The sequence below is a fragment of the Actinoplanes sp. CA-015351 genome, assembly GCF_050955685.1.
Taxonomy (GTDB): Bacteria; Actinomycetota; Actinomycetes; order Mycobacteriales; family Micromonosporaceae; genus Actinoplanes.
Genome location: NZ_CP192102.1, coordinates 1 through 115,343 on the forward strand (window position 1 = coordinate 1; position 115,343 = coordinate 115,343).

Below are 115,343 nucleotides of genomic sequence, written 5' to 3' on the forward strand. Positions count from 1 at the left end.
GTGGCCGATCAGGTCGACCTTGGTGAGGTGTGGAAGGCAACTCTGGGTGAGTTGTCCGACGAGATCGCCTCACCGCAGCAGCGCGCCTACCTTCAATTAGTACGTCTACGGGCAATCGTCGAGGACACCGCTCTGTTGTCGGTTCCGGACGCCTTCACCCGAGACGTCATCGAGTCCCGGATGCGTCCGGCGATCACCGAGGCACTCACCCGCCGGCTGAACAGGCCGATACAGGTCGCGGTCACCGTTCGTCCTCCCGAGGACGGCTCAGGCATGCCCGGCCGGGTGTACGGCACTCCGATGGAAGCCGCTCAGCCGCAGGCAGAACCGCAGCCCCGGCACTACGCGGATCCGCCGCGGTACAACGAGCCCCATCCGTACCAGCAGGAGCTGCCCGGTTACCCCGGCACCCAGCGCCCCCAGGAACCGGCGTACCAGCAAGACCAGTACCAGCCGGACCCGTACCAAAAAGAGCAGTACCAGCAAGAGCAGTACCCGACCGGCTCGGCGCAGCACTCCCGCAACGTGCCCATCGCGCGGGACGGCCAGGAGGCGCTCTTCGCCGACCCGATGCCGCCGCAAATGCCGCCGCAGATGCCGCAGTCGCAGCAGCCGCCGCATTCTCTGAACCGTCCGCCGCCCCGCCCGGTGGAGAAGGCCCAGGAACCGGACGCGCCGAACGACACCGTCGCGCACCGGACCGCCGCCGACCAGTCCCACCTGCGCGACAACCAGCGCCGTCACGACCCGCGCCGCGACGAGCCCATGCCGACGCGCGGCGACAACGGCCCCGGCCGTCCACCTGTTGACCTGCGAGGCCCCGGCTCCTCGCCGCGCCCGGGCGGCAACGACGGCAACCGGCTCAATCCGAAGTACATGTTCGAGACGTTCGTCATCGGCTCGTCCAACCGCTTCGCGCACGCCGCCGCGGTCGCCGTCGCCGAATCGCCGGCCAAGGCGTACAACCCGCTCTTCATTTACGGCAGCTCCGGGCTGGGCAAGACGCATCTCCTGCACGCGATCGGCCATTACGCCACCACCCTGGGGCACGCGCGTTCGGTGCGCTACGTGTCGACCGAGGAGTTCACCAACGATTTCATCAACAGCCTGCGGGACGACAAGACGCAGGCGTTCCAGCGGCGATATCGCGACGTCGACATCCTGCTGATCGATGACATCCAGTTCCTGGAGAACCGCGAGCGGACCCAGGAGGAGTTCTTCCACACCTTCAACACGCTGCACAACGCGAACAAGCAGATCGTGATCAGCTCGGACCGCTCACCGCGCCAGCTGGCCACTCTGGAAGACCGGATGCGTACCCGCTTCGAGTGGGGCCTGCTCGCCGACATCCAGCCGCCGGACCTGGAGACGCGTATCGCGATCCTCCAGAAGAAGGCCGCCCAGGAACGGATGTACGCCCCCGACGACGTCCTCGAGTTCATCGCCTCGCGCGTCTCCAACTCGATCCGCGAGCTCGAAGGCGCCCTCATCCGAGTGACCGCATTCGCCAGTCTCACCCGCTCGCCGGTCCAGCTCTCGCTCGCCGAAGAGGTCCTGCGCGACTTCATGCCCGACGGCGCCGGCCCGGAGATCACCGCCGACCAGATCATGGTCTCCACCGCTGACTACTTCGGCGTCTCCCTCGAAGACCTGCGCGGGCACTCCCGCAGCCGGGTGCTGGTCAACGCCCGTCAGGTCGCCATGTACCTCTGCCGCGAGCTGACCGACCTGTCCCTCCCGCGCATCGGCCAGGCGTTCGGCGGCCGCGATCACACCACGGTCATGCACGCCGACCGCAAGATCCGCCAGCACATGGCCGAACGCCGCTCGCTCTACAACCAGATCGCTGAGCTGACCAACCGCATCAAACAAAACACCTGATCTTTCGGGTACGAGTCCAAGGGCTCAACAACCGCACCAACGTGGCCCCTGCCGTTCGAGGCAGGGGCCACGCCCGTTTCCATCGGCATCGCACCCACCCCGCCCACAGCGCGCCAACGGGTTCCCACAGGTCTCTCAGCCGCTTGTGCACAGCCGATAACCCCAGCTCAAGCCGCCGATAAGCGCGCTTGTCCACAGGGTGTGCGCAACTCGCACAACGGCACTGTCCCGATTGAACAGCGGCAGTCACCACGGCCAAGCCCTCGTGCACCGCTGTACACAGGCTGCTCTCGCCGCATTAGCCACATACCCACAGGCCCTTAACCTGCGCCTATACCAAAACGGCACAGGTTATCCACCGGTTGTGCACCGCGTTGTCCACAGGTTATGCCCAGATCATCGCAGCTCAGCCTGCATATTGAAGCCTTTCGCAGAGCATGATTGAGAGCCGGAACCCGGAGATTGTCAACGTCGGAACGGGTCGGTTTCGTGCCAACGTTTTCCACACTAATCCACAGGTCTCCACAGGCTCTGTCCCCAGACGGTGGATAACTGCTGACACCACAACCCACAGATGTGCATGAACCCTGTGGAAATCGATGTGGACAGACACGGAGGGTCACATCTTTGTCCACCGCCTGTGGACGCCTGTGGATTTCCTGTTGAAGGTTCTGGGGACGACGACCCGGTAGCGTCCCAACGTTTTACACAGGGCAGGGGATAAAACCGGTGGACAACCTGGGGACAGCCTGGGGACAACGGTGGACAACGCTCGTTCGGTCAGCGACTGTGGACGAAGACCGGGGTTTACACACCGGTTATCCACCTGTGAATCACCGGTGGATAACTCTCTGACCAGCTCAAACTCTGGTTCTCCACAGAATCCACAGCACCGATGAAGACGACTAGTTATCTCTTTAATAGAGAACAAAAACCAATCATCAGCGTTGTGGAAGGTGTGGAGGGGTTCGCGAAAGCTCGCCGACCGTCCTGCTCGACTTCTCAGCACCGGGGTCGGGCGCACACGCAGAGCACCGGAGCCATAGAGTTTCAGTGGGGTCGAAGCCCCCGTAGAAGAAAGCATCGCGGAGGACAGCATGAAGTTCCGGGTGGAGCGAGACGCACTTGCCGACGCCGTGGCCTGGACAGCCAAGAGCCTGCCGAGCCGGCCGTCGGTTCCGGTGCTCGCCGGCGTCCTGCTGCGGGTCACTGACGGGCGGCTGCAGGTCTCAGGGTTCGACTACGAGGTCTCGAGCCAGGTGAGTGTCGAGGTTCAGGCGGACGCGGACGGCGCCGCTCTGGTCTCCGGCCGCCTGCTCGCCGAGATCACCAAGGCACTCCCCGGCAAGCCGGTCGACATCGCGGCTGTCGGTGCGCACCTCGAGTTGGTCTGCGGCAGTGCACGTTTCACGCTCCCCACGATGCCGGTGGAGGACTATCCGGCTCTTCCGGAGATGCCTTCCAGCACCGGGACCGTCGACGCCGCTACGTTCGCCTCAGCGGTTTCCCAGGTGGCCATCGCGGCCGGCCGGGACGAGACGCTGCCGATGATGACCGGCGTCCGCATCGAGCTGAACGGCACGTCGATGGCGATGCTGGCCACCGACCGCTACCGGCTGGCGATGCGTGAGATCGAGTGGAGCCCGGACGACCCGGACATCAGCATCAACGCGCTGGTCCCGGCGAAAACCCTGAACGACACCGCCAAGGCACTCGGCCCGATCGGTGGGGCAGTGACTCTGGCCCTGGCGCAGGGCAGCGCCGGAGAGGGCATGATCGGTTTTGCCGGTGGCGCCCGCCGCACCACGAGCCGGCTGCTCGACGGGGCGAACTACCCGCCGGTCCGCTCGCTCTTCCCCAGCTCGCACAACTCGGACGCCCGCGTCGGTGTCGCCGCGCTGGTCGAGGTGGTCCGCCGTGTCGCACTCGTCGCCGAGCGCACCACCCCGGTGCTGCTGAGCTTCAGCGAGGACGGTCTGGTCGTCGAGGCCGGCGGGACCGAAGAGGCGCGTGCGAGCGAGGCCATGGAGGCCGCCTTCACCGGTGAGCCGCTGACGATCGGCTTCAACCCGCAGTACCTGATCGACGGTCTGCAGAACCTCGGCGCACCGACGGCGGTGCTCTCTTTCGTCGACGCGTTCAAGCCGGCTGTGATCTCCCCCGCTGGCGAAAGCGGCGAAATCATCCCGGGATACCGCTATCTGATCATGCCGATCCGGGTAACGCGCTGATACTGAGCGAGGATCATTCGCACTTCTAGGGGGAAGACCATGCAACTCGGCCTGATCGGTCTCGGCCGCATGGGTGGCAACATGCGGGACCGACTGCGTGCATCGGGGCACGAAGTCGTCGGATTCGACCACAGTCCGGACAAGAGCGACGCCGCCAATCTTGCCGAACTGGTCGAGAAACTGGCCACGCCGCGCGTGGTCTGGACCATGGTGCCAGCCGGCAAGATCACCGAAGACACCATCAACGAGCTCGCGGGACTGCTGTCCCCGGGCGACATCGTGATCGACGGCGGAAACTCGAAGTTCACCGACGACGGGCCGCGTGCGGAACGTCTGAAGGCCAAGGGCATTCACTACCTGGACGTCGGCGTCTCCGGCGGCGTCTGGGGCATCACCAACGGGTACGCCCTGATGGTCGGCGGCGAGGCCGAGCAGGTCGCGCACTGTCAGCCGATCTTCGACGCACTCAAGCCCGCTGGTGAGTTCGGCTTCGCGCACGCCGGCACGCACGGCGCCGGCCACTACGCCAAGATGATCCACAACGGCATCGAGTACGGAATGATGCAGGCCTACGGCGAGGGTTACGAGATCCTCCTGGCGTCCGAGCTCGTCCACAACGTGCCCGCGGTCATCAAGAGCTGGCGTGAGGGCAGCGTCGTGAAGTCGTGGCTGCTCGACCTGCTCGACCGCGCGCTGGACGAGGACCCGACGCTCGCCAACCTCAAGGGGTACGTCGAGGACACCGGCGAAGGCCGCTGGACCGTCGACGAGGCTGTCCGCCTCGCCGTCCCGGCCCACGTCCTGGCCGCCTCGATCTTCACGCGTTTCGAGTCGCGTCAAGCCGACTCGCCCGCGATGAAGGCCGTTGCCGCACTGCGTCAGCAGTTCGGTGGGCACGCGGTCAAGCGCTGATTCATGCACGTACGCCGGGTCGAGCTCACCGACTTCCGCTCCTATGAGCGAGTGGCCGTGGATCTCGACCCCGGCGTGTCCGTGCTGGTCGGCCAGAACGGCATGGGCAAGACGAACCTCATCGAGGCGCTCGGTTACGTGGCCACTCTGGACAGTCATCGAGTGTCCACCGACGCGCCTCTGGTCCGGGCCGGAGCGACCTCCGCGGTGATCCGGTGCGCAATCGTCCACGATGGACGTGAGCTGCTGGTCGAGTTGGAGATCGTTCCGGGCAAGGCCAACCGGGCCCGCCTCAACCGCTCGCCGGTGCGCCGCCCCCGCGAGGTGCTCGGCGCCCTGCGCATGGTGCTCTTCGCCCCCGAGGACCTCGAACTGGTCCGCGGCGATCCGTCCGAGCGCCGCCGTTACCTCGACGACCTGCTCGTTGCCCGCCAGCCCCGGTACGCCGGCGTCCGCGCCGATTACGACCGGGTGGTGAAACAGCGCAACGCCCTGCTCCGGACCGCGTACCTGACCCGCAAGGTCGGCGGCACCCGCGGTCAGGATCTGTCGACGCTTGCCGTCTGGGACCAGCACCTGGCGCAGCACGGCGCCGAGCTGCTGGCCGGCCGGCTGGAGCTAGCGGCCGCCCTCGGGCCGCACCTGACCAAGGCATATGACGCGGTGGCGGCCGGACGGACCTCGGCCGCGATCGCGTACTCATCCCGGCTCGGTGAATCGCTCACCGCCGACCGGACCGCGTTGCAGGAGGCCCTGCTCGCCTCGCTGGAGGAACGCCGCACCGCGGAGACCGAGCGCGGAACGACCCTGGTGGGCCCGCATCGCGACGATCTCACCCTCAGCCTCGGCGACCTGCCGGCCAAGGGTTATGCGAGTCACGGCGAGTCCTGGTCGTTCGCGCTGGCGCTGCGCCTGGCCGCCTACGACCTGTTGAGATCGGACGGCATCGAACCGGTGCTGGTTCTCGACGACGTCTTCGCCGAACTCGACTCGGGCCGCCGCGAACGCCTTGCCGCCCTGGTCTCCGACGCCGCCCAACTGCTGGTCACCTGCGCGGTCCCGGAAGACGTCCCGCCCTCGCTGCGCGGCGTCCGCTACGACGTCACCACCGGGTCGGTGATCCGTGCCGACTGACCACGATCGGACACCCTGGCCTGACGAGGAGTGGCCCAGCGAAGAGCCCGACGTCCCTTACGAGCCCCCTCAGCTCTTCGGGGAGGCCCTTGGCGATCTTTGGGGTGGGTCGGGTCCGGGTGCGCGTCCGGCGGAGCGTGGAGCGCCCTCTGAGGCCGCGCGGCGTCCGGCCGCCGATGATCCCTGGGCGACAACCCCGGAGTGGAGATCCAGGCGACCCGCCTCCGGCCGCGGACAAACCCGCGACGGTACGCCCAATGCACAGCCTGTGGACAACTCAGCACAAGAGTCACGCAGACCCATCGCCAACCGGCCTGTGGACAAACCTGTGTACTCCGAAAAACCCGGTGAATCCGCAGGTCAAAAGGTCTCTTCAGACGACGCCCAGACCGAGAAGCCGTCCCCTCAGCTCTCGCCACCGAGCGAGGAACTGGCCGGCCCGGAACTGGCGCGAGCCGTCCTCGACGCGGCCCTGGCTCGCCGGCGGGAGTACGCGAAGCAGCCCAAACGCCGCAAGACCGGCGGAGGCAGCGGCCGGCGGCTGCGTGGCTACTCCGGCCCCGGCCCGGACCCGCGCGACCCGCAGCTCTTCGGCGACATGCTGCAGCGGCTGATGAAGTCCCGCGGCTGGGAGAAACCGAAGGCCGAGGCGACCGTCTTCGGCTCCTGGTCGAAGGTTGTCGGCCCGGACATCGCGGCGCACAGCCGGCCGGTAAAACTCGAGGGCGGCATCCTGACCGTCGAAGCCGAATCCACAGCCTGGGCCACCCAGCTCCGGATGCTCGCCGCCACCCTGCTGCGCCAGATCGCCGGCGAGGTGGGCCACAACGTGGTCACCAAGCTGAACATCCACGGCCCGGCAGCCCCGTCCTGGAGCCGAGGCCCCCGCCGAGTCCAGGGCCGAGGCCCCCGAGACACCTACGGCTGACCACGAGCAACCGTTGCCCACCAACCTGCCCAACCCTCGCCCCGCCCCTCCCCGCACCTCCACACCTCCGCGCCGCGCCCCGCACCTCCGCGCCGCACCTCCGCACCTCCGCGCCGTGCCCCGCACCTCCGCGCCGCGCCCGCCTCGCGTGGATCTTGTGGACTTCCCCGCAGACGTGCCCGCGCAACTCCGCAAGATCGAACAAGCGCTGCCGATCTTGCGGAGTTACACGCAAACGGTTCGCCGAACTCCACAAGATCGGCGAAGCACCCAGCACCGCGTTCACCACCCGAGACCGACATGCCCACGGACGGCCGTCTCGGAAAGTCGTGCACTCGTGGTCGATCAGCCGGCCAAACCGCACAAGATCTCGAAGCGGCACCTCGCACCGAGGACGAAGCGTGGGCGCAACTTGCCAACATTGGTGGGATCGGTGCAACCAGACGCCGAATTCGAGCGTCTGAGTTTGCATGATCGTGCGACGGTTGGTGGTTTTGCTGCTTCTCGTGATCGGTCCGATACCGTTCGTGGCCGGGCCGGCCTGGGCCTGTTCCTGCAAGGCCGGCGCCGGGATCGCGGACGCCGAGCTGGCGTTCGACGGAGTCGTCCGGTCGGTCACCCGCGACAGCGGTCAGCAACAGGTCCGATTCGCTGTTGAAACTGTCGCCAAGGGCGAGGCCGGCAACGAGGTGACCCTGGCCACATCGGACAACGAGGCGTCCTGTGGATATCGGTTCGCCGAGGGCGGCCGGTACCGCGTCCTCTCCGTCGCCGGCACCACCTCGCTGTGCAGCGGCAACGAGTTGCTGACGGCCAGCCCCATTGCCAGCCCCGGCACCCGAGCGGCCATCGGCAGAGTTGCCGACGACCGCGTCGCGATCTTCTGGATGGGTACCGGCCTGGTCGCCCTTTTCGTCACAGTCGGCCTGGCCCTGCTGATCCGCCAGCCAAAGTCCCGCCAGGCAAAGACTCACTGAGCCGCCAGGCAAAGACTCACTGAGCCGCCAGGCAAAGACTCACTGAGCCGCCAGCCAAAGACTCACTGAGCCGCCAGGCAAAGACTCACTGACCCGCCAGCCAAAGACCCGCTGACCCGCAGCTCAGTAGTCGGCGAAAATGGCGAAGCCTCGCTCGGCGCAGCGGCGGTAGAAGCCGGCCAGGATGGCGAGCTCAGTCCTGGCGAAGCTCCAGTGCGGTGCGTTGCCGGCGTCGTCACGCAGCGCGGTGAGCCGATGTTCGAGCCAGCGAAGTTGCTGGTCAGCGAGCCGGCCCCCGGCGATCGCGGTACGCATGACCGCGGCGACGGTGTCGAAAGTGACCAGGTCGCCGAACTTGTCATGGCCCTCGACGAAACGTTCCAGACCGCCGGCGATCCAGGCGCAGCCGTCCGGATCGATCACCGGATCCTCGTCCTCGGCCGCCGCGTCGGTGGCGTAAAGGACGCCCTCCAGCCCCAGCAGAAGATCGACCAGCTCGGTGTACGCGGTCGCGCGTACCGTGCCTGTCTTGGCGATGTGCAGCGCGAGCGCGCCGGTGGGCGCCGCGATCTCGGGTCGGTCGGCGATCGTTCCGAAGTCGACGAACTCGGCGGGCGCGACCGGGTCGTAGTACTGATTTGTCCGCGGCCAGTGCACGGCGACGTTGTCCAGGCCCTTGTCATGAGCCATCGGGGCCACCCCTCCTCGGACTGTCATGCGGCGCCTCCGGTGACACCGGCCCGCGCGGGCGAGGTTACGACACCAGCCCCCGCCGCTGTCGAGCAGTGTCGCAGTGTGTGCCGGTCAGGCACGGCAGGCGCGCCCGGCACTTCTGGCACCCGCAGCACTTGTCGTTGCGGTGGGCGGCAAGTCCGTGTAGGGGAACACGTGGGTAGCGACCCAAATCCCGCTACGGGACTCTCAGGCACCCGGAAGGGGTGCCGGACCCTCGCCAACTCGCGTCGGCGGAGTAGAATCGACAGTGACCGGGAAAACTGTGCTTGGCGGTGGAGGGCAACCCTCGTCGTTACGCTACGCGGTTTTCTCAGCCGATCACGATCCGCGGGCCGTCCGCGGCGACCGGCGCGCATGGTTCCACCGGTGGTCCGCTTCCCCCCGCGGGTGTTTTCCCTGGTGCAACGTGTGTGCCCGGCCGCTGCCGTCGCGCCCGCCAACCCCGCTGCGGGGCAGACGTTCCGCAGCGAGAAAGTGGCCGAGGGTGTCAGAGAACAAGCAGGAGTACGGTGCCGATTCGATCACCGTGCTCGAGGGCCTCGAGGCAGTCCGCAAGCGTCCCGGCATGTACATCGGCTCGACCGGTGAGCGCGGTCTGCACCACCTCGTCTGGGAGGTTGTGGACAACGCGGTCGACGAGGCGCTGGCCGGATACTGCGACACCATCGACGTGGTCATCTTCGCCGACGGCGGGGTTTCGGTCACCGACAACGGCCGTGGTTTCCCGGTCGACCTGCACCCGCAGCTGAAAAAGCCGGGTGTCGAGGTCGCGCTGACGGTGCTGCACGCGGGCGGCAAGTTCGACAACCAGGCATACAAGGTGTCCGGCGGTCTGCACGGCGTCGGCGTCTCGGTCGTCAACGCGCTCTCCACCAAGATGGCCGTCGAGATCCACAAGTCCGGCAACGTGTGGCGGCAGAAATACGACTACTCGAAGCCCAGCGAGCTGATCAAGGGTGAGTCGACCGACAAGACCGGCTCGACCGTCCAGTTCTGGCCGGACCCGGACATCTTCGAGACCGTCGACTTCGACTTCCAGACGATCTATCGCCGGCTTCAGGAGATGGCGTTCCTCAACAAGGGACTGACCATCAGCTTCACCGACCTGCGACCCACCTCGGTCGACGAGAACGGCGAGGCCCGCTCGGTCACCTTCATGTACGCGGACGGCATCGCCGACTTCGTGCGGCACCTCAACGCGACGAAGAGCGCCATCCACAAGACCGTGATCCAGTTCGAGGCCGACGCCCCCGAGGAGGGCATGGCCGTCGAGATCGCGATGCAGTGGAACGAGTCGTACGGCGAGTCGGTCTACACGTTCGCGAACCGCATCAACACCCACGAGGGCGGCACCCACGAGGAGGGCTTCCGCGCCGCGCTGACGACCATCGTCAACAAGTACGGCGTGGAGAAGAAATTCCTCAAGGCCGACCAGAAGCTCTCCGGCGAGGACATCCGCGAGGGTCTCGCCGCGATCATCTCGGTGACCTTGGCGAACCCGCAGTTCGAGGGCCAGACCAAGACGAAGCTCGGCAACACCGACATGAAGAGCTTCGTGCAGAAGGTCTGCAACGAGCAGCTTGCCGACTGGTTCGACCGCAACCCCGCGGACGCCAAGCTGATCATTACGAAGGCGGACCAGGCCGCACGCGCCCGGATCGCCGCGCAGCAGGCGCGCAAGCTGGCCCGGCGCAAGTCGCTGCTGGAGTCCGGCTCGATGCCGGGCAAGCTGGCCGACTGCCAGTCCACCGACCCGCGCGAGACCGAGCTGTTCATCGTCGAGGGTGACTCGGCCGGCGGTTCAGCCAAGTCCGGCCGGGAAAGCCGCATCCAGGCGATCCTCCCGATCCGCGGCAAGATCCTCAACGTGGAGAAGGCCCGGATCGACCGGGTGCTGAAAAACAACGAGGTCCAGGCGCTGATCACGGCGATGGGCACCGGCATCCACGACGAGTTCGACCTCTCGAAACTGCGCTATCACAAGATCATCCTGATGGCCGACGCCGACGTCGACGGCCAGCACATCCAGACGCTCCTGCTCACCCTGCTGTTCCGCTTCGTGCGGCCGCTGGTCGAGCACGGCCACGTCTATCTGGCCTCGCCGCCGCTCTACAAGCTCAAGTGGAACAAGCGCGGCGACGACGCCCAGTACGCGTACTCCGACCGGGAGCGGGACGGGCTGATCGCGCTGCGCCAGCAGAAGAAGCCGAACGCGAAGCCGGACGACATCCAGCGGTTCAAGGGTCTCGGCGAGATGAACTTCCAGGAGCTCTGGGACACCACGATGAACCCGGACACCCGGACACTGCGCCAGGTGACGCTCGACGACGCCGCCGTCGCGGACGAGTTGTTCTCCGTACTGATGGGTGAGGACGTCGAAGCGCGGCGATCGTTCATCCAGCGCAACGCCAAGGATGTTCGCTTCCTGGACATCTGATCCGGGGCCGTATCCACAGCGTGCAGGTACTTTCCACAGTGTTATCCACAGCATTTTGTCGGTTTTGGCCGAACTTGCCTGGAATCACCTTGAGTAAGGGTTAAAAGTGACTGACACTCCCGAGCCCCCGGACGGCGACGAGATCCAGGACGATGCCGGCGGCGGTGTGAGCCAGCGCGTCGAGCCGGTCGGCCTCGAGGTCGAGATGCAGCGTTCGTACCTCGACTACGCCATGAGCGTCATCGTGGGCCGCGCGCTGCCCGACGTCCGCGACGGCCTCAAGCCCGTTCACCGCAAGATCCTGTACGCGATGTACGACGCCGGCTTCCGGCCGGACCGCGGTTACGTCAAGTGCGCGCGCGTCGTCGGCGACGTGATGGGTAACTACCACCCGCACGGCGACTCGTCGATCTACGACGCCCTGGTCCGGATGGGTCAGCCGTGGTCGCTGCGTTACCGGCTGATCGACGGCAACGGCAACTTCGGTTCGCCGGGTAACGACCCGGCCGCCGCCATGCGGTACACCGAGGCGAAGCTGTCCCCGCTGGCGATGGAGATGCTGCGGGACATCGACGAAGACACCGTCGACATGCAGGACAACTACGACGGGCGTACCAAAGAGCCGACGATCCTGCCGGCCCGCTTCCCGAACCTCCTGGTCAACGGCTCCGAGGGCATCGCGGTCGGGATGGCCACCAAGATCCCGCCGCACAACCTGCGCGAGGTCGCGGCGGCCGTGCAGTGGTGCCTGGACAACCCGGAGGCCGACGAGGCCACGACGCTCGAGGCGCTGCTCGAGTTCGTCAAGGGCCCCGACTTCCCGACCTACGGTCTGATCGTCGGTCAGCAGGCGATCCAGGACGCGTACCGCACCGGCCGTGGCTCGATCCGGATGCGCGCGGTCGTCGAGGTCGAGGAAGACGCACGGGGTCGTCCGTGTCTCGTTGTGACCGAATTGCCGTACCAGGTGAACCCGGACAATTTGGCCGAGCGGATCGCCGAGCTGGTCAAGGAGGGCAAGCTCACCGGCATCGCGGACATCCGTGACGAGTCCTCCGGTCGTACCGGAATGCGCTTGATCTTGGTCTTGAAGCGCGACGCGGTCGCGAAGGTCGTGCTGAACAACCTCTACAAGCACACCCAGCTCCAGGAGACCTTCGGCGCGAACATGCTGGCGCTGGTCGACGGCGTGCCGCGCACGCTGAACCTGGCCCAGTTCATCCGGTACTACGTCGAGCACCAGATCGAGGTCATCCGCCGGCGGACCGCTTACCGCCTGCGCAAGGCCGAGGAGCGCGCGCACATCCTGCGCGGTCTCTCCAAGGCGCTCGACATGCTCGACGAGGTCATCGCCCTCATCCGCCGTTCGCCCACTGTGGAGGACTCGCGTCAGGGCCTGATGCAGCTGCTCGACGTCGACGAGGTGCAGGCCACCGCGATCCTCGACATGCAGCTGCGCCGCCTGGCCGCCCTGGAACAGCAGCGGATCATCGACGAGCTGGGCCGGATCGAAATCGAGATCGCCGACCTCAAGGACATCCTCGCGAAGCCGGAACGGCAGCGGTCGATCGTCTCCGAGGAGCTCGGCGAGATCGTCCAGAAGTACGGGGACGACCGGCGTACCCAGATCATCCCGTTCGACGGCGAGGTCTCGATGGAGGACCTCATCGCCCGCGAGGACGTTGTGGTGACCATCACACGAACTGGTTACGCGAAGCGCACCAAGGTCGATCTGTACCGGTCGCAGAAGCGCGGCGGCAAGGGCGTGAGCGGCGCATCCCTGCGTCAGGACGACATCGTCTCGCACTTTTTCGTCATCTCGACCCACGACTGGATCCTGTTCTTCACGAATAAGGGCCGGGTATACCGGGCAAAGGCATACGAACTTCCCGAAGCCATGCGTGTGGCCAAGGGACAGCACGTCGCGAACCTGCTGGCGTTCCAGCCCGACGAGCACATCGCGCAGGTGATCCAGATCCCGGATTACCAGGTCGCGCAGTACCTTGTGCTCGCCACTAAGAATGGGCTCGTGAAGAAGACGCGCCTGGAGGAATTTGACTCCAACCGCAGCGGTGGCATCATCGCCATCAACCTGCGGGAGGATGACGAATTGGTGGGCGCGGCGCTGGCAGCTCCTGAGGAAGATCTGTTGCTGGTCTCCAAGAAGGCGCAGGCCATCCGCTTCAACGCGACCGATGAGGCACTTCGCCCCATGGGTCGTGCGACCTCTGGTGTGATCGGCATGCGGTTCAGTGACAACGACGAGCTTCTCGCCATGGAAGTGGTGCGCGAGGGCATGGATGTGTTGGTCGCCACTGACGGTGGGTATGCGAAGCGCACGCCGATCGAGGAGTATCCGGTGCAGGGCCGTGGCGGCAAGGGTGTGCTGACCGCCAAGATCACGGAGCGTCGTGGTGGACTTGTGGGTGCTCTGGTGATCAGCCCGGAGGATGAACTGTTTGCCATCACCAGCAATGGTGGTGTCATCCGGACTCCCGTGAAGCCTGTACGGCGCACGAGGGATCGGAACACAATGGGGGTCAAGCTGATGGACCTCCCTGAAGGTGTAACCATCGTGGCGCTTGCTCGCAATGCCGACGAGCCTGACGAACAGGACTAGTTGATGCCGGAGACACAGGCGAAGTCGGGGGGCCCGGGAAGCTCAGCGACTCCGGACGATGCGGCGAAAAAGGACGCAGCCGCAGCGAATGGACGCGAGCCAGCAGGGCGCGCCGCTGTCCCCGCCGATGCCCCGACCGCACCGAAATTCACTCGGGCGCCGGGCATGGCACCGCCACCCGGTGAGCCGGCCGGCGACGGCCAGGCCGCTGACAAGCGGCCAGGCGGTCCGTCCGTCGTGAAGGGCTCGGCATCCGTGCCGGTCGTCACCAAGGGCAAGGGCGCAGCGCCGGGGGCTACCCAGGGACGTCCCAGCGGTGCACCCGCACCGGGTCAGAGCCAGACCGGTCCGCAGCGGCCTTCTGGGACCGCCGCGCCGGCCGCCCCAGGGGCAGCCAAGCAGCGTTCCGGTCCGCCGGCCGCGGGATCCGCGGCGGTCGGTGCCGCCCGTGTCTCCGAGGCGGTTCGGTCCGCGCGCTCCACGGTCTCCTCGGCCGCCGCGCGCGGACCCCGCCGGGCCCGGCTCAACCTGAAGCGGATCGACCCCTGGTCCGTCATGAAGTTCGCGTTCGCAGTCTCGATCGTGCTCTTCATCGTGGTCGTCGTCGCGACCTCGGTGCTCTACCTCGCCCTCGACACCATGGGCGTGTGGAGCTCGGTCAACAACAGCCTCAAGGACCTCGTCACCGCCAGCGGCGGCGCCGAGGCCAGCTCCGGCGGCTCCTTCCGGATCACCGCCTGGGGCGTGATCGGCACCTCGATGCTGATCGGCGCGGTCAACGTGGTGCTCTTCACCGCGCTGGCCACCCTCGGTGCATTCATCTACAACGTCTGTGCCGACCTCGTCGGCGGCGTCGAGCTGACGCTCGCCGAGCGGGACTGACATCTGGTCGGGTTGCGAGCCACCCCCGCTTTGGAGGCTCGCAACCCGATGCGGTAACGTTCACCCCGCAGTTGAGGGGGCTATAGCTCAGTCGGTTAGAGCGCAGAGCTGATAACTCTGAGGTCGATGGTTCGATTCCATCTAGCCCCACGATCGTGATGGGTGATCTGTGTTGGTGAATTTCACCAACCAGGTCACTTTCGTCATGTCCGCCAGCGGTGCGATTCCCTTGCGCTTGCTGGTGGGTTGCGCTTTGCTTTTTGTACGGGGTTTGCGTGCTCGATTTCCGAGGGGATGTGCTCGTGCTGAAGAAGCTTCTGATCGTGGCTGGCGTTGCCGGGGCGGCTTACCTGGTCGTCAAGAAGGTCAAGGAGTCCAGCGACGAGCGCGCTCTGTGGCACGAGGCCACTACTTCTCCCGACCTTCGCTAGTAAGCGAAACGGGGCCCTAGCTCAACTGGCAGAGCACCGCCTTTGCAAGGCGGGGGTTAGGGGTTCAAGTCCCCTGGGCTCCACTTTCAAGCCTCTAAGAAAACCCCAGGTCATCGACCTGGGGTTTTCCTTTTGTGCAGCAGACCGGTTATGCCACGAAGCGGGAGCGGCGGTGGCGGCCGATCAGGTAGCCGGCGCCGCCCAGGAGCAGGAGTGCGCCGCCGATGCCGGCCATGGTCCCGGTGTCGGTGCCGGTCACGGGCAGCCCGCCGCCCTCACCGCCGGGTGCGTCCGAGCTGGCGGAGGACGTAGCAACGGGTGCGGCGGTCGTCGTGGAGCTCGCTGTGGCGCTGGCTGTGGCCGTGGCGCTGGGCGTTGCACTCGGTGCGGTGCTGGTTGTGACGGTTGCGCTCGGTGTGGGCTGCGACGCGCAGTCAAGGGCGCGTGCGGCGTACAGGCCGTCGTTCAGGTAAACCAGGAAAACGTCGACGGAGCCGTTGTCGAGCACCTTCTGGGCAGCCGCCTGCACGTTGGTGCCGGCGCCGGTCAGTGTCCGGTTGACCGAGACTCGCAGGCCCACCGTCCAGGCGGTCTGCACGTCCTTCTTGAGGAAGGCCCGCAGGTCATCCGGGGTGCCGTCCAGCCGTTCCTGGATCGCGTCGGGAAGCACGGGCAACGAGTCGGTTTTCGCCGCGGACAGGATCTGGTTGGCCAACACCCGGATCTCCACGTCAGTGGCCGTGTCCAGGTCGATGGTGATCAGCTCGCGGATGTCCCGGTAAAGCTTGCGCTCGACCGTTTGGCAAGCCGCGTCGAGCCCGGGCGTCGCGGCCTGAGCCGCCGCTGGTGCCGCAGGAATCAGTAGGGCCAGCGCCATCATTCCGCCGGCCACCATCGTGCTTCGCATATAGGTCGTTCCCCCGTTGAAGGTCAAAGCCTGGCGATACTACCGTTCGTCGATGGACGGATAGGTCCTGGCTATGCGGGTTCGGTCGCGGCACTATCGTGGCTGAGTGGATCAGGGTGAGCAGACGCAGGCCAGGTGTACCGGGGACCATGAGGTTTTCAAGGAGCGACCGTTTCCGTTTCCCGGGAACCGCTTCCCTGAGGACCTGGGCGCGGTCATTCAGCGGACGGTCTCGGACGGTGCCGAGCCGGCTCGGGAAATCATTCACCTCGATGACAACGGCTGGCTTGTCAGCGACGGCGTGAATGACTGGAACGCGCCGGGGGCCGTTCAGGTGGCTTGCCTGACGCACCTCGTCGACCTCGACCCGTCGGTGGAGCAGATGGCGACCCTGCCGCTCGGGCACGCGGCATACCGCAAGGACGCAGCGAGTCCGTGGACTGTCGAGCCGTTCGCGGGCCTGGAGGACTAAACTGCCGCTGGAAGACTGGGCAGCCGCTGGAGGATCAGGCCTCCGCTGGCGTGTTCAGGTCGGCCGGGGTCCACTTTCAACTCCGGTTCGTCGGTTCGACACTCTTCGTTGAAAGAGTGCGGCCGTGTTCAGCGATCATGGCGCGCGGCAGCTTGCCTTCTCGCGTGTCGCCGGGGCGGCCGGCTCCTTCCTGATTGCCGGGGGCGGGTTCGCCGCCGGTGCGCTTCCCGTCGGGATCACCTTCGTGACCGAGGTCCGGCATGCCCGGCTCGGGCTGGTCTGTGTCTACAGCGGGCTGGCGCTGCTCCTTCTCGCCTGGTGGTGGTACGGGCGAGTGACCAGAAGCACACCCGACGAATCCTGCCGGACGCACTGGCAGACCCTGGCGCTCTGGGGCGCGCCCTTCCTCATCGCCCCGCCACTGTTCAGCCGGGACGTCTACAGCTACCTCGCACAGGGGCTGATGATCGATTCCGGTCTGGATGTGTACCGGTACGGCCCGGCAGTCCTCGGCGGCGCCTTCGCCGAACAGGTTCCGGCCATCTGGCAGCACACCCCCAGCCCGTACGGTCCGGGCTTTCTGATCGTCGCTGAGGCGGTTGCCGGACTCTTCAGCTCGCACCTGGTCGGCGGGATCCTCGCGATGCGTCTCGTCGCCGTCGGCGGGCTGATCCTGCTGGCCGTGGCGCTCCGGACCCTCGCTGCCTCCGCCGGTGTCAGCCCCGCCGCCGCCACCTGGCTGGCCGTACTGAACCCGCTGGTGCTCATCCACTTCATCGGCGGGGCACACAATGACGCCCTGATGGCCGGCCTGCTCGCCGCGGGGCTGGCGGCGGCTGTGCGAAATCGGCCCGTCCTCGGTGCACTGCTGGTTGCCGGAGCTGCCCTGATCAAGGCGCCGGCCGCACTCGGCCTGGTTGCTGTGGCGGTGATCTGGGCCGGCCGGTTGCGCGGTTCCTGGCCGCAGACCAGGGCCTCGGTGGCGGTCGGCTTCACCGCCGCCCTCGCCACCGTGCTGATCACCGCGGTGGCCGGAACCGGGTACGGCTGGATAACCGCCCTCGGTACCCCGATCACCGATGGGAACTGGTCGCTGACCGGGCTGCTCGGCCGGTGGAGCGCGACGATGACCCAGGATGCCTCCGGCGCCGAGCTGGCGCACAGCCTGTGGCGTGGCGCCGGACTTCTGGCCACGCTGATCGTGGCGGTGCTGGTCTGGATTCATCGGGACCGTCTAGGACCCGTCTACGGGCTCGGCATCGTGCTGGTGGCGCTGGTTCTTTTCGGTCCCGCTATCCGTCCCTGGTACCTCGTGTGGGGACTGGTGCCGATCGCCGCGGTCGCTGTCGGGCAGGGCGTTCGGCGTACCCTCGCTGGGTTTTGTGGGTTGCTGGTCCTGGTGGTTCTCCCTGACGGATTCGCGGCGGATGGCGGACGGCTGATGCTGGCGTTGCTCGGCGCGCTTTTGGGAGTCGCGGTATTCATGGCGGCCAGAATCGCGGTCGTGCGATGAGCGGTCGGATGAGCGGTCGTGCGATGAAGAGCCGCTGGTTTCTCGTGCTGATCGCGGCGGTCGCCGTCGGCGTTTTCACGGCGACCGTGCCGACGTTTCGCGAGTTCTTCGACCTCGGCGTCTACCGCGGCGCGGTGCAGCACTGGCTGCTCACCGGCCAGGATCTGTACGCGTTCCGCTACCAGGAATCGGTGTACGGCTTCACCTATCCGCCGTTTGCCGCCCTGGTTCTGAGTCCCCTGGCACTCACCTCGTGGCCGGTAGCGGTGACGTTTTCGCTGATCGTCAACGTGTTCTGCGTGATCCTGCTGCTGCGCTGGTTCCTTCCGCCGGAACTGCATCGGATCAGGTGGCTCGCAGCCTTGTCATTCCTTGCGGTGCTGCTTTTCGAACCGGTCCGGGACACGTTCAGTTTCGGTCAGGTCAATCTCGTGCTGCTGGTGCTGGTCACGGCCGGCCTGCGTCATCCTCGCTGGGCCGGTGCCGGCATCGGCCTGGCCGCCGCGATCAAGCTGACGCCGGCGGTTTTCATCGGTTACCTGCTGCTGACCCGGCAGTACCGCTCGGCGGCGATCGCTGTCGGTACCGCTGCCGGCGCGACCGTTCTCGCCGCCCTGATCGCGCCGCAGGCGTCCCGGGTCTTCTGGACCGAGGCGCTCTGGGACACGGGCCGGGTCGGCAAGCTGGAGTACGTCTCCAACCAGTCGCTGCGCGGCGTGGTCGCCCGGCTCGACGTCTCATCGGTCTGGTGGCTGGTGGCCGTCCTGATCGTGGTGGCCTGCTGGGCCTGGTGGCTGCGCGGGAACGGCGCTGCGGATCCGGCCGCCGCGGTCGCGCTCACCGGAATGGTCGCCTGCCTGATCAGCCCGGTCACCTGGGTTCATCACCTGGTGTGGCTGCTGCCGGCGTTCCTGCTGATCCTGCAGAGGGAGCTGGGTCATCGCCGGCGGCTGGCCGGTCTGGCCGCGCTGTATGTGGTGTTCTGCAGCAGCTTCGTGTGGCTGTGGTGGGCGCATCCGCTCGGCTGGGGCGCGTTCCTGGGAAGCAACCTCTATGTCTGGGCGACGCTGGTGCTCGCGGTGGCGTTGGTGACCCCGAGCTTGAGGGCGAGAGCGGGTCAGCCTCGCGAGCGAAGCTTTGGTTGACTGTCGATCGTGAAACGCCGCTCCACCCTTCTCCTCGTTGCCCTCGCCGGCCTGGCCGGCTGTGCCGACGCGGGCGCCACCATGCCCGACGTCAGCGCCTCCGCCGTGCCGGCCGACGGCTACACCTGGCCGTTGCGGGAATCGGACCTCGCCGCCGGCTTCTGCTTCACGCTCGTCCAGGACCTCACCCCGAACCAGGTGATCGACCGGCTCGGTGGCAAGGAGCTGGAACGGGTCGAGTGGCCGCAGCTCGTCGGACCCGGCGACGGCGAGGCCGACGCATCCCAGCGGTACTTCATCGGGGTGGCCCGGCTCGGCGACTGGACCGTGATCGTCGAGGACGCCGGCGAGCTCGGTGTGACCGGCGAACTCGTGCGCCCGTTGTCGAAGGGGCGCAGTCTGCTGGCGTACCGCAGCGATGCGGCCGGGCACGGACGCCTGCTGGTGCTGCAGGACGGCGAGGTGCTTCTCGACTTCGATTCGGTGACCCCGGAGCGCTGGGGCGGCAGCCGGCCAGGTGATTTCGTTCCCGCCATGCGGGCAGCAGGGCTTCTCGGCGGTACGGACGTGACGGAACCCACGGGACCGGCTCTGTCGTTCCTCGCCGACCGAACCGGCGTCGCGCTGACCCGGGCACAGTTGACCGAGCGGACGTATCTGCTGGTCACCGTTCCGAAGTAGTACCCATCCGACCGCCCCGCCGCCACCCTTGACCGGACTGAAGGCTGAACCTCCCGTTCTTCGATGGATGAAGTCATCCACAGAGGAATGAATGAGTTCTGCGCCGCACAGCTCCTGCGGTTAGCCTGCGATTCGTGACCGAACGAAGACGGGCAGCTGCCGTGATCGTCAAGGAAGGCCGTGTGCTGATGGTGCACGAGCGCAGCCGGCGATCAGGTGGCGGCGAGTGGTGGACCCTGCCGGGCGGCGGTCTGCGTCCGGGTGAGACGGCCGAGGAGGCGCTGCACCGCAAGGTCTTCGAGGAGACCGGGCTGGTGGTCGGCGACGCCCGATACGTGCTGGAGATGCCGTACCCATCCGGCATGACTTCGGTCTTCGCGGTGACGGTCGCGGACGGCGAGCCACGTGCCGGCCACGACGATGGATTCGGGCCGGAGCCGCTCGGGGTGGACTGGCTACCGGTCCCCGAGCTGCCCATCGAGACGAACGGGGTGCCGGTGCCACCGCTCATGGTGGTGCTGCCGACCCTCGACGATCACACCGACGGCGTGGCATCCGCGGCGGACGGTTCCACGGCGACGGCCGGGTCGACAGGGCCGGCTGTCGGGGATGGCACCGGGACGAACGGCGCGGCCAGCGTACGGAGACGCTCCACGACGAAGTAGGCGCTCGCCGCCGCGTACCCCGGGGAAAGCACGCAGCCGAGGATGAGCACCGGCCGGGAACCGACGCCGATCAGCGCGGCGGCGCACACCGCCCAACAGGCGAGCAGCACCGCGTTGACGGTGTCGTACCGGCCCCAGTCGCGGGTGCGGCGACGGGCCTGGCGTTGGATCTCGACGACCAGGGCGTGCGCCATCACTGCCGCGAGCAGGGTGAGCAACAGGGTCGCGAAGATGGAACGGTGGCCGCCGGCTACGGCGACCAGGGCAGTGGCACCGGTGAGCAGGGCGAGGCCACTCACGGTCCCGACTCGAGCTTTCCGACGGTCCTCCACAAACCCAGACGGTCGGCAAGATCTGCCGGGACCTGAGGAATCGCGCCCGGTCCTCGACCCGGCGGCCGATATGTGGGGTACCGGTGGTGCACGACCCCCGGTCCGGGGAAAGGATGACGGACATGATGGGAAGCCTGAAGACCGAATCCGCACAGTCCCGCCTCGATCTGCTCGCTCCGCCGGTCGCGAAGGCCCTGGCGGTCTGGCCGGTCGAGGCGCCGATCGACGCCGACCAGGTGCTGGTCGCCCCGATCGATGCGGGCCTGGCGGACACGGCCGCCTTCTGCGAGGCGTACGGGGTGAGCCTCACCGAGTCCGCGAACTGCGTGATCGTCGCCGGCCGCCGTGGCGACGTCACCAAGTACGCCGCCTGTGTCGTCCTCGCCACCACCCGGGCCGACGTGAACGGCGTCGTCCGCAAGTACCTCGACGTCCGCAAGGCGAGCTTCGCGCCGATGGACGAGGCGGTGTCGCTGACCGGCATGGAGTACGGCGGCATCACGCCAATCGGTCTTCCGGTGTCCTGGCCGATCCTGGTCGACTCGCGGGTGATCGCCACCCCGCACGTGATCATCGGCTCGGGTGTGCGGCACAGCAAGATCGCAATCGCCGGCCCGGCTCTGGGTGCACTCCCCGGAGCCGAAGTGATCGACGGCATGGCCCGCGAGGCCGGCTGAAGTCGACGGCCTGGCCCGCGAGGCCGGCTGAATCGACGGCTTCGACCGTGAGGTCAGCCGATGATCGCCTGATGAACGTCGATGTCGTTCCACGTGAAACGACATCGACAATCGTCACGCTGTTGCGTCGGCGGCTTCCCGGCGGGCGATTTCCTCGAACGCGGCCAGCAGCGTCGGCGCCTCCTGAGCGCCCTGAACCACGAACTTCCCATCGATGACGAAGGTCGGCACGCTCGAGATACCGAGCTCGCCGGCCTCCTTCAGGTCGGTGTGAACCGCCGCGCTGCCCGCGTCCGACTCGAGGTGGACCAGGGCCGCCGTCTCGTTCAGGCCGATTCCGCCGGCCACCCGGGCCAGTGCCACCGGCGAGCCGATGTCGACGCCGTCGGTGAAGTGGGCGACCTGCAACGCCTCCAGCATGTCGGCCTGTCGTTCCTGGGTCGCCGCCCATGCGATCAGCCGGTGCGCCGCGAACGTGTTGGCGGCGATGGCCCGGCTGAAGTCCAGACGCAGGCCCTCACCGGCGGCAATCGAGGTGACGTGCGTGAACATTTGTTCCGCACGTGCCGGGCCGCCGAATTTCGCGGCCATCACCTGCTTGATCGGCAGCGGCTCGGGCACCGGTCCCGGATCGAGCTGGTACGCCCGATAGGTGATCGTGACAGCGCCGTCGAAGGCGGCCACGGCGCGTTCCAGCCGCCGCTTGCCGATGTAGCACCACGGGCACACGACGTCGGACCAGACCTGAATATCCACGTCACGCCTCCGCGACAGCGGCCGCGACCTGGCGCTTCAGCCGTCCCAGGATCGCCGTGCCGCCGCGGATCCGCAGCGGGCTGATCGCCTGAGCCAGCCCCATCCGCGCGTAGAGATCGTCCGGAACGGCAAGGACCTCCTCAGCGCTCGCCCCGGCCAGGCCCTCGGCGAGGATGCCGGCGAAGGCGCGGGTGGTCGGCGCCTCCGGAGGGCAGTCGAAGTGGGTCACCACGGTCCCGTCGGGCTGCACGAGGGCCTTCAGGAAGAACTGGGTCTGGCACTCCGGCACCTGCTCCATGCCCTCGTGGCCGGCCAGCGACTCGGGCAGGGGCGGCACCGCGTCCGAGAACTCCAGCAGCATCTCGAGCACCACCTCGCGCGGTGCGGAGGCGAAGTCGTCGACGATCTCGGAGAGCTTGGGCGGCATGTCGGTCACCCGATCGACCCTACGCGGCCGATCAACCCGGAGTCCTGTCTCAGGCGGCGGCCGAGGCGGACAGGAGGGCAACGTCACTGAGGCTGAGGATGCCGACCACGTTGCGGTCCGCGTCGCAGACCAGGAGACGGCGTACGCCCCGAGTGCGCATGGCCGTCACTGCCTCGTCCACGGTGGCGCTCTGCTCGACCATGATCAGTTCCCGGGTGGCGATGTCGCCGAGCCGGGTGGTCTCGGGTGGCAGATGCTCGGCGATCGCCCGGATCACGATGTCGCGATCGGTGACGATCCCCGCCATGGTCGGCCCGTGCGTCACCACGACGTCGCCGATGCCCTGGTCGCGCATGGCTTGGGCGGCCTCGTCGAGGCTGGTGTCCTCCGGCAGGTAGACGACCCTGCGAGTCATCGCGTCCGCGACGGATCTAGCCATGTTCCACACCCCCTGAACGCGGTTACGAAACGGTTACCCGGCGTCTACAGGGATTACACACCCGATCGTCCACAAGGGTCCATGTCGCCGGCGTCACGTAGACGCGGAATCCCTGGTCGCCGATCAGCGAATAGAAAACGATCAGCGAGCAGGAAGCGCTAGCGTGACAAGCATGTCCGTTCCGAACGATCCTGCGCAGGCCCTTCAGGCTTACGCGCACCCCGACAAACTGGTCACCACCGAGTGGCTCGCCGAGAATTTGGAAACGCCCGGCCTGGTCGTCGTCGAATCGGACGAGGACGTGCTGCTCTACGACACCGGCCACATCCCGGGCGCCGTCAAGGTCGACTGGCATCTTGAGCTGAACGACCAGATCACCCGCGATTACCTGGACCCGGCCGCGTTCGCGGCACTCTGCGAGTCCAAGGGCATCGGCCGTGACGACACGATCGTGTTCTACGGCGACAACTTCAACTGGTGGGCGGCGTACGCACTCTGGGTCTTCAGTCTTTTCGGCCACCGCGACGTGCGCCTGCTTGATGGCGGGCGGCAGAAGTGGGCGGCCGAGGGGCGTGCCCTGACCCGCGACAAGACGGTGCGAAACCGTGCGGAGTACCCGGTTCCGGTCCGCAACGACGCCGCCATCCGCGCGTTCCGTGACCAGGTCATGGGTCACATCGCGAGCGGACGGCCACTTGTCGACGTCCGGTCGCCGCAGGAGTACACCGGCGAGCTGACCCACATGGCGGCGTACCCACAGGAGGGTGCGCTGCGCGGCGGTCACATCCCGGGCGCGCTGAGCAAGCCGTGGAAATTGGCGGCGAACGAGGACGGCTCGTTCAAACCGCACGACGATCTCGTCAAGATCTATGCCGACGAGCTCGGGCTCGACTCGGCGGACGACATCATCGCGTACTGCCGGATCGGTGAGCGGTCGTCGCACACCTGGTTCGTGCTGCACCACCTGCTCGGATACCCGCAGGTCCGTAACTACGACGGCTCCTGGACGGAGTGGGGCAACCTGGTCCGCGCACCGATCGCCCAGGGGACGGAACCGGGTGGTCTGAGCTAGCTCGGCTTTCGGGCGGCACCGATTTTGTCGGTGCCGCCCGGTACCGTGATCGACCGTGAGCAACACGTTCCAGGTCGATCTGCGAGGGATCGTTGATCTCCTCAGCCACCACCTTTACGCGAGCCCGCGCGTCTACATCCGCGAGCTCCTTCAGAACGCGGTCGACGCGATCACCGCGGTCGGCCCCGACCACGCAGGACGCGTGGAGATCGTCACCGGGGACGAGCTGCGCATCAGCGACAACGGCATCGGCCTCACCGAGGCGCAGGTGCACGAGCTGCTCGCCACGATCGGCCGCAGCTCCAAGCGTGACGAGCTCGGCTTTGCCCGCCACCAGTTCCTCGGCCAGTTCGGCATCGGCCTGCTCTCCTGCTTCATGGTCGCCGACGAGATCCGCGTGCACACCCGCCGCGGCGACGCCCCGCCGGTCCTCTGGACCGGTCACTCCGATGGTCGTTACGACGTCGGCCCGGGCGAGGACCGCGAGCCAGGGACCACGGTCACCCTTCTGCCGCGCCGCGGCTCAGAGCACTTCGTTACCGGTACGACGGTGAGCGAGCTGGCCGGCCTCTACGGCTCGTTGCTACCGGTCGCCGTGACCGTGGACGGCCGGGCCGTGACCGACGACGTGCTGCCCTGGGACCGCCCGCAGTCCGAGCGGCTGGCATACGCCGAGGCCACCCTGGGCTTCCGCCCGTTCGACGTGATCGAGCTGAACGTGCCGGCCGCCGGCCTCAGCGGCGCCGCGTTCGTGCTGCCCGCCCCGGTCAACCCGGCGAGCCGTGGCGGCCACCGGGTCTACCTGAAACGCATGCTGCTCTCCGAGCACGTCGAGGGCCTGCTCCCGGAGTGGGCGTTCTTCGCCCGGTGCGTGGTGGACAGCAGCGAGCTGCGCCCGACCGCGAGCCGTGAGGCGCTCTATGACGACGGCCAGCTCGCCGAGACCCGGGACGCCATCGCCGACCAGCTGCGCGGCTGGCTGGCCCGGCTCGCGGCGACCGATCCGCACCGCCTCGCCGCGTTCCTGCGCATCCACCACCTCGGCGTCAAGGCGCTCGCTCTGCACGACGACGAGATGCTGCACCTGGTCGAGCAGTGGTACCCGATGCAGACCAACATGGGTGAGATCACCCTCGCCGACTTCCGCGCCCGGCACGGCCTGCTGCGTTACGCCGCAACCGACGACGAGTTCCGGCAGCTCGCCGCGGTCGCCGCGGCACAGGACATCGCCCTGATCAACGGCGGTTTTGTGTACGACGCCGACCTGATCGAGCGGCTCGCCGCGGTCGACAGGGAAACCAGTGCCGAGCGGCTCGACCCGTCCGACCTAGCCACCCGGTTCCTTCCGGTGGACGCGGAGGTCGAGCTGCGCCTGCGCCCGTTCCTCGCAGCCGCGCAGCGCCGGTTGGACAGACTCGGCTGCGAGGTCGTGGTGCGTGCGTTCGACCCGGTCACGCTGCCCGCGCTCTACCTGATCAGCCGATCCGCGACGTTCCAGGAAGAATTCACCACGAGCCGGTCGCAGGCCGACGACCTCTGGGGCGGGGTGCTCGACGCGCTGGCGCAGACCGTGCCGACCGACCGCCCGCAGCTGGTGCTGAACCATCGCAACCCCCTGATCCGGCGGATCGCCGCACTCGGCGACGACGAGCTCGCCGGTCTAGCGGTCGAGTCGCTCTACGGCCAGGCGCTGATGCTCGGGCACCACCCGATCCGGCCGGCCGACGCCGCCCTGCTCACCACCTCGCTTCTCGGCCTTCTGGACCGAGCCGTTCCGGGAGAGTCCTGACCATGAAAACGGCTGACGAACTCTGGGGACTGCTGCACCAGGCTCAGGATTTGCCGTACGGCGTCGCGCAGATCGCCCTGGTCGAGCAGGTGCTGCGTCACGTGGACGGCGCCGGTGACCCGGCCCTGGCCTTCTACACGCGCCTGTTCGCCACCACCGCGTACATGTACGGCGGCGAGCCGGTGAAATCGTTCCCCACCTTCTCCTGGTGCGTGGCCGATTTCGATCGCAAGCCCGCGCCGTACCACGAGCGGTGGACGCACAACCTGCTCTGGCTCTTCAAGAACATGGTCAACGCGCTGACCCGGTTCCCGGAGATCCCGCTCGCCCGGACCTACGTGGTCCTCGACGACATGGAGCGGCGTTACCGCGAGCACGGCCGCGGGATGCAGGCCGTCTACAAACACCGCTACCTGGTCGCCCAGCACGTCGGCGCGACCGAGGAAGCGCAGGGCTGGTTCGAGAAGTGGCAGGCCGCGCCGCGCGACGAGCTCTCCGACTGCGCCGGCTGCGACCCGACCTCGCTGGCATACCACCTGATCGGCAAGGAACAGTTCGCCGAGGCCGTCGAGCTGGCCGAGCCGGTGCTCGCCGGTCACCTGTCATGCAACGAGCAACCGCAGAGCATCCTCAGCGAGCTGATGGTGGCCTACCTGCGGTCCGGCCGCCCGGCCGAGGCTGCCGACGCCCACCGCCGGTCCTACCTGATCGAGCGGAACAACCTTGCCGACTTCGGCGGCATCGGTGACCACATCTCGTTCTGCGCCCGCAGCGGCAACGAGCACCGCGGCCTGGAGATCCTCCAGCGGCACATCGACTGGTTCGACCGCGCGCCCTCGCCGTCGTCGGCCATGTGGTTCGCCGCCGAGTCGTCGATGCTGCTGCGCCGGATCACCGAGATGGGCCACGGCGACGCGGTGATCCGCCGTAGCGGCAAGCCGGACATCACGGCCGCCGAGCTGTCCGCGGAGCTGGCGGCGTTCGCGACCGGGACGGCGGCCCGCTTCGACGCCCGCAACGGCACCGGCCACCAGGGCGAGAGCATCCGCAAGGCGCTCGCCGCCGAGCCCTACGAGGTGGTGGTGCAGCTGTCCGCGACGGCCCGACCGACCCCGGTCGGTCCGGTTGCCGCACCGCCCCGTCCGGCCGAGGTCACGCCGGAGCCGCCGGCTGAGATCCCGGCCGGCGCGAGCCTCGCCGAGCTGCTCGACCTGGCCGAGCGCTACCGGTCCGAGGACCGCGATGCCGCGTTCCGTGAGGTGATGACAGCGGTCGAGGCAAAGGTCGACACGCAGCTAAAGGCTCAGGGCGACGCGCAGGTCGAGAGAGCGGGCGACGCTCAGGTCGAGGCACCGGGTGACGTGCCGGTGGAGCTGGCTCTCGCGGCTCGGTTGTTCAAGGCGCGCGGCTTCGTGCTCGCCGACGGCAAACACGAGGAGACCGCCGACGCCTGGTCACGGGCCGCCGAGTTGTTCGCCGAGGCGGGCGACGAGGGCGAGGCGAGCCTGATGCGAGCCAGGGCCGCGCTGGTGCGGGCACTGGCCGACGAGCCCTCCGACGAGTTGCTCGCGGTGATCACGGCGACTGTCGCTCACCACGAGGAGCACGGCGACGCGGACAGCCGAGCGAGCGCGTGGCTGCGTCTGTCCCAAATGTACCGTTTGCTGGGGCGACTCGACGATGCCAACGAGGCTGGTGACCAGGCGGACCGGTTCGCTGAGGAGACCGGTGAGGCACGCCGATCGGCCTTCCACGCGATCGTCCGGGCACAGAACCGTGCTCTCGCGCACCGGCATGAGGAGGCTGCCGCGGCGGCCCGGCTGGCTTACGCCTTTTACCAGGAGAACGGCCCGGCCGATTCCGGCGCCGAGGCCGCCGTGCTGCTCGGCCAGCTCACCGAGTCACCCGAGGAAGCGGTGGCCGTCCTTACCCCGGCGCTCGCCACCGACCTCGGTGGCGCGGTCGTTCCCGCTCGGATCCACCGTGCCCGTGCCCTGATGAGCCTGGACCGGCCGGCCGAGGCGATCGAGGACTACGTCGAGCTGATCGGCCTGACCGCGGAGCAGAGCGGCACCGCCGAGGACCCCGAGCTGGCAGACCACACGGGCATCTTCGCCCGGCACGAGCTGGCCCAGGCGTACCAGGCAGCCGGCCGCACGGCCGAGGCGATCGAGGTGGCTGAAGAAGCACTGCTCGGCTTCGAGCGGTTCGGCATCGAGGAGCCGGCGGACAACTGCCGGTTCCTGCTGGCCAACCTCTATCGTGATCTCGGCGACAACACCCGGGCCCTGGCCGGCTTCCGGGACTTGATCGAGCGGCTGGTGGACAACCCGGCCGGCCGTGGGCAGATCGGCGAGCAGGCCGGCCAGCTTCTGTACGACATGGACCGGGACAGTGAGGCCGCGCTGACCTTCCGGGCCGCCGCCGAGTCGTTGCGCGAGTCCGGTGACCCGGTCGGCGAGCTGCGGGTGCTGCGCCGGCGGCTGATGGCGCTCAACTTCGCCGACGAGGTCGACGAGGCCGAGGAACTGATCGGTGTGGTCGCCGAGCGATACGCCGCTCTGCCTGCCGATCTTGCCGCCGAACCGGGCGTGATCTGGGGCCGGGCGGTCTTCGCCTTCGAGGTCGGCAACCTGTTGATGCGCCGGGGCCGGTTCGGTGACGCGGTGCCGCATCTGCGTGGCGCACCGGAGCAGTTGCGTGAGATCGGAGCGATCGACGACGCCGATCGGGTGACCACCATGCTGGCCGAAGCGTTGCTCCGGTCCGGCTCGGCGGACGAGGCGGAAACGATGCTGGACACCCTGCTGGCAGGCATGGGTCCCGACGCGGCGAGCCGGGAACTGGCAGGCACGCTGCTGGACGAGGCGCGCGAAGCGAAAAAGGGGCTGAACGACCGTTAAGTGAGGGCTTGACGCCGGGTTACAGTTGCCACGTGACGACGGTAGAGCAGCGGCACCGGACCACCCCTCCGGCGCCTCGGCGGCGGTCACGCCGCGACGAGATTCTGGAGATCGCGGTCGGCTTGTTCGCCTCCCGCGGTTATCACGGCGTGTCGATGGACGACATCGGTTCCGCCGCCGGCGTCACCGGCCCAGCCCTTTACCACCACTTCGCCGGCAAAGAGGCGATGCTGGTCGCCGCCCTGATCCCGGTCAGCGAGAGCCTGCTTGAGGGTGGCCAGGAGCGCGTGGCCCGGCACTCCGACGATGTCGAGGCCGCACTCGCCGACCTCGTCGACTTCCATGTGGACTTCGCGCTGACCAACCCCGCGGTGATCGCTCTGCACCTGCACGAGCTGGACCGCCTGCCCGACGAGCCGCGCCGGCAGATCCGCCGTCTGCAGCGTCTCTATGTCGAGGAGTGGGTGTCGGTGCTCTCCCGGGTGCGCCCCGAGCTGGCCGCGCCGGAGGCCCGGGTTCTGGCGCACGCCGCCTTCGGCTTGATGAACTCGACGCCGTTCCTCGGTGGCGAGGTGGAGCGCCGTCGCCGGGCCGATCTGCTGCGAGAGGCGACGATCCACGCCCTGGCCGGCCGCTGACCTGCTGGAATTACCCGATAGAACACCGAACACCTCGACAACAACGCGTCATCGACACCGCCCCACCACCGGCGGTGTCGAAACAGCGCCCCACAAGGGCGTAAGACCGACCGCAAAGGAGCGGAATGATCGAGTCGTTGCTCGTCGCGAACCGGGGCGAGATTGCCCGCCGGATCGTCCGGACCGCGCGAAGGCTGGGGATCCGGACCATCGCGGTCCACTCGGACACCGACGCTGACCTGCCGTTCGTCCTCGAAGCTGACGAGGCCGTGTGCATCGGACCGGCCAATCCGGCACAGAGTTACCGCAATGCCGACGCGATCCTGGCAGCCGCGAAATCCACAGGTGCCCAGGCGATCCATCCCGGCTACGGCTTCCTGAGTGAGAACCCGGACTTCGCGCGTACCGTCGTGAGCAACGGCCTGGTGTGGGTCGGACCCGGCGCCGACGCGATAAGCGCGATGGGCGACAAGATCAATGCGCGCAACCTGATGGCCGCGGCAGGCGTGCCGGTCGCGCCCGGGTCGTCAGACCCGGCGGCGACCGTCGAGGAAGCTCGCGGGGCGGCCGAGTTGATCGGTTACCCGGTGATGGTGAAAGCGTCGGCCGGCGGCGGCGGGATGGGCATGGCGGTCGCGAACGACGACGCCGAGTTGCACAAGGAGTTCGAGAAGGTGCGCACCTTCGCCGAGCGGATGTTCGGCGACGGATCGGTGCTGATCGAGCGCTATTTCCCCAGGGTGCGCCACGTCGAGGTGCAGATTCTCGGTCTGGCCGACGGCCGGGTGATCGCCCTCTCCGAGCGGGAGTGCTCGGTGCAGCGCCGCAACCAGAAGCTGGTCGAGGAGGCGCCGTCCCCGGCTGTCTCTCCTGAGCTGCGGGAACGTCTGCTGGCCGCGGCAGTCAAAGCCGGCGAAGCGGTCAACTATCGCAATGCGGGCACTGTGGAGTGTCTGCTGGACCCGGCGACCGGCGATTTCTTCTTCCTGGAGATGAACACGCGGCTGCAGGTCGAGCACCCGATCACCGAGATCATCCACGGCATCGACCTGGTCGAGGAGCAGCTGAGGATCGCGTCCGGGATGCCCTCCAGTGTGGATCTTGGAAAGACCAGCGGGCACGCGATCGAGCTCCGGATCAACGCCGAGGACCCGAAGCGCTTCTTCCCCGGCCCTGGCCGGATCACCACCTGGGTGGAGCCGTCCGGCGAGGGTGTCCGGGTCGACTCCGGTTACACCGAGGGCACCACGGTCAGCCAGAACTACGACTCGCTGATGGCGAAGCTGATCGTTTTCGGTACCGACCGGCAGGACGCGATCGAGAAGGCCCGTGCTGCGGTGGCCGGCTTCGCGATCGCCGGGCCGAAGAACAACCTGCCGTTCTTCGCCGAGCTGCTGGAGAACCCGGAATTCCTGTCCGGCGACTACGACACCGGCATCGTCTCCCGGATGAGGTGAGGTCATGACTTTCGTCAGCATTCGTGAAGTCGCTCCCCGGGACGGCCTGCAGAACGAGAACCCGGTACCGACCGAGGCCAAGGTCGCCCTGATCGACGCGCTGAGCCGCACCGGCGTGCGCCGCATCGAGGCGGTCTCGTTTGTCCACCCGAAGGCCATCCCGCAGATGGCCGACGCCGACGAGGTCTGGGCCACGGCCTGGCGCAACCCCGACGTGCGGTACTCGGCGCTGATCCCTAACGGTCGTGGCGCGCAGCGCGCGATCGCCGCAGGCTTCGCTGAGATAGAGGTGGTGGTGTCGGCGAGCGACACCCACAACCGGCGCAATCTCAACCGGTCCACCGACGAGTCGCTCGACGACATCGCCGGCCTGATCCCGCTGGTGCACGAGTCGGGCGCGACAGTGGAAGTCATCGTCGCCACCAGTTTCGGCTGCCCGTTCGAGGGCGACATCGATCCGGATCGGGTCGCCGCAATCGTGGCTCGCGTCCGCGCCGACGGCGCGGACCGCATCGCCTTCGGCGACACGACAGGCATGGCGACTCCCCGCCGGGTGCGTGATCTTCTTTCCGCGGTACGCCCGGACCTGCTGCACTTCCACGACACCAGGGGTACGGGTCTCGCGAACATCCTGACCGCCCTGGATCTCGGCGTGACCGAGTTCGACGCGAGCGCGGGCGGTCTTGGCGGGTGCCCGTACGCGCCGGGAGCTTCCGGCAACGTCGCCACTGAAGAGGTGGTGCACATGCTGCACGACATGGGAATCGACACCGGAATCGATCTGGACCGGTTGATTGAGGCCGCTGAGCTGGCCGAAAAGGTGGTTGGCCGGCGTCTTACTTCCGGCGTTCTGCGTGCCGGACCGCGTACCCGGTTGGCGTGATTTCTCCGCACCTTTCCGGTGACCATTTTTCCGAATTGTCCGCGTGACTTCTCGTTCGCCCCCGTCGTTACCAATACCGAGTGGCCAATATCGCCTGGTCCTGAACGGCAGCGTTTCTGTCAGGACTTGGCGATCAGGTCTTCGGCCGGCGTCGACGACGGGGGGGTGGATCATGACGGGCTGGAAAGTCGAGCGCTTCACGCGTACGGCGAGCAGGTCTTCGTCGGTCCCCGACGGCGGCTCCCCGCTCATGCCGTACCCGAACCAGGGGGCGGAGCGGCGACAGGAGCGCCGCGCAGGGCACACCGGCTCTCGGTGGGCCGTGCGTGCACTCGTCATCGGCGGACTGGCCGGAGCGGCCTGGCTGCTCACCGCCACCGCCGCGAACGCCGCGGATCACGACGCCGAGCCCGCCGGCTCGGCGTACGAGTCCACGTCGAACAGTGTCGCGCAGGTGTACGGCGACGAACTGATGGTCGGTGAACTCCTGGAGGCGGCCGTCCAGCCGCTGGAGTCCGAACCCGCACCAAAACTCCACAGGCGTGTCGTGACGTCGATCCTCACGACAGCGGAACGGATGCTGTCCGGGCCGGTGGAGATGCCCTACGAGGTGACCTACGACGGAACCGCGATCGACGCGGACCCGTTCGGTGCGGAACCGCGTTGGAAGATCGCTCCCTCGCGTACCAGCGGAGGACGGGCGGACGACCGTACGCGACCCGAACCGGACCAGGACGCCGCGGTTACCGTGAACGAGCTGGATATGCCGGACGCCGAGGCTGAAAAGCCCCAGGTGGACGTCGAATCACCGCTCGACGGCGGCGGCGCCGCCCCGATCGCGAAGATGCCACAGGCAGCAGGCGATGCGGCGGCGGCAAACAAGATCGATCCGTCCACTTCGGAAAGCAGCAGCATCAAAGCCTCTCGCGCTCCGGCCGGTGTCACGCCGGCACGGCATGCGAAGGCGGAGCCCCGGTCCCACGTTCACCGTCGCGTACCGGCCGCGAGGTCGGCTCTGACCGTGGCGTACCGCCAGCAGGAAGCGCCCGTCGAGGATGGGCCCTCCCCTGCGCGGATGAATCTCGGGACTGTCAGCGGTATCCCGGCCGGTGGGCCGGGAGCGTCTCCGGAGGTTGGCCCGGTGGCCGTCCTTCCGGCTCGAGTCGTGAACGGCGCGGTGGACAGTCACCGGTTCCCGTTCGCGGTCGATGTCGAGGCCCGGCGTAACGACGCCGTGGCACCGACCGTCTCACCTGACTGATTCAGTGATGGAACGCCGGCGCTTCGCCGTGCGTCCGGGCCTCCGATTCCCGAACCGCTTGCGCACAGGCGGCGAATCGGCCGAACGACCCGCAGAACATCACTTCACCCGCTGATGGCGGAGTCAACGCAGAAAAACGAGCCTGGGCACCGCTGCGCCCGAAAACAGGTTCCGGAACCAGCCAATTTAATACGCGGAAATTCCTTGCTGACCATTCGTGAAAGGCACTTCTTTCCAAATGAAGAAGACTTGGGTTCGTAAGACGCTCAGCATCGGTGTGCTCGCTGCCGGCGCCCTTCTCCTCGCTCCGGCCGCCGCGGCTCAGGCCGGCATCGACCAGGCCGGCCTCGGCAACTTCGGCGAGGGCAACGGCTCCCAGATCGCGTTCCCGGTCGTCCTCCCGATGAACCAGGTCGGCAACGCGGACAGCCTGCTCGGCACCTCGCAGGGCTCCGGCTCCGGCGTGAACGCCATCGGCGCCGGTGGACACCGTGGCCAGAACGGCTGGAACGACGGCATCGGCCAGCAGAGCGTCGGCAACTTCGGGTTCGGCAACGGCACCCAGATCGCCGTTCCGGTCACCATGCCGATCAACGCGTGCGGCAACGCCACCAGCCTGGGTGGCGTCTCCTACGCCGCCGCGGCCTGCACCAACGCGATCGGCGTCGACGGCCGCAAGAGCATCGTCAAGAAGTCGTCGATGCAGCGCGAGAGCTTCGGCACCGACCGCAACCTGCTCGGCAACAACGCCCTCGGCAACGCCGCGCACAACCTGGCGCACGGCACCGGCGGCCAGCACGGCCTCGGCGGCCAGCACGGCCTCGGCGGCCAGCACGGCATCGGCAACGTCGTTCCCGGCGGGTTCGGGCACACCAAGCCCAGCTTCGGCCAGGGTGGCCTCGGGCACGGTGGCTTCAACCCGGGCCAGGGCAACCTCGGCAACTTCGGGTTCGTCCCGACCGGTGGCCACGGCGGCAACGTCGGTGGCGACTGGGGCGGCATCCGGCAGAGCAACGCCGGCAACTTCGGGTTCCTGAACGGCACCCAGTTCGCCGCGCCGATCACCGCGCCGATCAACATCTGCGGCAACTCGCTGTCGTTCCTCGGCCAGTCGTACAGCCAGGCGAACTGCGCGAACGTGATCGACAGCAACATCAAGAAGGTCAAGCCGGTCAAGGACGACGACGGTGACGTGGCCGGCGATGACGGTGGCTACGGTGACGAGGCTCCGGCCGACACCGACATGCCGGGCGACGTTCGTGGCGACGGCGGTTACGCCGACGAGGCCCCGGACGTGGCGGACGAGGCTCCGGCCGACGACGTCATGGACGACTCGGGTTACGGCGACGAGGCTCCGGCCGACGAGCTGCCGGCCGACGTCCAGGACGACGCGGGTTACGGCGACGAGCTCCCCGACACCTACACCAAGGGCAACGGTGGCCGTGCCGCCGAGAAGTCCTCGCTCGGCCGTCTGACCGACCTGGGCGGCGTTCGCAGCGCCGGCCTCGGCGGTGGCCTGGGTCTGCTCAACAGCCTGCGCTGATCATCGCGCGGCGATAGCAAGTAACTGAATACGGACGGGAGCTTCCGCAGCCGCGGAGGCTCCCGTCCGTCGTTGCCGTCGTCCCACCAAATGGGCTAGCCTAACGACCGTTAAGGTTTCTAACGATCGTTAAGGCGGCGATCCCGCCGGGATGCGGAGGAACGATGGACGGCGACGCGCTCGCGGCCGTACGCAAGCGTGTGCTGGCCGGTGGCGCCGAGAAATATCACGCCGCCAACGCCGCAAAGGGCAAGCTCTTCGCTCGTGAGCGGATCGGCCTGCTGATCGACGAGGGCACGTTCGTCGAGGACGGCATCTATGCCAACAGTCTCGCGGACGGCCTGCCCGCCGACGGTGTGATCACTGGATTCGGGCGGATCGATGGCCGCCCCGTCTGTGTCATGGCGAACGACTCGACGGTCAAGGCCGGTTCGTGGGGCGCGCGTACGGTCGAGAAGATCGTCCGGATCATCGAGCGGGCGTACCGCGAGAGCGTGCCGATGGTCTACCTCGTCGACTCGGCCGGCGCCCGGATCACCGATCAGGTCGACCTCTTCCCCGGCCGCCGGGGCGCCGGCAAGATCTTCCACACTCAGGTCCGTGCATCCGGCGCGATTCCGCAGGTCTGCGCGCTGTTCGGGCCGTCCGCGGCCGGTGGGGCGTACATTCCGGCGTTCTGTGACGTGGTCGCGATGGTCGAGGGCAACGCCAGCATGTACCTCGGCTCCGACCGGATGGTCGAGATGGTCACCGGGGAGAAGACGACCCTCGAAGCGATGGGTGGTGCCCGGGTGCACTGCACCGAGTCCGGCGTCGGCCATTTCCTCTGCAAGACCGAGCGCGAGGCGCTCGACGTGGTGCGGACCTACCTGTCGTACCTGCCGGCGAACTGGACGCAGCAGCCGCCTGCGGCGACCGCGGCAGAGCCTGGCCGGGTCGATCTCAGCGCGTTGGTTCCGGTCAGCGAGCGCCAGGCCTTCGACATGCGACGGTACGTGAAAGGCCTGGTCGACGAGAATTCGTACTTCGAGATCCAGGCTCTGTGGGCACGTGAGCTGACCGTCGGATTCGCTCGTCTGAACGGCGAGGTGGTCGGCGTGGTCGGCAACAACTCGATGTTCAAGGGCGGGGTGCTGTTCGTCGACTCGGCCGACAAGGCCACCCGGTTCGTGCAGCTCTGTGACGCCTTCAACGTTCCGCTGCTCTTCCTCACCGACGTGCCCGGTTTCATGGTCGGCACGGCAGTGGAAAAACAGGGCATCATCCGGCACGGCGCCAAGATGATCACCGCGATCTCGGAGGCCACGGTTCCGAAGATCTGTGTGGTGGTGCGTAAGGCGTACGGTGCCGGGCTCTACGCGATGGCCGGTCCCGGGTTCGATCCGGAGGCCACGATCGCCCTGCCCACCGCGAAGATCGCGGTGATGGGCGCGGAGGCCGCGGTGAACGCGGTGTACGCCAACAAGATCGCAGCGATCGAGGACCCGGAGGAACGCTCCGCCTTCGTCACCGCGCGCCGCGCCGAGTACGAGCGCGACATCGACATCATGCGTCTCGCCGGCGAACTCGTTGTGGACACGGTCGTCGAGCCGGCCGATCTGCGGGCCGAGCTGGTCCGGCGCTTCGACGCGGCGCGGGGCAAGGACCGCGCGTTCTCCCGGCGCCGGCACGGCGTCACTCCTGTGTAGATCAACCCGCTCCAGAGAGAGGCAGTCATGGTCGACTTCCGGCTCGGCGACGAGTACGAGGAGCTGCGCGCGAGCGTGCGCCAGTTCGCCCGGGAGCAGGTTGCCCCGGTGATCGCTGAGCACTACGAGAGCAAGACGTTCCCGTACGAGATCGTGCGCCAGATGGGCAAGATGGGACTTTTCGGCCTTCCCTTCGACGAGCGGCACGGCGGCATGGGCGGCGACTACTTCGCGCTCTGCATCGCGCTCGAAGAACTCGCCAGAGTGGACAGCTCGGTCGCGGTCACCCTGGAAGCGGGGGTCTCGCTCGGCGCCATGCCGATCTACCGGTACGGGACGGACGAACAGAAAGAACACTGGCTGCCCCGGCTGACCAGCGGCGAGGCGCTCGCGGCGTTCGGGCTGACCGAGCCCGGCGCCGGTTCGGACGCATCCGGGACGCTGACCCGCGCGGTGCTCGACGAGTCGACAGGCGAGTGGGTGATCAACGGGACGAAAGCGTTCATCACGAACTCCGGAACCGACATCACCTGCCTGGTCACCGTGATGGCGGTGACCGGCCAGAACCCGGACGGAAGCAAGGAGCTGTCGACGATCATCGTGCCGTCCGGCACTCCCGGGTTCACCGTCGCGCCGCAGTACTCCAAGGTTGGCTGGTGCGCCTCGGACACCCACGAGCTGTCCTTCGATGACGTACGCGTACCCGAGGCCAACCTGCTCGGCGTACGAGGCCGGGGCCTGGCCCAGTTCCTGCGGATCCTCGACGAGGGCCGGATCGCGATCGCCGCCCTGTCGGTGGGCCTTGCGCAGGGCTGCGTCGACGAGTCGGTGAACTACGCGAAGCAGCGCACCGCCTTCGGCCGGCCGATCGGCGACAATCAGGCCGTCAGCTTCCTGATCGCCGACATGGAACTCCGCGCGCACGTGGCCCGGCTCGGCTATTACGACGCGGCCTCCCGGATGCTCGCCGGCGAGGACTTCAAGCGGTACGCGGCGATCGCGAAGCTGAACGCCAGCAACGCCGCCATGGAGAACAGCCGGTACGCCACCCAGGTGCACGGCGGGTACGGCTTCATGAACGAGTCAGCGGTCGGCCGCTTCTACCGGGACGCCAAGATCCTCGAAGTGGGCGAGGGCACGTCCGAGGTCCAACGCATGCTGATCGCCCGAGGTCTCGGCCTCTGAACAAGCGGCCCCTGAACAAGCGGCCCCTGAACAAGCGGCCTCTGAAACAGGATCAGGCCGCCGGCTGGATCGGCTCTTCGCTGCCGGCCACTGCGCACGGGTTCACCGCATCGCGGATCGTGCGCAGTGAGCCCAGCAGCTGATCGAGCTGCGCCGGGGGGAGCAGCCCGACGTACCACTGCTGCACCAGCTCGAGATGTCCCGGCAGGACCTCGTCGAGGCGCTGCATGCCGGCCTCCGAGATCACTGCGTACGAGCTGCGGCGGTCGCTGGCGCACGCCTCCCGGCGGACCAGGCCGCCCTTTTCCATCCGGTCGACGACGCGGGTGACGCCGCTGGTGGACAGTGTCGTCTGCCCGGCCAGGTCGGTCATCCGCAGCCGGTTGCCGGGCGAGCGGGCGAGGCGCATCAGCACCTCGAACTCGACCGAGGACAACCGGTGCTCGTCGAACTGCGCGGCGAGGCGGTTCATCAATCCCGTGTAAGCCTCCGCGAGCAGGCCGACGGCGGTGAGGCGGGGGTCGTCCAGATCCGTGTTCACACGATCAACACTAGCAGGCACTTGACAGGGGGAATATTGCAGCGCATATAGTTGCTCCGTCAGACAAGCATCCAGTCGCTCAGGTTTCGAAAGAAGGAAACGTCATGACCGTCAGCACTCGTGAGTTCGAAGGTCTGCAGATCCCGGCCGCCGGCACCTACGAGCTGGACGCCGCGCACAAGCGCGTCGGTTTTGTGGTCAAACACCTCATGGTGAGCAAGGTCCGCGGCCAGTTCGCCGAGGCCTCCGCCACCATCACCGTGGGCGAGAACCCGCTGGACTCCGCTGTGACCGCGTCCATCAAGACCGCCAGCGTCGAGACCGGCCAGGTCGACCGCGACAACCACCTGCGCACCGGCGACTTCTTCGAGTCGGAGAAGTACCCGACCATGGACTTCCGCAGCACCGGTGTGAAGTCGCACGCGGGCGCCGAGTTCGTCCTCGACGGCGAGCTGACCATCAAGGGTGTCAGCCGTCCGGTCGAGCTGGTCGTCGAGTTCGAGGGCGCCACCACCAGCCCGTACGGTCAGCACGTCTTCGGTTTCAGCGCGCACACCGAGATCGACCGTGACGACTGGGGCCTGAGCTGGAACGTCGCCCTGGAGAGCGGCGGCTTCATGGTGAGCAAGAAGGTCAAGATCGAGATCGAGGGCGAGGCCATCCTCCAGCAGGACGCCGCCTGATCCGGTAGGTCTCCAGCGACGCGCCGCCCGGCTTCCGGGTGGCGCGTCGCTGCGTCCGGGGTCCTTGGCCTCGTCTGGCGGTCCTCCGCCCGGGATGGCAATGTGTACCGAGCGCGATTGTTCGTTCACAGAGCGGTGATCGACGTCCCTTCGTCCGCCGGTCGTCCCCGGGAGGGCACATGGGCAAGGATCTGGTGAACGCCGTCTTCTCGTCGCGGGACCGGGTTGCGTTCCGCCGCAAGCTGCATCGCTGCCTCGACGTCCTGGGCGAGATGTTGGATACATCACCGTTCGACTGCTCCGCGCCGATGACCGGCCTGGAGATCGAGATCAACCTGGTCGACGCGGACGCCGGCCCGAGCATGCGCAACGCCGAGATCCTGGCCAATCTCGGTGACCCTCGGTTCCAGCCCGAGCTCGGCAAATTCAACCTGGAGTTCAACGTGCCGCCCCGGCTCATCGAGGGCGACGGTCTGGGAGATTACGAACGGGACATTCTGGACGGTCTGCGCGCCGCCGCCGACTGCGCCCGCAAGAGTGAGAGCCGGCTCGCCCTGATCGGCATGCTGCCGACGCTCCAACCATCGCACCTGGTCCCGGCCAATCTCTCGGCAGGCGAACGGTTTCGAGCCCTGGACAGCGAGATCGTCGCCGCCCGAGGTGACGAGTTCCGGATCGACATCGAGGGATTCGACCGTTTGCGCACCAGCAGCGACACGATCGCGCCCGAATCGGCCTGCACCAGCGTCCAGTTCCACCTCCAGGTCCCGCCTGCCGACTTCGCGCGATCCTGGAACGCCAGCCAGGCCATAGCCGCGGTCCAGGTCGCGCTGGGGGCAAATTCCCCTTATCTGTACGGAAACCGACTCTGGGCCGAGACCCGGATCGCTTTCTTCGAGCAAGCCACCGACGCCAGGCCGGACGAGTTCAAAACCCAGGGAGTACGCCCCCGCGTGTGGTTCGGCGAACGTTGGATCGACTCGGCCCTCGACCTCTACGCGGAGAACGTCCGATATTTCCCGCCACTGCTGCCCGAGCTGCACGACGAGGACCCGGCGGCCGCACTCGAAGCCGGCGACATCCCCGGCCTGCACGAGCTACGCCTGCACAACGGAACCGTCTACCGCTGGAACCGTCCGGTCTACGACGTCTCGGGTGGCAAACCGCACCTTCGGGTGGAGAACCGGGTGCTGCCCTCCGGGCCGTCAGTGGTCGACCTGCTCGCCAACGCGGCGCTCTACTTCGGTCTGGTCGCCGAGCTGGCCGCCGAGGAGTCGCCGATCTGGGATCGATTGCCGTTCGCCGACGCCGCGTCGAATTTCCAGGCCGGCTCCAAGGACGGCATCGCGGCGGTGCTGCGGTGGCCCGGCCGGGACGAGGTCCCGGTCGTGGACCTGGTCCTCGGGGAATTGCTGGAGAAAGCGCACGCCGGACTGGATCGGTTCGGCGTCGACGCGGCCCAGCGAAACCGCCTGCTCGGCGTGATCGAGGACCGCTGCCGCACCGGACGCAACGGGGCGACCTGGCAGACCGCTGCCGTCCGCGCCGCCGAGAAGCGAGGGCTGGACCGGCCGGCAGCGATTCGCGAGATGACCCAGCGATACGTCGAGCTGCAGAGACTCAACGAGCCCGTGCACAGGTGGCCGACCGAACCCTGACGGAGGCTCTTACTTGCTGGAGGGATCGTCCGGGTTGATGCGGGCGACCGTCGGGTTCGCGGGCGGCGGGGTGATCGTGGAGCGGGGCGTGCCGCCGTCGGGCTTGCCGTTGTCGGCCTTGCGGCCGGTGGCACGCTTGGCCGGATTACGGCTGGGCCGGGCTGCAGCGGCGATCTCCGGATCCGCATAAGGTGGACTGTCCTGTGTGGCCGGTTTTCCGACCGGACTCGGCGTGGCCTGGCCGGGTGCCTTGGCGGAACCGGTGGCCTTGGCCGGAGCGGTCGGCGCCGGGCCGGTAGGTGTTCCGGCCGACGGTGGCGGCCCCAGCGGTTTCGGGGCCGGCGGCGTGCTGACCGGCTTCGGCTCCGGTCGGAGCGGCTGCCTCGGGGCAACCGGATTGCGACCAGGCGTTTCACTCACCGGCGACGTCGGCTTCCGGCCCGAACCGGCCGCCTCACCGGGCTGGTCCGCGGCCCGGCTCGCGACCGCGCCGGTCAGGCTGACACCCGCGGTGCCGGTGCCTGCCCGACCCCGAGTGGTGGCCGTCTCGGCGGGGTTCGTGAAGACGTCGTTGTCCCAGTCCGAGTCAGGAGCCGTCACCGGGACCAGGTCGGGGCGGTTGCGGCGGGCCTGTGCGCTCTGGGCGAGCGCCGCGGTCAGGGCCGAGCCGGCGAGACCGGCGAGTACCGCGTACGGCGCGATCAGGTATGCCGACTGCAGCGGACCGGTTGCCTGGGTCAGCTGGGGTGCCAGGATCAGGAACGAGAACGCGACGAGCAGTGGTCCGACCGCACCGGAGATCGCGGTGCCCAGGCCGGTGCTGCCCCGGCGTGCGGCCGGCCAGGCGGCGATCAGGCCGATCACGAAGGCAGCGGCCAGGGTGAGCAGTGCGCTCGGCCAGTAGATGCCGCCGTACCGGACCGGGCTTGCCGCCTCGGCGAACTGCCAGCTGGTCAGGTAGGTGGCGAATTCACGGCCGGTCACCAGCTCGGCGACCACCCCGGCGATAGCCAGGGCCCAGAGCCCGGCTGCCGTGCCGATCAGGTTGGCCGCGACCGGCCCCGACGAGACCGCCCAGAACGCCACGATCAGGCCGGCGAGCAGGCCGGCAAGCGCGTATCCGCCAGCCATGAGCTGCGGCGAGAGGTCGTCAAGGCGTACCGCTGAGCGGGCCGGGAGCGCGACGAGCGCGACCGAAACGAGGGCGCCGAGTGCGGAGGCCGTTGCCAGCGCGAAGCGCCAGAGGCCGAGCCAGCGTCCGGGCCGGTCGGGGCGCAGCCGACCGGCTATCACCGCGCCGAGCACTGTGGCGCTCGCGGTGATCCAGGTGGCCCAGCCGAGGCTGCCCAGCCAGATGTTCTCCGCGTCGGCGGCGGTTGCCGGCCAGACGAGTACGCCCAAGCCGTAGCCGAGACCCAGTTGCGCGGCACCCGTGCCGGCCGCGATTCCGGCCGCCGTGGCGGCCTGTGATGTCCAGCCCTTCTCGGCCATGCCGGGCACTGTACTGGTACCTGCCGATGTCTGTGAAACGCCTGGCAAGGTTGCATTCCGCCGGAAAACCCCACGCAGGCTCAAGATTCGATACCTTGACGCTGCGGCGAGCACAGATGTACGACGGGCACGAATGTACGGAGTGAAGGGAACCGGCGATGGCCGACGAGCGTCCCCCGGAGCCGGACGAGACGACGCCGATGGAACCGGTTGAGGCGAGCCCGACCGAGGTGAGGCCTGGCGCAGCGGATGACGCCACCCGAATTCAACCGTCCGGTGGTCCCCGATCGGATGACCGCGACAACGCGATCTGGACCGGACGGGCCGAAGTTCGGCCGCCACGACCGGGCACTGAGTACTACGAGAGCGACTGGGCCGACCCTCGTTCTGAGGAACCGCGAGGCCGCTGGTGGGCGCCGATCGCAGTCGGCACCGCCGCGCTGGTGCTGCTGGGCCTGCTCGGTTTCGGCATCGCGGTGATCGTGCAGAACTCCGACGACCAGACCGAGACGCCCGCGACGACTCCGGCGACGGTGGCCACCACGGCTGCCGAGCCCACAACCGCAGCCACGACCGAGCCGACCACCGAACCGGCCAGCCCGTCACCGACGCTGAGCACCATCGAGCCGACCACCGAGCCGGCAAACGCCGAGGTCACAGTGCCGGCGCTGCGGGGTATGCCGGTCGCCGACGCGCAGTCGGCGCTACAGCGCACCGGGTTGACGTTCCGGGTGATCCAGCGCGCGAGCGACGCGGAACCGGGAACGGTGATCGACAGCGATCCGCCGGAGGGCAGCCTGGTGCCCTCCGACACGCGCATCACTCTCGTCGTCTCGACCGCGCTGACCAGCAGCCCGGTGGCGACGACGACATCACCGACCGAGGCCCCCGCCCAGGATTGAGGTCGGCTCAGATCGCAGTCGGCCCGGATCGCAGTCGGCTCAGCGGTTGGTGCGGACCGTCCGCGCCGGCATCACGCCGGGACGGGCGGCTGGCTGGCGGGCGTTTCGAGCCCGCGGATCCGGGGCTTTGCCCACCGGACGCAGGCCGTTGACCTGCACGAATATGGATCGGCGTTCGACCGCGTCACCGGCCGAGTTGAGCTCGTAGCCGTCGAGCCAAACCCAGCCCTCGTACGTCGGCCAGTCGTGAACCCGGATGACCCGGAACAGCAGCGGTGATGCGAATTGGACGCTCGCCGCTTTTGTCACGTGGATGACATCACCGGACCGAGGAAGAACCACGTCATCTCCTGCCCTGAGACTCGTGTGGGGTGGACTCTTGTGACAGATGCACCAGTGTGCCTGTCTGGTACACCTTTGCAACACTTGCGATGTGTCAAATCATCGAAGAATGTTGCGGAACGTCACCATCGCCGATCCTGCCACCCACATCAGGGGCAGGAGTCCACCGTGGACTCCCAACGGCTCGGCGCCCCGTATCGGACGTCGTTTCGATGTATTTCGTCGGACTTGCACGATCCACTCAAGAACGTTGCGTGATGCAAGCCATACGGAAAGATTGCACCACCGATTCCTTCGATGCAAGTTGCATGTCAGCCTTCCGTGATCCTCTGTGATCATCGGCTCGACCCCGGAGGTCGTTTCCGGAGCGGCGATCGCAATCGGCCGGAATATCGTCGAGCCGAGTCCGGGGCGCGATCATGAGGTAGCCGCAATAAGCGCCATTTCGGACATAAAACTCTTAAGTGGATATTGCCGGTCCCTCCCGCCTGGAATGGCTATCAAGCGGTCATGACCAGGGAAAACGTTCAAGACTAGGCACGGGGACTGGCGGATTAAGTAGCTATGGCCTCATTTGAGCCGCCCGATCGAATGAACGATCTCGGTAATCGCCCAGCAGGTCCGCGTCCGTACGTGAAAGCGGTCGTTACTGATTCAGGACGATCCAATCGATCTCTAGCCAATCGATCGCCGGGCATTGCTCGATGACCTGGGCAGCCGAGCGGCCGAGGATCCGGCGGCCGCCCACCATGTTGATCGAGATGCTGACGAAGGAGCCATTGTGGAATTCGAGACGAAGGGTCTCCGGATCGACCTGAGCCGGGCCGAGTGGTTCAAGAGCACCCGAAGCGGTTCGGACTGTGACAACTGCGTCGAGGTCGCGTTTGTCGGTGAGGCGATCGCGGTCCGCGACTCCAAGAATCCGGCCGGCTCCGCATTGATCTTCACGACCGCCGAATGGGACGCGTTCGTCGGCGGCGCCAAGGACGGCGAGTTCGATCTTTGAGGCTTCCCCCCGGCCGGCTCACTTCTAGTCGGTTGTAGTCATTTGCCCGATTTTCCCGTCGCTGGGCGGGACTCGCCTCGTTGATTGCCTTAAGCGCGGACCGGACCGCGCTTTGCGGCGACAATCGAACGAGGCAAGGCAGAGAGATGACTATTGGCTCGGAGAACCTCACCAACGGTTCGTCGACAGCGCAGGACCGGTTCAGCGGTGGCGTCAGCGCGTACCGGCAGAATCGCCGGGACGCGACCCTGACCGGGGACGTCGGAGACAGCGAGCTGCTGTCCCGCAGCAGCTCGGGTCTCCCGACCCGCTCGCCCGGCCGATCGCACAGCATCGAATCGCGCAGCATTGAGTCGCGCAGTATCGAGCCGACCAGTGCGTTGGATCGCGCGGCGAAACTTCCCTCCCTCGACCTGCACGGTTTGACCGAGCCGGTCTTCTCCACGAGCACCTGGGCTGACTCGTCCAGTGAATCGATGGCGGATCACCCGTTGCTGCGGGGGCTGCTCCTTGAGCTTCCTGCCCGCGGCACGCTGCCGCCCTCGGACTGGCTCGACCGGTGGTTCGAGGCGGCGCGTTCCATTCTGGAGCTGCTTTACCAGCAAGAGGCGAGGAACCACCGGAACAAGTAAGTAGGTAGGGATTTTCTCAGCGGCTGTTTACAGCGGCTTTTTCAGCGGACGCCGGCGGGAGTGCGCTCCCGGCGGCGCAGCGATGACATCACCAGCGGTGCCATCACCAGCAAAGCGAATCGGCTGTGCCGCAGGCCGGCCCGGATGCCGATCGCCACGACGGCGACCGCGACCACGGCGATGGCCACCCCGGCGGCGGTCGACGCGCCGCCCGCGGGAGTCTCGACGAGTCGCGCCGCGATCGGGATGCCGACAAGCGCGGCCAGCCCGGTGATCTGCAGAGGTGCGGCGACGAGCGGATGCGCGGCGGCCGCACGCAGGGCCGGCGGAACCGGCGCGAGCGGCGCGGTCGCGAACGCGCCCGCGCCGCGCCGGACCCAGGCGAGGCGGCGCAGGGTCGCGGTCATCACGATCAACGCGGGTACGGCCGGGAGCAGGGCCGCCGTGGGCGCCGACGAGAGGCCGGGGATCAGCCCGGAGACGACCGGCACCGCGACGAAGGCGGTGGCGCCGACCGCGACCAGCACGGTGAGCAGCCCGGCCCGGCGGCGGAGCTCGCTCGCGGTGCCGGCGGTGGGCAGCCCGTCGACCAGAAGGCCGGCGGCGAGCCAGACGGCGGCGAGGGTGCCGATCAGGATGACGTCCACAACGGTGTCCACATCGATAGCGTTCACCGATTCACGCTGCGCCGAAACCGGGATATGCCCCGAACACGTACCCGTAGGGGGTGTCGGGTCAGACGGCGAAGTCGTACACGCGCTCGGTGGACGGCGCCGGCGCTGTCGCTTTCCAGATGCCGAGTTTCTGCGCGAAGAGCCGGGCCAGGTACGCCGGGTTCAGCAGGATGTACCGCTTCCACAGGCGCTTGGGCTCGAGGCCGAGACGCCAGAGCCACTCCAGCGCGTACTTCTGCATCCACGCGGGCGGGTTCTTCAGCAGGCCGGCGTGGTAGTCGAAGGCGGCGCCGACGGCGAGCAGCGGCATGTCGAGATGCGGACGCATCGCGTAGGTGAAGATCTCCTGACGCGGGCAGCCGAGGCCGACGAGCACGATCCGCGCACCGGAGGACTTGATCCGCTCGGCGATCTCCAACTCCTCGCCCGGAAGCGACTTCCGGAACTTGGACGGTTCGATGCCGACGACCTTCAAAGCCGGGAACATCTCCTGCAGTGCCGGCACGAGCCGGTCCAGAACGGGCTGAGTCGACCCGTACAGGTAGATCGGCAGACCTTCGGCCGCCGCCTGCTCGACGACCTTCAGGGTCAGCGACGGCCCGTACACCCGGTCGGTCAGTCCGGCGCCGTGCAGAAGGTTCAGCGCCCACCGAACGGGCTGACCATCCGGCGTAACCAGATCAAAAGAGTTGAGCCGGCCGTTGTGGGCGAAATCCTCGACCCCGGTCATCACACCGTGCACAGCCAGAGCAGTCACGGCGAACGGCCGCTGCTCCCGAGCCGCCGCGACGATCAGCTCGACCGCTTCCGCGTAGTCCGTCACATCGACGAGCACCCCGAGCACGTTGCGTTTGCCCCGAACAGTCCCGGTGACCGACACGCCCAACACTCCCAGCCCTGAAGACAAGAACAACGGAAGAACACCAACAAGAGGCGGCGAGCATAGCCCCCACCCCACCCCTCACCCGAAAGATGCCCCGAAGCACACCCCGTGTGGGAAACAGCACCCTCTACGCGTACCCAAGAGAAGCGCAACCAAGGCACCCAGGGTGACCAACGCACCGTGGGGGGTTCGGGGGGCTCGGCCCCCCGGCTGGCATGACGAAGAGAGCCCCCGGTCTGCGCTTTCCGCAGACAGAGGGCTCCCAGCGACCGAGTGGGGATGGGGGGAGTTGAACCCCCACGTCCTTTCGGACACACGGACCTGAACCGTGCGCGTCTGCCATTCCGCCACATCCCCATGTGACTTGCCGCCAAGATCATATATGCATGATCTCGTTGGCCTGAAACCGGCTGGTCGAGCCGACTTCTTGTTACTGGCTGCGACAGACTACGCTGTCGACCGTCACTAGGCGAGATCAGTACCAAGTGAGTTGATATCACCCCGCGACGCAGGAAACATTAGCACGGCGTCGTGGGGCGTCATACGAGGGTCAGAAGTGCCGGCTGCTCTTGGGCTACGGATGCGCAAGCAGTCGCCGGATACCATCATGTCCTCGGAACCCGAGGAGGAGCCGGTGAGCGTGCTGCAGCGCTTTGAGAAGCGATTGGAAGGCCTTGTCGAGGGGGCCTTCGCGAAGGTGTTCAAGGGTGTCGTGCACCCTGTGGAGATCCTGAATGCCATGCAGCGGGAGGCCGAGGCACACAAGGCCATCCTCGCCGGTGGCCGCACCCTTGTGCCCAACCGCTATGTGATCGATCTGTCGCCCTACGACCACAGCCGGCTGGCGCCGTACGCCGCGGCCTTGGCGCAGGAGCTGGCGCAGTCCCAGGCCGAGTTCATCGGTGAGCAGGCCTGGACCGTGTACGGCGATGTGATCGTCGAGATCGAGCGAGGCGATGGCCTGGACACGGGCATGTTCCGTGTCACCGCTGAGGTGTACACCGGTGGCGAGGTCGCCCCGGTGCAACAGCCTGCGTACGACGCGGGGCCTCAGTACTCGCCTTACGACCAGCAGGGCGGCTACCCGCCGCAGGGTGGTCACGGTGGCCCGCGCAGTGTCGGTCTTGTGTCCGGCGACGGGCGTACCTACCCGTTGCAGATGGGCTCGACCGTGATCGGCCGCGGCGACCAGGCGAACCTTCGCCTGCCGGACGTCGGCATCTCGCGTCGGCACGCCCGTCTGGACTACGACGGCAACCAGGTCGTACTTACCGACCTGGGCTCGACGAACGGCACGATGGTCAACGGCCAGCGCGTGTCCGCCGTCGCATTGAACCCGGGCGACATGATCCAGCTCGGGACGACCACGCTCACCTTCCGAGTGGACGGCTAGCGACCTTGCCCGAATTCGTCCTAACCGTTGCCCGCTTCGGGTTCCTCGTTCTTCTGTGGATCTTCGTGTTCACGGTGGTCGGGGTGATCCGGCGGGATCTCTTCTCCGGCGCCCGGTCCAAGAGCATCGTTGCCAGCCCTCGGGGGGTGGGTGGCGCGGTGCTCCAGGGCCGGCCGGCGAAGGCGAAGCGCGGGAAGGCGGCGCGGCAACTCGTCGTGACCGCCGGCCAGCTGGCCGGCACGAGGATCACGCTCGGTGAGGCTCCGATCACGATCGGGCGGGCCGAGGATTCGACGCTCGTCATCACCGACGACTTCGCCTCTGCCCGGCACGCCCGGTTGGTACCCCGCGATGGCCAGTGGTTCGTCGAAGACCTCGGCTCGACCAATGGCACTTACCTAGATCGCGGTAAGGTCTCCGGACCTACTCCAGTCCCCCTTGGCGTACCGATCCGCATCGGGCGCACTTCACTCGAGTTACGGCCATGACCCTGACCCTGCGCTATGCCGCTCAGAGCGACCGCGGTCTGATCCGAGACCTGAACCAGGACTCCGTTTACGCCGGGCCGCGACTTCTCGCTGTCGCCGATGGCATGGGCGGCATGGCCGCCGGTGACGTGGCGTCCAACATCGTCATCGCCGCGATGGCGCCTCTCGACGACGACGTCCCTGGTGACGCCATGGTCGATGCGCTGCGGCACGCCGTCGGTACCGCCAACCAACAGTTGCGCGACACCGTCGACGCCAACCCTGCGCTGGAGGGTATGGGTACCACGCTGACCGCTGTCCTTTTCTCGGGCAGCAAGTTCGGCATGGTGCACATCGGCGACTCCCGCGCCTACCTGCTCCGTAACGGCGAGTTCTCGCAGATCACGAAGGACGACACGTACGTCCAGATGCTGGTCGACGAGGGCCGGGTCAGTCCCGAGGAGGCGAGCAGCCACCCGCAACGGTCGCTGCTCACCCGGGCGCTGGACGGCCGGGACATCGATCCTGAGTACTCGGTTCGCCAGGTGCTCAAGGGCGATCGATACCTGATCTGCAGCGACGGCCTCTCCGGCGTCGTGAGCGGTGAGACGATCGGCCAGACCATGCGGGAGCTCGCCGACCCGAAAGCCTGCACCGAGCGGCTCGTGCAGCTGGCGCTGCGCGGCGGCGGTCCGGACAACATCACCGTGGTGATCGCGGACGCGACCGACGCCGACATCATGGAGCAGTCCCCGATCGTGGGCGGCGCTGCCTCCCTGGACCGGGGCAACACCACGGTGGCGGACAGCTCGACCTCGGCGGCCCGTGCCGCGGCCCTCAAGCCGCCGCGCCCGGCCCAGCCGGAGCCGGCCACGGGTGCGTACGAACCGGAGCCGGCCGGACATCCGGTTCGGACCACTCTCATGGTTCTGCTGCTGCTCGGTGTCCTGGGCGGTGGCCTCTGGGCGGGCTGGCAGTACACCCAGGACCAGTACTACGTCGGCGCGACCGAGGCCGGCCAGCTCGCCATATTCCAAGGCGTGCCGGGCCAGGTCGCCGGTCTCGACCTGTCCACCGTGAGCGAGACCAGCGCGGTCCGCCTGGACGACCTCACCTCGGTCGCCCAGGAACGGGTCAAGCAGGGCATTCACGCGGACAGCCAGGTCGAGGCGCGCACCACGCTCACCGAGCTCACCGACGAAGAGCCGTCGAACCCGAACCTGAAGCCGGTCTGCAGCGTCGCCAGCACCGCGCCGGTGACCACGAACTCGGTGGCTCCGAGCGCGGCCGTTCCCAGTGGGGCGGCTCCGACGGTCCAGGCCAGCACCGCAGTGCGTCCGCCGGCTTCGGCCGCCGCTTCGCAACCGTCCGAAAGCGCTCCTGCCACCGTCGACCCGGTTGGCTGCCGGACCGTCAACTGAGCACGGCCTACACGTCTGGGGATTCATCTTTGACCGCGCCCGCCGTACCGGCTCCGACGCCCGCCTCCACGGGCGAGATGTCGCGTATCCCGACGGGATGGAAGACACGCCGGAACGCTGAACTCGGCTTGCTGGCGTTCGCGATGTCGATCGTCGCCGTGTTCGGCGCGACGGTGGAGGCCAACCAGTTCGACGAGATCCGGATGACCTCCTGGATCCCCGCCGCACTGGTCGGCATCCTCTTCCTCGGGCTGCACGTGGTGGTGCGTTACACCGCGCCCTTCGCCGACCCGGTCCTTCTGCCCGCGGTCGCGCTGATCAACGGCATCGGCGTGGGCTTCCTGCGCCGGCTCGACCTGGCCAAGGCGATCGCCAACAAGCAGCCGGAGCCGGGCATCTTCGCCGGCACCGGCGGCCGTCAGCTGGCCTGGACACTCGCCTCGCTGATTCTGGCGGCGATCCTGCTTCTGGTGATTCGCGACCACAAGATCGTTTCTCGGTACGCGTACACACTGGGCCTGGTCGGCATCGTGCTCGTGATGATCCCGGCGGTGCTGCCGAGCAGCATCTCCGAGGTCAACGGCGCGAAGCTGTGGATCCGGTTCGGGTCGTTCTCGATCCAGCCGGGTGAGTTCGCCAAGCTGGCCCTGGTCTCGTTCTTCGCTTACTACCTGGTGCGAAAACGGGAAGTGTTGTCGCTGGCGAGCCGGCGGTTCCTCGGCATCGATCTACCTCGCGGCCGCGACCTCGGTCCGGTCGTCACGGTCTGGCTGCTCAGCCTCCTGGTCCTGGTCTTCGAAAAGGACCTCGGCACCGCGCTGCTGTACTTCGGGCTCTTCGTCGTCACGCTCTACGTCGCCACCGAACGGGCCAGCTGGCTGATCATCGGCCTGGTGCTCTTCTTCGGCGGTGTCTATCTGGCGTACCTGCTGGGTGCGTCGGTGGGCGGGCCGTTCGCGAACTTCTACGACCGTGCCGAGGTCTGGCTCGACCCGTTCGCGCGGGCGAACTACGAGCGGGTGAGCGGCAGCAGTTACCAGCTGGTCCAGGGCCTGCTCGGACTCGGCAGCGGTGGCCTCTTCGGCGCCGGTCCGGGCGCCGGTTCGCCCGGCAAGGTGCCCGAGGTGCGTACCGACTTCATCTTCGCCGGTCTCGGCGAGGAGATCGGACTCTTCGGCCTGACCGCACTGCTCGTCTGTTACCTGCTGATCGTCGAGCGTGGCCTGCGTGCCGCCCTGGCGGTGCGTGACTCGTTCGGCAAGCTGGTCGCCGGCGGCCTCGCGTTCACGCTGGGCCTGCAGGTCTTCGTCATCCTCGGTGGCATCACCGGCCTCATCCCGCTGACCGGTCAGACCACCCCGTTCCTCTCCGCCGGTGGCTCCTCACTGATGGCGAACTGGTTGTTGGTCGCGATGCTCCTGCGGATCTCGGACGCGGCCCGCCAACCGGCCACCGGGACCGGACCGGATCGAGCCGGGCCGAAGAAAGCACCTGTTCAGCTGCACGGCGCCATGACGGAGGTGATCAAGCCGTGAACGCACCACTTCGCCGCTCCGGCGTGGTCATCCTGGTCCTGTTCGGCCTGCTCTTCGCGAACCTGAACTGGGTCCAGTTCTACAAGGCCGACGAGTACCGCACCCACGACTACAACAGCCGCGTCACGGTCGCCGAATATGAGACGCCCCGCGGCGTCATCGAGGCCGGTGGCACTGCCCTCGCGCAGAACAAGACCACCGACGACGAGCTGAAGTACCTGCGTACCTACCCGGAAGGGAAGATCTACGCACCGGTGCTCGGTTACAAGCCGGTCATCGGCGGTGCGACAGGCATCGAGTCCTCCGAGAACGACTTCCTCTCCGGCGCCAGCGACAAGCTCTTCGGCGATCGGCTCAGCAGCATGTTCACCGGTGACAACCCCGGTGGTGGCAACGTGGTGCTGTCGCTGAGCACAAAAGCTCAAGAGGTCGCCTGGAAGCAGATGACAAACAACCAGCGCGGGGTCACCAAGGGTGCGGCGGTCGCGATCGACCCGACCACCGGTGCGATCCAGGCGATGGTGTCGATGCCCAGTTACGACCCGAACCCGCTGGTCAGTCACGACACTGAAGAGGCGGCCAAGGCGTACCAAAAGCTGGCGAACGACGAGGACGACCCGCTGATCAACCGTGCGACAGGCGCGACCCTGCCGCCCGGCTCGGTGTTCAAGGTGATCGTCTCGGCGGCCGCGCTGCAGAACGGCTACAAGACCTCCAGCGAGATCGAGGCGGGCAGCGTCTACAAGGAGGGCGGCGCCACGATCCGCAACTCCGAGGAAGAGGTCTGCCCCGGCTCGAAGGTCACCCTCAAGGAGGCACTGACCGAGAGCTGCAACACCGGTTACGCCCGGCTCGGCGTCGCGCTCGGCGCGGACAAGGTCAAGGAAACCGCGAAGGCGTTCGGTTTCGAGGACGACACCCTCAAGGTCGGCGACCTGGACAGCGGAGCCGGTCTCACCGTGGCGGCGAGCCGCACCGGCGACATCCAGAACCAGGACGGCAGCACCGACACCGCGGCCCTGGCACAGTCCTCACTCGGCCAGCGCGACGTCCGGATGACGCCGCTGCAGGGCGCGCTGATGGCCGCCACGGTGGCGAACAGCGGCCAGCAGATGCGCCCGTACATGGTGCAGAAGCTGCTCGGACCGGACCGCCGGACGATCTACACGGCCAAGCCGGAGAGCCTGCGCGACCCGATCTCGTCGAGCGTTGCCACCGACCTCAAGGACATGATGGTCAGCGTCGTCGAGAACGGCACCGGCACCCGGGCACAGATCAACGGCCTCACCGTCGGTGGCAAGACCGGCACCGCACAGAACGCCGAGGGTGCGAACCCGCACGGCTGGTTCATCGGATTCGCCTTCGATGGCGACAAGCCCGTCTCGGCGGTCTGCGTCATGCTTGAGAACGTGTCCGGTGGACACGCGAGTGCCGAGGCCGCCCGGATCGCCGGGCTCATCATGAAGGCCGCGGCGGGTCGGGGAGGGGACTGACATGATCCGCCCGGGGGTCACGCTCGGTGGGCGGTACCGCTTGGAGGAGCGGATCGCCGGCGGCGGCATGGGTGATGTGTGGCGCGGCATCGATGAGGTGCTGGGCCGTACCGTCGCCGTCAAGATCCTGCTACCCGCCCTGCTGGACGAGCCGGGCTTCGCCGAGCGCTTCCGCGGCGAGGCACGGACCATGGCCACCATCAACCACCCGGGCGTCGTGGATGTCTACGACTACGGCAGCGACCAGCAGCTCGCGTTCCTCGTCATGGAATACGTCGAGGGCGACGCCCTCTCCCGGACGCTGAGCCGGGTGGGCCGGCTCACGCCGGCCCGGACCATGGCGCTTGTCGCGCAGGCCGCCGACGCGCTGCAAGCTGCGCACGGCAACGGCATCGTGCACCGCGACGTCAAACCAGGAAATCTTTTGGTACGCCCGAACGGCACCCTGGTCCTGACCGACTTCGGCATCGCTCGCTCGGCCCTCGTGGGGCAACTCACAGTGGCCGGCGCGGTGCTCGGCACGGCTTCGTACATCTCGCCGGAGCAGGCCGCCGGCGACGTGGCGACACCGGCCTCCGACGTTTACGCGCTGGGCGTCGTGGCTTATCAGTGCCTCTCCGGGCACCGGCCGTTCGACGGCGCGACCCCGATCGAGATCGCCATGAAGCATGTCCGGGAGTCTCCCCGGCCACTGCCCGGCGACATCCCGCCCGCGGTTCGCGCCATTGTGGACCGCGCTATGGACAAGGATCCGTCCAGCCGCTGGCCGAGCGCCGCCGCGATGGCCTCGGTGGCCCGCCAGGCCGCCGCGTCGCTGACCACCTCGGTCCAGCCGCCGATCTCGTCGCCGCCGAGCTCTCCGCCGATCTCTGGGCCGCCGCGTAACGCCGGGGCGTCACGCCCGCAGTCCGGCGCGGCCGCTCGCGCTTCCGTGCCGCGGCCGGTCTCCGGCGCCCGGGGCGCGGCCTCGGTGCCGACGTCACCGCCGCCGTACATGCAGCACCAGCCCCAGCCCCAGCCGCAGCAGTACCGGCCGCAGTCGGGGCCACCGGTCAATTCGTACTCATCCCCGGTGTCACCGGCCGCGAAGCCGGAGAACACTTTCGGGCGCCAGGTCCTTGTCGTTCTGGCCGTGGTGCTCGCCCTTCTCGTCCTTCTCTGCGCCGGCGTCATCTCTTTCCTATTACGAGATGGCAACGGCAGCAGCGCCGTAGGCAGCACGCTGGGCTATCACAGCAGCTCTGCGGCTATCCTCCGCTCGGGCGTGGTTGCTGACCCAGTGTCGGCGGCGTCGTACCGTCTTATGAAGGCCGATGCCCAGCTCGGCCGGATCCGACTGAACGAAGGACGACAGACGTTATGACGGCGCAGGCCCGCCTGCTCGGTGGCAGGTATCAGGTCGGCGAGCTGCTCGGCTACGGCGGCATGGCAGAAGTGCACCGAGGACGCGACCTGCGCCTCGGCCGTGACGTGGCCATCAAAATGCTGCGCACCGACCTGGCTCGGGACGCCACGTTCCAGGAGCGGTTCCGGCGTGAAGCACAGAACTCGGCAGCTCTGAACCACCCAGCGATCGTCGCCGTTTACGACACGGGCGAGGAGACATCCGCCACAGGCGAGCGGCTCCCGTTCATCGTGATGGAGTTCGTCAACGGTCGCACCCTCAAGGAGGTTCTCGCTCAGGAACAGCGTCTTCAGCCACGGCGGGCACTCGAGATCACGGCTGACATCTGCGCCGCGCTGGAGTTCAGCCACCGGCACGGGATCATCCACCGGGACATCAAGCCCGGCAACGTGATGATCACGCAGAACGGCCAGGTCAAGGTCATGGACTTCGGCATCGCCCGGGCACTGGCAAGCGGCGCCACGACGATGACGCAGACCAGCGCGGTGATCGGCACGGCTCAGTACCTCTCACCCGAGCAGGCACGCGGCGAGTCCGTCGACGCACGCTCCGATGTGTACGCGGCCGGCTGTGTCCTCTTCGAGCTGACCGTCGGACACCCCCCGTTCGTCGGCGACAGCCCGGTCAGCGTGGCGTACCAGCACGTCCGTGAGGACCCGCGCCCGCCGAGCTCGATCGTTCGCGACCTCCCGCCGGACATCGACGCGATCGTCCTGAAGGCGCTGGCGAAGAACCCGCTGAACCGGTACCAGAGCGCCCAGGAGATGCGTGCTGACGCGCTCCGCGCGGTCTCCGGCCGCCCGGTCATGGCCACCCCGGTGATGAGCCAGGCCGAGACCGTGGCGATGACCGGCGGCGGGCCGCACCAGTGGCAGCCGCAGGGCGCCACCACGATGCAGCGGCCGATTCCGGGCGGGATGGGCCAGCAGGGCAAGCCGGAGAACAAGTCGTCCTGGGTGATGGCGGTGCTGGCCGGCCTGAGCGTGCTGGTCGTGATCGTTCTCGGTGTCGCACTGGCGATGAGCCGCGACCGCGACAACGAGCCCGAGACACCGACAGTCGCAACGGTCACCATGCCGAACCTTGTCGGGCTCAGCGAGGCTGACGCCCGCAAGGAACTTGATCAGCAGGGCCTGACCAACCGGACCGCGCAGGATCCGACGACCAAGAAGGACTGCACCGGCGACGTGATTGCGCAGTCCCCGTTGGCGAATACCCAGATCGAGGTCACCGCTTCGGTGAGCTACCAGCTCTGCCTTGCACCTGAAGACGTCGAGGTGCCGACCGGCTTGGTCGGCGGCACGACCAGCGCGGCCGAGTCAGCCCTGGTTGCCAAGGGCCTCACCCCGGTGATCCGCGAGGTCGCCAGCGTTAGGCCCAAGGGCGAGGTCATTTCGGTGGAGAGCGCCGGCAAGAAGGTCGAACCGGGCACGTCGATCACCGTGAAGGTGTCCGACAACAGCCAGGTCGAGGTTCCCGACGTGAAGGGCTTGTCGCAGGAAGTCGCGAAAGACCGGCTTGAGCAGGCTGGCCTCAACGCGTCATTCGAGACGGTCCAGGTCGACGGTAACCCGGGCGATATCGCGACTCAGAACCCGGCGCCCAAGAAGAAGGTCGACAAGGGCAGCACCGTTGTCCTCAGCGTGATCGGTGAGCCGGTCGAGGAATCGCCGAGCCCGGAACCCTCGACGGGGGAGACCCCGCCGGAGGAGGACGACGGCAGCGGCGGCGGCACGGCGCAGTAACAGCAGCTGACGAGAAGAGGCCGGTGACCCCGCGAAGGTCACCGGCCTCTTTCGCTTTGGTCAGGCAGTTGCGAACGCGGACTTGCGGCGGGTCTCCACCTCGGCGGCGAGCGGCGGGGCCTTCTCGAGTGCCGACGACAGGCCGCAGGAGGCCAGCCAGTTCGCCAGCATGGTGTGGCCGCCTTCGGTGAGCACCGACTCCGGGTGGAACTGCACACCCTCGATCGGCAGCTCGCGGTGCCGCATCGCCATGACAACACCCGATTCGGTACGCCCGGTGACCTCGATCTCGGCCGGCAGCGTCTCGGGCAGCACGGCGAGCGAGTGGTACCGGGTCGCGGTGAACGGGTCCGGCAGGCCGGCGAGCACCCCGTCGCCGGTGTGGTGCACCTCGGAGGTCTTGCCGTGCAGCAGCTCCGGCGCCCTGGTCACCGTCGCGCCGAACGCCGCGCCGATCGCCTGGTGGCCGAGGCAGACGCCGAACATCGGCAGCTTGCCCGCGTACGCCTTGATGACGTCCATCATGATGCCGGCGCGTTCCGGTGAGCCGGGGCCGGGTGAGAGCAGCAGACCCGCGGCGCCGAACTCGCCCACCTCGGCGACCGAGATTTCGTCGTTGCGCCGGACCTCGCACTCGGCACCGAGCTGACCGAGGTACTGGACCAGGTTGAAGACGAACGAGTCGTAGTTGTCGATGACCAGGATGCGCAAATCATCACCTGCTGGGACTGGAGCTGGGATGGGGGTCGTTCGAGTGGGTGCTGTAGGGCAGCTCGTCGGGCGCTGACGGGTCCTCACCGTCGTCGCCGGGGATGACCGTCTCCGAGTCGACCTGACCGGAGCCGGACTCGACCTGCACGTCGTCGAACGGCAGCAGCGGCGTGGCCCAGGGGAAGATCACGTACCAGAGCAGCGCGCCGGTCGCGGCGATCAGGCCGAGCGAGACGGCAAGCTTGCCCCAGACCGCACCCGGGAGCTTGTGCCAGATCCAGGCATACATCGGTCAGGAAGCCTTCATCTCGGCAGGCATGCCGGCATCCGGCTTGGACTGGTCGCGGGGGACCGTGCTGACCAGCTCGGCGTGCACGATGAGCCGCTCGTAGTTGTTGAACTTCGGGTTGCAGGTGGTGAGGGTCAGCAGGGCCTTCGTCGGCGTCGCCTTGGGCTTGCCGGGAACCGGCGCGACCACCTCGACCTGGTTCGGACGGACGACCTCGGACTTGTAGACGTGATAGACGAACCAGCTGTCCCGCGTCTCGACGCCGATCACGTCACCGTCGTTCAGCTCGTCGAGCCGCCAGAAAATCTTCTTGATCCGGTGGCCGGCGACCGAGAAGTTGCCGATCTCGCCGGGCAGGGCGGTGTCCGGGTAGTGGCCGGGCGCGTACTTGATGTCGTCCGGCTGGACGCCGTTGACGACCACCCACTCCTTGTCGAACTTAGGAATGTAGAGGCGGCCGACGAGGCTGTCGCCAGGCGCGGCCGGACCCTGCGCCGCTGCCGTGGGCGCCACGGTCGGGTCGGCCCAGGCCTGGTCCAGCTCCTGCGCCAGGTTGTCCTGCTCGGACTGGACCTTCGCCGAGTTTCCGAAGACCTGGTAACCGGCGAAGAGAAGCACGATCAGACCGAAAGTGATCATTACTTCGCCGGAGGTCCGGATGCCCGTGCGGATCCGTGAACCGACGGTGGGCCGGGTCAGTTCGGAGTACACGCTCTTGTAGCCCTCACCGGTCTGCTCCGGACGGAGTTTGACCACCCGCTCACCGCGTTTCGGAATGCTGGATTCGTCGTCCGGCGTCTCGGCGTCAGCCGGGTCGCTCGGGCTCGCCGGGCTGACCGGGGTAGCGCTGACCGAGGCCGCGCCGAGCGTCGCATCGGGCCCGGCCGCCTCACGCGCGGCCTGCGCCGCCGCGCCCGGAGGGAGAACGGTGAGCTTGCCGGGCAGCGGAGCCCCGGCAGGCAGCGTGGGGAGCATGCCGGTGGGCGCGTCGATGGTGCGGATGACGGTGGTGACGCTGGGGTCGCGGGTAGGCCCGACAGCCCCGTTGGGGTAACCACCGACCGTCGCGCCCATGGCCGGGACACTTGCGGCGCCCGTGGCAGGGGCAGGGATCGGGACACTGGCTGCGCCGGTGGGCTGGCCGTTGGCCCCGCCGGCAGGCTGGGCCATGACTGTGCCGGTAACCTGGCCGTTGGCCCCGCTTGTCGCGGCCCACTTCTGTTCGGCCACCGAGGGCTGGTCGGCGGCGGATCGCTGAGCGCCCACCACGCCGAAAACTGCGGTGGCGTCAGCGGCGGCCGGCGGGTAGGGCGCCCTGGCCTGCGGCGCCGGGCTCTGCGGCTGGTAGCTCGAAACCGCCGGAACCGGAGCCGTCGGACTCTGCGGCACATGCCCCTGCGGAACTTGGGCCTGCGGAATCCGGCTCGGCGGGACCTGGCGCTGCGAAACCTGGGCCTGCGGAATCTGGCCGTGTGGCGCCGGGCTTTGCGGCGTCGGGATCTGGGGCGCCGGGATCTGGGGCGCCGAGATCTGGGATGCCGGGATCTGGGATGCCGCGGTTGGGGTCGGGCCGGTTACGCCGGCGGGCTGCCATCCGGCGGTGGTGTCCGATTCTGCACGTCGCCTGCGGCCGACTCGGGTGGCCGGTGCGGCGGCCGGTGACTGCGGCGCCTCGATGGGTGGCTGCGGGGTCGCGGCCCACTCGGTGGTGGTGTCGCCTCGGGAGTCCGCAAGCGGCGGAGAAGCGACCGGCTGGACGGTGCCATGAGTGCTGAGTCTCGCTGTGGCGGCTGGGTCGGTCCAAGTGGCGGCCGGGGCGGCCGGCTCAGAGCGCGGCACCCACGAGGGCTGCTCGGCCTGGCGGGGCGCCTGGGCTGTCTGCGCACCCGGGAGCGGCTCGGGAGGCATGGCCTGAGGCCGGATCGGCCGAGTCGGTCCTTCAGAAGCTGAAGAATCTGACGAAACACCCACCGGCGACGAAATGCCAGCAGGGGACGACGGAACTGTCTGCGGGGACATGGGCGCTGAAGGCGCGGCAACCGGCGGCGTCACGCCCGCACGCCGTCGTGCGGCGGCGGCCGCTGCGCTCACCTCGTCCTGAGCGGGCAGCTCAGTGTCCGGTGCGGCCAAGGCCGCGCCCGAGCCCGGAGCTGAACCTGCGCTTGGAGCCACGGCCCCGCCCGGCGCGAGGGACCCGCCCGGCGCGAGAGACCCGCCCGGCGCGAGAGACCCGCTCAGCGCTGCCGGGGCGCCAGGAGCTGCCGTAGCGCCAGGAGCTGCGGGAGCGCCAGGAGCTGCGGCAGCGCCAGGGGTCGCAGGTGTGGCTGCGGGCTGCTGCGTTGCCGGGCTGCGGGTAGGGCGGGCTGGAATGCCGCCCAGGCCGACCGGGGGCGCCATCGGCCCGCCGGGCACGCCGTCGTCGGATGCGTCGGTGAGCCGGGGGATGAAAGCGGTCTGACCGTCGTTGTCAGGTGCGCGGTGACGACTCACTGGGCGGCCTGCGCCGATCGGAGGTCGGTCGAACCGTCGTACGCCTGCACTGTCACGTTCTTCTCCACCTTTTCCGTGTAACCGAGCCCGAAGTCGGCGACGGCCTCGCGGAACTGCCTGACTCCCTCTGCCGAGTCCAACGCACGACTCATGACTGTGGGTTCGCCAATCGCCGTGATCTTGAACGGTGGTGAGAAGACCTGGCCGTGAAGGAGCAGCGTGTTGCCGACACATCGTACCGCGCTCGTCGAGATCACACGGACATCCATGATCGTCATAGCTTCCGCCCCGCCTGCCCAAAGGGCGTTCACAACGGCCTGAACGTCACCCTGATGCACGACGAGATCGTCGTTGTCGGGTGCGTTCTCGGCGAAGTCCGATCCGCGTCGCGGTGAGTCGTTGAGTGACACGGTGAGACCTGGGCCACGTAGCGCGGTGAAGCCGGCCGGTTCCCGGATGGCGTCTGCGTTCTCGCTGGCGATCTTGACCGGTTGGTCGACCTGGGCCAGCCGGGCGGTCTCCTCGTCGACCTCGGCAAGGAGCTTGGCGGCCCGTTTCTCGCTGTCGGCCAGACGTTCACGCTTTTCGGTGATCAACTGCGCCAACTGCGGACGCCGGTCGTCGCGCAGTGCCGTACCGTCTGCGGTTGTTGCCGAGGTGGTGAAGAGCAGACCCGCGGCCAATGCGATCAGCGGGACCCCCGCGGACCAGATGGATTTCTTGTGATTTCGCCGTGGCCGAAGGCCGCGCGCGGCACGCCGCAGCACGAGCCGCCAGGAGGCCCCACCAGCACCGTCGTGGGCGTTGTCGCGCCCTTCGATGCCGTCGCTGCCCGCTGGAAACACCACCCCAGACTCCCTCCGAAACCCGACGCCAGGTATTTTCCTCGCCCGGCGGGTGCCTGTCTGTGCGCCGCCTTGACTACGCTAGCTGTCGAACAGTATTCGCCACGGGCAGCATTCGGGGCTTCCGGAGCCGCTCAGCGGTGGGTTGTTCACCACTTGTTGCCCTTCAGGAGAGCACCGTGCCGAAGTCAGAGGTTCGCAAGAAGAAGGTCTACACCCCGCCGTCGGACATCCGGCCGGCGGCGGCTGGGGCGTCGAAGAAACCGAGTCCCGCGTGGATTCCGGTCAGTGCGGTTGCCCTGATCGTCATCGGTATCGCCTGGCTGGTCATTTACTACCTCTCGTCCCAGCAGTGGCCGGTCGAGAGCTGGCGCTACTGGAACCTCGCAGTCGGCTTCGGCTGCATGGTCACCTCTCTGGGCCTTCTTTCTCGTTGGCGCTGAGTTTCGCGTCCGCTTCCTGCGGATACGTGAAAAACGGCCAAAGTGAGCGCACCCCCGCCTGGCGTGGGGTGCGCTTTACCTTGACGGACAGGTGTTCGCCCGTCTATTACTCGTGGGTAACATGGGCTGGCGCACCGCCGACCGAGGAGGCACAACCGGATGGGCATTCCACAGATCGTCGCCACCGTCTTAGCGGGGGCGATCACGATTGTGGCCGTCTACCTGGCGGTCAAGGCCGTTCTCACGATCACCGCGGTGATCCGCCAGGGCCAGCCTGATCCGGCCCGGTTCGCCGATCCGAAGACGCGTACGAAGACCATGCTGGTCGAGACCGTGGGTCACACCAGGATGCTCAAGTGGAGCGCGATCGGCGCCGCCCACTGGCTGGTGATGGTCTCGTTCGTCATCCTGTCGTCGCTGGTGCTCGAGGCGTACTTCGAGGTGGTGAGCCCGAAGCTGGGCCTGCCGATCATCGGGCACTGGGTGGTGTTCGGCCTGGTCACCGAGTGGATCGGCATCCTCGGCACGGTCGGCATCCTGTACCTGGTCTTCGTGCGTCAGCGGCAGAAGCCGGGCGCGGTGAAGCGGAGCCGGTTCCTCGGCTCGACGATGTGGCAGGCGTACTTCGTCGAGGCGATCATCATCGGCGTTCTGATCTTCGGGTTCCTCATCCGGGGCTTCAAGGTCGCCACCGACCACTTCGAGTACCCGCTCTGGGCCACCCCGCTGAGCCACGCGATCGGATCGGTGCTCCCGGCCTGGGAGGACGGCGCCACCTGGATGGCGCTCATCAAGATCCTGATCTCGATGAGCTGGCTGATCACCATCTCGCTGAACCCGACGATGGGTGTGGCCTGGCACCGGTTCCTGGCGTTCTTCAACATCTACTTCAAGCGCAGCCCGGAGAAGCCAGCCGGCTCCGGCCTCGGTGCGCTGAAGCCGATGATGAGCGAGGGCAAGCCGCTCGACTTCGAAGAGGCCGACCCGGAGAAGGACCTGTTCGGCGTCAGCCAGGTCGAGCAGTTCACCTGGAAGGGCCTGCTCGACTTCTCCACCTGCACCGAGTGCGGCCGCTGTCAGTCGCAGTGCCCGGCGTGGAACACGGCCAAGCCCCTTTCGCCGAAGCTGCTGGTGCTGTCGCTGCGCGATCACGCGTACGCAAAAGCTCCTTATCTTTTGGCTGGTGGCGGCAAAGACCTGATGGGTGAGGAGAAGGCCACCGAAGCGCAGCTCGCGCACATGGATGTCCTTGCGCTCGCCGAAGGCAACCGGCCGCTGATCGGCACCGCCGAAGAGGGCGGGATCATCGACCCGGACGTTCTCTGGTCCTGCACCACCTGTGGCGCCTGCGTCGAGCAGTGCCCGGTCGACATCGAGCACATCGACCACATCGTCGACATGCGTCGTTATCAGGTGCTGATCGAGTCCAGCTTCCCCTCCGAGGCCGGCGTGATGCTGCGCAACCTGGAGAACAAGGGCAACCCGTGGGGCGCACCGCAGAACACCCGTGAGGACTGGACCAAGGGTCTGGACTTCGAGGTGCCGCGGGTCGGCGAGACCGAGGACTTCGATTACCTGTTCTGGGTCGGCTGTGCCGGCGCGTTCGAGGACCGGGCCAAGAAGACCACCCGCGCGGTCGCGACGCTGCTGAACGAGGCGGGCGTCAAGTACGCGATCCTCGGCGAGGGCGAGACCTGCACCGGTGACCCGGCCCGCCGGATCGGCAACGAGTTCATCTTCCAGATGCTCGCGCAGCAGAACGTGGAGACGCTGACCGAGGCTCTTGGCGAGGACAACAAGACCAAGAAGATCGTCGCGACCTGCCCGCACTGCTTCAACACGCTGGGCAACGAGTACGAGCAGCTCGGCCTCAAGGTCGAGGTCGTGCACCACACGCAGCTGCTCGCGCACCTGGTCGCTACCGGGAAGCTGACGCCGGTGCAGCCGGTGGACGGTGGGGTCACCTACCACGACCCGTGTTACCTGGGCCGGCACAACCGGGTCTTCGACGCCCCGCGTGAGCTGCTCGGCTCCGCGATCGATGGTGACGTGGTCGAAATGCCACGCAACCAGGAGCGGTCCTTCTGCTGTGGCGCCGGCGGCGCCCGGATGTGGATGGAAGAGCGGATCGGCAAGCGGATCAACGTGGAGCGCACCGAGGAGGCTCTCGCGACCGGCGCCAAGACGATCGCGGTGGGCTGCCCGTTCTGCTACACGATGATCGGCGACGGGGTGACCGGCAAGGGCAAGCAGGAAGAGGTCGAGGTCGTCGACGTCGCGACCGTTCTGCTCCGGTCCCTGAAACAGGACGCCTGACTTTGTTTCACATGAAACGGCCGCTCACCCTCGTGAGCGGCCGTTTTCCGTTTGACCCAGTGGCCCTTGTCACCGCCACGGTTGGTCCCGGATGGCCGGTATCCGGCAGAATGATGCCCGAGGTGAAGCGATCATGGACGGCCTGCTCCTGACCGCGGTGCTCCCGCTGGTGGCGTTCGCGCTGCTGACGGCGGGCAACGCGTTCTTCGTGGCCGCCGAGTTCGGGCTGGTCACTGTCGACCGGGCGGAAATCGAGCAACGTGCCATGTCCGGGGATCGCCAGGCGCGTACCGTCCGGAACGCTCTGCACGGGCTCTCGTTCCAGCTCTCCGGCGCCCAGCTCGGCATCACACTGACCGCCCTGCTCACCGGTTACCTGGCCGAGCCGGCGTTCGCCGAGCTGCTCACGCCGCTGGTGAAACCGCTGGCCGGCTCGGCGACCGACACGATCTCGCACGTCTGCGCGCTTGTCGTCGCGACGCTGCTCTCGATGCTCTTCGGCGAGCTGGTCCCGAAGAACGCGGCGCTGGCCCGCCCGATGCGGATCGCGCTGCTCACCGCCGCTCCTCTGCACGGCTTCTCGACGATGCTCAAGTGGCTGATCGCCGCGCTCAACGGCACCGCGAACTGGCTGGTCCGCCGGCTCGGCATCGAGCCGCAGGAGGAGTTGGCCAGCGCACGCTCCCCGGAGGAGCTCGGCCTGCTCGCCGCGATCAGCGCCCGGGCCGGCGCGCTGCCCGCCGAGACCGCGACACTGCTGCGCCGCACGATCCGGTTCGGTGAGAAACGCGCGGCCAAAGCGATGACCCCGCGCGTCGACGTGGTCGGTCTCAAGACCACGGCCAGCGTCGCCGACCTGATCACGGCGGCCCAGCAGACCGGGCACACCCGCTTTCCGGTGTACGAGGACACGCTGGACGTGGTGACCGGAGTGGTCGGCGTGAACGAGGCGCTCGGCGTACTGCCCGAGCGCCGCGCCGCGACAAAGGTCTCCACCCTGGCGAAGGAGCCGGTCTACGTACCGGAGAGCCTCAGCCTCGACAAGGTCCTGGCCGCCCTGCGAGCCGCCGACGCCGACCTGGCGATCGTGGTCGACGAGTACGGTGGCACCGACGGCGTCGTCACCGTCGAGGACCTGATCGAGGAGCTGGTCGGTGAGATCGCCGACGAGTACGACATCGAGCTCGACGAGACCGCCAACCAGGAGCTGACCGCGCCCGGCGGCGAGAAGACGTTCCTGGTCGACGGCCTGCTCCGCGAGGACGAGGTGCTGGAGCAAACCCGGTTCCAGCTGCCCGAGGGGCCGTACGAGACCCTGGCCGGTTTCCTGCTGGCCAGATTCGGTCACATCCCGGTCGTTGGTGAGTCCTTGGAGGAACACGGGTGGGAATTCACCGTGATGGAGGTCGACCGGCACCGCATCGAGCAGGTGCGCGTCGCCGCCCCGCCGGAGCCGGCCGATGACTGAGCTGTTGTTCGTCGCCGTACTGCTGATCGGGAACGGTCTCTTTGTCGGTGGCGAGTTCGCTTTGATCGCGTCTCGGCGTACCGCGCTCGAACCGCTCGCCGAGACCTCCAAGGCCGCGCGCTGGGCGTTGTCGGCGATGAGCCAGATCCCGCTGATGATCGCCGGCGCGCAGCTCGGCATCACCATCTGCACCCTGGTCCTCGGCGCGCTCGCCGAGCCGACCGTCGCGCACCTGCTTGAGGGCCCGTTCGGCGCGATCGGCCTGCCGGAGAACGTCGTCCACCCGGTCGCCTTCGTCTTCGCCCTGGTGATCGTGACGTTCCTGCACACGGTGATCGGCGAGATGGTGCCGAAGAACATCACCCTGGCCGGACCGGAACGCTCGGCGCTCATCCTCGGCCCGTTCATGCTGGCGTTCTGCATCGCCACGAAGCCGCTGCTCAACGCGATGCGCTGGGCCTCCCGCCTGATCCTCAAGATCTGGGGGATCGAGACCACGGACGCGGTCAAGACGGTTTTCACCGCCGAAGAGCTGGCCGGCATGGTCACTCAGGCGCGCAGCGAGGGCCTGCTCGGCTCGGAACAGTACGCCCGCATCCACGCTGCGCTCGGCCTCAACAGCCGTACCGCCGCCGACACGCTGCTGCCCTGGTCGCGGGTCACGACGGTCGCCGCGGACGTCTCTCCGGCCACCCTCGAGGCGGTGGCAACCCGCAGCGGTCGCTCACGCTTCCCGGTGGTCCAGCGCGACACCCGCCGGGTGCTGGGCTTCGTGCACGTCAAGGACATCATTGGGTACGCGGCAACGCAGCGCCGTCTCCCGATTCCCGCCGAGGTGATCCGGCCTCTCGCGGTGGTCGCCCCGGAGCGCAGCCTCGCTGATCTGCTGCTGACAATGCGGCGGGACCGGCTGCATATCGTGCTGGTCAGCGATGGGCGCCGACCGCTCGGAGTGATCACTTTGGACGACGTGCTGCATGCCGTCGTCGGCGAGCCGGCGGGAGCGGCCGCGAAGATCCGCTGACTCGTTCGGTGGCTTCCGCCTCGGTTGTTCGACCGAACGCGTAAGGGTGCAATCGCTCACACGCGGAGTTTCAAGCGGCGCTCGCCCGGATAATCCGGACAATAACCCCATGCTTCACAAAAGACGGCGCGTCTTTCCGCTCGGCGCCCTGTCAGCCACACTCGTTCTCAGCTGCGCTCTGCTGTTGATTAATCATCTCCCGGCCGAGGCCAGTGGCCCGGCCGCCGCGCCGCCCCCGGCGGGTGTGCTGGAGCCTTCAGTGGGTGTCCGGAAGCCTTCGGCCGGTGTGCTGAAGCCTTCGGCCGGTGTCCTGAAGCCTTCAGCGGGTGTGCTGGAGCCATTTGCGGGTGTGCTGGACAGCGCCGGATCCGTCTCTGCGCGATCAACTCCCGGCCAGGTTCGGGTCGCAGGCGGCCCGGTTAGCCTCCGATACGACTTCGACAACGGCGTGGGCAGACCCATCGCCGACCTCCGTGGACGGTACGAGCTGCGGCCCCTCGGCCAGAACGGCGGCAGGCTGCGGCTCGTACGCCAGGGCGGTGGCTTAGCCGTCGACTACCCGGACCGGTGCACGCTGCCACGGGAGCGCGACTGCCCCCGAGCCATCCTTGAGGGCGTACGCGACGACACCCTGAACCCGGGCCGCCGGGCGCTCCGATATGGCGCGTCCGTCCTGATGACACACGCGGACCTGGCCGACGGCGCGAACGTGCTGCAGAAGGGGTACTCGGTCGGCGGGGTTAGCCAGTTCAAGCTGCAGGTCGACCACCGACAGGGCCACCCGAGCTGCGTGGTCGCCGGCCAGCGAGCCCGGATCTATCGAGCCGAACCAACAATGGACGTGGCCGACGGCACCTGGCACGCCCTGGAATGCCGCCGCACCCCCAACCGCCTGATCATGTTCGTCGACGGGGTGCTGAGGGCCTGGGTCCCGATCCCGCCACTGTTGTCGATCGCCAACGCCGAGCCGCTGAGGGTGGGCGGCAAGGGCGCTGCCCCGGGTAACGACCAGTTCGCCGGCGCAATCGACAACGTCTTCCTGACCATCACGAGCTGACGTAGCAGGGCTTTCGCGCGCCGGAAGACCAGGTCTTGTGAGCTTGCCGCGGCCGCCAGCGAATTTTGCTCGGATCGCCCCACGGTGCGAGGGTGCCGCTCGGAGATCTTGTGCGGTTCGGCCGGCCGAACGACCACGAGTGCACGAGTTTGCGGGGCAGCCGTCGGCGGCATGTCGGTTTCGGATGGTTGGTGCGCTTTGTGGTGAGGCTGTGCCGCCACAGCGGGTGGACGTGCCGATCTTTGGAGACTTATGGCGCGATGCTCACGGTTTCGACGTGGTGAGCGGGGGTGCTTCGCCGATCTTGTGGAGTTCGGCGAACCGTTTGCGCGTAACTCCGCAAGATCGGCTAGGCCTGTTCGATCTTGTGGAGTTGTGCCGCCACGTCTGCGGGAAAGTCCACAAGATCCAGGCAGAGCGCGGCAGGGCGGGCGGGCAAAGCGGGCGGGCAAAGCGGGCGGGCAGAGCGCGGGGCGGGGCAAAGCGGGCGGGCAGAGCGCGGGGCGAGGCAGAGCGGGCGGGGCAGCGCGGGGCGGGGCAGCGCGGGGCGGGCGTGGCAAAGCGGGCGGGCAAAGCGGGCGGGCAAAGCGGGCGGGGCAGAGCGCGGCAGTGCGGGCGGGGCAGAGCGCGGCAGTGCGGGCGGGGCAGAGCGCGGCAGTGCGGGCGGGGCAGAGCGCGGCAGAGCGGGCGGGCGCGGCAGAGCGGGCTCGGCAGAGCGGGCGGGCAGAGCGCGGCGCGGCGCGGGGCGGGGCGGGGTGCCTCCAAGATCCGCCAGGGACCAAGATCGGCCGCGATGCTCCCCTGGCACGACACATTGGGCGACCGCCGCGCGAATGAAGCCCCGAAGGGTATCGCCGGAGGGTGTGCCCACAAAGGGCGAGAGGAACGCACCGTGGGGGTCTGGGGGCTCGGCCCCCAGGCAGAAATGCGAGGGGACGCGGTCCACGCTTTCCGTGGACACGCGCCCCTCAAACCCGAGCGGGTGACGGGAATCGAACCCGCACTGTCAGCTTGGGAAGCTGATGTTCTGCCATTGAACTACACCCGCAAGCGGCCCCACTGTACCTGATTATCCGACTGTGCGGCGGGACCGCCCCGGCTTGTCAGCTGGCGACGGCCAGGGTTCTGCGTAAGTTTCTCGGGGCCTGCCATGTCTGGGCGAACGCTGGTGCGAACGGGGTGGCGGCGAGGGGCAGGGCGCCGGCGGGGCCGTGGTGGCGGAGCATGGCGGTGTCGATGGTCAGCTCGAAGAGGCTCCAGTCGACGTCAGGTGAGGCATGCAGGGTGCCGGCGAGGTGGGTGATGGTCGCCGGGTCGGTGACGCCGATGGCGTGGCCGGTGATGGTGGCCTCGTCGTCGTTGTCCTCCGGTGGGTACGCATGGAGGGCGTAACGGCCGTCGCGCTCCAGGTCGCGGCGTTTGGGTGAGTCGACGATGAAGCAGTAGAGGCCGTCGTCGGTGAAAACGGGCGAGACTGGGTGCACCCGGGGGCCGCCGTCGGGGCGCACGGTGGCGAGGTATCCCATGCCGGGGCCGTACTGCTCCATGAGCGCACGGATGCCGGCGGCGAGCAGCGGCTCGGCGGCGGCGAAATCGGACCAGGTTGCCATGGGAGCAGTCTATCGAACATTTGTTCGAGTCATCCACTGAACACGCCGATATGGGCAGGTCGGTATGGTGTTGCGATGCTGCTCTCCGACCGTGACCTGGTCTCCGAGATCAAATCCGGGGATCTCTCGCTGGAGCCTTTCGAGCCGTCGCTCATGCAGCCGTCCAGTATCGACGTGCGGCTGGACCGCTTCTTCCGGGTGTTCAACAATCACCTCTACACGCACATCGACCCCGCCGAGCAGCAGGACGAGCTGACCGCGTCGGTTGAGGTCTCCGATGGTCAGCCGTTCGTGTTGCATCCGGGTGAGTTCGTTCTGGCGTCCACCCTGGAAGTGATCAGCCTCGGTCAGCAGCTCGCTGCGCGGCTGGAGGGCAAGAGCAGCCTCGGCCGGCTCGGCCTGCTGACGCATTCGACGGCCGGCTTCATCGACCCCGGGTTCTCCGGGCACGTCACGCTGGAGCTTTCCAATGTGGCGAACCTGCCGATCAAGCTGTGGCCGGGCATGAAAATCGGCCAGCTCTGCATCTTCCGGCTGTCCAGCCCGGCTGAGCACCCCTATGGGTCGTCGGTCTACGGGTCGCGGTACCAGGGCCAGCGCGGTCCAACCGCTAGCCGATCGGCAATGAACTTCCGGACCTGGCCGACGAGCTGAAGGATCTGGCCGACGAGCTGAAGGATCTGGCCGATGAGCTGAAGGATCTGGTCGACGAGCTGACGGCCAGGCCGTGGGTCGCGGCAACGGCGAGGATCTGATCGACCTGGGCGGTGGTGACGCTCATGGTCGGCACCGGCAGGAAGCGGCCGTCAACCAAGCCGAACACCGGCTGGCCGGGAAGCTCGTCAACCGAACGAATCGCAGGCCATGCGTACGAGTGACGGCTCTGCTCGTCGGCGCAGGCGATGCCACCTTCGCTGATCTCGTACGTGGTGGGCCGGCCACCGCGCATCGTCCGGCGGGCGGTCCGGTTGAGCATGATCAACGGTACGCCGACCGCCAGGACGGCGCCGATCGCGAGCAGCGCCGGGCTGAGGCTGCCGGTGGTCACCAGGACGAACGCCGCGGCGAGCAGGCCGGCCCAGCCGGCGGAGCGGGCCAGCAGCACGGATCGGCGCAGGCCGCGCCGGACGGCGGCCGCGATCAGGACCGGGTCGGGGGCCGCGGTGATCTGGATCTGCACACCTGCAACGGTAGGTTCCGCCGGGGCAAATCGTCACCCTGCGGATATCTCGGGCATTTCGCTCGACGGCTGATCCATCCATCACCCGATCGGGCCGGACGCGGATCTACGATGAGCGACGTGTATCTGATGATTTCGAAGTACCTGAAGCCGCTCGCTGAGGTGGACGCTGCTCGCGAGGACCACCTGGCCTTCGTCGACGGGCTGGAGAAGGGTGGGTTCTCGGTCGCCGCCGGGCGCCAGGATCCCGCTGCCGGCGGCATCATCCTGCTGGACGTCGACACTGCGGCCGAGGCCGAGGCGCTGATCGCCGAGGACCCGTACGTGCAGCGGGGGCTCGCTGTCTACACCGCCACCGGCTGGCACCCGACGCGTGGCGCGCTCGCCGATTATCAGCGGGTGCGGCCCGGCGCTTAGCGCGTACCAAATGGGCCGCGAGGAAAGAGTGAGGGCCTCGCGGCCTGGATCACGGGTCCAGGTCGGACCCGGACAGCAGGCTTCGGATGATGAGCTCGGCGGTGACGGCGGGCGGGCATTCGTCGACGATCACGGCGGTTCCGACATAGCGATCACCGACAAGAGTTCGCAGGCCACGAGCCTGTGCGCCGGTCGAGGCCCAGTCGTCGACGATGAGGACGCGGTCGTCGGGGGAGATCAGCCGCTCGCGCACGCCCAGGTGCTGGACGTCGCCGCGGTGGTCGGCGGGGACCTCGACCCAGATCATCGGCTCAGCGATCGGCCGGCGGGCTCCGGCTCGGTACGCCTCGACAAAACCGACTCCGAGGGCGCGCGCCACGAGCGGGCCGAGCATAAATCCGGTGACTTCCGGCGAGACCACAACAGTGGGGCGCTCCGACCGGAAAAGATCAGCGAGTGCTGGACCGAGACCGTCCAAAATTCTCGGTTCGCGCCACCAACCGGAGCGGTCGCTGACGAGATATTCGCTGTTCGGGCCGGGGTTGGTCCAGCGAAACGCGGAACGCAGAAGATCACGCAGATCGGTGCTCACACCAACATCCTGTCACCGAGGACCGGTTCTTCCTGGACCGACCGAATGACGCCGGTACTAACAGGTGGACAGAACCGCCTCAGCCTAGGGGTCAAGATGATGCCTGAGGACACCTGCATCGGGCATGCTGTTCGGCGGAACTATGCCTACTTTGCTGCCGGGCCGACGCCCGATGAGCCCAGGGAACCGCGCCGGACTCGGCGCGGCCATTGTGATGCTCGCTGTCGTGTCCGCCGTGGAGTTCACCGACCCTGATTCCGCCGAGTTCGTCGGCCTGCTGGCGGCCGTGCCGTTCCTCGCCGCTGTCTTCGCGGCGTGGCAGGTCGTGCTCGGTGTCGGCGTGGTGGCCACCGTGGTCGGCGCGATCTTCGTGGGCGCTTCCGGCGGTCACGGCATGGCTAGTGTGGTCAACCTGATGGGGATCATGCTCGCGACAGGTGTCGCGGCGGCCGGGGCCACCATCCGGGAGCGCCAGGCGGATCGGATCGCCGAATTGCTGCGGCTCGCCTCGGTGGCTCAGCAAGCGGTTCTGCGCCCGATCGGGCCGCAAGTGGGAGCGCTCTCGGTGGCCGGGCGCTACATCTCGGCCACCGCTGCGGCGGACATCGGCGGAGACCTGTACGAGGCGCTGAACACGCCGTACGGGGTCCGGATCATCATCGGTGACGTCCGGGGCAAGGGTCTGGACGCGGTTCGGCTGGCGAGCATCGTGCTGGGCTCGTACCGGCATGTCGCGTACGAACGGCCTGATCTCAAGTCGATCGTGGCGGACCTGGACCGGGCGGTGGCTCGCAGTGTCGGCGACGAGGACTTCGTGACCGCCGCGCTCGTTGAGGAGCGCGGCGGCACACTCACCATCGTGAACTGTGGACATCCGGCGCCGTTGCTGCTGCGCCGGGGCCAGGTCATTCCGTTGGAGCCCCCGGCGCCGGCGCCACCGCTCGGCTTCATGCCCGAGGTCAAGGCGCGGGTGGAGCGGCTGGAGCCTGGCGACCGGTTGCTGCTCTTCACGGACGGGCTCGGCGAAGCTCGCCGCGAGGGCGAGTTCTTCCCGACTGCGGACCGGGCCTGGCGACTGCTCGGGCACGGCACGGTCGGGGACGGCCTGGCGTCGCTTGAGACCGCGCTCGTCGACTGGGTCTACGGCCGGCTCGAGGACGACATCGCCCTGGTTCTGCTGGAATATGTGGGCCCGGACGGCGACGCTGCCGTGTCGGTGCCGAGTTGGGAAGTCGGAGCCGCCGGCTCTTAAGCCGCCTCTTCAAAAGCGGCTCTAAAGCCGCCTCTTCAAAAGCGGTTCTAAGCCGCCTCCTCGAAGGCGGTTCTTATGCCGCCGTGGTCTCGTCAGGCTCTGGCGCTGCCGGGGAGGTCGGCGCCGGCGCTGGTGGGACCGTCTCGGGCTGTCGATGCCGTCCGACGTAATGGCGGGGCTGGCTGGCCTGGCGCGGCTCCGGGATCAGGTTCTTGATCGTGGCGAACATCGCGTCCCCCTGGGTGTCGGCGAAACGTTCTTCGCTGTCTATCCGGAGAAACGAACCTCATCGGCGAGCGATACGTGGTTCTGAGGGTCGAAGTCCGCAAATGGCCGAACGGTGGTCAGGTAAGCCACCCGATCGGCGGCATTTGGCCCACGAACCGGCGGACAGACCCCCTACCCGGTGGGTCTTGCCGGAAACCCTGCCCGGGTTGTCGCTACCTACCGATGGGTAATACAGTGGGGTTACTGACGGGTAACTCGCGTCCAGGAGAGCGGGGCCAAGCACGATGACGCACTACAAGAGCAACCTTCGGGACCTCCAGTTCAACCTGTTCGAGGTCTTCGGAGCGGAAAAGTCGCTCGGCCAGGCGCCGTTCGACGAATTCGACCTGGAAAGCGCCCGCGACGTGCTCGCCGAGGTGGACCGGCTGGCCCGGGAGGACCTCGCCGCCAGCTACACCGAAGCGGATCGCAACCCGCCGGTCTTCGACCCGGCGACGAACACCGCGCCGCTGCCGGAGTCGTTCAAGAAGTCGTACGAGACGTTCATGGCGTCCGAGTTCTGGCGGCTGGACCTGCCGACCGGTCTCGGCGGCACGCCCGCGCCCCGCAGCCTCGTGTGGGCCGTCGCCGAGCAGATCCTCGGTGCGAACGCCCCGATCTGGATGTACTCGTCCGGCCCGTCCTTCGCCAACGTGGCGTGGACCGAGGGCACCGAGGAGCAGAAGCAGTGGGCCAAGCTCTTCGTGGAGAAGCAGTGGGGCTCGACGATGGTGCTGACCGAGCCGGACGCCGGTTCGGACGTGGGCGCCGGTCGGGCCCGGGCCATCCCGCAAGCCGACGGCTCCTGGCACATCGAGGGCGTCAAGCGCTTCATCACCTCGGGTGAGCACGACCTCACCGACAACATCATCCACTACGTGCTCGCCCGCCCGGTGGGCGTCGAGGGCGTCGGTGGCCCCGGGACCAAGGGCCTGTCGCTCTTCATCGTGCCGAAGTACCACTTCGACGCGGAGACCGGCGAGCTGGGCGAGCGCAACGGCGTCTACGCCACGAACGTCGAGCACAAGATGGGCCTCAAGGTCTCCAACACGTGCGAGATGACCTTCGGTGAGCACGGCACCCCGGCCAAGGGCTGGCTGCTCGGCGAGGTGCACCAGGGCATCCGGCAGATGTTCATGATCATCGAGAACGCCCGGATGATGGTCGGCACCAAGGCGATCGCCACCCTGTCGACCGGTTACCTGAACGCGCTGGAGTACGCGAAGAACCGCGTACAGGGCGCCGACCTGGTGCAGAACACCGACAAGGCCGCACCGCGCGTCACCATCACCCACCACCCTGACGTACGCCGCTCGCTGCTGCTGCAGAAGTCGTACGCCGAGGGTCTGCGTGCCCTGGTCATCTACACCGCGACCTGGCAGGACAAGGTCGCCATCGCGACCGCGGCCGGCGACGAGAAGGCCGCGAAGATCGCGAACAAGATCAACGACTTCCTGCTTCCGCTGGTCAAGGGCGTCGGCTCCGAGCGGGCGTACGAACTGCTCGGTCACGAGTCGCTGCAGACCTTCGGTGGTTCCGGCTTCCTGCAGGACTACCCGCTGGAGCAGTACGTCCGGGACGCGAAGATCGACACCCTGTACGAGGGCACGACCGCGATCCAGAGCCTCGACCTGATCTTCCGCAAGATCGTCAAGGACAACGGCCGGGCGCTCGGCACCATCGCCGCGGAGATCCAGGGCTTCGTCGAGAGCGAGGCCGGCAACGGTCAGCTCAAGAACGAGCGGCTGGCTCTCGGCAAGGCGCTCGGCGAGATGCAGCAGATCCTGGGCATCACGCTGGGCTGGCTCCAGGAGGTCCAGGGCGGCGAGGCTCGTGAGCTCTACAAGATCGGCCTGAGCTCACGCCGGATCCTGCTGGCTCTCGGTGACGTCGTCCTCGCGTGGCTGCTGCTGCGCCAGGCCGAGGTGGCGCTGAACGCGCTGAACACCGAGCTGTCCGAGTCGGACAAGTCGTTCTACACCGGCAAGGTGGCGGCGGCTCGCTTCTTCGTCCGCGAGATCCTGCCCCGGATCGGCTCCGACCGTCGCATCATCGAGAACACGAACCTCGATGTGATGGACCTGCCCGAGGACGCTTTCTGATCCTCGCGGTGCACAAGCTTTTCCCACTCTCCTGAAAAGACGAAGGCCGGCGGACAATGGCGTCCGCCGGCCTTCGTTGTCACTTTTCGCTGCTGGCGTACCGTGTATACGGTGCCGTATCATCCCCAAAAGATTCATGATCTTGTGTACGGGGGCGTTGGTGCGGGTCGTTTCTTCATGTCTTGTAGCGGTTTTGCTGAGTGTGGGGGTACCTGCTCCCACCTTCGCGGCCGACGCTGATCCGGTACGCCTTGACGTCGGCCTTGACGTCGGCGCGGATCTGGCGGCGATCGTGTCAGCACTCGGCCCAGACGTTGCCGGCGCCCATCCCAGTCGAAGGCCTCGACGCGATCACCGCTGACGTGCCGGCGGATCGGGTCACCGCAGTACTCACCGCGCTGGGTGGCACGGCCGGGGTGCGTTACGCGCAGCGAGGCGCTCTGGTCCAGGCTGACAGCGAGAAGGGCAACATCGGTTTCGACACCTCGGAGATTCCGCAGGCCTGGACCTGGACGACTGGCAGCCCCGACATCACCGTTGCAGTCGTCGACAGCGGTGTCAGCCGGACCGTCGACCTGACCGCTGACCGCTGACCGGTTGACCGAGGGTTACGACTTCGTCGGCCTCGACACCGACGCGTCCGACGAGAGTGGACACGGCACGCTGGTCGCGAACATCATCGCGGGAGACCGGGAGAACAACGCCGGCGCTGCGGGTGTCTGCGGGAAGTGCCGGATCATGCCGGTCCGGGTTCTCGCCGGCGATGGAACAGCTCCGGCTCAGGGAACGACCGCCGACGTGGCCGCCGGTGTCGCCTGGGCGGCCGATCGCGGTGCGCAGATCATCAACCTCTCGCTCAGCACCACCTCGAACAGCCTTCTGCTGCGGGACGCGGTGGATCACGCCGCAGCCAAGGGCGCTCTCGTCGTGGCTTCGGCCGGTAACGCGTACGACACTGCGCACCGATACCCGGCGGCGTTCGAACCGGCGTTCGCCGTGGGCCGGTACGCGATTCCGCGGAACACCGAGTCGGACCGATGGGTGGACGTCGCCGCGAGCACCGGCCAGTTGGCGATCGGCAAGGACGGTGTGAAGAAGCAGCTCGGCGGCACCTCCTCGGCCACCGCAGTGGTCGCGGGTGTCGCGGCGCTCGCGTTGGCGATGAAGCCGTCCGCAACCGCGACCGAGGTACGAAACCTGATCCAACGGGATGCCGAAGTGCGTTCCGGGATGGAAGCTGGCTCGCCGCCGGTAGTCAACGCCGCCAAGGTGGTCTACGACCTCGGTGGCACCGACGCTGTTCCTCCGGTGCTCTCCTCGGCCGGGGTCGATCCGAATCAGGTACTCGGTTCCGAAGGCGTGTGGTTCAACCCAGTTGTCGCCGACGATCACGCCATCGAGCGAATCGATCTGCTGTACCAGGGCAAAGTCATCAGCCGGGCGGTGCAGAGCAACTGGCAGTTCTTGTTCATCCCGTCCGCGAACTTCGCCGGTGCCATGCCGGTCACGCTGAAGGCGTACGACTACGCCGGCCATACGGCTGAGCTGCGCACGACCCTCCAGGTGGATACCCGGGCACCGCGGATCACGATCGTCAGCCCGGTGAAGCACCAGGTGTACCGGGGAAAGGTCGCGGTGACCGTCTCCTCGCCGGATACCGACATCGCCGAAATCTACGGCGTCCACAAGGGTGAGCGGATGATCCGGGTAGCCGATACGAACCAGTGGAAGGGCTTGGTCACGCCGCTGGGCTGGACTCTGGAGCTCAAAGCCACCGACAAGATCGGTAACAGCGCCACGGTGTGGCAGACAGTGATCTCGGACTACGAGCCTCCTTTCGGCGCTAGCGTCGCTCCGCAGACCGGAACTCGGGTACGCGGGACTTTCACTGCCGATGTGAGCGCCCGTGACCACCACGGTGTGGCGAAAGCCGAGCTGTGGGCGAACGGCAAGTACATCGGTGCTGACACGAGGGCGCCGTTCGAACTCAAGGTCAAAACGGGCACCTACAACGGCAACGTGAAGCTGGTCTGGAAGGTCAGCGACGTGGTCGGCAATGTGCTGACGGTGCCGGGCGGGACCGTGATCGCCGACAACAAAGGGCCGACCGTCAAGATCACGAAGGCGCCCAAGCACAAGGCGAAGGTCAAAGGCACTGTCGTATTCGTGGTGAAGGCGTCGGACCCGAGCCGCATCAGGAAGGTCGAGTTGATCGTCAATGGCAAGGTCGTGGCCAAGGACGTCGAATCTGGCTATGTCCTCAGTGTCAACACCAAAAACCAGAAAGAGACCATGAAGGTACGGGTACGCGCATACGACAAGCTCGGCAACGTCTCGGACACAGCGACCCGCACCTGGCGCCGGTGACGTACGTCTATATGATCGAACGCTGATGTCTATGGCTACGAGGGCCAATCATTGCGTGCAATTTCGTTAGGTCTTGCTGCCGTCCTGGTGACTGGCGCAATCACAACAATCGCTACGCCGGCGGCCGCGGCATCGAAGGCTCTGCCCTTCACCATCGGCGTCAAGCCGGGCACCGATCCGGACAAACTCCTGAAGAGCCTGGGCTTCGAGCTCAACGGCGGTACCGAGTGGATTCCCGGGCTGGACGCCGTCCGCGCCGACCTTGAATACGATGACTTCTCCGCGCTCATGAACAAGGTGGACGCGGCCGTGCCGGAGCACTTCCGGTACGCGCAGCGCGAGCAGGTCCTCGGCCTGCACACCTCGGAGCAGGCGCCGCTGACCGGCCGTGAGCTGCAGACAGTGCAGCTGCCGCGGGGCAAATCCGGGAGCGACCCGGTGACCGTGGCAGTCCTGGACACCGGTGTCACGCCGAACAGTGATCTGCCGGCGAGCCGGCTGGTCTCCGGTGTCGACGCCACGAGGCTGCCGTTCGTCATGCTTCCCGAATACCCGGACATGGGCGAGGACAGCTCGGACAAGGACGGGTACGGGACGATGGCGGCCGGCGTCATCGCCGGGGACTCGGGGGTCTGCCCGAGCTGCCGGATCATGCCGGTGAAGATCGCTTACCAGAACGGGGACCGGGTCCTCGGGTTCTCCGCGGAGCTCGCGGCCGGCATCGTCTGGGCGGCCGACCACGGCGCCCAGGTCATCACGACGTCCGCCTCCGTTTCGTCGAACAGCCAGCTGATCGACGAGGCGGTCCAGTACGCGCTGGACAGGGACGTGCTGCTCGTCGCATCGGCCGGTAAGTACGCGTACAGCGGCTCGCCCGTCTACCCGGCGGCCACCGAGCCCGTGCTGGCGGTCAGCGCCGTCGACACGTCCGGCCGAACCACCGGGCGCAGCAACTACGAGTCCGCGGGGGACCGCTGGATCGACGTCGCCGCGGCCGAGGGCGCGCCTGCGACGAACCACAAGGGCGAGAAGACGTACCTCAACGGGGTGGAGGGTGCCACCGCCGTGGTGGCCGGCACCGCAGCGCTGGCCCTCTCGTCGAAGCCTGGTGCGACCGCCGACGATGTGCGCAAGGCGATCGTCGGAACCACCTCCACCCCGCAGCGGCTTCCGGTGCTGAACGCCGGCAAGGCCGTCCACGCGGTGGCCGGCGACGACGCTGCCGACCCGGAGATCACCGCGACCGGCCTCACCGCCGGCCAGCTGATCGCGAAGCCGATCGACGTGCAGCCGACCGTCACCGACGACTACGGTTTCGCGCTCATCGAGATGACCGTCGCCGGCAAGACGACGACCATCCGGAACCCGTGGGAAAAACTGCGGTTCACGCCGCCGGCCGGCTTCTCCGGCGACCTCGCGGTGTCGTTCCGGGTGACCGACTTCGCGGGCAAGACCGACGGGGCCACCACCGTCGTCCGGGTCGACACGGCCGGACCGACGGGCATCATCGTCTCCCCGGCGGCAAACGCTCACATCCGGGGTGCGGCAACGGTGCGGTTCCGCGGTTCCGCGGACGTCGCCTCCGCCAAGGTCAACGGCGTGGCGATGAAGAAGGTCTCCGGCGAGTGGACGGCGAGCGTAACGCCGAACCGTGGACAGCTCGTGGTCGAGGCGGCCGACGCGTCCGGCAACATCACCCGATTCACCCGGACCGTCGTGGTGGACAACGAGGGCCCGACCGTGACGTCGATCAGCCCGGCCCCGAACGCCAAGGTCCGTGGCACCTTCACCAGCTCGCTCAGCGGAGCGAAGGACGTGAGCGGGGTCGCCAAGGCCGAGCTGTGGGCCAACGGCAAGTACCTCGGCGCAGGCACCTCGCGGAAGGTCGCGACCGGCAAGGCCAGCGGAAACGTCAAGCTGACCTGGAAGCTGACCGACAAGCTCGGCAACACCCGCACGTACACGCGGACCGTGATCGCCGACAACAAGGCGCCGACGCTCTCGATTACCAAGGCTCCCAAGAACAAGGCCAAGGTCAAGGGCACGGTCAAGGTCTACGTCAAGGCCACCGACACGTCAGGCATCGCGCGGGTCGAGCTGATAGTCAACGGCAAGGTCGTCGCCAAGGACGTCAAATCCGGTTATGTCCTCAGTGTCAACACCAAAAACCAGAAAAAGACCATGAAGGTACGGGTACGCGCTTACGACAAGCTCGGCAACGTCACCTACACGTCGATCCGTACCTGGTACCGCAAATAGTTCTCAGCCCCGGGCGGTGTGCTGGCGTGCCAGGCGCATCGCCCCGGGCTGGGTCTCCGACCACGGCTTCTCACCGCTGTGCACGGCGAGCCCGGAGGTCTTCATCTCGACGACCGTGCCGGTGAACTGGTCGTCCGGCAGCAGCAGCGCGGACACCTCGGACACCGTCGGATTGTGCCCGACCAGCAGAACCGTCCGCACGGTCTCCGGAACCCGACGAAGAAGATCAAAGACTTCGGTACGCCCACCGAGGTACAGACCTTCTTCGTAGAGGACCTCGGGTGACACCTGCCCGTTCTCGCCCTGTGCCAGCGCGATCGCAGCGGTCTGCCAGGTCTGCCGGGTACGCCGGGCCGGCGAGCAGAGCACGAAGTCCGGGTGCAGTCGCGCGTCCGCGAGCCACGCACCAGCCGCGTCCGCGTCGGACTCACCCCGCTCGGTGAGCGAACGGTCGAAGTCGACGAGGTCGCCGGGCGTCTCAGCCTTGGAGTGGCGCAGCAGGATGAGCGTTCGCAAGGTCATGGGAACAGCTTGCCTGATTGGAATTTCGAGCGGGCGGGTAAACGGTCGTTCGACGCATTCATCACGGTCGAGCGCTGAGGGCCCGGCCGGGCGGACACCACCCGAGGAGGGTCAGATGGGCATCGGCGCGAGCATTTTCCTGTTGGCTCTGGGCGCGATCCTGGCGTTCGCCGTGGAGGCGGACATCAGTGGCCTGGACATCAACGTGATCGGCTGGATCTTGATGCTGGCCGGCCTGGCCGGTCTTGTCATCACTTTGTGGTTCTGGAACAGCCGTCGTCGCACGGTGGTGACCCGGACGCAGCAGCCGGTCGCCGGCGCCGGTTACACCAGCGAGTACCGCGAGGTCCGCCGTAACGACGATGTTCCCCCGCCGCCGCCCCCGGCGTACTCCTGATCTAGCTAGAAAGCCCGGGTCCGAACTGGACCCGGGCTTTTACGCATATAGCGCGAAATAGATCGCGATGTGGTGGCAGATGGCCGCGACCAGCGTGCAGGCGTGGAAGAACTCGTGGTGACCGAAGACGGTCGGCCACGGGTTGGGCCGGCGCAGCGCGTAGAAAACCGCGCCGATTGTGTAGATCGCGCCGCCGACGATCATCAGGACCAGGCAGGTCACGCTGACGTGCAAAACGTCCGGGATGATGGCGACCGCCACCCAGCCGAGCGCCACGTACAGCGGAGCGCCCACCCAGCGCGGCACGTGCGGCCAGATCACCTTGAGGGCGACGCCACCCAGGGCGCCGATCCAGACCAGGCTGAGCATCCAGGTGGCCTTGGTGTCGTTCAGCAGCAGGACGCAGAACGGTGTGTAGGTACCGGCGATGAAGATGAAGATCATCGAGTGATCCATCCGGCGCATGATCTGATAGCCGCGTTCGCTCCAGACCCGCCGGTGGTACAGCGCGCTGGTGCCGAATAGGCCGCAGACCGTGATGCTGTAGATCAGGCAGCTGATGAACGGGCCGATCCCTGGTCGGGTGAGTGCGATCGAGCAGAGCACGATGCCGCAGACCAGGGCGACGAAGAACGCGTACTGATGCAACCGGCCGCGCAGTCGCGGCTTGCCGAGGTCGGCAGGCTTCATCCGGAACGGGGCTGAGGTCGTCACGCGCTCCAGGTTACGACACCGTAGGTTACTAGCGGGTAGTGACGCCGGATACGATGGGCCATCCCTGGTGATTTCTCCATGAAAGTACGACGTGTGGGCACCTTCGCGCCGCAGGTTTGGTGCACGAATGCCGAACAGATGGAACACTGCCGGTCCGGCCGGGGGACTACGGTACGTCTACGTGACCTCGATTGATCTCAACGCCGATCTCGGCGAAGGCTTCGGCGCCTGGCGACTTGGCGACGACGACGCCCTGCTCGACGTAGTGACCTCGGCAAACGTGGCGTGTGGATTCCACGCGGGCGATCCGGCCACGATGCACCGGGTGTGCCGGACGGCTGCCGAGAAGGGCGTCGCCGTCGGCGCGCAGGTCGGGTACCGCGACCTGGCCGGATTTGGTCGCCGGCGGATCGACTACGCACGGACCGAACTGCGTGACGACATCCTGTACCAAATCGGCGCCCTCGAAGCGTTCTGCCGGGCAGCCGGCATTCATGTGCGCTATCTGAAACCGCACGGGGCGCTCTACAACACCGCTGCGGTCGACCCACTGCAGGCCGGTGCCGTGGTCGACGCCGTGCTCGCCTGGGATCCGGCGCTGCCGGTGCTCTGCCAGCCCGGCTCGGTGCTGGCCGTGGCCGCTGCCGAGGCCGGGCTCACCGTCGTCGGCGAGGGCTTCGCCGATCGCGGATACCTGCCCGACGGCCGGCTCGTGCCCCGATCGTCACCGGACGCGCTGGTGCACGACCCGGCCGACGTGGTCGACCGGGTCGTGCGGATGGCGGTCAGCAGCGAGGTGGTCGCCGCCGACGGGACGGTGGTGGCCCTCCCGGTCCGCTCGATCTGCGTGCACGGCGACACCCCGGGCGCCGTCGAGCTGGCCCGAGCGGTCCGAACCGGCCTCGACAGCCACCTCCGGGTACGCGCCTTCGCCTAGCTCTCGTCCATGCCCCGGAGGATCAGGGGGAGGCGGGAAGGCGCGGCCGGGTCGATCACGATGGGAACGCCCCAGTCCTGGCGGGTCAGGTGGCAGGCGCCGTACTCGGCGTCCACGTCACACGTCGCGGCCTGGGCCACCACCTGGAGCACACCCTTCGGTACGTCCGGATTGAGCACCAGTTGCCGGGACAGATCGGTGGTGACGCCCTCGCCGTCGAGCAGCAGTTCGGCCGGGGACGCGGACACCGTGAGCCGCAGCGGCGAGCCGAACTGACTGTCCAGTTTCTGGCCCGGCGCCGGCGTGAAGATCACGTCGAGGGTGACCTCGCCCGGGGCCAGGTGCGACGGCGGGCGCTCGGTCTTGTGCCGCTCGCCGCTGACCTTCTGCACCACGCCGGGGGCGAGGCGGGTCAGCCGGTGCGCGGCCGACTCGACGACAAGGACATCGTTGTTGCTGGTCACCAGTACGTCGCTCGGCTCGGCGAGGCCCGAGTCGACGGTGGAAACCTGGCTGGTCGCTGGGTCGAATCGGCGTACAGCGCCGTTGTAGGTGTCCGCGACCAGGACGGAACCATCCGGAAGCGCGGCCACCCCGAGCGGGTGCTGGAACAACGCCTCAGCAGCCGGGCCATCCACGTGACCGAAATCGAACAGCCCCTGGCCGACCGCGGTGTGCAGCGTGTTCTCCTCGACGAACCGCAGGGCTGACGTCTCGCTGTCCGCGATCCAGAGCCGCTTGCCGTCGTGGCTGACCGATAGGCCGGACGGCTGAGCCATCCAGACGTCGGGAAGCGGGCCGTCGCGCAGCGCCTCCACGGTCGTGCCGGCGTAGACGCCGACGGTGCGCTTGATCGGGTCGAACCACCAGAGCTGGTGAATCCCGGCCATCGCGATGATGACCTTGTCGTCGTACCAGGCCAGGTCCCACGGTGAGGAGAGGTCGGCGGCGAGCGCGTCGTGCGGGTGGCTGTCCACCGTGGAACGCCACGGCCTGCCGGAGCCGGCCACCAGAGTGATCTCGCCGGTCGCGGTGTTGATCGCGCGGAGCTGATGGTTCACGGTGTCGGCGACCACCACGTCGTAACCGGCGATCTCGCTGGCCTCGGCCGGCAGCAGGACCAGGCCCTGCGGCTCACTGAACGGATCGTTCCGGCTCTCGCTGCCGAACCGGCGGATCAGGGTCTCGCCGTCCGCGGCCAGCTCGACGATCGAGTGCCGGGCCGAGTCCGAGACCAGCAGGTTCCCGTTCGGCAGCTCGATTGCCTTGCCCGGGAAACGCAACAGGCTGTCCGGAGCGGGCGGCGGAACGTACGGGCCGTCGCCGCGGTGCAGGGTGCCGTCCGCCTCATGCTTCATGATCAGCTCGTCGATCAGCCGGGACAGGCCCTCGGCGTGGCCCTCACCGGCCATCGAGGCGACCAGGTAACCGGTCGGGTCGACCACGGCGAGCGTCGGCCACGCCTTCGCCGCGTACTGCTGCCAGAGGTGCATGTCGCCGTCGTCGACGACCGGGTGATGAACGCCGTACCGCTCCACGGCGGCGGCCAGCGCGACCGGGTCACGCTCGTGCTCGAACTTCGGCGAGTGCACGCCGATCACCACGATGGCGTCGCCGTACTTCTCCTCAAGCGGCCGCAACTCATCCAAAACGTGCAGGCAGTTGATGCAGCAGAACGTCCAGAAATCCAGGATCAGGATCTTGCCCCGGAGGTCGGCGAGGGTGAGGTCCTTGCCGCCGGTGTTCAGCCAGCCGCGGCCCTTGAGTTCGGGCGCACGCACACGAGAGTTCATGCCGCCCATCGTGCCTCAGGCCCGCGGTCCCGCCCAGCGGCGGGACCGCGGCCTGTGCTGAGGATCGATCAGGCTTTCGGTCTCAAGCCTTTGGCTTCAGGCACAGCACCTGGTCGCCGCCATCCTTGGGTACGACGATGTAGGGCTGAGCCTGGTCGGCGCACTGCTCCTTGGCAGTGGCGATCGACACGACCTCGAACGCGCCGGCCGTCGAGCAATCCGCTTTCACCGGGGCGTTGTCCGCGGTCCGGGTCACGCACTCACCCTGGGCCACGCTGAACTCGTCGTCACCGGCGATCAGCGAAACCAGGCCGAAGACCACGCCGAGGAGCAGCGCGGCGCCGAGCACCACGGCCAGGGTGACCGGCACGGTACGCACGTTCACCTTCACCGGAACCGGGGCAGCCGGAGGCTCGTCCGACTTGAATTGCTCGAACCGGCTCTGGTCGCCCTCGGGACCGGGCCAGCTCGTGGTGTCCTCCGGACCGGGCGGGGTGACCGTGGCACGGGCAGCCGGGCTGCCCGGGTAGACGCCGGGAGCAGCCTCGCCGGGCATCGGCGGCAGAGCCGGCGCCGGGACGTACGGCGAGTTGCCTCGGCCGGACATGTCAGTGGTGTGCTCGTTGAACTGGTCCGGGCCGTTCGGGCTGCTGGTGAACTCGTTGTACGGCGGGCCGGGAACCGGGGAACCCGGCGTGCCGAAGCCAGGAACAGGCGAACCCGGGTTGCCGTACGGGGGAAGCGGAGAGCCCGGGTTGCCGAAGGCGGGACCGCCGGACGACGGAAACTGCGGTGAGCCGGGCATCGAGTACGGCGAACCGCCGGAACCCGGGAAAGGCACGCTGCCGGAGTCCGGGAACGGCACGCCGCTGCCGGGCGCTTCCGGCGGGGCGACCCGCGCGCTCGCCGAGGCACGGGCCGAGGCCCGAGCCGGCGACTGCGGGCTCACGCCGGCGTCGCTGGTGCCGAAGCCGCCCTCACGCTGCTGGAACGGGACGCCGCCGAAACCACCGCTCGGCTCGCTGTCGGTGTTCTCCTCGGCGCGCTGACCGTAGGTGTTGCTCTGCGGACCCTCACCCGGCCGCGAGTTCTCACCGGGCCGCGGCCCGAACGGGTTGGCCGCCTCGGGAGCGTCGCCGGGACGCGGGCCGAACGGGTTGGCTGTCTCCGGAGCGTCGCCGGGACGAGGCCCGAACGGGTTGGCGTCCGGGGCGTCACCGGGACGCGGGCCGAACGGGTTGGCCGCCTCGGGTGCCTCGCCGGGACGCGGGCCGAACGGGTTGGCCGTGCCGGGTCCCTCGCCGGGACGCTGGCCGAACTGGCCGTTGTCCTCGGGGGTGGGCTGCTGCGGGTAACCCCGATGGGGCAGCGGGGCGGATGCGAAGCCGCCGCTCGGCTCTTCATCGTTACGGGGTGCGGGGCCCGGGAAGCCGGTGCCGTGCTGTCCGCCCGGCGGGTAACCACCGGGCGGGGTGAAGCGGTCCTCGGCGCCACGCTGCTGGAAGCCACCGGACTGCTCGTCCTGGTCGGCCCGCTGCGAAGCGAACGGAGAGTCAGCACGCTGAGCCCCAAAGGGCGCGTCACCACGATCCGGCGAGCCGTACTCCTGGGCGCCCCGGTCGGGCGAGCCGTATTCCTGGGCGCCACGGTCCGGGGAGCCGTATTCCTGCGAGCCACGGTCCGGCGAGCCATATTCCTGGGCGCTGCGGTCCTGCTGGAACGGGGCCTCGGTTCGCTGCGGGGCGAACGGGGGGTCCGTGCGCTCCGGGGCGAAGGACGACTCCGGCGCGGGCGGGTAGCCACCCGACGGTTCGTCGGAGCGGTTGTCGTCGTCGGTTTCCGGTTCGGCGGGGGGTGCCGAGGCGGGACGGCCGTAGACCCGGGCCTGCGGTGCGGGTGCGGGCGGCGGGAGTTCGGCGGCGTCGACGCGGGAGCCGGGTACCGAAGCGCTGGCGGTGACCGGGCGGGCCGAGCCGACCACGGGACGCTCGCCCGGGTCGCGCGGCTGCGGCACGGCACTGCCGGACGTCGGCGCGGGAATCGGAGCGCCACCGCTGGAGAGCGAGGCACCGGGAACACGCTGCGGGAAGCCGGAACCACCGGTCGGCTCGGAGTCGCGCTCGGCAGGTGCGTCCGAGGACTCGGCGGAACCAAACCCAGGCCCGGACTGCGGCGCCGAGCCAAACGGCTGGCCCTCAGGCGCGGAATGAGCCGGCCCGCCGAACGGTGAACCCGAAGGCTGCTGGTCAGAACCAGACTGTGCCGGCCCACCGAACGAAGGCGCGGGCTGCGCCGGCCCACCAAACGGAGGCGCGGGCTGTGCCGGGCCACCGAACGAAGGCGCGGGCTGTGCCGGGCCACCGAACGAAGGCGCGGGCTGTGCCGGGCCACCGAAACCGGGGCCGGACTGCGGCGCGGTACCGAACGGCTGGCCCTCAGGGGTCTGCTGCGGCGCGCCGTAAGCCGGCCGGCCGTCAGAGCCGGCGCCGAACGGCTGGGGCGCGCCCGAAGCGGGCGCCGCCGAGCCGAAGGGCTGCGGGTCGTTGCCGAAGGAGGGCTGCGGGTCGTTGCCGAAGGACGGCTGCGGGTCGTTGCCGAACGGCTGGCCGGTGTTGCCGAACTGCTGGCCGGTGTTGCCGAACTGCTGGCCGCCGTTGCGGGTCGGCAGGTCGGTCGCGGGGCCACCCTCGGGGCCTGCGGGGGCGCGCAGCGGGAAACCGCCGCCTTCGCCTCGGCGGGCCGGGAACGTGGTCGCCGCCCGGTTCGCGTCGGAGGGTTCGGCGTTGCGGGCGTTGTTCTGCATCCAGCTGTTCTGCGCGGGGCCGGCGGTGAAGCTGCTCGGACCGGAAGCGTCGGGTAGGTCGGTGAGGCTGGCGCCGGGAACGCGCACCGGCTGGTCACCGAAAGCGGAGAAACTGGTGCCACCGGAGTCGTCGCCGACAGGCACCGAGGCACCGGGGGTGCGGGTGGGCAGGCCGGGCAATCCGGCTGGCGTGTTCAGACCGGGCGGCGGGGACGGGTTCTGCGGTGCCCAACCAGCCTGACCAGGAGCGGGCTGCCCAGACCCAGCGCCACGCTGGGGAAGAGCGCCACTCTCAGCGCCACGCTGCGGAAGAGCGCCACTCTCAGCCGGCTGCGCCGGGTCGGAACCAGCCGAACCGTACGACCCATAGGGTGCGGCGGAACCGGCTGCGCCGGGCGTCACCGAACCGTACGGAGAAGCGTCGCGCCGGGGCGGCTCCTCGGAATCCGGCTGTGGCACGCGGGCCGAGCCGTACGGAGTGCCGGCCGGCTTGGGGCCGGCGCCGAACGTGGAGACCGGCGGGACCACGAACGGCGAGCCGCCGTTCGGAGTGGCTTGCGGGGGAGGTCCGTATGAGGTCGGGAAACCCTCGGCCGGCGTCGCCGGGGCTGATGCCCGACCGGCCACTCGCTGACCCTCGGCGTCGGACGGGTAACCGTCCGAAGCGGGTCCGCCCGACGTGGCCTCGGCCGGCTGACCGGCGTGGTGCCCCTCGGACGTCATACGCGCCTCCTCATTTCTGCGGCCGTGCCAGCTTTGCACGGACAAGACCCCTGCGGCGTCCTTCCACCAAAGGGCCGTGCCAGCTCTCCGGCCAGGCCGTGCCGGGCCCCGATCAAGAAGGGCCCTGGTTCTGTCCGCCGACCGGCCGTGCCGGCTTGAGAACCGTGCCCAACCGTACCGGGCGTCGGCGACGTGAGGAATCCCGGTGTACGCCCCGGAGGGACTGTTGTCCGATCTTCAAGCGTGGTTTTTGACACGAAACGGCCCGTCCGGATGATCCGGACGGGCCGTTCGATGTTCGTTCCCCCCGAGAAGCGCTCCGGGCGCGGCTGCCTAGCTGGGCTGCCTCTGGGAGAAGAAGGCGATCTCGTCGCGCATCGCCTGGGTGGGCGCCGACTGCATGGCGCGGTCGATGGCGCGGTTCTGGCGGCTGATCATCCGACGCCGGCGGATGCGGTCGATCATGCTCATGGCACTGCTTCTTTCCCCGGCTCCTGGCCGGCCCTGCTCATGACGAGCGCGACCGGTCCCGCTTGTGGCGGTCACCTCGGCGCACGTCTCGGTGTTGATTGAAGTATGCGCCTCTGGCGATGCCGTTGCCAAAGTTTCAGGGGGTGAGCTGGGTCATGGGCCTAAGAATCGAAAGTCCGCAACCGTCGACGACGGAAGAATCTAACCCCAGGTGAGCATCGCCGTCTTCGGGTCGGCCAGGAAGGCGCCGATGTCGCGGAGGAATTTCGAGCCCAGTTCGCCATCGACGATCCGATGGTCGAAGGAGAGCCCGAGCGTTGTCACCTCGCGGATCTTGATCTTGCCGTTGTGCACCCAGGGCGTCGGCCGGATGGCACCGAGCGCCAGGATGGCCGACTCGCCGGGCGGCAGGATCGGTGTGCCGGTGTCGACGCCGTAGACGCCGACGTTGGTGATCGAGAACGTTCCGCCGGACATGTCGGACGGTGGCGTCTTGCCCGATCTTGCGGTCCGCACCAGATCGTTCAGCGCGGTGGCGAGCTCGGGCAGGGTGAGCCGGCCGGCGTCCTTGACGTTCGGGACGATCAGGCCTCGCTCGGTCGCCGCCGCGATGCCGAGGTTCACGTACTCCTTGACCACGATCTCGCCGGTCTCACCGGACCAGGTCGAGTTGATCATCGGGTACCGCTTGATCGCCAGCAGCACGGCTTTCGCCACCAGCAGCAGCGGAGAGATCCGCTGCTCGGCGAACTCCGGCCGGGCCTTCAGCTTCTCCAGCGTCTTCATCGTGCGGGTCACGTCGACGGTGAGGAACTCCGTGACATGCGGCGCAGTGAAAGCCGACGCGACCATGTTCGCCGCGGTCAGCTTCCGCACTCCCTTGATCGGAATGCGCTGCTCACGCGAACCGGCGTCTGCGACGCCATTCACCACCGCGATCGGCGCGGGCTCAGCGAATGCTTGCGCTTCGTTCACAGCCTTGTGTACGTCGTCCCGCGTCACCGATCCTTCAGGGCCGGAGCCGATGAGCGAGGTGAGGTCGACGCCGAGGTCCCGGGCCAGCTTGCGGACCGGCGGTTTGGCGAGGACGCCCTTCCCCACGGGCTGCGATGCCTTTGCGGGCGGTGCGGGCGGGAAATCGGCGGTAGCCGCCGGAGGCGGGGGAGTTGTAGCTGCGTTTGTGGCAGGCGTAGGCGTACTGACTCTGGCTCTTCTTTTGGCTGTTGTGGTTTTCGGGCCGTAACCGACTAGGACGGCCGTGCGGCCGCCCGGAGCCGGACCACCGATGAGGCCGGCTTCGGTTTCCTCGGCCGCAGTGCCGGCAGTGCCGGCAGCCTGGTCCGAAGCGCCTGGATCGGTGTCGATCGCGATGATCGGCTTGCCGACCTCGACCACCGTGCCGGCCTCGTGGAAGATCCGGGTGACCATGCCGCCCCACTTCGCGGGGATCTCCACGGCGGCCTTGGCGGTTTCCACCTCGACGATCGGCTGGTTCAGCTCGATGGTGTCGCCGACCTTGACGAGCCAGGCCAGGATCTCGCCCTCGGTGAGGCCTTCGCCGAGGTCGGGCAGGTTGAATTCCTTGATCCGTGACATCGGGCTCACCAGCCGAACGAACGGTCGACGGCGTCCAGCACCCGGTCCAGGTCGGGGAGGTACTCCTCCTCGGCGCGGGCCGCGGGATAAGGAATGTCATAACCGGTCACGCGCAGGACCGGCGCTTCCAGGGAGTAGAAGCACTCCTCGGTGATCCGGGCGGCGATCTCCGAACCGAGGCCGAGGTTGCCCGGCGCCTCGTGCACGACGATGGCACGACCGGTCCGCTTGACCGAGTCGAAGATCACCGGGTAGTCGATCGGCGAGAGCGAGCGCAGGTCGATGACTTCGAGGTCACGGCCGTCCTCGGCGGCTGCCGCGGCGGCGTCCAGCGCCACCTTGACCATCGGGCCGTAGGCGAGCAGGGTCGCGTCGTTGCCGGGACGGGCCGTTCGCGCGGCGTGCAAGGGGTACGCGCCGTCGAGCGGAAGGTCCAGGTCGACCTCGCCCTTCTCCCAGTAACGCCGTTTCGGCTCGAAGAAGACGATCGGGTCGTCCGACGCGATTGCCTGCTGGATCATCGCGTACGCGTCAGCCGGGTTGGAGCAGGTCACGACCTTGAGGCCGGGGGTGTGCGCGAAGTACGCCTCAGGGGACTCGGAGTGGTGCTCGACCGCGCCGATCCCACCGCCGAACGGGATCCGGATGACGATCGGCAGCCGGACGTTGCCCTTGGACCGATAGTGCATCTTCGCTACCTGGCTGACGATCTGGTTGTACGCCGGGAAGACGAACCCGTCGAACTGGATCTCGCAGACCGGCCGGTAACCGCGGATGGCGAGGCCGACCGCCGTACCGATGATGCCGGCCTCGGCGAGCGGGGTGTCGATCACCCGGTTCTCGCCGAAGTCCTTCTGCAGGCCGTCGGTGATCCGGAAGACGCCGCCGAGCTTGCCGACGTCCTCACCCATGATCACGACTTTCGGGTCGGTCTCCAGGGAGCGGCGCAGGCCGTGGTTGAGTGCCTTGCCCAAGTTGATCGTCTCGGCCATCAGTGCCCACTCCCCTCGAACGAAGCCTGGTAGTCCTCGAACGCCGCGCGCTGCTTGATCAGCTCCGGCGAGCCGTTCGGATAGACGTTGTCGAACATCGCCACCGGTTGTGGGTCAGGCATCGCTAGTACGCGTTCGCGCAGGTCCAGAGCTAGCTTGCCGGCGGTGTCGTCGACCTCGTCGAAGAAGTCCTCGCCGGCGACTCGCTGCTTGGCGAGGAAGGCCTTGAGGCGCGCGATCGGGTCTTTCGCCTTCCACGCCTCGACCTCGCTGGAGATCCGGTACCGCGTCGGATCGTCCGAGCTGGTGTGCGCGCCCATCCGGTACGTGTACGCCTCGATCAGGGTCGGGCCCTGTCCGTTGCGGGCGTTGTCCAGCGCGGCCTTGGTCACCGCGTAACTGGCCAGCACGTCGTTGCCGTCGACGCGTACGCCCGGGAATCCGTAACCGGCGGCACGCTGGTAGAGCGGGACCCGGGTCTGCCGTTCGAGGGGTTCGGAGATCGCGTACTGGTTGTTCTGGCAGAAGAAGACGATGGGTGCGTTGAAGACACCGGACCAGACGAACGACTCGTTGACCTCGCCCTGGCTGGTGGCGCCGTCACCGAAGTACGCGATCACGGCCTCGCCGTCGGCACTGCCGGTCTTGCCGTCCATGGTGATGCCCATGGCGTAACCGGTGGCGTGCAGCGTCTGCGAGCCGATCACGATGGTGTACGTGTTGAACCGGAACTCGTTCGGATCCCAGCCGCCCTGGTCGACGCCCCGGAACAGGCCGAACGGCATGATCGGGTCGATGCCCCGGCAGTAGAGAACGCCGTGCTCGCGGTACGTCGGGAAGGCCATGTCCTGTGATCGCAGGGCCCGGCCGGACCCGACCTGAGCGGCCTCCTGGCCGAGCAGACTGGCCCAGATGCCCAGCTCACCCTGGCGCTGAAGGGCGACAGCCTCGGCGTCGAGACGCCGGACGGTCACCAGGTCGCGGTAGAGCTCGCGGTATTCCTCGTCGGTGAAGTCGACGGTGTAGGTGGTTCCGTCGGCGGTGGTCGCATGAGCGATGCGCTCGCCGTCGGGGGTCAGCAGTTGGACGAAGCCGCCGGCCGGCACATCGTTTCCGGCTTTCTCGCGCTCGCCTTTCGCCATCCGTGTCTCCTGTTTCCTCTCCACGCCCCGCGGCGGGTGTCTCCCGGCCACGCGGCTGACCACTCAGGGCTGGCCGCGCCTGGCCCGGGTGGGGTTGCCGCGCGGCTTTTTCCGGCCGTTGGTTCTGCCGGGACGAACCCGCCGAAGCCCCGCTGGTTGGCGGAGGGCGACGGCGGCGGTGCCGTCGATCCCATCCTGACAGAGGGAGTGAGCGCCGTTACAGACTGCGTGGATCACTAAATCAAGTTTTCTGCTGACGCATCGTTAAGGGTATTTGTCCGATTTAGTAGTCTTTGTGATCTCACTCTAGTACGAATGGCATGGGGGTGCCGCTGCCGAAAGAGGAATGCGTCGTTCAGCCCTTTGTCCGGAACGGATCCAGGTGGATCTTTCTTCGCACAAGGAGCTCTCGCGTGCCGCACCTGCCCGATGAAGACGACTTCGCACCACCTTTCAAGGTGCTGCGTAAACGCCTCGACGGGGTATACAGCGAGGATCACGGCTTCTCCGGAACGACCCGTCGTTACGTGATCATGGTGGCGTTCCTGGTCGGGCTCGCCTCGGTGCCGACGCTCGCCGTGCTCACCACCGGGTCCAACGAGATCTCCGGGCAGGATCGGCCAGGTGCCATGGACGTGCCGTTCCTGCCGCCGCCGTCCAGCGGGCCGATCGACGCCGGGCCGTCCTGGCCCGTTCTGTCGCCCACTCCTGCGCCCTCCGCGCCGTCTCCGGCTTCCCCGACGGCCGTCGCGCCGCCTGTCGGGCCTTCCAGCCCGGCGGCCTCTCGGCCTTCCGGTGGCCCCCCTTACGGTTCCGGTCCGTCTTCGGGCATGGCCGATAAAGATCAGACAAAGCCGGGGTACGCGGGGAAGGGCTCGCCGCGTCCGAAGAGTCCGACCCGCAAGCGGGCAGCACCGGTCCGGAAGAATCCGGCGATTTCGGATCCTGCAAAACCGGGAGAAATTCCGATTCGGGGTAAATTGCCTGTTGTGCCGGATTTGCCGGTGGTGCCGGAAGAGGGCGAGGACGTGTCCCGTCCGGAGGAGCCGCAGGACTTCCCCACGGTGCCGGGGCTGCCCGAAGTGCCCGCAGACGAAGAAGAGCCTTGTGAAGAACACGATGACGAACTCAGCCGGAGGTCAGCGGTGGCCGAGCGCCCGTACAACATCCGATCCGCCCGGATCCTCGAGCAGAGTTATCCGGAGCGCGGACTCAACATGAACCGCCTCTTCAGCCAGAATCGTGCCGATGACACCCAGCCCCGCTCGGGCGAGAGCCGGATGATGAACAACCGGCCGTACCGCGGGGCGCACCGGGCCGAGTACACCCAGCAGTCCGCCGAGATCAGCGCCGCCTGGCAGCGGAGCACCCGGGTCGGCAGGCATCACTCCGGGCCGGCCGAGGACCATTACATCAACCAGCGCTGATCGCGGACGTCACTCGTCGCGGTTGGCGTCCAGCCAGGCCTCGATGGCGGTCATGTCGTTAGGGTCGACGCCCTCGGAGATCAGCTGAGCGACCGCGGCGGTCGCCGGGCTGCGCCGCTCGCCGGTCCGATAGAGACGGACGAATTCCGGGATCAGCTCCTCCACCACGGACCTGGTCCCGGTCACAGCGGTCTCGGACAGGCCACGCTTGCGGCCCGAATAAGCCGTCCAGGCGCGGACCACCATCGGCAGCATCGCGGCGTCGTCGATGTCGAGCACAGCACGCCGGTGCACCCAATCCAGCAGGAACAGCCCGGCCACGGCCGGGCTCCAGCGCAGCGGATCGGCGCCGGGCAGCGTCTCGGCGTGGTCCAGGATCAGGCTGACGCAGAAGGCGAACGAGGCCCGGTCGGCCTCGCGCGCGGTGTCCGGCAGACCCTCGGCCGCCGCCTCCGGTGAGTCGGCGAAGTCGCGGGCCAGGTCGGCGCCGGTGCGGCCGGTCGGCTCGTCCAGCGGCGGGGTGCTCACCACCGGCAGCAGGGCGAACCTCGCGGTCGCGAGCGCGTGGTCGGTGGCGAGCGAACCGTCGGCCGGCAGGTCGCCGAGGTCGTCGGTGATCTCCAGGTGCCGGCCCACTTCGTCGCGCAGCCGGCCCGGGTCCTCGGTGCGGAACCACATCAGCTCGTCGGCGTCGCAGAGCGCGCGCACCTGGCTCAGCATCGACTCGGCCGAGGACGAGACGAAGACGTCTTTCGCGATGCCGATGTTGTGGTCCACGATGGCCACCACGGCGTGCTCCGGCCCGCCGCCGGCGCTGTCCTCGTACGCGAACGTGACCAGGTACGACGTCTGGTCGCCGTAGACGTCTCCGTACGCATAACAGCCGGTCGGCCGGACCCGGCCCAGCTCGGTTACCCACGACGGGGCCCGCCCGTCGTGACCGACACCTGCGGCTCCGTCGGCGTCCGGGACGAGGGCGGCGAAGACCTCCCGGATCGTCACGGCCTCGGGCGTGTGCTGCCGCTCGGTTGCGGTCAGGAAACGGCCCACGAAGTCGCGGACCGCCTCGGCGCGGCGCTCGGCGGCCACCGAGTAGATGCTGCCGAGCAGCGCGGTGCCGAGCATCTCGGCGTCGAGCGCGCAGCCCAGTTTCGTGACGTCGCGGGCCGCGTGGAGAACGGCCTCGTACACGGGGCGGGGTGCGGGCATGCCGCGAGCCTACGCTCGCGGCACCCGGCAGAACTACTCCGAACGCACGACGCCGAGCGCTTCCCTCGCCTGGGCGTACGCGTTCAGCACCTCACGCACCGGAACGACGACGTGCGCACGGGCCACCTCGGTCACCGCGGCCCGCAGTCGTTGTTCGGCCCGGCGCTTCGCCCGGCGCGAGCCCGCCACCACCAGAGGTTTCAGCACCAGCCAGAGAAGCAGCCCGGCGAGCAGGCCGCCGAGCAGCAGCAGGGTCGGCAGCGGGACCGCGCCCACCTGCGGATTGTCCAGCTCGGGCAGGCCCAGGGCGCGGATCGCGTAACCGGCGATCAACCAGAGCAGGCCTGCTGCCGCGGTCGCCAGCAGCACCCACTGGAGGCCACCGACCACCCGCCACCAGATCGGCGCACGCTGCACACCGAGGTCGGTGGTGGCGACCGCCCGGTCCAGCGCGTCCGGCAGATCATCGGCCCGGGATCGGGCCGCGGTGGTCAGGGCCGGCGCCCAGACCTCCGGCAGCGGCGCCGCGGCCCGGGACGCGACGGCCCGGACCGAGATGCCGACCGCGGAGCGCTGCGCGGCATCAGCGGCAGGCACCGAGGTACGCGGAACGATGTCGGTGGAGACCGCGTCGGTAGGTGTTTTCTCGTCCAGGTGCAGGCGGCGCAGCGGGTCCGGGCGCAGCCGGTTGAGCCCGCGCACCAGCGGCCACCCGGTCGCCGCGGCGGCCCGCTGCCGGTACGCCTCAGCGGTCGCGTCGGCCACCGCCGGCACACCTGCCGACACGGCGAGCGAGTCGGACAGCTGGCGGATCGTGCTCCGGTCCACCTCGTCCTCGGCGGCCGGCGGGCCGATCGTGACGGCCAGCTCCTCGCCGACGGTGTCCAGGTCGGCGGCGAGCCGGCGCAGCGCGGCCTGCCGGTCGGCGACCGTCTTTTCCAGGGCGCCGCGCAGGTCGCGAAGCATGCCCGGCTGTTTCGCCGAGGAGGCCAGCACCGGCGTGCCGGTCAGGCCGTCGTCTTCGAGGAGCCGGCCCAGGTCGGCGAGCACCACCTCGGTGTCACCCGGGGTGAGCCGGTCGGCCTGGTTCAGCACCACGATGGTGACGCCGGCGTGCGAGGCGAACTGGGAGAGGTATGCCTGGTGCAGCACCCGGTCGCCGTACTTCTGCGGGTCGACCACCCAGACGATCTGGTCGACCAGGCCGAGCAGCCGGTCCACCTCGAGCTGGTGGGTGCGCTCGACCGAGTCGAAGTCCGGCAGGTCGAGCAGGATCAGGCCGTGCAGGCCGGCCTCGTCGTCGCCGTCCAGCGCGCTTTCCCGGACGAAGCGCTGCCGTGGCAGCACGCCGACCCAGTCGAGCAGCCGGTTCGCCGGCTCCAGCGGGCCCCAGACGCAGGCGTGCGCGGTGCCGGTCGTCGGACGGCGAACACCCACCTGGGAAAGCTTGAACCGGGCCAGCGCGTTGAACAGGCTCGACTTGCCGCTGCCGGTGCTGCCGGCGAGCGCCACCACGGTGTGGTCCAGAGACAGCGAGAGCCGGTTGCCGGCCCGCTCCACCAGGGTGTGCGCCGCGACCAGCTGACTGTCCGGGAGGTACGGCCCGGTCACCCGGAGGTACCGGGAGAGGGCCTCGAGCCGCCGGGACAGGTCCTCGGCGTCCACCTTTTGTTCCACGAGATTCATTGCCCCGGTCCGGTCAACGCGAGTTCCTTCCTGGCAGCCTCCACCTCGGTGCCGACCCGGCGCAACAGCGTGCCGGGCTCGGCTTCGAGGCGTACCGTCGCGGTCCGCTCGGTGAACCGGGCGGCCTCGGCGGCGAGTAGATCATCAACCCGGGACAGCAGCTCGGTGCGGGCGCGGGTCGCGAGGGTGCGGATGGCCTGGTCGCCGAAGACGGCCTCGAGGACCTTCTGCGCGGCGACCGCTGTTCCCGCGCCGGCGGCGACTTCCAGGCCGGTGGGTATGAACGCGGTAGTGGTGAACACGGCGATCATCACGGCCAGGCCGGCGCCGTTCACCGCGTACGCCGCTCCGCGGGCCACCGTGCGCTTGTCGGCGGCTTCCCGGCGGACCAGGTCGAGCACCCACTGCTGCCAGTCCCGGACCAGCCGGTCGGCGCGCTGTGCGAGCTCGGCGTCGGCTTTCTGCAGGGCGGGTTCGAGCAGGGCCGCCCCGGCCGGGTGCGACTGCCAGGCCGCGTACGCCTGCTCGGCCGCGTCCGCCGAGACGCCGCGCAGCAGGGTGACCAGCTGCGATTCCATCGCGACCTGAAGGTTGCGCCCGGGCGCCGGGCGGCCGCTGAGCGCCGCGAAGACCCGGTCGCGCAGATGACCCACCCGCGACTCGAGGCTGCGCAGGAACTCGCCGGTGCCGATGAACTCCTGCCAGCGGGCCAGCACCTCGCCGCGGAGCAGCCGGCCGTCCTGGAGGCCTTCCTCGGTGGTGCGCCGGGCGCTGCGATAAGCCGCCGCGACCCGCTCGTCGAGCGCCTGCGCGGTGGCGAGCTGCTCGTCGGCCGCGTCGGCCAGGCCGTGCATCGCCGGGGACAGGGCGCCGAGCGCGCCGTCCAGGGTCTGCCGCACCACCGCGGAGCGGGCGTTCGCGTCCGAGGAGAGCTGGGCGAACCACTGGCGCATCGGGCCGACCGCGGCTTCCGGCAGCATGCCGTTGCTGTCCAGCCCGGTTTCCGGAATCACGAACAGCGGTGCCGAGCCGAGGTCGCGCTCGGTGAGCATCTCGCCCAGGTGCGCGGCGATGTCGGCGGCCGCGTCGACCGGCACCCGGTCCAGCACCAGGGAGATCACGGTGCCGCGCAGCCGGGCGGTGGTCAGCAGTTCCCACGGGACGGCGTCCGCGTAACGCGCGGCGGTGGTGACGAAGAGCCACAGGTCGGCGGCGGCCAGCAGCTGTGCCGCCAGCTTGCGGTTCTGGTCGACGACCGAGTCGATGTCGGGCGCGTCGAGCAGGGCCACGCCGGGACCGATCGAGGGCGCGGCGATGACCTGCAACACGTTCGGGTCGGTGCTCTGCTCGCCGGTGCGGACCAGGCCGGGCAGCAGCCCGCCGCGGCCGAACCAGGTCAGGTCGGCCGGGTTCGCCACCAGCACCGGTGACCGGGTGGTCGGCCGCAGCACGCCGGCCGTGCTCACCGGCGCCTGGACCAGGCTGTTCACCAGGGTGGACTTGCCCGCGCCGGTGGAACCGCCGACAACCACCAGCAACGGCGCGTCGAGCCGGGCCAGGCGCGGCAGAAGGTAGTCGTCGAGCTGCGAGCGCAGCGACCCGCCCACCCTGCGCGCTTCCTCAGCCGAGGGCAGAACCAATGGGTACGACACAGCGCCCAATGCCGAGCGCAATTCACTCAATGCGGTGGCGAGGCGTCCCAGGGCGGGTGGCACCGCGGCCGGCTCGGGCAGGTTTCCCTGGTTTGCCGGTCGAGGCTGGTTTGTCCCCGTACGCTCTGATGGGCCACCGCTGACCTGGCTTTTCTCATCCGTTACGGCGGGGACGGCGGAAAGGGCCGACGGACCGACCGCGTCTCCGTGCGTCGTCACGGGTAAAGCGTGCACGATCTATGCATCTCGGGCAACAGCTCCCGGTATGCCGTGACCGGACAGGTATGCAGGTGATTGCCGAATCACCGGCCTCACGCGCCGACTTGCGCCGCTCTGACTCAACTTCGATTTGACGTTGCGTGTCACCGTGGCATCATTGAGTCGGTTCCACTCAACCCTGTACGAACCAGCGGTAAGAAGCGAGGCACAACCATGGCACGTGCGGTCGGCATCGACCTCGGCACCACGAACTCCTGCGTCAGCGTTCTGGAAGGAGGCGAGCCCACCGTCATCGCCAACGCGGAGGGCTCTCGGACGACTCCGTCGATCGTCGCCTTCGCCCGCAACGGCGAGGTTCTCGTGGGCGAGGTAGCCAAGCGTCAGGCGGTGACGAACCCCGACCGGACCATCCGCTCGGTGAAGCGTGAGGTCGGCACCAACTGGTCGATCGACATCGACGGTAAGAAGTACACCCCGCAGGAGATCTCCGCGCGGGTGCTGATGAAGCTCAAGCGTGACGCCGAGGCCTACCTGGGCGAGCAGATCGCGGACGCTGTCATCACGGTTCCGGCGTACTTCAACGACGCCCAGCGCCAGGCCACCAAGGAAGCCGGTGAGATCGCCGGACTGAACGTCCTGCGGATCGTGAACGAGCCGACCGCGGCGGCCCTGGCGTACGGACTGGACAAGGGCTCCAAGGAGCAGACCGTCCTGGTCTTCGACCTCGGCGGCGGCACCTTCGACGTTTCGCTGCTCGAGCTGGGCGACGGCGTCATCGAGGTCAAGTCGACCTCTGGTGACAACCACCTGGGCGGCGACGACTGGGACCAGCGGATCATCGACCACCTGGTCAAGACGTTCCGCGGTGAGCACGGCATCGACCTCTCCCAGGACAAGATGGCCCTGCAGCGTCTGCGTGAGGCCGCGGAGAAAGCGAAGATCGAGCTCTCCGCCGCCAGCACCACCAGCATCAACCTGCCGTACATCACGGCCGGGGCGAACGGCCCGCTGCACCTCGACACGTCCCTGAGCCGCGCCGAGTTCCAGCGCATGACGCAGGACCTGCTGGACCGCTGCAAGGGCCCGTTCGAGTCCGCGATCAAGGACGCCGACGTCAAGCTCTCCGACATCGACCACGTCATCCTGGTCGGTGGCTCGACGCGAATGCCGGCCGTCACCGAGCTGGTGAACAGCCTGATCGGCCGCGAGCCGAACAAGGGCGTGAACCCGGACGAGGTCGTCGCCGTCGGCGCCGCCCTGCAGGCCGGTGTGCTCAAGGGTGAGGTCAAGGACGTTCTGCTCCTCGACGTGACCCCGCTGTCGCTTGGCATCGAGACCAAGGGCGGCATCATGCACAAGCTGGTGGAGCGCAACACCACCATCCCGGCGCACCGCTCCGAGGTCTACACCACGGCTGACGACAACCAGCCCTCGGTGCTGATCCAGGTCTACCAGGGCGAGCGCGAGATGGCGGCGTACAACAAGAAGCTCGGCACCTTCGAGCTCAGCGGCATCGCGCCGGCCCCGCGTGGCGTCCCGCAGATCGAGGTCTCCTTCGACATCGACGCAAACGGCATCGTGCACGTGTCCGCCAAGGACCTGGGCACGGGCAAGGAGCAGAAGATGACGATCACCGGTGGCTCCGCGCTGCCGAAGGACGACATCGAGCGCATGATGCGCGACGCACAGGACCACGCGGACGACGACAAGAAGCGTCGCGAGGACGCGGAGACCCGCAACCTGGCCGAGCAGCTGCAGTGGCAGACCGAGAAGTTCCTGGCGGAGAGCGGCGACAAGCTCCCCGAGGACAGCAAGAACAAGATCGGCGAGGCTCTCGGTGAGCTGCGTGGCGCCCTTGGCGGCACCGACATCGAGAAGATCAAGTCGGCTCACGAGCGGCTGTCCCAGGTCTCCCAGGAGGCCGGTTCACTGCTGTACTCGCAGGGTGACGCCCCGCAGGCCGGTCCGGACGCCGGTGCCGGCGCTCCGGGTGGCGCCACCGGCGCCGGCCCCTCCACCGGTAACGGCGGCGACGACGTCGTGGACGCCGAGATCGTGGAGGACGACAAGAAGTGACGGCCAAGGACGACGACAACGACGGTCCGGTGACCGAGCGGGAAGTCATCCAGGGCGAGATCGATTCGTCAGCCGAGGAGACCCCCGCCGAGGAACCGGTGGCTCAGTCGGGTGGCGCTCATCGCGCCCCCGAGGAGGAGGACGAGACTCCGGTGTCTGACGACGCCATCACCGCGATCGGCATCGAGCTGGCAACGCTGCGCAGCGAGCTCGACGAGCGGACGCACGACCTGCAGCGGGTCACCGCGGAGTACGCCAACTACCGCAAGCGGGTCGACCGTGACCGCGGCGCGGCGGCCGAACAGACCACGGGATCGGTGCTCACCGCGCTGCTCCCGGTTCTGGACGACATCGACCGGGCGCGCGAGCACGGCGACCTGGTCGGACCGTTCGCCTCGGTGGCTGAGCAGCTCACCGCGGTGACCGGCAAACTCGGTCTGGTCGCGTTCGGCGAGAAAGGCGACGCCTTCGACCCGAACCTGCACGAGGCGGTCGCGCACCAGACGTCCCCGGACGTCACGGAGCCGACCTGTGTCGAGGTGATGCGTCGCGGCTACAACCTGGGCGAGCGGCTGCTCCGCCCGGCGATGGTCGCCGTCGCCGATCCTGAGTGAGCTGGGCTGGAGTGAAACTGGTCTCGTGTCCCGCCCGCCGGTTCGCCGGCGGGCGGGACACCGCAGTCAAGCCGAAGGAGGTGGACTGAATGAGCTCGAAGGACTGGCTCGAGAAAGACTTCTACGCCGTGCTCGGCGTGAACAAGTCCGCCTCAACCGACGAGATCAAGAAGGCGTACCGGAAGCTGGCCCGCGACCTTCACCCGGACCGTAATCCGGACAACAAGGCGGCCGAGGAGAAGTTCAAGGCGACTTCCGAGGCCTACGACGTGCTCTCCGACGACAAGAAGCGCAAAGAGTACGACGAGATGCGCTCCCTGTTCGGCTCGGGCGCGTTCCGGCGGGGTGCCGCGCGTTCCGGCAACGGGACCCAGTTCGACCCCTCCGACCTGTTCGGCGGGTTCAGCGGGGCCGCCGGCGCCGGCGCGGGTGCCGGAGCCGACCGCCGATTCGGTGGCACCGGCTTCTCGGACATCTTCAGTTCGATCTTCTCCGGTGGTGCCGGACCCGGTGCCGGTGCCGGCCCGGCTGCTGCCCGGCGTGGGCCGCAGCGCGGGCGCGACGTCGAGACCGAGGTGACGCTGGACTTCGTCCAGGCGGTTCGCGGCACCACGCTGCCGCTGACCCTGCGCACCCCGGGCGCCTGTGACACGTGCCGTGGCTCCGGGGCCAAGCCCGGGACCACGCCGCGTGCCTGCCCGAAATGCCAGGGCTCCGGCATGATCTCCAGCAATCAGGGCTCGTTCAGCTTCTCCGAGCCGTGCCGTGACTGTCAGGGCTCGGGCAGCGTCGTGGACGAGAAGTGCCCGGAGTGCCGGGGCACCGGCGGGGTCACCAAGACCCGGACGATCAACGTGCGCTTTCCGGCCGGCGTTGCCGACACCCAGCGGATCCGGCTGAGTGGCCGGGGTGAGCCGGGTGACCGCGGCGGCACGGCCGGCGATCTGTACGTGCAGGTCAAGGTCAGGCCGGACGAGCTGTTCGGCCGCAGTGGCGACGACCTGACGCTGGCGGTGCCGATCAGCATGGCGGAAGCGGTGCTCGGCACGGACCTGAAGGTGCCCACTCTGGACGGCCCGGTCACCCTCCGGGTCCCACCGGGTACGCCGAGCGGCCGCAAGCTCCGGGCCAGAGGCAAAGGTGTGGTCCGCAAGGAGGGCCAGGCCGGCGATCTGATCGTCACCGTCGACGTGCAGATCCCGTCGGACATCACCGGCGAGGCCCGGGACGCGCTGGAGAAATTCGCGAAGCTCACCCCGCCTCCGGGGCGGGAGCGGCTCGACGCCCGCATGCGCCGAGCTGGTTAGGACCTCACGGGAGGTGGCACATGTATGAAGAGATCCATATCTCAACGGAAGCCTCCGAAGCGAAGGTTTTGATCATCTCGGTCGCCGCACGGCTGGCCGGGATGCACCCGCAGACGCTCCGGCAGTACGACCGCCTCGGCCTGGTGCAACCGGGCCGGGCGGGCGGAGGCGGCCGGCGGTACAGCGAGCGGGACGTCGCGCTGCTCCGCGAGGTGCAGCGACTCAGCCAGGACGACGGCGTCAACCTGGCCGGGATCAAGCGGATCATCGGGCTCGAGCAGCTCGTCGGCGACCTCCAGCACGAGGTGGCCGAGCTGGCGCAACAGCTGGAGGCCGCGTACCAGCGGATCGCCCAGCTGGAAGCGATGAGCAGCCCGTACGCCGGCCGGGATCTGGTTCGCCAGGAGACCCACTCGACGGCGCTGGTGGTGTGGCGGCCTCGCCGCTCCCCCGACAAGTAAGTGACCGGACGAAGTGAAACGGCGGCCCTGATTCAGGGCCGCCGTTTACTACTAGTAGTTAATAAGTGATTACCTTCGGTTGAAGAGACCCAGTCGACGCGGGTGGCGGACCAGGCCACCCTCCATCCAGTCGTGGTGATCGAAGAGCTCCGGCCGGGTCAGCAGAACCCGGCAGTTGTGCGCCCAGATCTGCATCGGCTCGTCGCCGACCTCCTCGGCGCGCTCCACGAACTTCTTCAACCGGCGCTTACGCTGCCCGCTCGCGTTCTGCCGCACACCGTCCGCGCCGTAGATGTACATGCAGTGCTGTGCGAATCGCCGCGCCGGGCACTGCCTGTCCATGGCCAGCTCGAACAGGGTCGGGCCGAGCACGTCACCGGAGATCAGCAGATCCCAGTCACGTGGCATGGTGCTCAAAGGGACGGACTCAGGGTGGTACGCCCACGCCTGAAGCTCGTCCGGACGGGGATCTACCGGATTCCCGAAACCGAGAAAAGATGCTTCACGCACGCTCACGCCGCCGCCTAACTCAACCGTTCACAGCATGCGACCGATGTCACTCCGCCGGTCACTGGTGTCGAACGTCCCAATACTCAGAGTCGTCGCTCGGAGACGGTAGCGTGCCGAGTGTTTCAGCGGAAGTGTCAAGGCTTCACATTCAGATACTGGACAGTAACTTTGGGCGTTCTCTGTGGAGACGACTGTCACTCCGGGGCGGGGAGCGGATTTGCCTTCGCCGCCTGAGCTGCCATTCGTTTCCGGACAAGGTTCTTGAACCACTGGTAGTCCGGAAGCCGCGCCAGCATCGGCCCGGTGACCACGGTGATCAACACGTACGCCGTGGCGAGCGGGGCGAGCCGGGCGTCCACGCCGTACGCCACTGCCAGGCCGGCGATGACGACGGAGAACTCGCCTCGCGGCATCAGCGCGAGACCGGACCGGAGCCGGCCGGGCAGCGCGATCCCGGCCCGCTTGGCCGCGAGGTAACCGGTCAGCACTTTCGTCAGCATGGTCAGCACGGCCAGCCCGAGCGCCGGGAGCAGCACCGCGGGCATGTCGGCCGGGTCGGTCGAGAGGCCGAAGAAGACGAAGAAGACGGCGGCGAACAAGTCGCGCAGCGGCGACAGCATCTCGGTGGCGTGGTGCGCGACCGGACCGGAGAGCGCGATTCCGACCAGGAACGCGCCGACCGCCTCGGAGACCTTCAGCTCGCCGGCCACCCCGGCGATGAACAGGGTGAGGCCGAGGACGCTGAGCAGCAACGCCTCCGGATCTTTCACCGAGATGAAACGGCTGATCTCGCCGCCGTACCGGATCGCCACGACCAGCACCGCCACCACGGTGACGACCGCGACGCCGAGGGTGGTCAGGCCCGGGATCAGGCCGCTGCCGGCCAGCACCGCGGTGGCGATCGGCAGGTAGAACGCCATCGCCAGGTCCTCGATCACCAGCACCGAGAGGATCACCGGCGTCTCGCGGTTGCCGACCCGGCCCAGGTCGCCGAGCACCTTGGCGATCACGCCGGACGAGGAGACCCAGGTGATGCCGGCCAGCACCAGGGCGGCCTGCCAGCCCCAGCCGAGCAGCAGTGCGAACGCGGCGCCGGGCAGCGCGTTCAGCAGCATGTCGATCAGGCCGGCCGGAGCGGCGGCGCGCAGGTTGTCCACCAGCTCGTCGGCGGAGTACTCCAGGCCGAGCATGACCAGCAGCAGCACCACCCCGATCTGGGCCCCGATGCCGATGAACTCCTCGCTTGCCGAGAGCGGCACGATCCCGCCGCTGCCGAAGGCCAGGCCGGCCAGCAGGTACAGCGGAATCGGGGAGAGGCCGAACCGCCGTCCGATGCGCCCCAGCATGCCGAGGCCGAACAGAAGCGCGCCGATCTCGATGAGCAGGATCGTCGTGTCGTGTTGCACGGGGTTCAGCCGTCGTCGTCGCCGGCCAGGATGGCGGTCACGCCGTCCAGGCCCTGCCGGGTGCCCACCGCCACGACCACGTCGTTCGACTCGAACCGGAACGACGGCTCGGGAGAGGCGATCACCTCCCGGTCTCGCAGAACAGCGACGATCGAGGCGCCGGTGCGGCTGCGAGCGCGGGTGTCGCCCAATCGCTTGCCCACGAACACCGAACCGGCGGGGAGGGCGATCTGCTCGGTGAGCAGGCCGGCCGCCTGCTGTCGCAGGCCGGCCAGCTGACCCAGCATCAGCGAAGCGCCAAGGACGTCGGCCAGGGCCTCCGCCTCGTCGTCGGTCAGCGGTATCGAGGCGAGGCTCGCGTCGGGGTCGTCCACGTCGTACAGCACCAGGTCGCGGCGGCCGTTGCGGTGGGAGACGACTCCGACCGTGCGGCCGGAGGACGTCACCAGGTCATGGCGGACGCCGATTCCCGGCAGAGGAGTCTGTTCCACCCGTACGCGCACGATGCCAACGTTAACCCGCAACCAGCCCGTTGCTATCCCGAAACAGGACCGGCGTGTCCGTGTTGCCACCTGACCGGAAGACCGCCAGCAGGACCAGGCCGAGTGCGACCAGGACCAGGTTCAGCACGTACGCCAGCCGGAAGCCGTTCTCCTGAGCGAGACCGAAGAGCGGGGCGGCCAGAATGCTCCCGAGCGGGAACGTGTTGGTGAACATGGTGGTGGCCCGGCCCGGGAAGCGGGGCATGAAGTCCTGCACGTAGGAGATGCCCAGTCCGGAGGTCGCCGCGATGAACAGGGCGTTCGGGATCTGCGCGACGGCGAGCATCGCGACCGAGCCGGCCGTGGACATCAGGACCTGGTAGATCACCGCGCAGACGGCGCCGCCGATGACGATCAGGCGGATCGGCACCCGGGTGGAGAGCCAGCCGAAGCCGAGCATCAGCGGGATCTCCAGCCCGGCACAGAGCCCGAGGAGCAGGCCGGCGTCGCCGATCGAGCCGCCCAGCTCCGCATCGATGAACAGCGGCAGCGCCTGCACGCCGAGGACCATTGAGGTCTGCAGCAGGGTGAAGCCGGCCAGGATCGGGTAGAGCACGCGCGGCACCTTGCCGGACACCTGCTCATCGCCGTGCGACGCGGCCGGCGCCTCGACCTCGGGCAGCCAGCGGACCGCGACCAGCGCGGCGACCAGGTACGTGATCGATGCGGCGCCGTAGACGTACTCGAAGCCGCCGGCCTCCACCAGGAACGCGGCCAGCGACGGCCCACCGACCCAGGCGACCGAGAAGACGGTGCGCAGGGTGCTGATTCCCATCGCCGCACGGGCCGGATCGTCGCGTTGGAGCACCTGTCGTGCGTACGCAAAGGATTGTGGGAAGAGTGACCCGGCAATCGCTGTCGCCGTCGCGGTGAGCGCGAGCAGCACCCAGTAATCGCGCACGTAGGCGGTGAGGGCACAACCGACGCAGCCGGCCAGCCCCGCGGTGATCAGGAGCATGCGGCGCATCGGGCGGCGATCGGAGATCCGGCCGATCGCCCAGGACATCACGACACCGGAGACCGACGAGACCACCAGGAATACGGTGACCTGGACCGGACTGGCGTCGACCGCTGTGCTGAGGAAGAGCCCGAGGAAGGGCCCGACCACCGCGGTGGCGATGCCGGTGGTAAGGAAGACGAGGCCGAGCGGGAGGAGCCGTCGCGTTACGGAGGGCAGCGACACAGCTCGTACGTTACGGGTTCTTTCCTGTTGTCGCCCCTCACCGGTGGTGGCCGTCACGGCTATGAGGTGCGCGCTAAAGTTGAGTGGCATACGCTCAAGTCCGCACTTGGTTGGGATCCGATCAGGGGAGCACATGAACACCGAACGCTTGACCACCAAGAGCCGCGAAGTCATCACCACCGCGGTCGCCGACGCCGGCAGCCGCGGGCACGCCACGGTCGAGCCGTGGCACATGCTGCTGTCGTTGCTCGACACCGGCGGCTCGACCGCGACCGCGCTGCTGAGGGCGGTCGGGGCGAACCCCGCTGACGTACGCCGGGCGGCCGCCCGCGCGATCGAGCAGCTGCCCTCCGCGCGGGGGGCCAGCACCGCGGAGCCCAGCCTCTCCCGCGAATTCGTGAACGCGATCGGATCGGCCGATCTGATCGCCAAGCCGCTCGGCGACGAGTACGTGTCGACCGAGCACCTGCTGGCCGGCCTGGCCCGGGTCGGCGGGGCGGTCGGGCACACCCTGCAGAGCGCCGGCGCCACCGAGGAAGCCCTCGTCGCGGCGTTTCCGCAGGTCCGTGGCGGCGAGCGGCGGGTCACCAACGCCGACCCCGAGCAGACGTACAAGTCGCTGGAGAAATACAGCGTCGACCTGACCGCACTGGCCCGGGACGGCAAGATCGACCCCGTCATCGGCCGGGACACCGAGATCCGCCGGGTGGTGCAGGTGCTCTCCCGGCGTACCAAGAACAACCCGGTGCTGATCGGTGAGCCCGGCGTCGGCAAGACCGCGATCGTCGAGGGCCTGGCCCAGCGGATCGTGGCCGGCGACGTGCCGGAAAGCCTGCGCGACAAGAAACTGGTCTCGCTCGACCTCGGCGCGATGGTCGCCGGCGCGCAGTACCGCGGCCAGTTCGAGGAGCGGCTGAAGAGCGTCCTCGAAGAGATCCGCGGGTCGAACGGGCAGGTCGTCACGTTCCTCGACGAGCTGCACACGGTCGTCGGCGCCGGCAAGGGCGAGGGCTCGATGGACGCCGGCAACATGCTCAAGCCGATGCTCGCCCGCGGTGAGCTGCGCATGGTCGGCGCCACCACCCTGGATGAGTACCGCGAGCACATCGAGAAGGACCCGGCTCTGGAGCGCCGCTTCCAGCCGGTCGTCGTCGGCGAGCCGACGGTCGAGGACACCATCGGCATCCTGCGCGGGCTCAAGGGCCGTTACGAGGCGCACCACCGGGTGCAGATCACCGATGCCGCGCTGGTCGCGGCCGCCAGCCTCTCCGATCGGTACATCAGCGACCGGTTCCTGCCGGACAAGGCGATCGACCTGATCGACGAGGCGGCCTCCCGGCTCCGCATGGAGATCGACTCCCAGCCGGTCGAGCTCGACCAGCTCCAGCGCCAGGTCGACCGGATGCGGGTGGAGAAACTCGCGCTCAGCAAGGAGACCGACCCCGCGTCGGTGGCCCGGCTGGAGCGGCTGGACCGCGACCTCGCCGACCGCGAGGAAGACCTCACCGCGCTCACTGCCCGCTGGGAACGCGAGCGCGGCGGGCTGAACCGGGTGGGTGAGCTGAAGAAACGCCTCGACGAGGCACGGGCCGCCCAGGAGCGCGCGCAGCGCGACGGCGAGTTGCTGGAGGCGTCCCGGCTGCTCTACGAGATCATTCCGGCCCTGGAGAAGGGCATCCGGGAGGCGTCCGAGGCTGAGGACGAGCGCGCCGAGCCGCTGATGGTCAAGGAGGAGGTCGGCGCCGACGACATCGCCGAGGTCGTCTCCGCGTGGACCGGGATCCCGGCCGGCCGGATGCTGGAGGGTGAGACCGCCAAGCTGCTCCGGATGGAGGAGTCGCTCCTGGACAAGGTGATCGGTCAGCGCGAAGCCGTGGCCGCGGTCGCGAGCGCGGTCCGGCGTTCCCGGGCCGGCATCGCCGACCCGGACCGGCCCACCGGCAGCTTCCTCTTCCTCGGCCCCACCGGTGTCGGCAAGACCGAGCTGGTGAAAGCCCTGGCCGGCTTCCTCTTCGACGACGAGCGAGCCATGGTACGCATCGACATGAGCGAGTACGGCGAGAAGCACTCGGTGGCCAGGCTGGTCGGTGCGCCGCCGGGATATGTCGGGTACGAGGAAGGCGGCCAGCTGACCGAGGCGGTGCGCCGCCGGCCGTACAGCGTGGTGCTGCTGGACGAGGTGGAGAAAGCTCACCCGGACGTCTTCGACCTGCTGCTCCAGGTGCTCGACGACGGCCGGCTCACCGACGGGCAGGGCCGCACCGTCGACTTCCGTAACGCGATCCTGGTGCTGACGTCGAACCTCGGCTCGGCGAACGCCGACTTCACGATGGGTGACGAGGAGCGTCGCGACGAGGTGCTCGCCGCGGTCCGGGGCCACTTCAAGCCGGAGTTCCTGAACCGGCTCGACGACATCGTGGTCTTCCACGCCCTCACCAAGCAGGACTTGATCGCGATCGTCGACATCCAGCTGGCCCGGCTGCGCGACCGTCTCGCCGAGCGCCGGCTCGACCTCCAGGTGGCGCCCGAGGCGGTGGACTGGCTGGGCGAGCACGGGTACGACCCGATCTACGGCGCCCGTCCGCTGCGGCGCCTGGTCCAGTCCACGATTGGTGACCTGCTCGCCAAGGCGCTGCTCGGCGGTGAGATCCGGGACGGTGACGTCGTGGTGGTCTCGCTCAGCGACGCCAAGGACGGTCTCTCGGTCCGGCGCGGTGTGTGAAAAAGGGCCCCGGGGTTTTCCCCGGGGCCCTTTTCCTAGTTCGCCACCTCCCGTTGCCGGTAGGCGTGAGTCATCAGGATGTCCGTGATGTCATGATCGCCATCAGCGGACCAGATGCGTATGCCGTCGCGGTGCAACTGGTATCGCACATCTTTGAACCTTGTTCGAGTGTCGTCATGGTGAACGACGGTCAGAGTGTCGGCGTGTGGCATGGGACTCACCGGTCCTTGTCAGCTCAGGGGCAGCCGCGGTGTGGTCACGCGGCCGGCCTAATGGGAAGGGCGCCGCCAGCCGGTCTGCCTCGGCCCCGGAGATTAATGCGCGGGGCGGGCGACTCGTGCCGGAGGCAGGGCGGTCCGCTGGAGGTCTCTGCTGCCAGCTGGACGCCACGGCATCGAAGTCTAGGCGGGAGTGTCGAACAGTGCCGCCCCCCGAAAGAGCGACCGTTCACGAGTTCTAGGACCATCGTTGCCCGATGCTTCCACACGGTTGCGGACCGTGAGGTGCGGTCGCGGTATATGGCCTGCGACCGATACCGTAAATGGATCTAGAGGAGGGCAGTGTGACCGTTCCCATATATCCCACCCCAAATCCGGCGCCGGCCGCCCGTCCGCCGCGCCCCGGTGTCGTCACCACGTCGTCCTACCTGCTCTACGGAGTGGCGTTCCTCCAGCTTCTGACCGCATTCGTGTCACTGCTGACCATCGGGGGCGTGCGGGACGCCGCTCGGCAGACGGCCGCGGGAACCGAGTTGGCGAGTGAGGCCGAAAGCATTGCGACCGTCGCCATCGTGATCGTCGCGCTGGCGTACGGGGTGATCGCGATCGGTCTGGCCGTGCTGTCGATCTTCAACAGCCGAGGATCGAACGGCTCCCGGATCACCACCTGGGTCTTCGCCAGCCTCGGCCTGTGCTGCAACGCGCTCGGCCTGACCGACGTGACCGGCAACGCGGTCACCACGGGCGAGGGGAGCGGGGGGCTCAGCGACAGCCAGGTCGACGCGCAGCTCTCGGTCTCCCTGCCGGATTGGTACGAGCCCGTCCTCTGGGCTTTGACCCTGCTCACCGTCCTCTCGCTGATCGCCGTGATCATCCTGCTGGCGGTGCCGGCGTCGAACGCGTACTTCCGCAAGGCGGTCGCGGGCTATCCGGGGTACGGATACCCGCCGCCTGGTTATCCGCAGCCGGGTGGTTATCCGCCTCCTGGGAGCTATCCGCCGCCGGGCGGGCAGCCGGCTTACGGTCAGCCTTATCCCGGGTCGCCGGGGAGCCCGGCCGGTGGATATCCGGGGCCGTCTTACGGACCGCCTCCTGGAACGCCTGGCTACGGACCGCCTCCGGGTGGTGCCCCTGGTTATGGACCGCCTCCGGGTGGTGCTCCTGGTTACGGGCCGCCGCCCGGCGCTCCTGGGTATGGGCCGCCTCCGGGTGCGCCCGGTTATGGGCCGCCGTCCTATGGCCCGCCGGGTTACGGGCCGCCTGCCTTTGGCCCGCCTTCGTCCGGGCCTCCGGCGGGGCAGCCTGAGACCGGATATCCGGCTCCTGAGCAGCCCTCTTCGGGCCTGCCCTCTTCCGGAGAGCAGAGTCACTTCGGGGCGCCGGAGCAGTACGGGCAGCCTGGTCAGCCTGCGCCCGGGCTTCCTGCGTACCCCGGACAGGCCGGAACCGGCGCGCCTGGATCGGTGCCGCAGCCCGGTCCCGGTGCTCCGCCCGCGAGTCTGCCGCCGAGCGACCCGTGGGCGTCGCCGCCCGAGTTCCCCTTCGGTGATCAGCCGCCGTCGGCCGACCCGATTTCCGCGCCTGCTGACCCGGCCTCTGCGCCTGCTGACCCGGCCTCTGCGCCTGCTGACCCGCCGCCGGCTGATCGGCCCGGTGGCGACCAGCCTTCGCAGCCTCCGCGGCCGCCCGCCGATCCGGCGTGACGTTCGACCTGGCCTGATGCTCGACCCGGACCGGTTCGCCTTTGCTGGCGGGCCGGTCCGGCCACTTTCCGAAGCCGCAGGCGGTAGGTTTTGGCCAGCCGAACCACTGCGGGAGCCCATCGATGTCATATGCCGCCCAGCCGCCCGTTGCCGAGCCGTCCTCGGGTGCGCCATCGCCGGGTGCGCCATCGGCGGGCTCGCCATCGCCGGGCTCGTGGTCACCGGGCTCGCCATTGCCGGATGTGCCGCGAGCGAGTGTCCGCCCGGCCGCTGTGACGACTGCTGTCGCTCTGCTCTGGACCATGGCCGTGGCCGGTTTTGCCTATGCGGTCGGGATGGTGGCGGTGACGCCGGGCACGGTCGGCCGGTTCCGGGACGCGACCTCCGGTTCCGAGGTGGCCGACAACTACGTCGCCGTCATCTGGCTCGGCTCGGCCATCGGCGCGGTGGTGGCGCTGCTGATCGTCGCGCTCTTCACGGTGCTCGGTGTCGGCCTGCGCCGTGGCAGCCGGTTGGCCCGGTGGATCACGCTGGGCGTCTGCGTGCTCGGTGTGATCGGCGGCTGCGGAGCGGTCGCGGCGATCGGCGGGCAGCAGTCCGGTGATGCGGTGCCGGGTTCGCTCGGCGCGGCACTCAACGACGCCTATCCGGGCGGCTGGATCGGTCTGAACGCCGCTGTCGCGGTCGCTCAGGTCATCGCGTACATCCTGGTGGCTTTTCTGCTCCTGCTCGCGCCTCGCGCGTTCTTCGGGGGCGCGGGCGCCGCCGCGGGTGAGGGAGGCGGCCCGGCGGCGGGCAACCCGGGCTGGGGAATTCCGGCTGGCGCTCAGGCCGGCGGCGTGGCTTGGGGTGCTCCGGCGCCGGCGAATCCTTACTGGGGTCCGGGTCCGTCTGGCGGATACCCGACTGCTGCGCCCGGCACCCCAGGAGTGAATCCCGGCGGCGGGACGCCGCCGGGTGGATTCGGGTACGGGAACCCGCCCGTATACCCACCGAGTGATCCTGCCGTCACAACTTCTCCGTGGGCGGCACCACAATCGACGGATCAATACCCGCAATCGGATCAAAGTTCGTCCGAAGCAGATCAGAACTTCGTTCGCCCTCCGGCGCAGAAGCCGACTCCTCGGCCCGAAGACGAGTACTGGTCGCGACCTTCCGACTGAACTCACCGGTAACAAACACAAACCGGTCCCGTATCGACGACTGTGGGTCACTCGAACGGGTACGGTGCGTTTCTGCGGGCGTCACCCGATCGGCTGTCCGGATAGATGGAGATCGGCCGACCGGTGAGTGTTTTCGCCTGGACGGACAATCGTGATTCAGGCGCTCACAGCAGTCTCACAGCGCATCCACCAGGTGATCCTGAGGTGCGCGGGGGTACCGTGGCGACGTTACCTGCTTTGAGCTGCATCTATGGTCTGGGGAAAGGCTGAGGGCCGATGAAGGATCGGTAAACCTTCTTTACAGAGGTTGGTTTAGCCCTGGGTCAATAGTTCCGTTCCGCCCCGGCGGGGCGAAAGATTCCGGTTTCCATCCAGCCAGTACGCTCGATGTCATGGAAGCACGGCACGACCTGGGTAAATTCATCACTGAATTAGCCGTCGCGCAGCGTGGCGCCGTGCTTTCATCGGGTCGTGAGCTGTTGGGTTCGGAGAGTGGCGGCCAAATGATCGCGCAGTGCCGCGTGATGGTCTCGATGCGTTCTGTGCCGGGTCATCGTCCGAGATCGGTGACTCGAAACAATCGACGAATTGGCAATGTGGCCCGCCTCACTCCGGAGACGGGGATCGAGAGCTCGACACGGATGGGTAGCGACCAGATGGCGGCTGAGGCGTTGCAGGAGGCAGAGACCGAAGTCGTCGTCGCGGTTAAGGGCGATCGGAACCAGTGGACGGTGCGCGTTGCCGGCCAATGTGACCGGTCGGCCGTCCCGGCGATCGATGTCGGCCTTACGGCCTGAAAGTTAGCCGGTTCGTTCCTGCTCACATGCAGGAGAATCGATGCAGTTGGTGGAAGGATGGAGATCGTGGGAACTGCGTTGGCGGAAATGACTATGCCTCAGATCTCGCCGCTTGCTGGCGAGCCGATTGAACGCGCTGACGCCGAGCGCCTGGCGGGAGTGCTGAAGGCGCTCGCCGACCCGGCCCGGCTGCGGCTGCTGAGCCTCATCCAGTCCGCGACGGATGGCGAAGCGTGCGTCTGCGACCTTACGGCCCCTCTGGGTCTCTCGCAGCCGACCGTGAGTCACCACCTGCGGATTCTGACCGAGGCTGGTCTGCTGGAGCGCGAGAAGCGCGGTGTCTGGGCGTACTACCGCCTGGTGCCGTCCGCAATCGCGACCATTGCGGACCTGCTCACCCCGCCGCGGAAGCGGGCCACGAAGAAGGCCCGCTGATTCGTTGGGAAATGCCTGGCGTCACCGAAACATGGGGGCGTGACGCCAGGCCGAGGACTTCATCCAAGTCCACTTGGGCGAACCTGAGGAGGAACGGGTGAACTACGTCCCCGGAGACCTGCGTGACCAGCTCGCGCACGTGGGTTACGACGTGGTGCAAGCGGGCCTCGTGTGTGGTTCGGGCGGAAACCTGTCCGCCCGGATCCCCGACGAGGACGCCATTTGGGTCACCGCGAGTGGCTCCTGGCTCGACAGACTTAGCCGTAACACCTTTACGTCGGTTCAGATCTCCGACGGCGCGCCGGCGATGATCGGCACGATTCCGCCGCCGCAGATCGAACCGACAAGTGAACTTGCTCTGCACCTTGCGCTCTACCGTGCTCGCCCCGACGTCAACGCCGTGGTCCATCTGCACCCGCAGACGGCTCTGCTGCTGGACGCTCTCGGCGAGCACATCCGGATAAGCACGACCGACCACGCGTTCTATCTGCGCCGGGTCGTCACCGTGCCGTTCCGGATGCCTGGCACCACGGAGCTGGCATCCCTGACCGCGGCGATGGCCGCTGACGGCACCGATTGTCTGGTGCTCAGTCAGCATGGCTGTGTCGTGGTCGGTGACTCCGTGGAGCTGGCGCACAAACGGGCCCGCAACCTTGAGGAAGCGGCCTCACTGACCTACCGGGCGCTGGCCGCGGGTCGGCTGGAGAACCTCCGGGACTGTCCGGAAGAGTTCCTGGATCGGCTGCACGGCTCCACCGCCGTCACGGTCTGAGTAACCCGTCAAGGTCTGCGAAACGTGGAACGGCCCGGCCCCCTTCGCGGGGAGCCGGGCCGTTTTTCGTGTGCGTGACCGTTCGGGTCAGCGCGGCCAGTTCTGGTCGTTGTCGTACTGCTGCGGCTGGCCGAACGTCTGCGGCGGCCGGGCCTGCTGCTGCGGCTGGCCCTGTTGCGGCTGGCCCTGCTGCGGCTGGCCCTGCGAGGGCTGCTGCGGCGGCGGGTACGGCTGACCGAAGTACTGCCCGGTCGGCTCGTCGTAGCGCTGCTGGGTCGGCTCGTCGTAACGCTGTCCGGCCGGCTCGTCGTACCGAGGCTGGGCGGGCTGGGCCGGCTGCCCGTAGGTCTGGGGCTGAGGCTGGCCGTAGACGCCGCCTTGCGGTTGCGCGTACCCCTGCTGTTGGGGTTGACCGTAGGTCTGACCGCTGCCGTAAGGCGGCTGCGGGGTCTGCGGCTGCTGGTGCGGGTGGATTTCGTCGTGCGCGGCGTCCGCGATGCCGGCGACGCTTGCTGCGGCGACCACACCGAGAGCCTCGGCCGGCCCCGGAGGCGTGCCGTTTTTCTTGGCCCGGCGTTCGCGGAGGATCTCGATGAGGATCGGCAGCACCGAGATCAGGACGATCAGCACGACCACCGGCAGGATGTAGTGGTCGATCTTGTCGCCGATGGCGTCGTAGATCTGCTGCGCCAGCAGGTAACCGATCAGGATGATGCCGTCGGTCCAGAGGATCGCGCCGACCACGTTCCAGATGAAGAACTGGCGAGCCGGCATGCCGAGCGTGCCGGCGACCGGGTTGAGGAACGTCCGGACGATCGGGATGAAGCGAGCCAGCACTACGGCCTTGGCCGGGCCGAACTTCTCGAAGTAGTACTCCGCCTTCTCGACGTACTCCTTCTTGAAGAGCTTCGACTCGGGCTTGTCGAACATCCGGCGGCCGTATTTCGCGCCGAGCCAGTGCCCGAGCTGCGCGCCGATGATGGCGAAGACGGGTGCGCCGATCAGCAGGGCGGTGATGGACAGCTTGCTGCCCGGGCCGAAGATCGAGTCGGCGACCGAGGAAGCCGCGACGCCCGCTAGGAACAGCAGGGAGTCACCCGGGAAGAAGAAGCCGACGAGAAGGCCGGTCTCCGCGAAGAGGATGGCCAGAACGCCGGGCACACCGAAGGCCGAGAGCAGGTCCTTCGGGTCCATCGGGTTCAGAGCGAGCTGCTCAGTGAGCGCATGGATGTCCACGAGGAGCCAGGGTACCGGCCTGCTCAAGGCCCGTACCTGTATGAATCCTGTGGATACCGTTTGGTAACTGGGCAGTCACACAAACCCGGCGCGAGCTGGGAGATCAGGGTCGTGCACACACTGGTCACGATCCGTCCCAGGCGTACGGACATGACCTGAAAGTTTTTGTCTTTTGCGCCCGATGTGCGGGTTCTACTGGCGAGTTTCGGGGTGATTTCCGCTACGCACCGCAACTGCGGAATACTGCCTGCTGGAGGACAGCGCGGTCCTGCCCTCTGCTTCCCGTTCCAAGAGCAAGGAGCGCCCGATGCCTATCGCTTCCCCCGAGGTCTACGCCGAGATGATCGATCGTGCCAAGGCTGGCGCGTTCGCTTACCCGGCGATCAACGTGACGTCCTCGCAGACGCTCAACGCGGCCCTGCAGGGCTTCGCTGAGGCCGGCAGCGACGGCATCGTGCAGATCTCCACCGGTGGCGCGGAGTACGCGTCCGGCCCGACGATCAAGAACATGATCACGGGTGCGGTCGCGCTGGCCGAGTACGCCACCGAGGTTGCCAAGAACTACCCGATCAACATTGCGCTGCACACGGACCACTGCCCCAAGGACAAGCTCGACAAGTACGTCCGTCCGCTGATCGCGATCTCCCAGGAGCGCGTCAACAAGGGCCTGGCCCCGCTGATCCAGTCGCACATGTGGGACGGCTCGGCCGTGCCGCTGGACGAGAACCTGCAGATCGCCGAGGAGCTGCTCGCGGCGTCCGCCGCCGCGAAGATCATCCTGGAGATCGAGGTCGGCGTGGTCGGTGGCGAGGAGGACGGTGTCTCCGCCGCGATCGACGACAAGCTGTACTCGACCGTCGAGGACGGCCTGGCCACCGCCGCCGCGCTGGGCCTGGGCGAGAAGGGCCGGTACCTGACGGCGCTGACCTTCGGCAACGTGCACGGCGTCTACAAGCCGGGCAACGTCAAGCTGCGCCCGGAGATCCTCAAGGAGATCCAGGACGCGATCGGCGCGAAGTACGGCAAGGACAAGCCGCTCGACCTGGTCTTCCACGGTGGCTCGGGCTCGCTGCTCTCCGAGATCCACGGCGCCTTGGACTTCGGTGTGGTCAAGATGAACATCGACACCGACACCCAGTACGCGTTCACCCGTCCGGTCGTGGACCACATCTTCCACAACTACGACGGTGTGCTGAAGGTGGACGGCGAGGTCGGCAACAAGAAGGCGTACGACCCGCGTGCCTGGGGCAAGCTGGCCGAGAACGGTCTGGCGAAGCGTGTCGTCGAGGCTTGCGAGCACCTTCGCTCGTCCGGAACCACTCTCTCGAAGTAATCCCATCGGCATCGGCCGGTC

General features: G+C 68.1%; 97 protein-coding genes, 4 tRNA genes and 1 pseudogene. 66 read left to right on the top strand and 36 right to left on the bottom strand.

Features of this window, described 5'->3' with window-relative positions:
• From dnaA to ACQP2E_RS00030, 6 genes are all read left to right on the top strand, one after another.
• Complete coding sequence (dnaA, locus tag ACQP2E_RS00005; protein WP_433827850.1) at positions 1-1,881, top strand: chromosomal replication initiator protein DnaA; 1,881 nt, start codon at positions 1-3, stop codon at positions 1,879-1,881.
• A gap of 1,097 nt (positions 1,882-2,978) precedes the next feature.
• Positions 2,979-4,112, top strand: a complete 1,134-nt coding sequence (gene dnaN / locus ACQP2E_RS00010; RefSeq protein WP_433827851.1) for a DNA polymerase III subunit beta — start codon at positions 2,979-2,981, stop codon at positions 4,110-4,112.
• Between the two features lie 39 nt (positions 4,113-4,151).
• The gene (gene gnd, locus ACQP2E_RS00015; RefSeq protein ID WP_433827852.1) at positions 4,152-5,024 is read left to right on the top strand and encodes a phosphogluconate dehydrogenase (NAD(+)-dependent, decarboxylating); all 873 of its coding nucleotides are present in this window, start codon (positions 4,152-4,154) and stop codon (positions 5,022-5,024) included.
• Between the two features lie 3 nt (positions 5,025-5,027).
• Positions 5,028-6,158, top strand: a complete 1,131-nt coding sequence (gene recF / locus ACQP2E_RS00020) for a DNA replication/repair protein RecF (RefSeq protein ID WP_433827853.1) — start codon at positions 5,028-5,030, stop codon at positions 6,156-6,158.
• A 430-nt stretch (positions 6,159-6,588) separates the two neighbouring features.
• Positions 6,589-7,086, top strand: coding sequence for a DUF721 domain-containing protein (locus ACQP2E_RS00025; protein WP_433834266.1), 498 nt, complete (start codon positions 6,589-6,591; stop codon positions 7,084-7,086).
• 506 nt (positions 7,087-7,592) lie between these two features.
• On the top strand, positions 7,593-8,063 hold the full coding sequence (locus ACQP2E_RS00030) for a hypothetical protein (RefSeq protein WP_433827854.1): 471 nt from the start codon (positions 7,593-7,595) through the stop codon (positions 8,061-8,063).
• Between the two features lie 123 nt (positions 8,064-8,186).
• On the opposite strand, the gene ACQP2E_RS00035 is transcribed toward ACQP2E_RS00030, so the two are convergent.
• Entirely contained in the window at positions 8,187-8,753 is a 567-nt protein-coding gene (locus ACQP2E_RS00035) for a hypothetical protein (protein WP_433827855.1), read from the bottom strand.
• 529 nt (positions 8,754-9,282) lie between these two features.
• On the opposite strand from ACQP2E_RS00035, the gene gyrB reads away from it, so the two are divergent.
• The 6 genes from gyrB to ACQP2E_RS00065 all read left to right on the top strand — a co-directional run bounded on the left by gyrB (position 9,283) and on the right by ACQP2E_RS00065 (position 15,251).
• Positions 9,283-11,235, top strand: a complete 1,953-nt coding sequence (gene gyrB, locus ACQP2E_RS00040) for a DNA topoisomerase (ATP-hydrolyzing) subunit B (RefSeq protein ID WP_433827856.1) — start codon at positions 9,283-9,285, stop codon at positions 11,233-11,235.
• 106 nt (positions 11,236-11,341) lie between these two features.
• On the top strand, positions 11,342-13,855 hold the full coding sequence (gyrA, locus tag ACQP2E_RS00045) for a DNA gyrase subunit A (protein ID WP_433827857.1): 2,514 nt from the start codon (positions 11,342-11,344) through the stop codon (positions 13,853-13,855).
• A gap of 3 nt (positions 13,856-13,858) precedes the next feature.
• Entirely contained in the window at positions 13,859-14,737 is an 879-nt protein-coding gene (locus ACQP2E_RS00050) for a DUF3566 domain-containing protein (protein WP_433827858.1), read from the top strand.
• Between the two features lie 76 nt (positions 14,738-14,813).
• Positions 14,814-14,887: transfer RNA gene (locus tag ACQP2E_RS00055), tRNA-Ile, on the top strand.
• A 152-nt stretch (positions 14,888-15,039) separates the two neighbouring features.
• Entirely contained in the window at positions 15,040-15,168 is a 129-nt protein-coding gene (locus ACQP2E_RS00060; protein WP_014440131.1) for a DLW-39 family protein, read from the top strand.
• A 10-nt stretch (positions 15,169-15,178) separates the two neighbouring features.
• Positions 15,179-15,251, top strand: a tRNA-Ala gene (locus ACQP2E_RS00065).
• Positions 15,252-15,316: 65 nt separating this feature from the next.
• Here ACQP2E_RS00065 and ACQP2E_RS00070 read toward each other — a convergent pair.
• Complete coding sequence (locus ACQP2E_RS00070; RefSeq protein WP_433827859.1) at positions 15,317-16,075, bottom strand: LPXTG cell wall anchor domain-containing protein; 759 nt, start codon at positions 16,073-16,075, stop codon at positions 15,317-15,319.
• A 106-nt stretch (positions 16,076-16,181) separates the two neighbouring features.
• Here ACQP2E_RS00070 and ACQP2E_RS00075 point away from each other — a divergent pair, with 106 nt between their 5' ends.
• The 5 genes and pseudogenes from ACQP2E_RS00075 to ACQP2E_RS00095 all read left to right on the top strand — a co-directional run.
• Positions 16,182-16,547: a hypothetical protein gene (locus ACQP2E_RS00075; protein WP_433827860.1), complete on the top strand. Its 366-nt coding sequence runs from the start codon at positions 16,182-16,184 to the stop codon at positions 16,545-16,547.
• Positions 16,548-16,671: 124 nt separating this feature from the next.
• On the top strand, positions 16,672-18,060 hold the full coding sequence (mptB, locus tag ACQP2E_RS00080) for a polyprenol phosphomannose-dependent alpha 1,6 mannosyltransferase MptB (RefSeq protein ID WP_433827861.1): 1,389 nt from the start codon (positions 16,672-16,674) through the stop codon (positions 18,058-18,060).
• A gap of 8 nt (positions 18,061-18,068) precedes the next feature.
• On the top strand, positions 18,069-19,205 hold the full coding sequence (locus tag ACQP2E_RS00085; protein ID WP_433827862.1) for a glycosyltransferase 87 family protein: 1,137 nt from the start codon (positions 18,069-18,071) through the stop codon (positions 19,203-19,205).
• A gap of 9 nt (positions 19,206-19,214) precedes the next feature.
• Positions 19,215-19,886, top strand: coding sequence for a DUF6461 domain-containing protein (locus tag ACQP2E_RS00090; RefSeq protein ID WP_433827863.1), 672 nt, complete (start codon positions 19,215-19,217; stop codon positions 19,884-19,886).
• A gap of 188 nt (positions 19,887-20,074) precedes the next feature.
• Positions 20,075-20,302: pseudogene (locus ACQP2E_RS00095) on the top strand (NUDIX hydrolase); the annotation flags it as partial.
• A 119-nt stretch (positions 20,303-20,421) separates the two neighbouring features.
• Here the strand turns inward: ACQP2E_RS00095 and ACQP2E_RS00100 are convergent.
• Positions 20,422-20,850, bottom strand: a complete 429-nt coding sequence (locus tag ACQP2E_RS00100) for a hypothetical protein (RefSeq protein WP_433827864.1) — start codon at positions 20,848-20,850, stop codon at positions 20,422-20,424.
• A 158-nt stretch (positions 20,851-21,008) separates the two neighbouring features.
• On the opposite strand from ACQP2E_RS00100, the gene ACQP2E_RS00105 reads away from it, so the two are divergent.
• Positions 21,009-21,560 carry a YbaK/EbsC family protein gene (locus ACQP2E_RS00105; protein WP_433834268.1) on the top strand — a complete coding sequence of 184 codons (552 nt, stop codon included), beginning with the start codon at positions 21,009-21,011 and terminating at the stop codon, positions 21,558-21,560.
• Between the two features lie 114 nt (positions 21,561-21,674).
• Here ACQP2E_RS00105 and ACQP2E_RS00110 read toward each other — a convergent pair whose 3' ends face one another.
• The 3 genes from ACQP2E_RS00110 to ACQP2E_RS00120 are packed head-to-tail and all read right to left on the bottom strand — an operon-like array spanning position 21,675 to position 23,182.
• The gene (locus ACQP2E_RS00110) at positions 21,675-22,316 is read right to left on the bottom strand and encodes a DsbA family oxidoreductase (protein ID WP_433827865.1); all 642 of its coding nucleotides are present in this window, start codon (positions 22,314-22,316) and stop codon (positions 21,675-21,677) included.
• Between the two features lies 1 nt (position 22,317).
• Positions 22,318-22,752 (bottom strand): SufE family protein, encoded by a 435-nt coding sequence (locus ACQP2E_RS00115; protein ID WP_433827866.1) that lies wholly within the window; start codon positions 22,750-22,752, stop codon positions 22,318-22,320.
• Positions 22,753-22,792: 40 nt separating this feature from the next.
• On the bottom strand, positions 22,793-23,182 hold the full coding sequence (locus ACQP2E_RS00120) for a CBS domain-containing protein (protein WP_433827867.1): 390 nt from the start codon (positions 23,180-23,182) through the stop codon (positions 22,793-22,795).
• Positions 23,183-23,354: 172 nt separating this feature from the next.
• On the opposite strand from ACQP2E_RS00120, the gene ACQP2E_RS00125 reads away from it, so the two are divergent.
• The 10 genes from ACQP2E_RS00125 to ACQP2E_RS00170 all read left to right on the top strand — a co-directional run bounded on the left by ACQP2E_RS00125 (position 23,355) and on the right by ACQP2E_RS00170 (position 37,601).
• The gene (locus ACQP2E_RS00125) at positions 23,355-24,254 is read left to right on the top strand and encodes a sulfurtransferase (protein WP_433827868.1); all 900 of its coding nucleotides are present in this window, start codon (positions 23,355-23,357) and stop codon (positions 24,252-24,254) included.
• Between the two features lie 55 nt (positions 24,255-24,309).
• On the top strand, positions 24,310-26,043 hold the full coding sequence (locus ACQP2E_RS00130) for an HSP90 family protein (RefSeq protein WP_433827869.1): 1,734 nt from the start codon (positions 24,310-24,312) through the stop codon (positions 26,041-26,043).
• Positions 26,044-26,045: 2 nt separating this feature from the next.
• Complete coding sequence (locus ACQP2E_RS00135) at positions 26,046-28,946, top strand: tetratricopeptide repeat protein (protein ID WP_433827870.1); 2,901 nt, start codon at positions 26,046-26,048, stop codon at positions 28,944-28,946.
• A gap of 32 nt (positions 28,947-28,978) precedes the next feature.
• Positions 28,979-29,584, top strand: coding sequence for a TetR/AcrR family transcriptional regulator (locus ACQP2E_RS00140; protein WP_433827871.1), 606 nt, complete (start codon positions 28,979-28,981; stop codon positions 29,582-29,584).
• Between the two features lie 125 nt (positions 29,585-29,709).
• Positions 29,710-31,041, top strand: a complete 1,332-nt coding sequence (locus ACQP2E_RS00145) for an acetyl-CoA carboxylase biotin carboxylase subunit (protein WP_433827872.1) — start codon at positions 29,710-29,712, stop codon at positions 31,039-31,041.
• 4 nt (positions 31,042-31,045) lie between these two features.
• A complete protein-coding gene (locus tag ACQP2E_RS00150; protein ID WP_433827873.1) occupies positions 31,046-31,924 on the top strand; it encodes a hydroxymethylglutaryl-CoA lyase in 879 nt (292 codons plus the stop codon).
• Positions 31,925-32,096: 172 nt separating this feature from the next.
• Positions 32,097-33,185: a hypothetical protein gene (locus ACQP2E_RS00155; protein WP_433827874.1), complete on the top strand. Its 1,089-nt coding sequence runs from the start codon at positions 32,097-32,099 to the stop codon at positions 33,183-33,185.
• 238 nt (positions 33,186-33,423) lie between these two features.
• A complete protein-coding gene (locus tag ACQP2E_RS00160; protein WP_433827875.1) occupies positions 33,424-34,728 on the top strand; it encodes a hypothetical protein in 1,305 nt (434 codons plus the stop codon).
• A gap of 164 nt (positions 34,729-34,892) precedes the next feature.
• Positions 34,893-36,416 (top strand): acyl-CoA carboxylase subunit beta, encoded by a 1,524-nt coding sequence (locus ACQP2E_RS00165; protein ID WP_433827876.1) that lies wholly within the window; start codon positions 34,893-34,895, stop codon positions 36,414-36,416.
• A gap of 27 nt (positions 36,417-36,443) precedes the next feature.
• On the top strand, positions 36,444-37,601 hold the full coding sequence (locus tag ACQP2E_RS00170; protein WP_433827877.1) for an acyl-CoA dehydrogenase family protein: 1,158 nt from the start codon (positions 36,444-36,446) through the stop codon (positions 37,599-37,601).
• Between the two features lie 52 nt (positions 37,602-37,653).
• Here the strand turns inward: ACQP2E_RS00170 and ACQP2E_RS00175 are convergent, their stop codons facing one another.
• Positions 37,654-38,142, bottom strand: coding sequence for a MarR family winged helix-turn-helix transcriptional regulator (locus tag ACQP2E_RS00175; protein ID WP_433827878.1), 489 nt, complete (start codon positions 38,140-38,142; stop codon positions 37,654-37,656).
• A 104-nt stretch (positions 38,143-38,246) separates the two neighbouring features.
• On the opposite strand from ACQP2E_RS00175, the gene ACQP2E_RS00180 reads away from it, so the two are divergent.
• Together ACQP2E_RS00180 and ACQP2E_RS00185 are read left to right on the top strand one after the other, a co-directional pair.
• The gene (locus ACQP2E_RS00180; protein ID WP_433827879.1) at positions 38,247-38,825 is read left to right on the top strand and encodes a YceI family protein; all 579 of its coding nucleotides are present in this window, start codon (positions 38,247-38,249) and stop codon (positions 38,823-38,825) included.
• 179 nt (positions 38,826-39,004) lie between these two features.
• Positions 39,005-40,483, top strand: coding sequence for a glutamate-cysteine ligase family protein (locus ACQP2E_RS00185; protein ID WP_433827880.1), 1,479 nt, complete (start codon positions 39,005-39,007; stop codon positions 40,481-40,483).
• Between the two features lie 9 nt (positions 40,484-40,492).
• Here ACQP2E_RS00185 and ACQP2E_RS00190 read toward each other — a convergent pair whose 3' ends face one another.
• Positions 40,493-41,974, bottom strand: coding sequence for a Hansenula MRAKII killer toxin-resistant protein 1 (locus ACQP2E_RS00190; RefSeq protein WP_433827881.1), 1,482 nt, complete (start codon positions 41,972-41,974; stop codon positions 40,493-40,495).
• A 158-nt stretch (positions 41,975-42,132) separates the two neighbouring features.
• Here ACQP2E_RS00190 and ACQP2E_RS00195 point away from each other — a divergent pair, with 158 nt between their 5' ends.
• Positions 42,133-42,876: a PASTA domain-containing protein gene (locus ACQP2E_RS00195; protein ID WP_433827882.1), complete on the top strand. Its 744-nt coding sequence runs from the start codon at positions 42,133-42,135 to the stop codon at positions 42,874-42,876.
• 39 nt (positions 42,877-42,915) lie between these two features.
• Here ACQP2E_RS00195 and ACQP2E_RS00200 read toward each other — a convergent pair whose 3' ends face one another.
• On the bottom strand, positions 42,916-43,218 hold the full coding sequence (locus tag ACQP2E_RS00200; RefSeq protein ID WP_433827883.1) for a hypothetical protein: 303 nt from the start codon (positions 43,216-43,218) through the stop codon (positions 42,916-42,918).
• Positions 43,219-43,999: 781 nt separating this feature from the next.
• Here ACQP2E_RS00200 and ACQP2E_RS00205 point away from each other — a divergent pair.
• A complete protein-coding gene (locus ACQP2E_RS00205) occupies positions 44,000-44,224 on the top strand; it encodes a DUF397 domain-containing protein (RefSeq protein WP_433827884.1) in 225 nt (74 codons plus the stop codon).
• A gap of 146 nt (positions 44,225-44,370) precedes the next feature.
• Complete coding sequence (locus tag ACQP2E_RS00210) at positions 44,371-44,856, top strand: hypothetical protein (RefSeq protein WP_433827885.1); 486 nt, start codon at positions 44,371-44,373, stop codon at positions 44,854-44,856.
• Positions 44,857-44,897: 41 nt separating this feature from the next.
• Here the strand turns inward: ACQP2E_RS00210 and ACQP2E_RS00215 are convergent, their stop codons facing one another.
• The 3 genes from ACQP2E_RS00215 to ACQP2E_RS00225 all read right to left on the bottom strand — a co-directional run bounded on the left by ACQP2E_RS00215 (position 44,898) and on the right by ACQP2E_RS00225 (position 46,770).
• Complete coding sequence (locus ACQP2E_RS00215; protein ID WP_433827886.1) at positions 44,898-45,530, bottom strand: hypothetical protein; 633 nt, start codon at positions 45,528-45,530, stop codon at positions 44,898-44,900.
• A 61-nt stretch (positions 45,531-45,591) separates the two neighbouring features.
• A complete protein-coding gene (locus ACQP2E_RS00220; RefSeq protein WP_433827887.1) occupies positions 45,592-46,410 on the bottom strand; it encodes a WecB/TagA/CpsF family glycosyltransferase in 819 nt (272 codons plus the stop codon).
• A gap of 277 nt (positions 46,411-46,687) precedes the next feature.
• A tRNA-Leu gene (locus tag ACQP2E_RS00225) sits at positions 46,688-46,770 on the bottom strand.
• Between the two features lie 250 nt (positions 46,771-47,020).
• Between ACQP2E_RS00225 and ACQP2E_RS00230 the strand changes: the two genes are divergently transcribed.
• The 7 genes from ACQP2E_RS00230 to pknB all read left to right on the top strand — a co-directional run bounded on the left by ACQP2E_RS00230 (position 47,021) and on the right by pknB (position 55,872).
• Complete coding sequence (locus ACQP2E_RS00230) at positions 47,021-47,806, top strand: FhaA domain-containing protein (protein ID WP_111651073.1); 786 nt, start codon at positions 47,021-47,023, stop codon at positions 47,804-47,806.
• A 5-nt stretch (positions 47,807-47,811) separates the two neighbouring features.
• Positions 47,812-48,294 carry an FHA domain-containing protein FhaB/FipA gene (locus tag ACQP2E_RS00235; protein WP_111650917.1) on the top strand — a complete coding sequence of 161 codons (483 nt, stop codon included), beginning with the start codon at positions 47,812-47,814 and terminating at the stop codon, positions 48,292-48,294.
• Positions 48,291-49,694, top strand: coding sequence for a PP2C family protein-serine/threonine phosphatase (locus ACQP2E_RS00240; protein WP_433827888.1), 1,404 nt, complete (start codon positions 48,291-48,293; stop codon positions 49,692-49,694). The genes ACQP2E_RS00235 and ACQP2E_RS00240 overlap by 4 nt, the downstream gene beginning before the upstream one ends.
• Positions 49,695-49,771: 77 nt before the next feature.
• Positions 49,772-51,229, top strand: coding sequence for an FtsW/RodA/SpoVE family cell cycle protein (locus tag ACQP2E_RS00245; RefSeq protein WP_433834270.1), 1,458 nt, complete (start codon positions 49,772-49,774; stop codon positions 51,227-51,229).
• On the top strand, positions 51,226-52,722 hold the full coding sequence (locus ACQP2E_RS00250) for a peptidoglycan D,D-transpeptidase FtsI family protein (RefSeq protein ID WP_433827889.1): 1,497 nt from the start codon (positions 51,226-51,228) through the stop codon (positions 52,720-52,722). The genes ACQP2E_RS00245 and ACQP2E_RS00250 overlap by 4 nt, the downstream gene beginning before the upstream one ends.
• A 1-nt stretch (position 52,723) precedes the next feature.
• Positions 52,724-54,085, top strand: coding sequence for a serine/threonine-protein kinase (locus tag ACQP2E_RS00255; RefSeq protein WP_433827890.1), 1,362 nt, complete (start codon positions 52,724-52,726; stop codon positions 54,083-54,085).
• Positions 54,082-55,872, top strand: coding sequence for a Stk1 family PASTA domain-containing Ser/Thr kinase (pknB, locus tag ACQP2E_RS00260; protein WP_433827891.1), 1,791 nt, complete (start codon positions 54,082-54,084; stop codon positions 55,870-55,872). The genes ACQP2E_RS00255 and pknB overlap by 4 nt, the downstream gene beginning before the upstream one ends.
• 60 nt (positions 55,873-55,932) lie before the next feature.
• On the opposite strand, the gene ACQP2E_RS00265 is transcribed toward pknB, so the two are convergent.
• From ACQP2E_RS00265 to ACQP2E_RS00280, 4 genes are all read right to left on the bottom strand, one after another.
• Positions 55,933-56,583 (bottom strand): aminodeoxychorismate/anthranilate synthase component II, encoded by a 651-nt coding sequence (locus tag ACQP2E_RS00265; protein ID WP_433827892.1) that lies wholly within the window; start codon positions 56,581-56,583, stop codon positions 55,933-55,935.
• A 4-nt stretch (positions 56,584-56,587) separates the two neighbouring features.
• Positions 56,588-56,872: a hypothetical protein gene (locus tag ACQP2E_RS00270; RefSeq protein ID WP_433827893.1), complete on the bottom strand. Its 285-nt coding sequence runs from the start codon at positions 56,870-56,872 to the stop codon at positions 56,588-56,590.
• A 3-nt stretch (positions 56,873-56,875) separates the two neighbouring features.
• On the bottom strand, positions 56,876-58,261 hold the full coding sequence (locus tag ACQP2E_RS00275; RefSeq protein ID WP_433827894.1) for a class E sortase: 1,386 nt from the start codon (positions 58,259-58,261) through the stop codon (positions 56,876-56,878).
• A gap of 1,097 nt (positions 58,262-59,358) precedes the next feature.
• A complete protein-coding gene (locus ACQP2E_RS00280; protein ID WP_433834272.1) occupies positions 59,359-60,129 on the bottom strand; it encodes a DUF881 domain-containing protein in 771 nt (256 codons plus the stop codon).
• 257 nt (positions 60,130-60,386) lie between these two features.
• On the opposite strand from ACQP2E_RS00280, the gene ACQP2E_RS00285 reads away from it, so the two are divergent.
• The 5 genes from ACQP2E_RS00285 to ACQP2E_RS00305 all read left to right on the top strand — a co-directional run bounded on the left by ACQP2E_RS00285 (position 60,387) and on the right by ACQP2E_RS00305 (position 66,515).
• Positions 60,387-60,650, top strand: a complete 264-nt coding sequence (locus tag ACQP2E_RS00285; protein ID WP_433827895.1) for a cell division protein CrgA — start codon at positions 60,387-60,389, stop codon at positions 60,648-60,650.
• 159 nt (positions 60,651-60,809) lie between these two features.
• The gene (locus tag ACQP2E_RS00290) at positions 60,810-62,966 is read left to right on the top strand and encodes a (Fe-S)-binding protein (protein ID WP_433827896.1); all 2,157 of its coding nucleotides are present in this window, start codon (positions 60,810-60,812) and stop codon (positions 62,964-62,966) included.
• Between the two features lie 133 nt (positions 62,967-63,099).
• A complete protein-coding gene (locus ACQP2E_RS00295; RefSeq protein WP_433827897.1) occupies positions 63,100-64,434 on the top strand; it encodes a hemolysin family protein in 1,335 nt (444 codons plus the stop codon).
• Positions 64,427-65,458, top strand: coding sequence for a hemolysin family protein (locus ACQP2E_RS00300; protein WP_111650906.1), 1,032 nt, complete (start codon positions 64,427-64,429; stop codon positions 65,456-65,458). Before ACQP2E_RS00295 ends, ACQP2E_RS00300 begins: the two co-directional genes overlap by 8 nt.
• A 184-nt stretch (positions 65,459-65,642) precedes the next feature.
• The gene (locus ACQP2E_RS00305; RefSeq protein ID WP_433827898.1) at positions 65,643-66,515 is read left to right on the top strand and encodes a LamG-like jellyroll fold domain-containing protein; all 873 of its coding nucleotides are present in this window, start codon (positions 65,643-65,645) and stop codon (positions 66,513-66,515) included.
• Positions 66,516-67,492: 977 nt separating this feature from the next.
• Here the strand turns inward: ACQP2E_RS00305 and ACQP2E_RS00310 are convergent.
• Both ACQP2E_RS00310 and ACQP2E_RS00315 read right to left on the bottom strand, forming a co-directional pair.
• Positions 67,493-67,563, bottom strand: a tRNA-Gly gene (locus ACQP2E_RS00310).
• Between the two features lie 55 nt (positions 67,564-67,618).
• Positions 67,619-68,125 carry a pyridoxamine 5'-phosphate oxidase family protein gene (locus ACQP2E_RS00315; protein ID WP_433827899.1) on the bottom strand — a complete coding sequence of 169 codons (507 nt, stop codon included), beginning with the start codon at positions 68,123-68,125 and terminating at the stop codon, positions 67,619-67,621.
• 75 nt (positions 68,126-68,200) lie between these two features.
• On the opposite strand from ACQP2E_RS00315, the gene dcd reads away from it, so the two are divergent.
• Positions 68,201-68,779: a dCTP deaminase gene (gene dcd / locus ACQP2E_RS00320; RefSeq protein ID WP_433827900.1), complete on the top strand. Its 579-nt coding sequence runs from the start codon at positions 68,201-68,203 to the stop codon at positions 68,777-68,779.
• Here dcd and ACQP2E_RS00325 read toward each other — a convergent pair.
• Complete coding sequence (locus ACQP2E_RS00325) at positions 68,736-69,305, bottom strand: YcxB family protein (protein WP_433827901.1); 570 nt, start codon at positions 69,303-69,305, stop codon at positions 68,736-68,738. The genes dcd and ACQP2E_RS00325 overlap by 44 nt on opposite strands.
• A gap of 111 nt (positions 69,306-69,416) precedes the next feature.
• Between ACQP2E_RS00325 and ACQP2E_RS00330 the strand changes: the two genes are divergently transcribed.
• On the top strand, positions 69,417-69,722 hold the full coding sequence (locus tag ACQP2E_RS00330; RefSeq protein WP_433827902.1) for a YciI family protein: 306 nt from the start codon (positions 69,417-69,419) through the stop codon (positions 69,720-69,722).
• 49 nt (positions 69,723-69,771) lie between these two features.
• Here ACQP2E_RS00330 and ACQP2E_RS00335 read toward each other — a convergent pair whose 3' ends face one another.
• Entirely contained in the window at positions 69,772-70,314 is a 543-nt protein-coding gene (locus ACQP2E_RS00335) for a phosphoribosyltransferase family protein (protein WP_433827903.1), read from the bottom strand.
• Between the two features lie 124 nt (positions 70,315-70,438).
• Between ACQP2E_RS00335 and ACQP2E_RS00340 the strand changes: the two genes are divergently transcribed.
• From ACQP2E_RS00340 to ACQP2E_RS00360, 5 genes are all read left to right on the top strand, one after another.
• On the top strand, positions 70,439-71,566 hold the full coding sequence (locus tag ACQP2E_RS00340; protein WP_433827904.1) for a PP2C family protein-serine/threonine phosphatase: 1,128 nt from the start codon (positions 70,439-70,441) through the stop codon (positions 71,564-71,566).
• A gap of 512 nt (positions 71,567-72,078) precedes the next feature.
• Positions 72,079-73,935: an acyl-CoA dehydrogenase gene (locus ACQP2E_RS00345; RefSeq protein WP_433827905.1), complete on the top strand. Its 1,857-nt coding sequence runs from the start codon at positions 72,079-72,081 to the stop codon at positions 73,933-73,935.
• A 314-nt stretch (positions 73,936-74,249) separates the two neighbouring features.
• Complete coding sequence (locus ACQP2E_RS00350; protein WP_433827906.1) at positions 74,250-74,528, top strand: hypothetical protein; 279 nt, start codon at positions 74,250-74,252, stop codon at positions 74,526-74,528.
• 4 nt (positions 74,529-74,532) lie between these two features.
• Positions 74,533-76,302 (top strand): S8 family serine peptidase, encoded by a 1,770-nt coding sequence (locus ACQP2E_RS00355; RefSeq protein WP_433827907.1) that lies wholly within the window; start codon positions 74,533-74,535, stop codon positions 76,300-76,302.
• Between the two features lie 87 nt (positions 76,303-76,389).
• Positions 76,390-78,561, top strand: a complete 2,172-nt coding sequence (locus ACQP2E_RS00360) for a S8 family serine peptidase (RefSeq protein ID WP_433827908.1) — start codon at positions 76,390-76,392, stop codon at positions 78,559-78,561.
• Positions 78,562-78,564: 3 nt separating this feature from the next.
• Here ACQP2E_RS00360 and ACQP2E_RS00365 read toward each other — a convergent pair whose 3' ends face one another.
• Positions 78,565-79,083 (bottom strand): SixA phosphatase family protein, encoded by a 519-nt coding sequence (locus ACQP2E_RS00365; protein WP_433827909.1) that lies wholly within the window; start codon positions 79,081-79,083, stop codon positions 78,565-78,567.
• Positions 79,084-79,198: 115 nt separating this feature from the next.
• Here ACQP2E_RS00365 and ACQP2E_RS00370 point away from each other — a divergent pair, with 115 nt between their 5' ends.
• Entirely contained in the window at positions 79,199-79,480 is a 282-nt protein-coding gene (locus tag ACQP2E_RS00370) for a DUF6458 family protein (protein WP_433827910.1), read from the top strand.
• A 39-nt stretch (positions 79,481-79,519) separates the two neighbouring features.
• On the opposite strand, the gene trhA is transcribed toward ACQP2E_RS00370, so the two are convergent.
• Positions 79,520-80,194, bottom strand: a complete 675-nt coding sequence (trhA, locus tag ACQP2E_RS00375) for a PAQR family membrane homeostasis protein TrhA (protein WP_111650892.1) — start codon at positions 80,192-80,194, stop codon at positions 79,520-79,522.
• 190 nt (positions 80,195-80,384) lie between these two features.
• Here trhA and ACQP2E_RS00380 point away from each other — a divergent pair, with 190 nt between their 5' ends.
• Entirely contained in the window at positions 80,385-81,131 is a 747-nt protein-coding gene (locus tag ACQP2E_RS00380) for a LamB/YcsF family protein (RefSeq protein ID WP_433834274.1), read from the top strand.
• On the opposite strand, the gene ACQP2E_RS00385 is transcribed toward ACQP2E_RS00380, so the two are convergent.
• The 6 genes from ACQP2E_RS00385 to pdhA all read right to left on the bottom strand — a co-directional run bounded on the left by ACQP2E_RS00385 (position 81,128) and on the right by pdhA (position 90,651).
• Positions 81,128-82,924, bottom strand: a complete 1,797-nt coding sequence (locus tag ACQP2E_RS00385; protein ID WP_433827911.1) for an NHL domain-containing thioredoxin family protein — start codon at positions 82,922-82,924, stop codon at positions 81,128-81,130. The genes ACQP2E_RS00380 and ACQP2E_RS00385 overlap by 4 nt on opposite strands.
• Positions 82,925-83,006: 82 nt before the next feature.
• Positions 83,007-86,450 (bottom strand): LppU/SCO3897 family protein, encoded by a 3,444-nt coding sequence (locus ACQP2E_RS00390; RefSeq protein ID WP_433827912.1) that lies wholly within the window; start codon positions 86,448-86,450, stop codon positions 83,007-83,009.
• Between the two features lie 333 nt (positions 86,451-86,783).
• Positions 86,784-86,921 (bottom strand): hypothetical protein, encoded by a 138-nt coding sequence (locus ACQP2E_RS00395; RefSeq protein ID WP_172666554.1) that lies wholly within the window; start codon positions 86,919-86,921, stop codon positions 86,784-86,786.
• 201 nt (positions 86,922-87,122) lie between these two features.
• Positions 87,123-88,526 carry a dihydrolipoamide acetyltransferase family protein gene (locus ACQP2E_RS00400; protein WP_433827913.1) on the bottom strand — a complete coding sequence of 468 codons (1,404 nt, stop codon included), beginning with the start codon at positions 88,524-88,526 and terminating at the stop codon, positions 87,123-87,125.
• Positions 88,523-89,509 carry an alpha-ketoacid dehydrogenase subunit beta gene (locus ACQP2E_RS00405; protein WP_433827914.1) on the bottom strand — a complete coding sequence of 329 codons (987 nt, stop codon included), beginning with the start codon at positions 89,507-89,509 and terminating at the stop codon, positions 88,523-88,525. Before ACQP2E_RS00405 ends, ACQP2E_RS00400 begins: the two co-directional genes overlap by 4 nt.
• The gene (gene pdhA, locus ACQP2E_RS00410; protein ID WP_433827915.1) at positions 89,509-90,651 is read right to left on the bottom strand and encodes a pyruvate dehydrogenase (acetyl-transferring) E1 component subunit alpha; all 1,143 of its coding nucleotides are present in this window, start codon (positions 90,649-90,651) and stop codon (positions 89,509-89,511) included. The genes ACQP2E_RS00405 and pdhA overlap by 1 nt, the downstream gene beginning before the upstream one ends.
• 320 nt (positions 90,652-90,971) lie before the next feature.
• Between pdhA and ACQP2E_RS00415 the strand changes: the two genes are divergently transcribed.
• Positions 90,972-92,078 (top strand): hypothetical protein, encoded by a 1,107-nt coding sequence (locus tag ACQP2E_RS00415; protein WP_433827916.1) that lies wholly within the window; start codon positions 90,972-90,974, stop codon positions 92,076-92,078.
• 9 nt (positions 92,079-92,087) lie between these two features.
• Here ACQP2E_RS00415 and ACQP2E_RS00420 read toward each other — a convergent pair whose 3' ends face one another.
• Genes ACQP2E_RS00420 through ACQP2E_RS00430 form a run of 3 tightly spaced genes read right to left on the bottom strand, consistent with a single transcriptional unit; the run spans position 92,088 to position 96,844 of the window.
• Positions 92,088-93,287 carry a hypothetical protein gene (locus ACQP2E_RS00420; RefSeq protein WP_433827917.1) on the bottom strand — a complete coding sequence of 400 codons (1,200 nt, stop codon included), beginning with the start codon at positions 93,285-93,287 and terminating at the stop codon, positions 92,088-92,090.
• A 33-nt stretch (positions 93,288-93,320) separates the two neighbouring features.
• Positions 93,321-94,973, bottom strand: a complete 1,653-nt coding sequence (locus ACQP2E_RS00425) for a GTPase (RefSeq protein ID WP_433827918.1) — start codon at positions 94,971-94,973, stop codon at positions 93,321-93,323.
• Positions 94,970-96,844: an ABC transporter gene (locus ACQP2E_RS00430; RefSeq protein WP_433827919.1), complete on the bottom strand. Its 1,875-nt coding sequence runs from the start codon at positions 96,842-96,844 to the stop codon at positions 94,970-94,972. Before ACQP2E_RS00430 ends, ACQP2E_RS00425 begins: the two co-directional genes overlap by 4 nt.
• 213 nt (positions 96,845-97,057) lie before the next feature.
• Between ACQP2E_RS00430 and dnaK the strand changes: the two genes are divergently transcribed.
• From dnaK to ACQP2E_RS00450, 4 genes are all read left to right on the top strand, one after another.
• Complete coding sequence (gene dnaK / locus ACQP2E_RS00435; protein ID WP_433827920.1) at positions 97,058-98,920, top strand: molecular chaperone DnaK; 1,863 nt, start codon at positions 97,058-97,060, stop codon at positions 98,918-98,920.
• Positions 98,917-99,534 carry a nucleotide exchange factor GrpE gene (gene grpE / locus ACQP2E_RS00440; RefSeq protein ID WP_433827921.1) on the top strand — a complete coding sequence of 206 codons (618 nt, stop codon included), beginning with the start codon at positions 98,917-98,919 and terminating at the stop codon, positions 99,532-99,534. The genes dnaK and grpE overlap by 4 nt, the downstream gene beginning before the upstream one ends.
• 89 nt (positions 99,535-99,623) lie before the next feature.
• Positions 99,624-100,841: a molecular chaperone DnaJ gene (gene dnaJ, locus ACQP2E_RS00445; RefSeq protein WP_433827922.1), complete on the top strand. Its 1,218-nt coding sequence runs from the start codon at positions 99,624-99,626 to the stop codon at positions 100,839-100,841.
• Between the two features lie 20 nt (positions 100,842-100,861).
• On the top strand, positions 100,862-101,302 hold the full coding sequence (locus ACQP2E_RS00450; protein ID WP_433827923.1) for a heat shock protein transcriptional repressor HspR: 441 nt from the start codon (positions 100,862-100,864) through the stop codon (positions 101,300-101,302).
• Positions 101,303-101,371: 69 nt separating this feature from the next.
• On the opposite strand, the gene ACQP2E_RS00455 is transcribed toward ACQP2E_RS00450, so the two are convergent.
• From ACQP2E_RS00455 to ACQP2E_RS00470, 4 genes are all read right to left on the bottom strand, one after another.
• The gene (locus ACQP2E_RS00455) at positions 101,372-101,818 is read right to left on the bottom strand and encodes a hypothetical protein (RefSeq protein ID WP_111650877.1); all 447 of its coding nucleotides are present in this window, start codon (positions 101,816-101,818) and stop codon (positions 101,372-101,374) included.
• A gap of 188 nt (positions 101,819-102,006) precedes the next feature.
• Positions 102,007-103,158: a cation:proton antiporter gene (locus tag ACQP2E_RS00460; protein ID WP_433834276.1), complete on the bottom strand. Its 1,152-nt coding sequence runs from the start codon at positions 103,156-103,158 to the stop codon at positions 102,007-102,009.
• A 65-nt stretch (positions 103,159-103,223) separates the two neighbouring features.
• The gene (locus tag ACQP2E_RS00465; RefSeq protein ID WP_433827924.1) at positions 103,224-103,721 is read right to left on the bottom strand and encodes a cation:proton antiporter regulatory subunit; all 498 of its coding nucleotides are present in this window, start codon (positions 103,719-103,721) and stop codon (positions 103,224-103,226) included.
• A gap of 10 nt (positions 103,722-103,731) precedes the next feature.
• A complete protein-coding gene (locus ACQP2E_RS00470) occupies positions 103,732-104,943 on the bottom strand; it encodes a sugar efflux transporter (RefSeq protein WP_433827925.1) in 1,212 nt (403 codons plus the stop codon).
• Positions 104,944-105,076: 133 nt separating this feature from the next.
• Here ACQP2E_RS00470 and clpB point away from each other — a divergent pair, with 133 nt between their 5' ends.
• From clpB to ACQP2E_RS00500, 6 genes are all read left to right on the top strand, one after another.
• Positions 105,077-107,665, top strand: coding sequence for an ATP-dependent chaperone ClpB (clpB, locus tag ACQP2E_RS00475; protein WP_433827926.1), 2,589 nt, complete (start codon positions 105,077-105,079; stop codon positions 107,663-107,665).
• 562 nt (positions 107,666-108,227) lie between these two features.
• Positions 108,228-109,586, top strand: coding sequence for a hypothetical protein (locus ACQP2E_RS00480; RefSeq protein WP_433827927.1), 1,359 nt, complete (start codon positions 108,228-108,230; stop codon positions 109,584-109,586).
• 272 nt (positions 109,587-109,858) lie between these two features.
• On the top strand, positions 109,859-110,749 hold the full coding sequence (locus ACQP2E_RS00485; protein ID WP_433827928.1) for a hypothetical protein: 891 nt from the start codon (positions 109,859-109,861) through the stop codon (positions 110,747-110,749).
• Positions 110,750-111,141: 392 nt separating this feature from the next.
• Positions 111,142-111,546, top strand: coding sequence for a hypothetical protein (locus tag ACQP2E_RS00490; RefSeq protein WP_146616850.1), 405 nt, complete (start codon positions 111,142-111,144; stop codon positions 111,544-111,546).
• Positions 111,547-111,603: 57 nt separating this feature from the next.
• Positions 111,604-111,981: an ArsR/SmtB family transcription factor gene (locus ACQP2E_RS00495; protein ID WP_092549981.1), complete on the top strand. Its 378-nt coding sequence runs from the start codon at positions 111,604-111,606 to the stop codon at positions 111,979-111,981.
• A 97-nt stretch (positions 111,982-112,078) separates the two neighbouring features.
• Positions 112,079-112,753, top strand: a complete 675-nt coding sequence (locus tag ACQP2E_RS00500) for a class II aldolase/adducin family protein (RefSeq protein ID WP_433827929.1) — start codon at positions 112,079-112,081, stop codon at positions 112,751-112,753.
• Between the two features lie 87 nt (positions 112,754-112,840).
• On the opposite strand, the gene ACQP2E_RS00505 is transcribed toward ACQP2E_RS00500, so the two are convergent.
• Positions 112,841-113,989, bottom strand: a complete 1,149-nt coding sequence (locus tag ACQP2E_RS00505; RefSeq protein ID WP_433827930.1) for a VTT domain-containing protein — start codon at positions 113,987-113,989, stop codon at positions 112,841-112,843.
• Positions 113,990-114,296: 307 nt separating this feature from the next.
• Here ACQP2E_RS00505 and fbaA point away from each other — a divergent pair, with 307 nt between their 5' ends.
• Positions 114,297-115,322, top strand: a complete 1,026-nt coding sequence (fbaA, locus tag ACQP2E_RS00510) for a class II fructose-bisphosphate aldolase (RefSeq protein WP_433827931.1) — start codon at positions 114,297-114,299, stop codon at positions 115,320-115,322.
• The last annotated feature ends 21 nt before the right edge of the window (positions 115,323-115,343 follow it).

Bases quoted from the DNA above. Each gene is read 5' to 3' on its own strand.
- fbaA (WP_433827931.1), top strand. From the start codon at position 114,297: ATGCCTATCGCTTCCCCCGAGGTCTACGCCGAGATGATCGATCGTGCC.
- ACQP2E_RS00190 (WP_433827881.1), bottom strand. From the start codon at position 41,974: ATGGCCGAGAAGGGCTGGACATCACAGGCCGCCACGGCGGCCGGAATC.
- recF (WP_433827853.1), top strand. From the start codon at position 5,028: ATGCACGTACGCCGGGTCGAGCTCACCGACTTCCGCTCCTATGAGCGA.
- ACQP2E_RS00120 (WP_433827867.1), bottom strand. From the start codon at position 23,182: ATGGCTAGATCCGTCGCGGACGCGATGACTCGCAGGGTCGTCTACCTG.
- ACQP2E_RS00420 (WP_433827917.1), bottom strand. From the start codon at position 93,287: ATGCCCGCACCCCGCCCCGTGTACGAGGCCGTTCTCCACGCGGCCCGC.
- dcd (WP_433827900.1), top strand. From the start codon at position 68,201: ATGCTGCTCTCCGACCGTGACCTGGTCTCCGAGATCAAATCCGGGGAT.
- ACQP2E_RS00195 (WP_433827882.1), top strand. From the start codon at position 42,133: ATGGCCGACGAGCGTCCCCCGGAGCCGGACGAGACGACGCCGATGGAA.
- ACQP2E_RS00145 (WP_433827872.1), top strand. From the start codon at position 29,710: ATGATCGAGTCGTTGCTCGTCGCGAACCGGGGCGAGATTGCCCGCCGG.
- ACQP2E_RS00315 (WP_433827899.1), bottom strand. From the start codon at position 68,125: ATGGCAACCTGGTCCGATTTCGCCGCCGCCGAGCCGCTGCTCGCCGCC.
- ACQP2E_RS00105 (WP_433834268.1), top strand. From the start codon at position 21,009: ATGGGAAGCCTGAAGACCGAATCCGCACAGTCCCGCCTCGATCTGCTC.
- dnaK (WP_433827920.1), top strand. From the start codon at position 97,058: ATGGCACGTGCGGTCGGCATCGACCTCGGCACCACGAACTCCTGCGTC.
- ACQP2E_RS00035 (WP_433827855.1), bottom strand. From the start codon at position 8,753: ATGGCTCATGACAAGGGCCTGGACAACGTCGCCGTGCACTGGCCGCGG.
- gnd (WP_433827852.1), top strand. From the start codon at position 4,152: ATGCAACTCGGCCTGATCGGTCTCGGCCGCATGGGTGGCAACATGCGG.
- ACQP2E_RS00185 (WP_433827880.1), top strand. From the start codon at position 39,005: ATGGGCAAGGATCTGGTGAACGCCGTCTTCTCGTCGCGGGACCGGGTT.
- ACQP2E_RS00345 (WP_433827905.1), top strand. From the start codon at position 72,079: ATGACGCACTACAAGAGCAACCTTCGGGACCTCCAGTTCAACCTGTTC.
- ACQP2E_RS00165 (WP_433827876.1), top strand. From the start codon at position 34,893: ATGGACGGCGACGCGCTCGCGGCCGTACGCAAGCGTGTGCTGGCCGGT.
- ACQP2E_RS00450 (WP_433827923.1), top strand. From the start codon at position 100,862: ATGTATGAAGAGATCCATATCTCAACGGAAGCCTCCGAAGCGAAGGTT.
- pknB (WP_433827891.1), top strand. From the start codon at position 54,082: ATGACGGCGCAGGCCCGCCTGCTCGGTGGCAGGTATCAGGTCGGCGAG.
- ACQP2E_RS00085 (WP_433827862.1), top strand. From the start codon at position 18,069: ATGAGCGGTCGTGCGATGAAGAGCCGCTGGTTTCTCGTGCTGATCGCG.
- dnaJ (WP_433827922.1), top strand. From the start codon at position 99,624: ATGAGCTCGAAGGACTGGCTCGAGAAAGACTTCTACGCCGTGCTCGGC.
- ACQP2E_RS00070 (WP_433827859.1), bottom strand. From the start codon at position 16,075: ATGCGAAGCACGATGGTGGCCGGCGGAATGATGGCGCTGGCCCTACTG.
- ACQP2E_RS00390 (WP_433827912.1), bottom strand. From the start codon at position 86,450: ATGACGTCCGAGGGGCACCACGCCGGTCAGCCGGCCGAGGCCACGTCG.
- pdhA (WP_433827915.1), bottom strand. From the start codon at position 90,651: ATGGCGAAAGGCGAGCGCGAGAAAGCCGGAAACGATGTGCCGGCCGGC.
- ACQP2E_RS00160 (WP_433827875.1), top strand. From the start codon at position 33,424: ATGAAGAAGACTTGGGTTCGTAAGACGCTCAGCATCGGTGTGCTCGCT.
- ACQP2E_RS00050 (WP_433827858.1), top strand. From the start codon at position 13,859: ATGCCGGAGACACAGGCGAAGTCGGGGGGCCCGGGAAGCTCAGCGACT.
- ACQP2E_RS00300 (WP_111650906.1), top strand. From the start codon at position 64,427: ATGACTGAGCTGTTGTTCGTCGCCGTACTGCTGATCGGGAACGGTCTC.
- ACQP2E_RS00405 (WP_433827914.1), bottom strand. From the start codon at position 89,509: ATGGCCGAGACGATCAACTTGGGCAAGGCACTCAACCACGGCCTGCGC.
- dnaN (WP_433827851.1), top strand. From the start codon at position 2,979: ATGAAGTTCCGGGTGGAGCGAGACGCACTTGCCGACGCCGTGGCCTGG.
- ACQP2E_RS00490 (WP_146616850.1), top strand. From the start codon at position 111,142: ATGGAAGCACGGCACGACCTGGGTAAATTCATCACTGAATTAGCCGTC.
- ACQP2E_RS00495 (WP_092549981.1), top strand. From the start codon at position 111,604: ATGGAGATCGTGGGAACTGCGTTGGCGGAAATGACTATGCCTCAGATC.
- ACQP2E_RS00370 (WP_433827910.1), top strand. From the start codon at position 79,199: ATGGGCATCGGCGCGAGCATTTTCCTGTTGGCTCTGGGCGCGATCCTG.
- ACQP2E_RS00270 (WP_433827893.1), bottom strand. From the start codon at position 56,872: ATGTATGCCTGGATCTGGCACAAGCTCCCGGGTGCGGTCTGGGGCAAG.
- ACQP2E_RS00155 (WP_433827874.1), top strand. From the start codon at position 32,097: ATGACGGGCTGGAAAGTCGAGCGCTTCACGCGTACGGCGAGCAGGTCT.
- ACQP2E_RS00415 (WP_433827916.1), top strand. From the start codon at position 90,972: ATGGGGGTGCCGCTGCCGAAAGAGGAATGCGTCGTTCAGCCCTTTGTC.
- ACQP2E_RS00210 (WP_433827885.1), top strand. From the start codon at position 44,371: ATGACTATTGGCTCGGAGAACCTCACCAACGGTTCGTCGACAGCGCAG.
- ACQP2E_RS00395 (WP_172666554.1), bottom strand. From the start codon at position 86,921: ATGAGCATGATCGACCGCATCCGCCGGCGTCGGATGATCAGCCGCCAG.
- ACQP2E_RS00385 (WP_433827911.1), bottom strand. From the start codon at position 82,924: ATGAACTCTCGTGTGCGTGCGCCCGAACTCAAGGGCCGCGGCTGGCTG.
- ACQP2E_RS00365 (WP_433827909.1), bottom strand. From the start codon at position 79,083: ATGACCTTGCGAACGCTCATCCTGCTGCGCCACTCCAAGGCTGAGACG.
- ACQP2E_RS00135 (WP_433827870.1), top strand. From the start codon at position 26,046: ATGAAAACGGCTGACGAACTCTGGGGACTGCTGCACCAGGCTCAGGAT.
- ACQP2E_RS00295 (WP_433827897.1), top strand. From the start codon at position 63,100: ATGGACGGCCTGCTCCTGACCGCGGTGCTCCCGCTGGTGGCGTTCGCG.
- ACQP2E_RS00330 (WP_433827902.1), top strand. From the start codon at position 69,417: ATGAGCGACGTGTATCTGATGATTTCGAAGTACCTGAAGCCGCTCGCT.
- ACQP2E_RS00340 (WP_433827904.1), top strand. From the start codon at position 70,439: ATGCTGTTCGGCGGAACTATGCCTACTTTGCTGCCGGGCCGACGCCCG.
- ACQP2E_RS00125 (WP_433827868.1), top strand. From the start codon at position 23,355: ATGTCCGTTCCGAACGATCCTGCGCAGGCCCTTCAGGCTTACGCGCAC.
- ACQP2E_RS00150 (WP_433827873.1), top strand. From the start codon at position 31,046: ATGACTTTCGTCAGCATTCGTGAAGTCGCTCCCCGGGACGGCCTGCAG.
- ACQP2E_RS00170 (WP_433827877.1), top strand. From the start codon at position 36,444: ATGGTCGACTTCCGGCTCGGCGACGAGTACGAGGAGCTGCGCGCGAGC.
- ACQP2E_RS00290 (WP_433827896.1), top strand. From the start codon at position 60,810: ATGGGCATTCCACAGATCGTCGCCACCGTCTTAGCGGGGGCGATCACG.
- ACQP2E_RS00240 (WP_433827888.1), top strand. From the start codon at position 48,291: ATGACCCTGACCCTGCGCTATGCCGCTCAGAGCGACCGCGGTCTGATC.
- ACQP2E_RS00255 (WP_433827890.1), top strand. From the start codon at position 52,724: ATGATCCGCCCGGGGGTCACGCTCGGTGGGCGGTACCGCTTGGAGGAG.
- ACQP2E_RS00180 (WP_433827879.1), top strand. From the start codon at position 38,247: ATGACCGTCAGCACTCGTGAGTTCGAAGGTCTGCAGATCCCGGCCGCC.
- ACQP2E_RS00245 (WP_433834270.1), top strand. From the start codon at position 49,772: ATGTCGCGTATCCCGACGGGATGGAAGACACGCCGGAACGCTGAACTC.
- ACQP2E_RS00230 (WP_111651073.1), top strand. From the start codon at position 47,021: ATGTCCTCGGAACCCGAGGAGGAGCCGGTGAGCGTGCTGCAGCGCTTT.
- clpB (WP_433827926.1), top strand. From the start codon at position 105,077: ATGAACACCGAACGCTTGACCACCAAGAGCCGCGAAGTCATCACCACC.
- ACQP2E_RS00460 (WP_433834276.1), bottom strand. From the start codon at position 103,158: ATGCTGGGGCGCATCGGACGGCGGTTCGGCCTCTCCCCGATTCCGCTG.
- ACQP2E_RS00425 (WP_433827918.1), bottom strand. From the start codon at position 94,973: ATGAATCTCGTGGAACAAAAGGTGGACGCCGAGGACCTGTCCCGGCGG.